This is a genomic window from Actinosynnema sp. NPDC053489 (genome assembly GCF_044544865.1).
GTDB lineage: Bacteria > Actinomycetota > Actinomycetes > Mycobacteriales > Pseudonocardiaceae > Actinosynnema.
This window is the reverse complement of record NZ_JBITXT010000006.1, coordinates 384,163-495,759: the sequence shown is the minus strand read 5'-3', so window position 1 is coordinate 495,759 and position 111,597 is coordinate 384,163. Positions and strand designations below refer to the sequence as shown.

The 111,597-nt window shown below is 72.7% G+C and carries 109 protein-coding genes, 4 tRNA genes and 1 other RNA gene (1 of these 114 only partly in view); 51 read left to right on the top strand and 63 right to left on the bottom strand.

Annotated elements, in window-relative coordinates:
• Both ACIGNX_RS17250 and ACIGNX_RS17245 read left to right on the top strand, forming a co-directional pair.
• On the top strand, window positions 1–697 hold the 3' portion of the coding sequence (locus ACIGNX_RS17250; protein WP_396541008.1) for a thermonuclease family protein. It extends 98 nt beyond the left edge of the window; the window shows 697 of its 795 coding nt (coding positions 99–795); its start codon lies beyond the left edge, outside the window; it ends in the stop codon at window positions 695–697.
• Window positions 698–707: 10 nt separating this feature from the next.
• Window positions 708–1,658, top strand: coding sequence for a TIGR03617 family F420-dependent LLM class oxidoreductase (locus ACIGNX_RS17245; protein WP_396541006.1), 951 nt, complete (start codon window positions 708–710; stop codon window positions 1,656–1,658).
• Here ACIGNX_RS17245 and ACIGNX_RS17240 read toward each other — a convergent pair.
• Entirely contained in the window at window positions 1,645–1,812 is a 168-nt protein-coding gene (locus ACIGNX_RS17240; RefSeq protein ID WP_396541004.1) for a hypothetical protein, read from the bottom strand. The genes ACIGNX_RS17245 and ACIGNX_RS17240 overlap by 14 nt on opposite strands.
• Before the next feature lie 164 nt (window positions 1,813–1,976).
• Window positions 1,977–2,050, bottom strand: a tRNA-Thr gene (locus tag ACIGNX_RS17235).
• A gap of 122 nt (window positions 2,051–2,172) precedes the next feature.
• Here ACIGNX_RS17235 and ACIGNX_RS17230 point away from each other — a divergent pair.
• On the top strand, window positions 2,173–3,759 hold the full coding sequence (locus tag ACIGNX_RS17230; protein ID WP_396541002.1) for a hypothetical protein: 1,587 nt from the start codon (window positions 2,173–2,175) through the stop codon (window positions 3,757–3,759).
• Window positions 3,760–3,801: 42 nt separating this feature from the next.
• Here ACIGNX_RS17230 and ACIGNX_RS17225 read toward each other — a convergent pair whose 3' ends face one another.
• The 8 genes from ACIGNX_RS17225 to ACIGNX_RS17190 form a co-directional block, all read right to left on the bottom strand.
• Complete coding sequence (locus ACIGNX_RS17225; RefSeq protein ID WP_396541000.1) at window positions 3,802–5,001, bottom strand: DNA polymerase III subunit delta'; 1,200 nt, start codon at window positions 4,999–5,001, stop codon at window positions 3,802–3,804.
• Window positions 5,002–5,021: 20 nt separating this feature from the next.
• On the bottom strand, window positions 5,022–7,049 hold the full coding sequence (locus ACIGNX_RS17220; RefSeq protein ID WP_396540998.1) for a bifunctional MFS transporter/dTMP kinase: 2,028 nt from the start codon (window positions 7,047–7,049) through the stop codon (window positions 5,022–5,024).
• A gap of 84 nt (window positions 7,050–7,133) precedes the next feature.
• The gene (locus ACIGNX_RS17215) at window positions 7,134–7,706 is read right to left on the bottom strand and encodes a hypothetical protein (protein ID WP_396540996.1); all 573 of its coding nucleotides are present in this window, start codon (window positions 7,704–7,706) and stop codon (window positions 7,134–7,136) included.
• A 13-nt stretch (window positions 7,707–7,719) separates the two neighbouring features.
• Entirely contained in the window at window positions 7,720–10,482 is a 2,763-nt protein-coding gene (gene topA / locus ACIGNX_RS17210; RefSeq protein ID WP_396540994.1) for a type I DNA topoisomerase, read from the bottom strand.
• A gap of 126 nt (window positions 10,483–10,608) precedes the next feature.
• The gene (locus ACIGNX_RS17205) at window positions 10,609–11,496 is read right to left on the bottom strand and encodes a hypothetical protein (protein ID WP_396540992.1); all 888 of its coding nucleotides are present in this window, start codon (window positions 11,494–11,496) and stop codon (window positions 10,609–10,611) included.
• A gap of 90 nt (window positions 11,497–11,586) precedes the next feature.
• On the bottom strand, window positions 11,587–12,210 hold the full coding sequence (locus ACIGNX_RS17200) for a hypothetical protein (protein ID WP_396540990.1): 624 nt from the start codon (window positions 12,208–12,210) through the stop codon (window positions 11,587–11,589).
• Window positions 12,211–12,255: 45 nt separating this feature from the next.
• Entirely contained in the window at window positions 12,256–12,843 is a 588-nt protein-coding gene (locus ACIGNX_RS17195; protein WP_396540988.1) for a hypothetical protein, read from the bottom strand.
• Window positions 12,844–12,977: 134 nt separating this feature from the next.
• The gene (locus tag ACIGNX_RS17190) at window positions 12,978–15,281 is read right to left on the bottom strand and encodes a sodium-translocating pyrophosphatase (protein WP_396540986.1); all 2,304 of its coding nucleotides are present in this window, start codon (window positions 15,279–15,281) and stop codon (window positions 12,978–12,980) included.
• Between the two features lie 235 nt (window positions 15,282–15,516).
• Here ACIGNX_RS17190 and ACIGNX_RS17185 point away from each other — a divergent pair, with 235 nt between their 5' ends.
• On the top strand, window positions 15,517–17,895 hold the full coding sequence (locus ACIGNX_RS17185; protein WP_396540984.1) for a DEAD/DEAH box helicase: 2,379 nt from the start codon (window positions 15,517–15,519) through the stop codon (window positions 17,893–17,895).
• Here the strand turns inward: ACIGNX_RS17185 and ACIGNX_RS17180 are convergent.
• The 8 genes from ACIGNX_RS17180 to ssd all read right to left on the bottom strand — a co-directional run bounded on the left by ACIGNX_RS17180 (window position 17,865) and on the right by ssd (window position 24,306).
• Window positions 17,865–18,467: a bifunctional DNA primase/polymerase gene (locus tag ACIGNX_RS17180; RefSeq protein WP_396540982.1), complete on the bottom strand. Its 603-nt coding sequence runs from the start codon at window positions 18,465–18,467 to the stop codon at window positions 17,865–17,867. The genes ACIGNX_RS17185 and ACIGNX_RS17180 overlap by 31 nt on opposite strands.
• 269 nt (window positions 18,468–18,736) lie before the next feature.
• Complete coding sequence (locus ACIGNX_RS17175; protein WP_396540980.1) at window positions 18,737–19,081, bottom strand: Rv3654c family TadE-like protein; 345 nt, start codon at window positions 19,079–19,081, stop codon at window positions 18,737–18,739.
• Between the two features lie 301 nt (window positions 19,082–19,382).
• Window positions 19,383–19,733 carry a TadE family type IV pilus minor pilin gene (locus ACIGNX_RS17170; protein WP_396540978.1) on the bottom strand — a complete coding sequence of 117 codons (351 nt, stop codon included), beginning with the start codon at window positions 19,731–19,733 and terminating at the stop codon, window positions 19,383–19,385.
• Complete coding sequence (locus tag ACIGNX_RS17165) at window positions 19,730–19,885, bottom strand: DUF4244 domain-containing protein (protein WP_396540976.1); 156 nt, start codon at window positions 19,883–19,885, stop codon at window positions 19,730–19,732. The genes ACIGNX_RS17170 and ACIGNX_RS17165 overlap by 4 nt, the downstream gene beginning before the upstream one ends.
• Window positions 19,886–19,919: 34 nt before the next feature.
• Window positions 19,920–20,474 carry a type II secretion system F family protein gene (locus tag ACIGNX_RS17160; protein ID WP_396540974.1) on the bottom strand — a complete coding sequence of 185 codons (555 nt, stop codon included), beginning with the start codon at window positions 20,472–20,474 and terminating at the stop codon, window positions 19,920–19,922.
• Window positions 20,471–21,232 (bottom strand): type II secretion system F family protein, encoded by a 762-nt coding sequence (locus ACIGNX_RS17155; protein ID WP_396540972.1) that lies wholly within the window; start codon window positions 21,230–21,232, stop codon window positions 20,471–20,473. Before ACIGNX_RS17155 ends, ACIGNX_RS17160 begins: the two co-directional genes overlap by 4 nt.
• On the bottom strand, window positions 21,229–22,359 hold the full coding sequence (locus ACIGNX_RS17150; protein ID WP_396540970.1) for a TadA family conjugal transfer-associated ATPase: 1,131 nt from the start codon (window positions 22,357–22,359) through the stop codon (window positions 21,229–21,231). Before ACIGNX_RS17150 ends, ACIGNX_RS17155 begins: the two co-directional genes overlap by 4 nt.
• 894 nt (window positions 22,360–23,253) lie before the next feature.
• The gene (gene ssd, locus ACIGNX_RS17145) at window positions 23,254–24,306 is read right to left on the bottom strand and encodes a septum site-determining protein Ssd (protein ID WP_396540968.1); all 1,053 of its coding nucleotides are present in this window, start codon (window positions 24,304–24,306) and stop codon (window positions 23,254–23,256) included.
• 458 nt (window positions 24,307–24,764) lie between these two features.
• Here ssd and ACIGNX_RS17140 point away from each other — a divergent pair, with 458 nt between their 5' ends.
• The 6 genes from ACIGNX_RS17140 (at window position 24,765) to murQ (ending at window position 32,779) form a co-directional block, all read left to right on the top strand.
• Entirely contained in the window at window positions 24,765–25,577 is an 813-nt protein-coding gene (locus tag ACIGNX_RS17140) for an HAD family hydrolase (RefSeq protein ID WP_396540966.1), read from the top strand.
• A 585-nt stretch (window positions 25,578–26,162) separates the two neighbouring features.
• Complete coding sequence (locus ACIGNX_RS17135) at window positions 26,163–27,881, top strand: glycoside hydrolase family 3 N-terminal domain-containing protein (protein ID WP_396540964.1); 1,719 nt, start codon at window positions 26,163–26,165, stop codon at window positions 27,879–27,881.
• 5 nt (window positions 27,882–27,886) lie between these two features.
• Window positions 27,887–29,152 (top strand): exo-beta-N-acetylmuramidase NamZ domain-containing protein, encoded by a 1,266-nt coding sequence (locus tag ACIGNX_RS17130; RefSeq protein WP_396540962.1) that lies wholly within the window; start codon window positions 27,887–27,889, stop codon window positions 29,150–29,152.
• A 13-nt stretch (window positions 29,153–29,165) separates the two neighbouring features.
• Window positions 29,166–30,821 (top strand): serine hydrolase, encoded by a 1,656-nt coding sequence (locus ACIGNX_RS17125; RefSeq protein WP_396540960.1) that lies wholly within the window; start codon window positions 29,166–29,168, stop codon window positions 30,819–30,821.
• A 108-nt stretch (window positions 30,822–30,929) separates the two neighbouring features.
• Window positions 30,930–31,847: a MurR/RpiR family transcriptional regulator gene (locus ACIGNX_RS17120; protein WP_396540958.1), complete on the top strand. Its 918-nt coding sequence runs from the start codon at window positions 30,930–30,932 to the stop codon at window positions 31,845–31,847.
• A complete protein-coding gene (gene murQ, locus ACIGNX_RS17115) occupies window positions 31,844–32,779 on the top strand; it encodes an N-acetylmuramic acid 6-phosphate etherase (RefSeq protein WP_396540956.1) in 936 nt (311 codons plus the stop codon). Before ACIGNX_RS17120 ends, murQ begins: the two co-directional genes overlap by 4 nt.
• Here murQ and ACIGNX_RS17110 read toward each other — a convergent pair.
• A complete protein-coding gene (locus ACIGNX_RS17110) occupies window positions 32,748–33,197 on the bottom strand; it encodes an Lrp/AsnC family transcriptional regulator (RefSeq protein ID WP_396540954.1) in 450 nt (149 codons plus the stop codon). The genes murQ and ACIGNX_RS17110 overlap by 32 nt on opposite strands.
• A gap of 107 nt (window positions 33,198–33,304) precedes the next feature.
• On the opposite strand from ACIGNX_RS17110, the gene ACIGNX_RS17105 reads away from it, so the two are divergent.
• Both ACIGNX_RS17105 and kynU read left to right on the top strand, forming a co-directional pair.
• Window positions 33,305–34,120 (top strand): tryptophan 2,3-dioxygenase, encoded by an 816-nt coding sequence (locus ACIGNX_RS17105; protein WP_396540952.1) that lies wholly within the window; start codon window positions 33,305–33,307, stop codon window positions 34,118–34,120.
• Window positions 34,117–35,238, top strand: a complete 1,122-nt coding sequence (gene kynU / locus ACIGNX_RS17100) for a kynureninase (protein WP_396540950.1) — start codon at window positions 34,117–34,119, stop codon at window positions 35,236–35,238. Before ACIGNX_RS17105 ends, kynU begins: the two co-directional genes overlap by 4 nt.
• 129 nt (window positions 35,239–35,367) lie before the next feature.
• Here kynU and ACIGNX_RS17095 read toward each other — a convergent pair whose 3' ends face one another.
• Window positions 35,368–36,093, bottom strand: coding sequence for an oxidoreductase (locus ACIGNX_RS17095; RefSeq protein WP_396540948.1), 726 nt, complete (start codon window positions 36,091–36,093; stop codon window positions 35,368–35,370).
• Between the two features lie 91 nt (window positions 36,094–36,184).
• Here ACIGNX_RS17095 and ACIGNX_RS17090 point away from each other — a divergent pair, with 91 nt between their 5' ends.
• From ACIGNX_RS17090 to ACIGNX_RS17070, 5 genes are all read left to right on the top strand, one after another.
• A complete protein-coding gene (locus ACIGNX_RS17090) occupies window positions 36,185–36,754 on the top strand; it encodes a GNAT family N-acetyltransferase (RefSeq protein ID WP_396540946.1) in 570 nt (189 codons plus the stop codon).
• Between the two features lie 201 nt (window positions 36,755–36,955).
• Window positions 36,956–38,932 carry an acetate--CoA ligase gene (gene acs, locus ACIGNX_RS17085; protein ID WP_396540944.1) on the top strand — a complete coding sequence of 659 codons (1,977 nt, stop codon included), beginning with the start codon at window positions 36,956–36,958 and terminating at the stop codon, window positions 38,930–38,932.
• A gap of 122 nt (window positions 38,933–39,054) precedes the next feature.
• The gene (nhaA, locus tag ACIGNX_RS17080) at window positions 39,055–40,251 is read left to right on the top strand and encodes a Na+/H+ antiporter NhaA (protein WP_396540942.1); all 1,197 of its coding nucleotides are present in this window, start codon (window positions 39,055–39,057) and stop codon (window positions 40,249–40,251) included.
• A gap of 59 nt (window positions 40,252–40,310) precedes the next feature.
• Window positions 40,311–40,781 carry a phage holin family protein gene (locus ACIGNX_RS17075; RefSeq protein WP_396540940.1) on the top strand — a complete coding sequence of 157 codons (471 nt, stop codon included), beginning with the start codon at window positions 40,311–40,313 and terminating at the stop codon, window positions 40,779–40,781.
• Between the two features lie 8 nt (window positions 40,782–40,789).
• Entirely contained in the window at window positions 40,790–41,716 is a 927-nt protein-coding gene (locus tag ACIGNX_RS17070) for an alpha/beta fold hydrolase (protein ID WP_396540938.1), read from the top strand.
• On the opposite strand, the gene ACIGNX_RS17065 is transcribed toward ACIGNX_RS17070, so the two are convergent.
• The 4 genes from ACIGNX_RS17065 to nth are packed head-to-tail and all read right to left on the bottom strand — an operon-like array spanning window position 41,717 to window position 44,926.
• On the bottom strand, window positions 41,717–42,904 hold the full coding sequence (locus tag ACIGNX_RS17065) for a MarP family serine protease (RefSeq protein WP_396540936.1): 1,188 nt from the start codon (window positions 42,902–42,904) through the stop codon (window positions 41,717–41,719).
• Window positions 42,901–43,572, bottom strand: coding sequence for an NUDIX hydrolase (locus ACIGNX_RS17060; protein ID WP_396540934.1), 672 nt, complete (start codon window positions 43,570–43,572; stop codon window positions 42,901–42,903). The genes ACIGNX_RS17065 and ACIGNX_RS17060 overlap by 4 nt, the downstream gene beginning before the upstream one ends.
• The gene (locus ACIGNX_RS17055) at window positions 43,569–44,162 is read right to left on the bottom strand and encodes a TlpA family protein disulfide reductase (RefSeq protein WP_396540932.1); all 594 of its coding nucleotides are present in this window, start codon (window positions 44,160–44,162) and stop codon (window positions 43,569–43,571) included. The genes ACIGNX_RS17060 and ACIGNX_RS17055 overlap by 4 nt, the downstream gene beginning before the upstream one ends.
• On the bottom strand, window positions 44,159–44,926 hold the full coding sequence (gene nth / locus ACIGNX_RS17050; protein ID WP_396540930.1) for an endonuclease III: 768 nt from the start codon (window positions 44,924–44,926) through the stop codon (window positions 44,159–44,161). The genes ACIGNX_RS17055 and nth overlap by 4 nt, the downstream gene beginning before the upstream one ends.
• Window positions 44,927–45,177: 251 nt before the next feature.
• On the opposite strand from nth, the gene ACIGNX_RS17045 reads away from it, so the two are divergent.
• The 4 genes from ACIGNX_RS17045 to dnaN all read left to right on the top strand — a co-directional run bounded on the left by ACIGNX_RS17045 (window position 45,178) and on the right by dnaN (window position 49,095).
• Window positions 45,178–45,429, top strand: a complete 252-nt coding sequence (locus ACIGNX_RS17045; RefSeq protein WP_015097743.1) for a hypothetical protein — start codon at window positions 45,178–45,180, stop codon at window positions 45,427–45,429.
• A 198-nt stretch (window positions 45,430–45,627) separates the two neighbouring features.
• The gene (locus ACIGNX_RS17040; protein WP_033441932.1) at window positions 45,628–46,302 is read left to right on the top strand and encodes a Crp/Fnr family transcriptional regulator; all 675 of its coding nucleotides are present in this window, start codon (window positions 45,628–45,630) and stop codon (window positions 46,300–46,302) included.
• A gap of 419 nt (window positions 46,303–46,721) precedes the next feature.
• Window positions 46,722–47,957, top strand: a complete 1,236-nt coding sequence (locus tag ACIGNX_RS17035) for an MFS transporter (protein WP_396540927.1) — start codon at window positions 46,722–46,724, stop codon at window positions 47,955–47,957.
• 31 nt (window positions 47,958–47,988) lie between these two features.
• Window positions 47,989–49,095, top strand: coding sequence for a DNA polymerase III subunit beta (dnaN, locus tag ACIGNX_RS17030; RefSeq protein WP_396540925.1), 1,107 nt, complete (start codon window positions 47,989–47,991; stop codon window positions 49,093–49,095).
• Between the two features lie 442 nt (window positions 49,096–49,537).
• Here dnaN and ACIGNX_RS17025 read toward each other — a convergent pair whose 3' ends face one another.
• The gene (locus tag ACIGNX_RS17025) at window positions 49,538–50,065 is read right to left on the bottom strand and encodes a winged helix-turn-helix transcriptional regulator (protein ID WP_396540923.1); all 528 of its coding nucleotides are present in this window, start codon (window positions 50,063–50,065) and stop codon (window positions 49,538–49,540) included.
• Between the two features lie 25 nt (window positions 50,066–50,090).
• On the opposite strand from ACIGNX_RS17025, the gene ACIGNX_RS17020 reads away from it, so the two are divergent.
• Entirely contained in the window at window positions 50,091–50,387 is a 297-nt protein-coding gene (locus ACIGNX_RS17020; RefSeq protein ID WP_396540921.1) for a YybH family protein, read from the top strand.
• A gap of 19 nt (window positions 50,388–50,406) precedes the next feature.
• On the opposite strand, the gene ACIGNX_RS17015 is transcribed toward ACIGNX_RS17020, so the two are convergent.
• Together ACIGNX_RS17015 and ACIGNX_RS17010 are read right to left on the bottom strand one after the other, a co-directional pair.
• Window positions 50,407–51,189, bottom strand: coding sequence for an MBL fold metallo-hydrolase (locus ACIGNX_RS17015; RefSeq protein ID WP_396540919.1), 783 nt, complete (start codon window positions 51,187–51,189; stop codon window positions 50,407–50,409).
• On the bottom strand, window positions 51,186–51,989 hold the full coding sequence (locus ACIGNX_RS17010; RefSeq protein WP_396540917.1) for an NUDIX hydrolase: 804 nt from the start codon (window positions 51,987–51,989) through the stop codon (window positions 51,186–51,188). The genes ACIGNX_RS17015 and ACIGNX_RS17010 overlap by 4 nt, the downstream gene beginning before the upstream one ends.
• A gap of 28 nt (window positions 51,990–52,017) precedes the next feature.
• On the opposite strand from ACIGNX_RS17010, the gene ACIGNX_RS17005 reads away from it, so the two are divergent.
• Genes ACIGNX_RS17005 through ACIGNX_RS16995 form a run of 3 tightly spaced genes read left to right on the top strand, consistent with a single transcriptional unit; the run spans window position 52,018 to window position 54,003 of the window.
• Entirely contained in the window at window positions 52,018–52,374 is a 357-nt protein-coding gene (locus ACIGNX_RS17005) for a hypothetical protein (protein ID WP_396540915.1), read from the top strand.
• Window positions 52,375–52,390: 16 nt separating this feature from the next.
• Entirely contained in the window at window positions 52,391–53,281 is an 891-nt protein-coding gene (locus ACIGNX_RS17000; protein WP_396540913.1) for a Gfo/Idh/MocA family protein, read from the top strand.
• Window positions 53,278–54,003 carry a hypothetical protein gene (locus ACIGNX_RS16995; RefSeq protein WP_396540911.1) on the top strand — a complete coding sequence of 242 codons (726 nt, stop codon included), beginning with the start codon at window positions 53,278–53,280 and terminating at the stop codon, window positions 54,001–54,003. The genes ACIGNX_RS17000 and ACIGNX_RS16995 overlap by 4 nt, the downstream gene beginning before the upstream one ends.
• Here ACIGNX_RS16995 and ACIGNX_RS16990 read toward each other — a convergent pair.
• The 5 genes from ACIGNX_RS16990 to ACIGNX_RS16970 all read right to left on the bottom strand — a co-directional run bounded on the left by ACIGNX_RS16990 (window position 54,000) and on the right by ACIGNX_RS16970 (window position 57,428).
• Window positions 54,000–55,253: a hypothetical protein gene (locus ACIGNX_RS16990; protein WP_396540909.1), complete on the bottom strand. Its 1,254-nt coding sequence runs from the start codon at window positions 55,251–55,253 to the stop codon at window positions 54,000–54,002. The genes ACIGNX_RS16995 and ACIGNX_RS16990 overlap by 4 nt on opposite strands.
• Before the next feature lie 38 nt (window positions 55,254–55,291).
• Window positions 55,292–55,894 carry a hypothetical protein gene (locus tag ACIGNX_RS16985; RefSeq protein ID WP_396540907.1) on the bottom strand — a complete coding sequence of 201 codons (603 nt, stop codon included), beginning with the start codon at window positions 55,892–55,894 and terminating at the stop codon, window positions 55,292–55,294.
• Window position 55,895: 1 nt separating this feature from the next.
• A complete protein-coding gene (locus tag ACIGNX_RS16980; protein ID WP_396540905.1) occupies window positions 55,896–56,354 on the bottom strand; it encodes a RidA family protein in 459 nt (152 codons plus the stop codon).
• Window positions 56,351–56,506, bottom strand: a complete 156-nt coding sequence (locus ACIGNX_RS16975; RefSeq protein ID WP_141979599.1) for a DUF4177 domain-containing protein — start codon at window positions 56,504–56,506, stop codon at window positions 56,351–56,353. Before ACIGNX_RS16975 ends, ACIGNX_RS16980 begins: the two co-directional genes overlap by 4 nt.
• An 85-nt stretch (window positions 56,507–56,591) precedes the next feature.
• Window positions 56,592–57,428 (bottom strand): helix-turn-helix domain-containing protein, encoded by an 837-nt coding sequence (locus ACIGNX_RS16970; RefSeq protein WP_396540903.1) that lies wholly within the window; start codon window positions 57,426–57,428, stop codon window positions 56,592–56,594.
• Window positions 57,429–57,609: 181 nt separating this feature from the next.
• Between ACIGNX_RS16970 and ACIGNX_RS16965 the strand changes: the two genes are divergently transcribed.
• The 3 genes from ACIGNX_RS16965 to ACIGNX_RS16955 are packed head-to-tail and all read left to right on the top strand — an operon-like array spanning window position 57,610 to window position 60,024.
• Complete coding sequence (locus ACIGNX_RS16965; RefSeq protein ID WP_396540901.1) at window positions 57,610–57,861, top strand: hypothetical protein; 252 nt, start codon at window positions 57,610–57,612, stop codon at window positions 57,859–57,861.
• Between the two features lie 55 nt (window positions 57,862–57,916).
• Complete coding sequence (locus ACIGNX_RS16960) at window positions 57,917–58,909, top strand: ArsA-related P-loop ATPase (RefSeq protein ID WP_396540899.1); 993 nt, start codon at window positions 57,917–57,919, stop codon at window positions 58,907–58,909.
• Entirely contained in the window at window positions 58,906–60,024 is a 1,119-nt protein-coding gene (locus ACIGNX_RS16955; RefSeq protein ID WP_396540897.1) for an ArsA family ATPase, read from the top strand. The genes ACIGNX_RS16960 and ACIGNX_RS16955 overlap by 4 nt, the downstream gene beginning before the upstream one ends.
• A 14-nt stretch (window positions 60,025–60,038) precedes the next feature.
• Here ACIGNX_RS16955 and ACIGNX_RS16950 read toward each other — a convergent pair whose 3' ends face one another.
• On the bottom strand, window positions 60,039–60,329 hold the full coding sequence (locus ACIGNX_RS16950) for a WhiB family transcriptional regulator (RefSeq protein ID WP_106616446.1): 291 nt from the start codon (window positions 60,327–60,329) through the stop codon (window positions 60,039–60,041).
• A gap of 256 nt (window positions 60,330–60,585) precedes the next feature.
• Between ACIGNX_RS16950 and ACIGNX_RS16945 the strand changes: the two genes are divergently transcribed.
• Window positions 60,586–63,048 (top strand): penicillin-binding protein, encoded by a 2,463-nt coding sequence (locus ACIGNX_RS16945; protein ID WP_396540895.1) that lies wholly within the window; start codon window positions 60,586–60,588, stop codon window positions 63,046–63,048.
• A 450-nt stretch (window positions 63,049–63,498) separates the two neighbouring features.
• Here the strand turns inward: ACIGNX_RS16945 and ACIGNX_RS16940 are convergent, their stop codons facing one another.
• Window positions 63,499–63,966, bottom strand: a complete 468-nt coding sequence (locus ACIGNX_RS16940; RefSeq protein WP_396540893.1) for a GatB/YqeY domain-containing protein — start codon at window positions 63,964–63,966, stop codon at window positions 63,499–63,501.
• A gap of 64 nt (window positions 63,967–64,030) precedes the next feature.
• On the opposite strand from ACIGNX_RS16940, the gene ACIGNX_RS16935 reads away from it, so the two are divergent.
• Both ACIGNX_RS16935 and ACIGNX_RS16930 read left to right on the top strand, forming a co-directional pair.
• Window positions 64,031–64,990, top strand: a complete 960-nt coding sequence (locus ACIGNX_RS16935; RefSeq protein WP_396540892.1) for a metallophosphoesterase — start codon at window positions 64,031–64,033, stop codon at window positions 64,988–64,990.
• Between the two features lie 24 nt (window positions 64,991–65,014).
• A tRNA-Pro gene (locus tag ACIGNX_RS16930) sits at window positions 65,015–65,088 on the top strand.
• Window positions 65,089–65,143: 55 nt separating this feature from the next.
• Here ACIGNX_RS16930 and ACIGNX_RS16925 read toward each other — a convergent pair.
• Entirely contained in the window at window positions 65,144–65,893 is a 750-nt protein-coding gene (locus ACIGNX_RS16925; RefSeq protein ID WP_396540891.1) for a class I SAM-dependent methyltransferase, read from the bottom strand.
• Between the two features lie 102 nt (window positions 65,894–65,995).
• Window positions 65,996–66,196, bottom strand: a complete 201-nt coding sequence (locus tag ACIGNX_RS16920) for a hypothetical protein (RefSeq protein WP_396540890.1) — start codon at window positions 66,194–66,196, stop codon at window positions 65,996–65,998.
• Between the two features lie 255 nt (window positions 66,197–66,451).
• Between ACIGNX_RS16920 and ACIGNX_RS16915 the strand changes: the two genes are divergently transcribed.
• The 3 genes from ACIGNX_RS16915 to ACIGNX_RS16905 all read left to right on the top strand — a co-directional run bounded on the left by ACIGNX_RS16915 (window position 66,452) and on the right by ACIGNX_RS16905 (window position 69,313).
• Complete coding sequence (locus tag ACIGNX_RS16915) at window positions 66,452–66,661, top strand: hypothetical protein (RefSeq protein ID WP_396540888.1); 210 nt, start codon at window positions 66,452–66,454, stop codon at window positions 66,659–66,661.
• Between the two features lie 61 nt (window positions 66,662–66,722).
• Window positions 66,723–67,508, top strand: a complete 786-nt coding sequence (locus ACIGNX_RS16910; protein WP_396540886.1) for a class I SAM-dependent methyltransferase — start codon at window positions 66,723–66,725, stop codon at window positions 67,506–67,508.
• Window positions 67,505–69,313 carry a prolyl oligopeptidase family serine peptidase gene (locus ACIGNX_RS16905; protein WP_396540884.1) on the top strand — a complete coding sequence of 603 codons (1,809 nt, stop codon included), beginning with the start codon at window positions 67,505–67,507 and terminating at the stop codon, window positions 69,311–69,313. The genes ACIGNX_RS16910 and ACIGNX_RS16905 overlap by 4 nt, the downstream gene beginning before the upstream one ends.
• A 57-nt stretch (window positions 69,314–69,370) precedes the next feature.
• On the opposite strand, the gene ACIGNX_RS16900 is transcribed toward ACIGNX_RS16905, so the two are convergent.
• The 3 genes from ACIGNX_RS16900 to ACIGNX_RS16890 form a co-directional block, all read right to left on the bottom strand.
• Window positions 69,371–69,853, bottom strand: coding sequence for a Dps family protein (locus ACIGNX_RS16900; protein ID WP_396540882.1), 483 nt, complete (start codon window positions 69,851–69,853; stop codon window positions 69,371–69,373).
• Between the two features lie 15 nt (window positions 69,854–69,868).
• Complete coding sequence (locus ACIGNX_RS16895; protein ID WP_396540880.1) at window positions 69,869–70,291, bottom strand: organic hydroperoxide resistance protein; 423 nt, start codon at window positions 70,289–70,291, stop codon at window positions 69,869–69,871.
• A 109-nt stretch (window positions 70,292–70,400) separates the two neighbouring features.
• On the bottom strand, window positions 70,401–70,961 hold the full coding sequence (locus ACIGNX_RS16890; RefSeq protein ID WP_396540878.1) for an NADPH-dependent FMN reductase: 561 nt from the start codon (window positions 70,959–70,961) through the stop codon (window positions 70,401–70,403).
• 80 nt (window positions 70,962–71,041) lie between these two features.
• Here ACIGNX_RS16890 and ACIGNX_RS16885 point away from each other — a divergent pair, with 80 nt between their 5' ends.
• The 3 genes from ACIGNX_RS16885 to ACIGNX_RS16875 are packed head-to-tail and all read left to right on the top strand — an operon-like array spanning window position 71,042 to window position 74,024.
• Window positions 71,042–72,109, top strand: a complete 1,068-nt coding sequence (locus ACIGNX_RS16885; protein ID WP_396540876.1) for an alpha/beta hydrolase — start codon at window positions 71,042–71,044, stop codon at window positions 72,107–72,109.
• Between the two features lie 40 nt (window positions 72,110–72,149).
• Window positions 72,150–73,319 (top strand): MFS transporter, encoded by a 1,170-nt coding sequence (locus ACIGNX_RS16880; RefSeq protein WP_396540874.1) that lies wholly within the window; start codon window positions 72,150–72,152, stop codon window positions 73,317–73,319.
• Between the two features lie 60 nt (window positions 73,320–73,379).
• Window positions 73,380–74,024 carry a thiopurine S-methyltransferase gene (locus ACIGNX_RS16875; protein WP_396540872.1) on the top strand — a complete coding sequence of 215 codons (645 nt, stop codon included), beginning with the start codon at window positions 73,380–73,382 and terminating at the stop codon, window positions 74,022–74,024.
• On the opposite strand, the gene ACIGNX_RS16870 is transcribed toward ACIGNX_RS16875, so the two are convergent.
• Genes ACIGNX_RS16870 through ACIGNX_RS16860 form a run of 3 tightly spaced genes read right to left on the bottom strand, consistent with a single transcriptional unit; the run spans window position 74,021 to window position 77,790 of the window.
• Window positions 74,021–75,454: a gluconokinase gene (locus ACIGNX_RS16870; RefSeq protein ID WP_396540870.1), complete on the bottom strand. Its 1,434-nt coding sequence runs from the start codon at window positions 75,452–75,454 to the stop codon at window positions 74,021–74,023. The genes ACIGNX_RS16875 and ACIGNX_RS16870 overlap by 4 nt on opposite strands.
• A gap of 9 nt (window positions 75,455–75,463) precedes the next feature.
• Window positions 75,464–76,528 (bottom strand): aspartate-semialdehyde dehydrogenase, encoded by a 1,065-nt coding sequence (locus ACIGNX_RS16865; RefSeq protein ID WP_396540868.1) that lies wholly within the window; start codon window positions 76,526–76,528, stop codon window positions 75,464–75,466.
• Entirely contained in the window at window positions 76,525–77,790 is a 1,266-nt protein-coding gene (locus tag ACIGNX_RS16860; RefSeq protein WP_396540866.1) for an aspartate kinase, read from the bottom strand. The genes ACIGNX_RS16865 and ACIGNX_RS16860 overlap by 4 nt, the downstream gene beginning before the upstream one ends.
• A gap of 101 nt (window positions 77,791–77,891) precedes the next feature.
• Here ACIGNX_RS16860 and ACIGNX_RS16855 point away from each other — a divergent pair, with 101 nt between their 5' ends.
• Together ACIGNX_RS16855 and ACIGNX_RS16850 are read left to right on the top strand one after the other, a co-directional pair.
• The gene (locus ACIGNX_RS16855) at window positions 77,892–79,091 is read left to right on the top strand and encodes a hypothetical protein (RefSeq protein WP_396540864.1); all 1,200 of its coding nucleotides are present in this window, start codon (window positions 77,892–77,894) and stop codon (window positions 79,089–79,091) included.
• Between the two features lie 7 nt (window positions 79,092–79,098).
• Complete coding sequence (locus ACIGNX_RS16850) at window positions 79,099–79,728, top strand: nitroreductase family protein (RefSeq protein WP_396540862.1); 630 nt, start codon at window positions 79,099–79,101, stop codon at window positions 79,726–79,728.
• Here ACIGNX_RS16850 and ACIGNX_RS16845 read toward each other — a convergent pair.
• Both ACIGNX_RS16845 and ACIGNX_RS16840 read right to left on the bottom strand, forming a co-directional pair.
• Window positions 79,693–80,010 carry a hypothetical protein gene (locus ACIGNX_RS16845; protein ID WP_396540860.1) on the bottom strand — a complete coding sequence of 106 codons (318 nt, stop codon included), beginning with the start codon at window positions 80,008–80,010 and terminating at the stop codon, window positions 79,693–79,695. The genes ACIGNX_RS16850 and ACIGNX_RS16845 overlap by 36 nt on opposite strands.
• Window positions 80,011–80,049: 39 nt before the next feature.
• The gene (locus ACIGNX_RS16840; protein ID WP_396540858.1) at window positions 80,050–80,349 is read right to left on the bottom strand and encodes a hypothetical protein; all 300 of its coding nucleotides are present in this window, start codon (window positions 80,347–80,349) and stop codon (window positions 80,050–80,052) included.
• 225 nt (window positions 80,350–80,574) lie between these two features.
• On the opposite strand from ACIGNX_RS16840, the gene leuA reads away from it, so the two are divergent.
• Entirely contained in the window at window positions 80,575–82,365 is a 1,791-nt protein-coding gene (leuA, locus tag ACIGNX_RS16835; RefSeq protein ID WP_396540856.1) for a 2-isopropylmalate synthase, read from the top strand.
• Between the two features lie 3 nt (window positions 82,366–82,368).
• Here the strand turns inward: leuA and ACIGNX_RS16830 are convergent, their stop codons facing one another.
• Both ACIGNX_RS16830 and ACIGNX_RS16825 read right to left on the bottom strand, forming a co-directional pair.
• A complete protein-coding gene (locus tag ACIGNX_RS16830) occupies window positions 82,369–82,557 on the bottom strand; it encodes a DUF397 domain-containing protein (protein WP_396540854.1) in 189 nt (62 codons plus the stop codon).
• 12 nt (window positions 82,558–82,569) lie between these two features.
• On the bottom strand, window positions 82,570–83,406 hold the full coding sequence (locus ACIGNX_RS16825; protein ID WP_396540852.1) for a helix-turn-helix domain-containing protein: 837 nt from the start codon (window positions 83,404–83,406) through the stop codon (window positions 82,570–82,572).
• Window positions 83,407–83,598: 192 nt separating this feature from the next.
• Here ACIGNX_RS16825 and ACIGNX_RS16820 point away from each other — a divergent pair, with 192 nt between their 5' ends.
• Window positions 83,599–84,069, top strand: a complete 471-nt coding sequence (locus ACIGNX_RS16820; RefSeq protein ID WP_396540850.1) for a helix-turn-helix domain-containing protein — start codon at window positions 83,599–83,601, stop codon at window positions 84,067–84,069.
• Between the two features lie 20 nt (window positions 84,070–84,089).
• Here ACIGNX_RS16820 and ACIGNX_RS16815 read toward each other — a convergent pair whose 3' ends face one another.
• The gene (locus ACIGNX_RS16815; RefSeq protein ID WP_396540848.1) at window positions 84,090–84,704 is read right to left on the bottom strand and encodes a TetR/AcrR family transcriptional regulator; all 615 of its coding nucleotides are present in this window, start codon (window positions 84,702–84,704) and stop codon (window positions 84,090–84,092) included.
• 78 nt (window positions 84,705–84,782) lie between these two features.
• On the opposite strand from ACIGNX_RS16815, the gene ACIGNX_RS16810 reads away from it, so the two are divergent.
• Window positions 84,783–85,346: a TIGR03086 family metal-binding protein gene (locus tag ACIGNX_RS16810; RefSeq protein ID WP_396540846.1), complete on the top strand. Its 564-nt coding sequence runs from the start codon at window positions 84,783–84,785 to the stop codon at window positions 85,344–85,346.
• Between the two features lie 72 nt (window positions 85,347–85,418).
• Here the strand turns inward: ACIGNX_RS16810 and ACIGNX_RS16805 are convergent, their stop codons facing one another.
• On the bottom strand, window positions 85,419–85,850 hold the full coding sequence (locus ACIGNX_RS16805) for a winged helix-turn-helix transcriptional regulator (protein ID WP_396540844.1): 432 nt from the start codon (window positions 85,848–85,850) through the stop codon (window positions 85,419–85,421).
• Window positions 85,851–85,946: 96 nt separating this feature from the next.
• Between ACIGNX_RS16805 and ACIGNX_RS16800 the strand changes: the two genes are divergently transcribed.
• Window positions 85,947–86,648 carry an SDR family oxidoreductase gene (locus ACIGNX_RS16800; RefSeq protein WP_396540842.1) on the top strand — a complete coding sequence of 234 codons (702 nt, stop codon included), beginning with the start codon at window positions 85,947–85,949 and terminating at the stop codon, window positions 86,646–86,648.
• Window positions 86,649–86,692: 44 nt separating this feature from the next.
• Here the strand turns inward: ACIGNX_RS16800 and ACIGNX_RS16795 are convergent, their stop codons facing one another.
• The 5 genes from ACIGNX_RS16795 to ACIGNX_RS16775 all read right to left on the bottom strand — a co-directional run bounded on the left by ACIGNX_RS16795 (window position 86,693) and on the right by ACIGNX_RS16775 (window position 92,517).
• Entirely contained in the window at window positions 86,693–87,835 is a 1,143-nt protein-coding gene (locus tag ACIGNX_RS16795; RefSeq protein WP_396540840.1) for an ABC transporter ATP-binding protein, read from the bottom strand.
• A complete protein-coding gene (locus ACIGNX_RS16790) occupies window positions 87,832–88,830 on the bottom strand; it encodes an ABC transporter ATP-binding protein (RefSeq protein ID WP_396540838.1) in 999 nt (332 codons plus the stop codon). The genes ACIGNX_RS16795 and ACIGNX_RS16790 overlap by 4 nt, the downstream gene beginning before the upstream one ends.
• 6 nt (window positions 88,831–88,836) lie before the next feature.
• Window positions 88,837–89,763 carry an ABC transporter permease gene (locus tag ACIGNX_RS16785; protein ID WP_396540836.1) on the bottom strand — a complete coding sequence of 309 codons (927 nt, stop codon included), beginning with the start codon at window positions 89,761–89,763 and terminating at the stop codon, window positions 88,837–88,839.
• Window positions 89,760–90,764 carry an ABC transporter permease gene (locus ACIGNX_RS16780; RefSeq protein ID WP_396540834.1) on the bottom strand — a complete coding sequence of 335 codons (1,005 nt, stop codon included), beginning with the start codon at window positions 90,762–90,764 and terminating at the stop codon, window positions 89,760–89,762. The genes ACIGNX_RS16785 and ACIGNX_RS16780 overlap by 4 nt, the downstream gene beginning before the upstream one ends.
• Window positions 90,765–90,837: 73 nt before the next feature.
• Window positions 90,838–92,517, bottom strand: coding sequence for an ABC transporter substrate-binding protein (locus ACIGNX_RS16775; RefSeq protein ID WP_396540832.1), 1,680 nt, complete (start codon window positions 92,515–92,517; stop codon window positions 90,838–90,840).
• A gap of 231 nt (window positions 92,518–92,748) precedes the next feature.
• On the opposite strand from ACIGNX_RS16775, the gene ACIGNX_RS16770 reads away from it, so the two are divergent.
• The gene (locus ACIGNX_RS16770) at window positions 92,749–96,015 is read left to right on the top strand and encodes a BTAD domain-containing putative transcriptional regulator (RefSeq protein WP_396540830.1); all 3,267 of its coding nucleotides are present in this window, start codon (window positions 92,749–92,751) and stop codon (window positions 96,013–96,015) included.
• Window positions 96,016–96,025: 10 nt separating this feature from the next.
• On the opposite strand, the gene ACIGNX_RS16765 is transcribed toward ACIGNX_RS16770, so the two are convergent.
• From ACIGNX_RS16765 to ACIGNX_RS16740, 6 genes are all read right to left on the bottom strand, one after another.
• Window positions 96,026–96,511, bottom strand: a complete 486-nt coding sequence (locus ACIGNX_RS16765; protein WP_396540828.1) for a uridine kinase — start codon at window positions 96,509–96,511, stop codon at window positions 96,026–96,028.
• Window positions 96,508–97,101, bottom strand: a complete 594-nt coding sequence (gene recR, locus ACIGNX_RS16760; RefSeq protein ID WP_123744628.1) for a recombination mediator RecR — start codon at window positions 97,099–97,101, stop codon at window positions 96,508–96,510. The genes ACIGNX_RS16765 and recR overlap by 4 nt, the downstream gene beginning before the upstream one ends.
• Window positions 97,101–97,427 carry a YbaB/EbfC family nucleoid-associated protein gene (locus ACIGNX_RS16755; RefSeq protein WP_396540826.1) on the bottom strand — a complete coding sequence of 109 codons (327 nt, stop codon included), beginning with the start codon at window positions 97,425–97,427 and terminating at the stop codon, window positions 97,101–97,103. The genes recR and ACIGNX_RS16755 overlap by 1 nt, the downstream gene beginning before the upstream one ends.
• Window positions 97,428–97,501: 74 nt before the next feature.
• A complete protein-coding gene (locus ACIGNX_RS16750) occupies window positions 97,502–99,649 on the bottom strand; it encodes a DNA polymerase III subunit gamma and tau (protein WP_396540824.1) in 2,148 nt (715 codons plus the stop codon).
• 31 nt (window positions 99,650–99,680) lie between these two features.
• Window positions 99,681–99,775: signal recognition particle sRNA small type (gene ffs / locus ACIGNX_RS16745), an RNA gene on the bottom strand.
• Between the two features lie 60 nt (window positions 99,776–99,835).
• Window positions 99,836–100,753, bottom strand: coding sequence for an iron-siderophore ABC transporter substrate-binding protein (locus ACIGNX_RS16740; RefSeq protein ID WP_396540822.1), 918 nt, complete (start codon window positions 100,751–100,753; stop codon window positions 99,836–99,838).
• An 88-nt stretch (window positions 100,754–100,841) separates the two neighbouring features.
• On the opposite strand from ACIGNX_RS16740, the gene ACIGNX_RS16735 reads away from it, so the two are divergent.
• Together ACIGNX_RS16735 and ACIGNX_RS16730 are read left to right on the top strand one after the other, a co-directional pair.
• Window positions 100,842–100,926, top strand: a tRNA-Ser gene (locus ACIGNX_RS16735).
• Between the two features lie 120 nt (window positions 100,927–101,046).
• Window positions 101,047–101,604, top strand: a complete 558-nt coding sequence (locus ACIGNX_RS16730; RefSeq protein WP_396540820.1) for a hypothetical protein — start codon at window positions 101,047–101,049, stop codon at window positions 101,602–101,604.
• Between the two features lie 65 nt (window positions 101,605–101,669).
• Here the strand turns inward: ACIGNX_RS16730 and ACIGNX_RS16725 are convergent, their stop codons facing one another.
• A complete protein-coding gene (locus tag ACIGNX_RS16725) occupies window positions 101,670–104,120 on the bottom strand; it encodes an endonuclease/exonuclease/phosphatase family protein (RefSeq protein ID WP_396540818.1) in 2,451 nt (816 codons plus the stop codon).
• Window positions 104,121–104,243: 123 nt separating this feature from the next.
• On the opposite strand from ACIGNX_RS16725, the gene ACIGNX_RS16720 reads away from it, so the two are divergent.
• Window positions 104,244–104,393: a hypothetical protein gene (locus tag ACIGNX_RS16720; protein ID WP_396540816.1), complete on the top strand. Its 150-nt coding sequence runs from the start codon at window positions 104,244–104,246 to the stop codon at window positions 104,391–104,393.
• 670 nt (window positions 104,394–105,063) lie between these two features.
• On the opposite strand, the gene ACIGNX_RS16715 is transcribed toward ACIGNX_RS16720, so the two are convergent.
• Both ACIGNX_RS16715 and ACIGNX_RS16710 read right to left on the bottom strand, forming a co-directional pair.
• A tRNA-Ser gene (locus ACIGNX_RS16715) sits at window positions 105,064–105,148 on the bottom strand.
• Between the two features lie 153 nt (window positions 105,149–105,301).
• Window positions 105,302–106,426, bottom strand: coding sequence for a helix-turn-helix domain-containing protein (locus ACIGNX_RS16710; RefSeq protein ID WP_396540814.1), 1,125 nt, complete (start codon window positions 106,424–106,426; stop codon window positions 105,302–105,304).
• A 177-nt stretch (window positions 106,427–106,603) separates the two neighbouring features.
• Here ACIGNX_RS16710 and ACIGNX_RS16705 point away from each other — a divergent pair, with 177 nt between their 5' ends.
• Entirely contained in the window at window positions 106,604–107,119 is a 516-nt protein-coding gene (locus tag ACIGNX_RS16705) for a glycine-rich domain-containing protein (protein WP_396540812.1), read from the top strand.
• Window positions 107,120–107,138: 19 nt separating this feature from the next.
• Window positions 107,139–108,020, top strand: a complete 882-nt coding sequence (locus ACIGNX_RS16700; protein WP_396540810.1) for a phosphotransferase — start codon at window positions 107,139–107,141, stop codon at window positions 108,018–108,020.
• 313 nt (window positions 108,021–108,333) lie between these two features.
• Here ACIGNX_RS16700 and ACIGNX_RS16695 read toward each other — a convergent pair whose 3' ends face one another.
• Window positions 108,334–108,663 (bottom strand): tyrosine-type recombinase/integrase, encoded by a 330-nt coding sequence (locus ACIGNX_RS16695; RefSeq protein ID WP_396540808.1) that lies wholly within the window; start codon window positions 108,661–108,663, stop codon window positions 108,334–108,336.
• A 715-nt stretch (window positions 108,664–109,378) separates the two neighbouring features.
• Here ACIGNX_RS16695 and ACIGNX_RS16690 point away from each other — a divergent pair.
• Together ACIGNX_RS16690 and ACIGNX_RS16685 are read left to right on the top strand one after the other, a co-directional pair.
• A complete protein-coding gene (locus ACIGNX_RS16690) occupies window positions 109,379–109,750 on the top strand; it encodes an RIP homotypic interaction motif-containing protein (RefSeq protein ID WP_396540807.1) in 372 nt (123 codons plus the stop codon).
• A gap of 14 nt (window positions 109,751–109,764) precedes the next feature.
• The coding region (locus ACIGNX_RS16685; protein WP_396540805.1) for a tetratricopeptide repeat protein at window positions 109,765–111,597 on the top strand (1,833 nt) is incomplete at its 3' end.

Below are 111,597 nucleotides of genomic sequence, written 5' to 3'. Positions count from 1 at the left end.
GGTGTTCGCCCTGTTCGCCATCGGCCTGGCGAACTCGGGGAACGAGGACGGCACCCCGCGCGCGCTCACCGCCACGGGCACCACGACCACACCCACCACCACGACGATCACGACCACCACGACGAAGGCCACGACCACCACCACACCGCCTCCCGTGACGGTCGCGGAAGTGGTCGACGGCCGCACGATCACGGTGTCCGGCGGTGGCCGCGTGCAGCTGACCGGCCTCGCCCGGCCCGGCGAGTGCTGGGCCGCCGCCGCGACCGACTTCCTCAAGAGCACCCTGACCGGCAAGGACCTGCGCGTGGTCGGCGCGACCGTGCTGCTGCCCGACGGCGTCGACCTGGCCGCGCACGCGCTGGCCGCCGGCATGGCCCGTGCCGAGCCGACCGCGTCGGCCGCCCTCGCCTCGGCCCAGGACACCGCGAAGGCCGCCGGGTTGGGCCTGTGGGGAGCACCCTGCGCCGGTGCGGACACGGTCGCTCCGCCGCCACCGCCGCCTCCGCCCGCGCCCAAGCCGACCTACGCCCCGCCGCCTCCCCCACCGGCGCAACCGGCGCCCCCCGAGCCCCCCGCGGCCGCCTACTACGCCAACTGCGACGCCGTGCGCGCCGCGGGCAAGGCGCCTCTCTACGCGGGCGAGCCCGGCTACCGGCCGGCCCTGGACCGCGACAAGGACGGCGTGGCGTGCGAGTAGGTTCCGTGCCGTGAAGGTGGACCGGCTGGAGGTCGGCTACGACCCGCTGACCGTGCTCGACGCGGCACGGGCGGCGCGGGCCGAGGGGTGCGACGGGTTCTGGCTGGCCGAGACGCGGCACGACCCGTTCGTGGCCCTGGGCCGCGTGGCCGGGCGGGTCGAGGGCCTCGACCTCGGCACCGCCATCGCCGTCGCCTTCGCCCGCAACCCGATGAGCACCGCGGTGCAGGCCAACGACCTCCAGCTGCTGTCCGGCGGGCGGTTCCACCTCGGCCTCGGCTCGCAGGTGGAACCGCACATCACCAAGCGGTTCGGGATGCCGTGGTCGCGGCCCGCCGCGCGGATGCGCGAGTTCGTGCTCGCGCTGCGCGCCATCTGGCACAGCTGGGCCACCGGCGAGCGGCTCCGGTTCCGCGGCGAGTTCTACGCGCACACGCTGATGACGCCGTTCTTCGACCCCGGCCCGAACCCGCACGGCCCGCCGAAGGTCTGGCTGGCGGGCGTCGGGGAGCTGATGACCGAGGTCGCGGGCGAGGTGGCGGACGGCTTCCTGTGCCACGCCTTCACCACCGAGCGGTACCTGCGCGAGGTGACGCTGCCGGCGCTGGCCCGCGGCCGGGCGCGGGCGGGCCGGCCGGCGGCGGGGCTGGAGATCAGCGGGCCGTGCCTGGTGGCGTGCGACGAGCGCGAGGTGGCCGAGGTCAGGCGGCAGATCGCGTTCTACGGCTCGACGCCCGCCTACCGCAAGGTCCTCGACCTGCACGGCTGGGGCGCGCTGCACGAGGAGCTGCACGCGTTGTCGCGGCGGCGGCGGTGGGACGACATGGCCACCGCCGTCACCGACGAGGTGCTGGCCGCGTTCGCCGTCGTGGGCACGCCCGACGCGGTGCGCGCGGAGGTGACCCGCCGCTACGGCGACGTGATCACCCGGATCGCCGCGCCGGTCGTCAGGACCGGATGAGGTGGTGCCCGCTCGGGTCGTCGCTCGCCACCCAGTGGTGGAACAGCTCGGCCCTGTCCCGCCGCCGGACCCGGCACCGGCGCCCGACGCGCGCCGCCAGCACGGCCAGCGGCAGGGCCAACACCGTCAGCACGACCATCGCGACCATCGCCATCACCTCCACGGTGGCAACGACACCGTCGCCCACACCTGACGCCAACGGTGAAAAGGTCACCCCGATGGAGCAGCATCGCCGACCCGCACCGTAGCCGGCAAGCAAATCGGCGGAACGACGAAAAAGGACCAAGCCGGTTGCCCGACTTGGTCCTCATCCCGCTGAGCCGCCTGTCGGAATCGAACCGACGACCTGTTCATTACGAGTGAACCGCTCTGGCCGACTGAGCTAAGGCGGCGAGACGCGACAACTATAGCCCACCGTGCCGGCGTCACCGGCGCGGGGGTTGGTCGTTAGGGCAGGAGTGACGACGCTCACGCGGGCGTCGCACGCCGACACCGCCGCCGTGGAGGTCCGACCATGCGCCTGATGGCTATGCCCGCCGCCGCCGTGCTGGTCGCGCTGTGCGCCGCGCCCGCCCTGGCCCAGCCCGTCACCACGCCGGTGCCCGGACCTCGCGACCCGGCCCAGCCGCCGGTGTCCGCCGGTCCCGCGCCGCGGGCGCACGCGATCGGCGACGCGGGCACCGGCCTGGCCGTGATCCGGCTCGCGCCCGGCTCCACGCCGACCGGCACGATCCTGCCGGGCTTCGACGAGCGGCTGCCCGAGCAGTCCGCGGCCGAGCTCGGCGTCGGGCTCGCCTCCGCGCAGGCCAACACCGAGGCGTTCCTGTCCTACGAGCGGTCGGTCGCCCAGGCGTCCCCGCTGGGCTTCGCGGTGGCGGGCCGGGCCCCGCAGACACCCGGCACGCTGGTGCAGACCGCTTCGCCGGACAACGCCCAGCCGATCACCGGCGGGCTCACGCCACCCGCCACCCCGCTGGACGCCCTGCTCAAGGTCGGCCTGCTGGACGGCAGCGTGCACGCCCGCTGGGACGACCGACTCGGCCCGTGCGTCCGGCCGCTGGCCGACGCCAAGACCTCCGTCGCGTCCCTGAGCGCGCTCAACGCCATCCCCACGCTGCCCACCACGCCCGACCTCACCGGCCTGCTCCCCCAGGACGCGCCGAAGCCCGACGCCGCCGGCAGGCAGGCCCTGATCGACACCGTCAAGCAGCTCGCCGCGCCGCTGAGCCGACTCGGCGGCCTGCTCTCCGGCACGCCCGACACCGGCGCGAACGGCTCGCTGCTGAGCCTGCCGGAGACGCTGAGCGCCCACTCCACCGTCGAGCTGGTCGACCTGCCGGGCAGCCCCAACAAGGCCGTGCGGTCGACGTCCACCCTCCAGGCCGCCAGCGTCCGCCTCCTGGCGGGCACCCCGGCCGAGATCCGCGTCGACGTGGTGTCCCAGCCCACGCTCGTGGCGCTGTCCACCGGTGACGAGGCCACGTCCGCCATCACCTACACCGCGCCCGTGCTGCGGGTGAGCCAGGGCGGCAGGGAGCTGGGCACGCTCGACGCGGCCCACCCGAAGCTCGACGTGCCGATCGGCGTCGCGGCCGGGCAGCGGCTGCCCCTCGTCGGCGCGCTCGCCGAGGGCCTGCCCAAGCTCGACATCGGCGTGCTGCGGTTGCAGGTCGCGCAGCTCAACCAGAAGGACATGCCGATCGACGGCCCGCTCCAGCAGGACGGCCCCGCGATCAAGGGGTTCATGCTGGGCGCGACCGCCCGCCTGCTGGACCTCCAGCTGCTGCCGACCGACGCCCTCGGCCTGCCGAACCTGCCGTCGGCGCTGGCGCAGGTGTCGCTGGGCGAGCAGGTCGTGCGCGCGGCGGCCCCGGAGGGCGGTGTGGTGTGCGCGCCGCCGGAGGCGCCGCCCGGCGGCTCCGGCCAGGCCGCGCCGCCCAGGCAGGGCCAACCCCTGGCCTACACGAACGGGGCGTACCGGGCCGTCCCGATCTTCTGGACCGGGACCGCCCTGCTGCTCGTCGGCGTCGTCCTGGTCGCCGCCCTGCCGGACCGCCGCCGCCTCGCCGCCCGCGCCGAGACCCGACCGCCCGCGGTGTGAACGGCCGCGATCTGGGCGGCCGCGATCTGGGCGGCCCGGGCCTCAGCCCCGCTGGAGCGTGGTCAGCATGGCCTCGACGGCGATGCGCGGCTTCACGTTCAGCTCCAGCGCGGTCCGGCAGGCCAGCACGGCCTCCAGCCGGCGCAACGTCGACTCCGGCGTCCACGCCGAGGCCGCCGCCCGCGCGTCCTCGGCCCGGTCCGGGTGGTTGAGCGCGGCCCGCGCGCCCGTCGCGGTCACCAGCACGTCCCGGTAGAACGCGGCCAGGTCGACCAGCGCCTGGTCCAGCGAGTCGCGCTGGGTGCGGGTGGCGCGCGACTTCTGCCGCTTCTCCAGCTCCTTCAGCGCGCCCTTCGCCCCGCGTGACGCGGCGGCCGTGCCCTTGCCCGTGCCGCCCGCGCCCATCGCGGTCTCCAGCGCCTCGCGCTCGGCCTGGTCGCGGTCCTCGTTCGCGGCCTGCGCGTCACCCTCGGCGGCCGACACGAGCTGGTCGGCGCAGGTGAAGATGTCCGCCGGCCGCCGCAGCGCCACGGGGATGCGCAGCACGGACTCGCGCCGGGCCCGCGACTGCTCGTCGGTGGCCAGCCGCCGCGCCCGGCCCACGTGCCCGCCGCACACCGAGGCCGCCCACGACGCCACCTCCGGGGCCACGCCCTCGTCCCGCAGCGCCGACGCGATCGCCTCGGCCCGGGGCGTGGCCAGCGACACGATCCGGCAGCGCGACCGGATGGTCACCGACACGTCCTCGGGGTGGTCCGACGGCGCGCACAGCAGGAACACCGTCCGGGCCGGGGGTTCCTCCACGGCCTTGAGCAGCGCGTTCGCCGCGCCCTCGGTGAGCCGGTCGGCGTCGGCGATGATCACGACCTGCCAGCGGCCCGACGTCGGCCGCCGGGCGGACACCTGCACCAGCGACCGCATCTCGGCCACCGAGATCGACAGGCCCTCGGGCGCGACCACCCGCACGTCGGCGTGCGTGCCCGCGAGCGCCGTGTGGCAGCCGGCGCACGAGCCGCAGCCCGGCCGGTCGTCCACGGCGGTGCACTGCAGCGCGGCGGCGAACGCCCGTGCCGCGACCGAGCGACCCGAACCGGGCGGCCCGGTGAACAGCCAGGCGTGGGTCATCGCGCCGGGCGCCGGCGACCCACCCGCCACGATCGACGCGGCGGCCTCCGCCGCCGCCGACAGCACCGCGACCGCGTCGGGCTGGCCGACGACGTCGCCCCACACACCACGGTTCACCAGGCGACCGTACCGATCCGTCAGGACGTCTCCGCCACCGGCTTGACCGGCATCCCGGTCCGCCGCGCGAGCAGCGGCAGCACCGCGTCGCGGACCCGGTCGGCGACCTCGTCCTCGGTGCCGTCGGCGTCCACCACGACGTACCGCTCCGGGTCGGCCGAGGCCATGTCGGTGAGCAGCTTCTGCACCCGCCAGTGGTGCTCGACGGTGTCCAGCGTGCCGCCGGAGGCCCGCACCTGCGACGGCGTGCGGTCCAGCAGCACGGTGACGTCGGGCCGCAGCCGGCCGGTGGCCCAGTCGACCAGGCCCTCCACCTCGCGCGGCTCGACGCTGCCCGCCGCGCTGAAGTGCGCCAGCGGGCTGTCGACGTACCGCTCCATCACGACCAGCGCGCCGTTGTCCAGCGCGGGCCGCACCTCGCGCTCCACCACGTCGGCGCGCACGGCGGCGGCCACCAGGGCGTGCGCCCGCACCCCGGCCAGGTCGGCGGTGGACAGCAGGTTGCGCAGCCGCTGCTCGTCCAGGTCCGGGTCGGAGGCGAGCACGACCTCGCGGCCCGTCTCGCGCAACGCCCCGGCGAGCCTCCTGGCCTGCGCGGAGGTGTCCTGGCGGGTGTCGCCCTCGACCGCGATCAGCAGCCCGCCGGTCCGCCTGCCGCGCCCGCGCAGGGCCGCCATCAGGTCGGACAGGATCGGCTCGGAGCGCCGGTTGTCCATCTGCCGGTAGGCGATGAGCCCGAGCAGGGCGGCGATCACGCCCGCCCCGAACAGCACCGGCCGCGTGCCGTCGACGTGCATCGGGTGGTCGAAGACGGTGATCGTGCGCCGGCTGACCAGCGTGACCAGCAGCGGCGCGGCGGCCGACGAGGCGAACAGCACGACCTTGAGCAGCGACTGGAGCAGCGCCACGGTCCGGCCGCGCATCGCGTCCTCGACCTGCGAGCCGACGATGGTCAGGCCGGTGAGGAACGCCATGCCGGCCGACGCGCCCACCAGCGCCACCGCGACCAGCGCCACCCACAGGTGCGGCGCGAACGCCACGAACAGCAGGCTCACGCCCGCGACCAGGATCGTCAGGCCGAACAGCCGGTCGTAGGGCAGCCGCCTGGCCATCCGGGGCGCGGTCGCCATGCCGACCGCCAGGCCCGCGAACACGGCCACGAACAGCAGGCCGAACGTGGAGTCGCCGCCCAGCAGCGACTGGGAGTACGGGGTGGCCGTGCCGATCACCGCGCCGGCGGCGGCGAACGCGCCGATCATGCCGATGACCAGGCCGCGGACCAGCGGCGTGCGGGCCGCGTACTTCATGCCGTCGCGCAGCATGGCGAAGAAGCCGGGCGCCTCGCCGTTCTCGCGGGTGCGCCGGACCGAGGCGATGCGGCCGGACAGCTCCGGGATGCGCGTGGCCACGATGACGGCCGACGTCACGTACAGCGCGCCGTTGACCATGACGGCGATGGTTGCGATCCGGAACTCCAGGTCGCTGTTCTGCAGGCCCAGGTAGCCGGGGATGCCGGAGATGATCGAGTACAGGCCCGCGCCGGAGATGACCGAGATGCCGTAGGTCATCACCAGGCCGAGCTGGTTGGCCGTCTCCACCTGGTCGGGGCGGCGCAGCAGGTTCGGCACCGCCGAGTCCTTGGCCGGGATCCAGAGCATCGCGCAGCAGCCGACCAGGAAGTTCGCGATGAACAGCCACCAGGCCGTGCCGACCAGCGCGATCGAGATGAACAGGCCGCCGCGCAGCAGGTCGCAGACCACCATGATCCTGCGGCGGTCGAACCGGTCGGCGAGCACGCCGCCGAGCGGGGCGAACAGGATGCCGGGCAGGAGCTGGGTGAGGACGACCAGGCTGAGCGAGAAGCTCTGCCACTGGTAGCTGTCCATCAGCTTCGTGACCAGACCCGTCAGGGCCAGGAGTGACAACCAGTCACCGACGCTGCACAGGTAGGTGACGCCCCAGAGCCTGCGGAACGGCCGGATCGCCAACACGCTGCGAATCCGGTGGCTGGTCGAGGCCGCTGTGCCGCCGTCTTGGATGGTGCTCACCCCCGCCGATGGTGCTGGCCGTAAGGGTAGCCGGACCGATTCACCCGCCTGACCACATCCGCCGATCGGGTGACCCTGGCGAGATCATCGCACCAGGTCGACCACGGCTTCGATGATCTCACGGAGGACGTTGAACAGCAGCCCGCCGAGGGCGGCGAGCACCACGAGGCAGCCGACCAGCCCGGCCGCGTTCTTCTTCGGCGGCTGGGGCCCGACGGTCCGCGGCACCTGCGCCGGCACCTGCGGCCCCGACCGGCCGGGCGCGGCCGGCAGCGGTGCCGACCAGCCGGACGGCGCGCTGACCTGCGCGGATCGGACCTGCGTCCTGCGGTTCGGCGTCCCGCGGTCCTGCGCCGATCGGCCCTGTGCGGCACGGCCCTGTGCGGCACGGCCCTGTGCGGTGCGGCTCTGCGGCACGGTGGGCCGGGCCGGTCGCGCGCCACCGGGTGCCGCCCTGGTCCCGGCGTGCGGCGGGACCTCGACCGCAGCCGGCGGCACCACCCCCGGCGGCACCACCATCGGGGGAACCACCGGCTCGGGCGGCCGGTAGGGCTGCTCACCCGTCACCAGCCCCGCGAGCGGGTCCGGGAACAGGCGCGGCGGCGGGGGCGGCTGCGTCCCGTCGTAGCCGGATCGACCAGCTCCTGAGCCGTCCACCGCCCCGCCTCCCCTAGCCCTTCGACTTCGCCGGGGCCTTCTTGCGCGCGGGCGCCTTCTTCGCCGCCGGCGCCCGCTTCTTCGTCGTCGGCCCCTTGGCCCGCTTCTCGGCCAGCAGCTCCGCCGCCCGCTCGTCGGACAGCCCCTCGACGCTGTCGGTCTTGCGCAGCGAGGCGTTGGTCTCGCCGTCGGTGACGTACGGGCCGAACCGGCCCTCCTTGACCACCATCGGCTTGCCCGACACCGGGTCGGCGCCCAGCTCCTTCAACGGCGGCGCGGCGGCCGCCCGGCCCCGCTTCTTCGGCTCGGAATAGATCTTCAGCGCCTCGTCGAGGGTGACCGTGAACAGCTGGTCCTCGCTGGTCAGCGACCGCGAGTCGGTCCCCTTCTTCAGGTAGGGCCCGTACCGGCCGTTCTGCGCGGTGATCTCCGCGCCGGTCTCCGGGTCCTTGCCGACCACGCGCGGCAGCGAGAGCAGCTTCAGCGCGTCGTCCAGCGTCACCGAGTCCAGCGACATCGACTTGAACAGCGAGCCGGTGCGCGGCTTCGGCGCCTTCTTCGCGCCCTCGGGCGCCTCGGGCAGCACCTCGGTCACGTACGGCCCGAACCGGCCCTCCTTGGCCACGATCTCGTGCCCGGTGACGGGGTCGGTGCCCAGCGAGCGGCCCTCCTGCGGCGTGGCGAACAGCTTCTCCGCGACCTCGCGGTTCAGCTCGTCCGGCGGCAGGTCGTCGGGCAGGTTCGCCCGCTGCGCGCTCACCGCGCCGTCCGGTCCCTCGACCTCGCGCTCCAGGTACGGGCCGTAGCGGCCGACCCGGACGTAGACCGTGCGGCCCTCGATGTCGGAGAACAGCGGGATCGAGTTGACCTCCCGCGCGTCGATCTCCTCGACGCTGGAGCCGACGAGCTTCTTGAGGCCGCCGGAGCGGCCCACCGAGGACTCCGGGCCGACGTTGCCGCCGAAGTAGAACCCGGACAGCCACGTGGTGCGCTCCTGGCGGCCGGCGGCGATGCCGTCCAGCTCGTCCTCCAGGGCGGCGGTGAAGTCGTAGTCGACCAGCCGGCCGAAGTGCTGCTCCAGCAGCCCGACCACGGCGAACGCCACCCACGACGGGACCAGGGCGGAGCCCTTCTTCCACACGTAGCCGCGGTCCTGGACGGTGCTGATGATCGAGGCGTAGGTGGACGGGCGGCCGATGCCCAGCTCCTCCATCGTCTTGATCAGGCTCGCCTCGGTGAAGCGCGGCGGCGGGCTCGTGGAGTGCCCGTCGGCGGACAGCTCGGCGGCCAGCAGCGACTGGTCCTTGACCAGCTGCGGCAGGCGCGACTCGGCGTCGTCGGACTCGCCGCCCGCCTCCGAGTCGACCGTCTCCACGTACGCCTTGAGGAAGCCCGCGAAGGTGATCGTGCGGCCGGACGAGGCGAACGTCACGGCCTCGCCGCCCGCCGTCGTGCCGGAGATGCGCACCGACGTGGTGTTGCCGCGGGCGTCGGCCATCTGGGAGGCGATCGTGCGCTGCCAGATCAGCTCGTAGAGCTTGAACTCGTCGGACTCCAGCTCGCGGGCCACCTGGCCGGGGGTGCGGAACACCTCGCCGGCCGGGCGGATCGCCTCGTGCGCCTCCTGCGCGTTCTTGACCTTGCGCGTGTACTGGCGGGGCTGGTTGGCCACGAACTGGGAGCCGTACAGCTCGGTGGCCTGCGCCCGGGCCGCGGCGATCGCGGTCTCCGACAGCGTCGTGCTGTCGGTGCGCATGTAGGTGATGTAGCCGTTCTCGTACAGCTTCTGCGCGGTGCGCATGGTGCGGTCCGCGGAGAACCGCAGCTTGCGGCCCGCCTCCTGCTGCAGCGTCGAGGTCATGAACGGCGCGTACGGCTTGCGCGTGTACGGCTTCTCCTCGACCGAGGACACCGTCATCGTGGCGTTGACCAGGCCGTCGGCGATGGCCCTGGCCTGCGCCTCGTCCAGCACGCGAACGTCGGAACCGGCCTTGAGCCTGCCGTCGGAGCCGAAGTCGCGGCCCGCGGCCAGGCGCGTCCCGTCGACGGCGACCAGGCGCGCGCCGAACGTGCGCGGCGAGGCGTCCGCGCCCGCGTCCACGGTCGCCGAGACGTCCCAGTACGAGGCGGTGACGAACTTCATCCGCTCGCGCTCGCGCTCGACCACGATCCGGGTCGCCACGGACTGCACGCGGCCCGCCGAGAGCTTCGGCATGACCTTCTTCCACAGCACCGGGCTGACCTCGTAGCCGTAGAGGCGGTCGAGGATGCGGCGGGTCTCCTGCGCGTCGACCAGGTCCTGGTCCAGGTCGCGCGGGTTCGCGGCGGCGGCGAGGATCGCGGGCTCGGTGATCTCGTGGAACACCATCCGCCGGACCGGGACCTTCGGCTTCAGCGTGTCCAGCAGGTGCCAGGCGATGGCCTCGCCCTCGCGGTCGCCGTCCGTCGCGAGGTACAGCTCGTCGACGTCCTTGAGCAGCTCCTTCAGCTCGGCGACGGTCGCCTTCTTGTCCGGCGTGACGACGTAGAGCGGCTCGAAGTCGTGGTCGACGTCGACCCCGAGGCGGGCCCACGACATGCCCTTGTACTTCGCGGGCACGTCGGCCGCGCCGCGGGGCAGGTCCCTGATGTGCCCCTTGGATGACTCCACGACGAAGTCGTTGCCGAGGTACGACGCGATCTTCCGCGCCTTCGCGGGCGACTCGACGATCACCAACCGCCGGTTGCCGCTCGCTGATCCCCCGTTTGTCTTCCTCGCCCGTGTCGATCCAGCCACGCCGTCCCGCTCTCTTCGAACACTGTGTCCCGACCCGCCAGTGTGCACTGTCCTTTGTCGCCGCTGGGCAGCCCTGGTCGGGACAGGGTGACACAACTGTGCCGGATCCTCCGCCAACCCGACGCGCTACGCGGCGGGCCAGGTGCGTTCCGCGACGCCCCGCGGCGCGCGTCCGACCAGCTCGGCGAGCCGTTCGAGCCGCCGCCTGCCGGTGACGCGCAGCGCCGGTCCCCCGGCCCTCCCGGTCAAGAGTGTCGAGGGCAGGCCCGAGGTGGCCAACGCTTTTCGCAACGCTTCGTGGGTCCCGGGTGCTCCCGGGTCCAGGCCCAGGAGGTACCCGGACCCCGACTCGACCCACCGGCCGGAGGCCAGCGCCCACAGCCGCAGGGCCGCGCCGTCGAGCGTGAAGTCGGGTGGGACGACCTTGCGGTCGCCGTCGAACCACTGGGCGGCCAGGCCCGCCAGGTCGGTGCGGAAAGCCGTCGTGACCTGCCAGGACTCGGTGACGACCGGTTCGGCCGCGGTGCCCTCGCCGTCGGCCCGGGGCTCTGACTCCGGCTCCGGTTCCGGCTCGGGCTCCGGCTCGACGGCGGTGGGCCTGCTGCGGCCCGAGCCGATCACCACGGGCGCGAAGCCGTCCGGGTCGTCGACCGGCTCGTCCGGCGGGTCGTCCTCGACCAGGTCGTCGACCGGCGCTCCGGGCACGTCCTCCGGCGGCTCGGCCTCCTCGACCTCGACTTCGACCTCGACCGGTCCGTCCACCGACGCGCCCGGGGGCTCGTCCGCCCCGGGCACGCGCACCGCGCGGACCAGCTCGGACCGCGCCTGCACGCCCCGCTCGGCCAGCGCCGCCACCACGGCGGCGGCGCGGTCCGGGGTGTCGAGGGCCACCTCCACCCGGGCCGCGCGCCCGCGGGCGAAGCCCAGCGCCCGGCCGGGCCCGCACAGCAGGCCCGCCAGGTCGCCGACGCAAGGCTGTCGCGCCTCGGCCGAGTAGAAGGACAGTTGCCCCACGAAGACGCAGCGTAGAACACACGTTCGACCACGGCCAGTCTCCGAAGGGCTGAACCACGCACCCCACCGGCCTCAGCCGTCACACGGTCGTCAGCCGCCCAGGCCCTTCAGCGTCTCCGCCATCGCCTGGCACTCCGGGGCCTGCTTGAACGCCTCACCGAGCTCCGGGTCGTCCTGGAGCTTCTTGATCTGCTCCTGGAGCTTCGACGGGTCGGCCTGGTCGCCGCCCAGCCGCTCCAGCTTGGCCGCGAACTCCGGGTCGGCCGGGTCGAGCTTCGCCAGCTCGGCGTTGACCTCGGTCAGCTGCCCGCCGGTGTCGGTGAAGAACTTGACCAGCTCGTCGTGCAGCTCGCGGCCGGCGGCGGACGGCGCGCCGAGGTCGTCCAGCTCCCGCCCGGCCTCGCTGAGCGACTTGCCCGCCTTGGCGCTGTAGTCGAGCAGCGCGGCCTTCTGCACGGCCGGGTCCTCCGCGCCGCCCTCGAACATGGTCTTGAGCAGGCTCATCACGCCCTCGATCGTGGGACCGACGCCCTGGCAGAACGTGCCGGTCCACTTCACCGGGTCGGCGCCGGCGGTCGCCGAGGCGCTCGTGGCCGTCGCCGACGAGCCGGTGGACGAGGACGACGAAGACGGGTACGCGGCCCCACCACCGCCGCACGCGGCCGTGACCAGGACGGCGGCGAACACGCCGGCGAGCGCGACACGGTGCTTCACGGAAAGCCCCCCAAATCGGGTGAAAACAGGTGAAGGGGCAACGTACTACGACGTGGGCGCGGCGGCCTCCGACGGCCGCAGCGTGCGCAGGCCCTGGCAGGACCCGGCCTTCTCGGCCGCCGCGGCCAGCTCCGGCGAGGCCTCCAGCTGCTTCAGCGGCGCGACGAAATCATCCAGCCGGGTGATGGCCTCCCCGGCGGCCTGCAAGCCGCCCACCGGGTCGTTGGCGTCCGCCGCCTCGATGGCCGCCTTCGCGTCGGTGAAGTTCTTCGCGATGTCGGTGAACGTCACCGCCATCTTCTCCACCTGCTCGTCGCCGCCCGCGACCGGCGACGGGCCGACGCCGCGCAGCTTGGCCGCCGTCTGGCCGAACGCGTCCGCCATCTGGCCCATGTAGGCGCCCATGTCGGCCTTGAGCTTCGCCGGGTCGTTCGCGTCGAGCTGCGGCGGCGTCTTGGGCACGGTGGCGAACGAGGCCGCCGCCGTGCACACCTTGTCCATGTACGCCACGGCCGCCTCGTCGGACGGCGACGCGGTCGTCGCCGGCGTGGTGGTGGTCGAGTCGCCCCCGGACCCGCACCCGGCGACCGCCAGGACCACGGCGGTCGCGGCGACCAGCGGAAGAAGTCTCATCAGGGCGCTCCCCGTCGTTCTCGGCATCACCGAACAGTGTGCCCCCATCCGGGCGCGCCCACTCGGCCCACCCGCGCCGCGCACGCGGAGGGGGCGGGGCGCCGACCCGGCACCCCGCCCCCTCCGGCCGTGCGTCACGCGGAGGTCGTGGCCTCCGCCGGGGCGTCCGCGATGGCCGTGCCGCGCCGCTTGGACACGACCACGGCCGCCACGATCGCGATCGCCGCGACGACCGCGATGGCGTACCGGATGCCGGCCGACTCGCCCGAGCCGACGGTGAAGCCGACGATGGCGGGCGCGATCAGCACCGAGACCAGGTTCATCACCTTGATCAGCGGGTTGATGGCCGGACCGGCGGTGTCCTTGAACGGGTCGCCGACCGTGTCGCCGATGACCGTGGCCGCGTGGGCCTCGGAGCCCTTGCCGCCGTGGTTGCCGTCCTCGACCAGCTTCTTCGCGTTGTCCCAGGCGCCACCGGAGTTGGCCAGGAACACCGCCATCAGCGTGCCGGTGGCGATCGCGCCGGCCAGGTAGCCGGCCAGCGGGCCGACGCCGAGGCCGAAGCCGACCGCGATCGGCGCGAGCACGGCGAGCAGGCCGGGGGTGGCCAGCTCGCGCAGCGAGTCCTTCGTGCAGATGTCGACGACCTTGCCGTACTCCGGCTTGACCGTGCCGTCCATGATCCCGGGGTTCTCGCGGAACTGGCGGCGCACCTCGAACACGATCGCGCCCGCCGCGCGGGTCACCGCGTTGACCGCGAGACCGGAGAACATGAACACGACCGCCGCGCCGATCACGACGCCGACCAGCACGTTCGGGCTGAACACGACGTTGGTGAACGACACGGGCACGTCGCCCAGGCCCACCTGGACGTCCCGCAGCGCCTGGTCGATGGCGTCCTTGTAGGAGCCGAACAGCGCGGTCGCCGCCAGCACGGCGGTCGCGATCGCGATGCCCTTGGTGATCGCCTTGGTGGTGTTGCCCACCGCGTCCAGCTCGGTGAGGATCTGCGCGCCCTCGCCGTCCACGTCGCCGGACATCTCGGCGATGCCCTGGGCGTTGTCGGAGACCGGGCCGAAGGTGTCCATGGCCACGATGACGCCGACCGTGGTCAGCAGGCCGCAGCCGGCCAGCGCGACCGCGAACAGCGACACGACCACCGAGCCGGACAGCAGGAACGCGCCGTAGACCGCGCCGCCGATGACCAGCGCGGTGTAGACCGCGGACTCGAAGCCGACCGAGATGCCCGACAGGATGACCGTCGCCGCGCCGGTGAGCGAGGTGCGGCCGACCTCCTTGACCGGCTTGTGCTCGGTGCCGGTGAAGTAGCCGGTCAGCCACAGGATGACGCCCGCCAGCACGATGCCGATGATCACCGCGACGGCGGCGATCAGGGCCGGGTTGCCCGGGGTGCGCGCGATCTCCTCGGAGACGCCCGCGAGGCCCGCGAACGAGCTGGGCAGGAAGACGAACGCGGCCACCGTGCACAGCACCGCGGAGACGACCGCCGAGATGTAGAACGAGCGGTTGATCGCGGTGAGGCCGTTCTCGCCGGTGCGGGCGCTGGTGATGTAGACGCCGATGACCGCGGTGAGCACGCCGATCGCGGGCACGATGAGCGGGAACAGCAGGCCCTTCGCGCCGAAGGCGGCCGTGCCGAGGATCAGCGACGCCACCAGGGTGACGGCGTAGGACTCGAACAGGTCCGCCGCCATGCCGGCGCAGTCGCCGACGTTGTCGCCCACGTTGTCGGCGATGGTGGCGGCGTTGCGCGGGTCGTCCTCCGGGATGCCCTGCTCGACCTTGCCGACCAGGTCCGCGCCGACGTCGGCGGCCTTGGTGAAGATGCCGCCGCCGACCCGCATGAACATGGCCAGCAGGGCCGCGCCGAAGCCGAAGCCCTCCAGCACCCGCGGCGCCTGGCCCACGTAGACGAACACGACCAGCGCCGCGCCGAACAAGCCCAGGCCGACGGTGAACATGCCGACCACGCCGCCGGTGCGGAACGCGATCCGCATGGCCTTCTCCCGACCGCCGGTCTCCTTGGCCGCGGCGGCGACGCGCACGTTCGCGCGGGTCGACAGCCACATGCCGAGGTAGCCGATGACGGCGGAGAAGCCGGCGCCGACGAGGAAGAACAGCGACCTGCCGATCCGTTCGCCGATGTCCTCGGCCGGGAGCGCGAACAGCAGCACGAACACGATGACGACGAAGATGCCGAGCGTTCGGAACTGCCGGTTGAGGTAGGCCGCTGCGCCCTCTTGGACCGCCTTGGCGATGTCCTGCATCTTGGAGGTGCCCTGGCCCGCGGCCAGCACCTCCCGGAGCAGCACGTAGCCCACGGCCAGGGCAGCCAGGGCGACCACGGCGACCACGGCGACGAGGCCGCGATCACCTCCGGAGAGCTCGAGGCCCTCCGCGAGGAATTGCCGGGACATCCGTCCTCCTGGTGAGTTTTCCAAGCCCAATGACAGGGCCACCCCGCTGTTGTGAGGCGGGTCACTCACGCGACTGTCAGCCCCGACACAACGTGATGCACCCCTCATTGGATGCGATAGCGGCGGAGTCTATTCATACTGCGCAAGCAGGCAACGAGGCGTCCCGATCCGTACACACACCGTTATCCACAGAGGCCGGGTCCGCATCTCGACCAAGTGTGCGAAGCTGCGCCTCGTGGTGAACCAGGGACGACGTTTGCTGGACCGCGTCCTGGCCGGTGTGCCGGCGGGCGAATCGCCGTTGACGCACACCGAAGTGCAGCCGCCGCGGCCGGCACAGCCCGTCCCGTGGCCGTCGTGGGCGCCCGACCCGGTGGTGTCCGCGCTGGTCGCGCGCGGTGTCACCCAGCCGTGGCGGCACCAGGTGGAAGCGGCGACCCACGCGTGGTCCGGGTCACACGTGGTCGTGGCCACGGGTACCGCTTCGGGGAAATCGCTGGCGTACCAATTGCCGGTGTTGAGCGCGTTGACGGTTGATCCGAAGGCAACGGCTCTGTACCTCTCGCCGACGAAGGCGCTCGGCGCGGACCAGTTGAGATCGGTGACCGGTTTGGGCGTGTCGGGCGTGCGCGCCGCGTCGTTCGACGGCGACACCCCGATGGCGGAACGCGATTGGGTGCGCGCGCACGCCAACTGGGTGTTCAGCAACCCGGACATGCTGCACCGGGGCGTGCTGCCCAACCACGCCAGGTGGATCAGGTTCCTGCGCCGGCTGTCGTACGTGGTGGTCGACGAGTGCCACACCTACCGGGGCGTTTTCGGGTCGCACGTGGCGCTGTTGCTGCGGCGGCTGCGCCGGGTGGCGCAGCGGTACGGCGCGGACCCGGTGTTCGTGCTGGCGTCGGCGACGGTGGCCGACCCGGCGGCGTCGGCGGAGGCGCTGCTGGGCGTGCCCTGCGAGGCGGTGACCGAGGACGGCTCGCCGCGCGCGGGCCGGACGGTGGCGCTGTGGGAGCCGCCGCTGCTGGACGAGCTGGAGGGCGAGAACGGCGCCCCGGTGCGGCGGTCGGCGGGCGCGGAGACCTCGCGCATCCTGGCCGACCTGGTGCTGGAGGGCGCGCGGTCGCTGGCGTTCGTGCGGTCGCGGGTGGGCGCGGAGCTGACGGCGCTGGGCGCGCGGCGGGTGCTGGCGGAGGTCGACCCGGCGCTGGCGGAGCGGGTCGCCGCGTACCGGGGCGGGTACCTGCCGGAGGAGCGGCGGGCGCTGGAGCGGGCGGTGTCGTCGGGCGAGCTGCTGGGCGTGGCGACGACGAACGCGCTGGAACTCGGCGTCGACATCGTCGGGCTGGACGCGGTGGTGGTGGCCGGGTTCCCGGGCACGCTGGCGTCGTTCTGGCAGCAGGCCGGGCGGGCGGGGCGGACGGAGGACACCGACGCGCTGGTGGTGTTCGTGGCGCGGGACGACCCGTTGGACACCTACCTGGTGCACAACCCGTCGGCGGTGCTGGACCGTCCGGTCGAGGCGACGGTGCTGGACCCGGCGAACCCGTACGTGCTGGAGCCGCACCTGGCGTGCGCGGCGGCCGAGCTGCCGCTGACGCCGGAGTCGCTGGCGGCGTTCGGCGGTGAGGCGGCGCTGGCCGTGGTGGAGGACATGACGGCCCGGCGGGTGCTGCGGCGGCGACCGAACGGCTGGTACTGGACCTCGCACGACCGGCCGCACGCCGACGTGGACATCCGCGGGTCCGGCGGTGAGCAGGTCGTGGTGGTGGAGGCCGACTCGGGCCGGATGCTGGGCACGGTCGACCCCGGTTCGGCCTGCTGGCAGGTGCACTCCGGCGCCGTCTACCTGCACCAGGGCGAGTCGTACGTGGTGGACGAGCTGGACCTGGACGCCGGCCTGGCGATGGTCCACGCCGAGAAGCCGGACTGGACGACGACCGCCCGGGACACCAAGGACATCTCGGTGGTGCGGGTGCTGGAGGAGCGGGAGTTCGACGGGGTGACGGTGTGCCTGGGCGAGGTGGAGGTGACCTCGCAGGTCGTCGGCTACCTGCGGAAGCTGCCGTCCGGCCAGGTGGTCGACTCGGTGCCGCTGGCGCTGCCCGCGCAGACGCTGGTGACGCGGGCGGTCTGGTACACGGTGTCCGCGGGGTTGCTGGGCAGTGCGCCGGGGGGCGCCGGGCTGGTCCCGGCGCGCGTCCCCGGCGCACTGCACGCCGCCGAACACGCGGCGATCGGCCTGCTACCGCTCTTCGCGACCTGTGACCGTTGGGACATCGGCGGGGTGTCGACCGCACTGCACCAGGACACCGGGGAGGCGACGGTGTTCGTGCACGACGGTCATCCCGGGGGAGCCGGGTTCGCCGACCGCGGGTTCAACGCGGTCATCCCGTGGTTGGTCGCTACTAGGGAGGCCATCGCGGCTTGCGCGTGTCCGGCCGGGTGCCCGTCCTGCGTTCAGTCGCCGAAGTGCGGGAATGGCAACGATCCGCTGGACAAGGCGGGCGGGGTGGCCGTGCTGGACGTCGTGCTCGGGGTGGTCGGGGAGAGACGCCACGACGTCCGGCACGGCCATGTCGATCACGACCGGTCGGCGGCGACCAGGCCGTAGTCGGCGGTGCGGTCGGCGGCCTGGAGGAGGGCGTCGCGCACCACGTCCACGTGCGGCAGCTGCCACGCGCAGATCTGCGGCTTCACCCGCCAGTGGACGACGCCGACCTGGCCGGGGCTCGGCGGCAGCGGGACGTACTCGCCCTGGCCGTAGTGCTTGACGTCCGGGTGGGTGATCGACGTGCCGCCGGAGGCGACGAGGAACATCCAGCGGCCCTCGGGGGTCGCGACGATCGGCACCGGCACGCCCGCGGCCCGCAGCTCGACCGCGGCCCGGCGGCCGAGGTCCGCGCCGACCTCGACGGCGTCCACGCCGTGGCCGGTGGCCAGCAGGATGCTGTAGGAGTGGCCGGTCCACCAGGTGGCGACCTGCTCGGCCTTGGTGCCGATGCGCTCCTGCCAGTCGTGGTGCACCGGGACCGGGCCGCTGTCCTCGACACCGTCGCGCCCGGCCCACCGGTCACCCGCCGGATAGGTGCCCGGCAGCACAGGCCACCCGTGCCACGCGAGGTTGACCGCCTCTGCGCGCAGCTCGATGCGGAAGGCCCCGCGCCAGCTATCCGACCACTCCATCGTCCGTTCGCCTCCCGGGTCTCGCGACCACGACACCGTGTCGCGCGTTGTTCGACACCGTGTCGGTGCCGCCACTTGAATTAACGACATGACCGGCGGTTTCGGCAGACGCCTGTCGGCAATCGGTCGATGTGGCACGGCGAGCGCGGCGGGCGCGGGCGGGCGGCAGAACGGCGTGCCGGCCGCCCGCCGGCCGTCAAGCCGCGGATCTGCGGTCGTGTGAGTCCGCTCACCGCCGACGGACGACCGTTCGTCGCGTGAGGAGGGTGTCAAGGTTCGGCCGGACCTGCGCGGGCCCGGGCGGTGGTCGAGCCGAACACCGAGCCGAACACCGGGACGTCGGCGGAAACCCGGACCTCCACCTCCCACCCCCGGACCAGGCAGGCGTCCAACCGCCCACCCATCCGCTCGACCACCCACCCGGCCCGCGCGCAGGCCCCCGCGTCCCCACCAGCCAACTCCCCGGCCGCCGCCAACGCACCGAGATCAGCCGCCGCCCCCACCCGGTGTCGAACCACCACCGCCTCCCCGACGTGCACCCCCACCGCCACCAACCCGAACCACAACGCCCCCACCACCACCGCCACCACCGACGCCGCCCCACGGTCATCCATCACCACCACCTCCACCCACCCGCATCAGCCCGACCTCCACATCGCCCCTCCCCACACCCACACCGCCGCACCCATCACCGCCGCACCCATCCCCGCCGTCCCGGCCACTCCGTCCCGGCCACCTCCGCCCCTGCCGCCCTCACGGCAGGCCATCTCCCACAGCAGGGCACCCTCCAACCACAGCGCCACCTGTCAGCGCCGGGCCGACCTCATCTCGACCCGCCACCGCCCGCGCCTTTCACGACTTCGGCGTCACCACTCACCTCCGCCCCTCCGTCGACCGTCCCCTGACCTCCGCACCTCACTCACCGGCCACTCCGGGCTCGACCACCGCGTAGGCACGCGCCCGCAACCCGACGCCGAACCGCGAGACCGTGACCTCCACCGACGCCGTGTCCGCCTCCTTCCGCACGACCCACCGCGCGCCGTTCGGCGCGACCTCCTCCACCACCGCCGGCACCCGGGCGTCATCACCTCGTGCCACCAGCCGAGCCGCCTCCCGGGCCGCGTCCGTGCACCGGAGCTGACCCACCACCGCCATCACGGCGGCGATGCCGAGCGCCAACACGGCGACCAGCCCGCACACCGCCACCGCCGCCTCGACGGTCACCGCACCCCGGTCGTCCGCGAGCAGCCGCCGGGCGCACCTCACACGCTCACCGTGAACGCCCGTTCCAGCAGCGCCCGGAGCAGGCCCTCCACCCAGCCGCCGTTTATCAGCGCGAACAAGAGCAACGCGAGCGCGGCGGCGGCCAGGGTGCCGATCGCGTACTCCACGGTGGACATACCGCGGTCGTCCAACATCTCTTCCTCCTCAAGCAGGTCTACTGTGGACAATTCAGAAGCCGTCACTCACCCCGCCGACGATGCCGATCACCACCGGCACGACGCCCAGGCACAGGAACGCGGGCAGGAAGCACAGCGCCAGCGGCCCCGCCACGAGCACGGCGGCGCGTTGGGCGCGGGCCTCGGCCTGGTCGGCCACGCGGGTCCGCGCCTCGACGGCGAGGTCCGCCGCCGCACCGGCCAGCGCCGCACCCGACCGGGCGGTCCGGCGGGCCGCCCGGGCCAGGGGCGCGGTGTCCGGGTGGGTGAGGGCCGTCGCCCACGCCCGCACCGGGTCCGCACCCAGCGTCAGCAGGTCGACCACCTCACGCAGGCGCTCGGCGGGCCCCGCGGGCACGCCCGGGAGCACCGCGCGGACCGCCCCGGCCACCGGCAGCCCGGCCCGCAGGGCGGCGGCCAGGAGGTCCCAGGTCGCCGCCGCGGCGAACGGGTCCGGCGGTCGCGCCTTCGGCACTGGCTTCCGCGTGACCCCCGGTCTCAGCCGCGCGGCGGCTCTGGTCGGTGCCGGGAAGGCGACCACCGCCAGCGCCAGCAGCAGCAGGCTCATGCGATCACCTGCCTGGTCAGCCGACCGCTCCACCGCAGCCCGGCGCAGATCAGGACCACCCCGGCGACCAGCAGCACCTGGCCGGGCAGCGTCCCGGACAGCACCGCCAACGGCCCCGCGCCGCCCAGCTCGCCGAGCACGACGCCGAAGAGCGGCAACCCCGCCAGCACCGCCGCGCTCGCCCTCGGGCCGGCCATGCGGGCGTGGACCTGCCCGGCGAACGCGGACCGCCGGTCGAGGTCCCGGCGGACCGCGTCCAGCACGTCGGCCAACGGCACCCCGTGCACCGCCGACAACCGCCACGCCCGCGCCAGTTGCCGGGCGTCCGGGAAGTCGGCGAGCGCCGCCTCCACGTCACCACCCCGTGCCGACGTCGCCGCGATGGCACTCAGGACCTCGGTCGCCGGCGGCTCCGCGTCCTCGGCCGCGCCCGTCGCGGCCTTGGCCGGGTGCGCGCCCGACCTCAGCTCGGCGACGAAGGCCTTCAGCCCGTCGGCGAGCGCGGCGGAAGCGGCCAGCTCTTCGCGTTGCCGAACCGCCTCCCGGTACGTGCGCCACACGGTCGCTCCCAGCAACGCACCCGCGATCACCCCGCCGACACCAGCCGGGAGGCCCAACGCGATACCCGCCAGGACCGCCAGAGGACCGTTCGGCTTCACCTGTTTCCACCGCGGCCCGCGCGCGGACCCGATCAGCCGGCGTCGTGCCCGCGCGGACGGCAACACCAACAGCGCGGCGGCGAACAGCAGCAGGCTCATGACGCCCCCACCAGCTCATCGAGCACCGGCCCCGCCTCCTGCCGGCCGCCGTCCCGCCGCCAGGCCGGTCGGACGACGAGGTCACCGGACCGCCGTTCCAGCACCCCGATCCCCGCCAGGTGCCGGGTGCCGTCCGCCGCGCGGCGCATGTGCAGCACGACCTTCACCGCCGCGGCCAGCTGGCTGTGCAGGGCGCGCCGGTCGAGCCCGCCGAGCGCGGCCAACGCCTCCAGCCGCGCGGGGACCTCGGCGGGCGAGTTGGCGTGCAACGTGCCCGCGCCGCCGTCGTGCCCGGTGTTGAGCGAGGACAGCAGCTCGCAGACCTCCGCGCCCCGGACCTCCCCCACCACGATCCGGTCCGGCCGCATCCGCAACGCCTGCCGGACGAGGTCGCGCACCGTGACCTCGCCCGCGCCCTCGACGTTCGGGCCGCGGGCCAGCAGCCGGACGAACTGCGGGTGGTCCGGTTGGAGCTCGCCCGCGTCCTCGACGCAGACCACGCGCTCGCTGTGCGGCACGCAACCCAGCAGGGCGGCGAGCAGCGTCGTCTTGCCCGAACCCGTGCCGCCGACCACCAGGAACGCCTGCCGGGCGGCCACGATCGCGCGCAGGAGGTCGGCCGCCTCGTCGTCGAACGTGCCGCACGCCCGCAACGTCGCCAGGTCGTGCACCGCCGGGCGCAGCACCCGCAGGGACAGGCAGGTGAACGGCGACACCGGCGGCAACACCGCGTGCAGCCGCACCGACCCGGGCAACCAGCCGTCGACGCAGGGCGAGGCGTCGTCCAGCCGTCGACCGGCCGCCACCGCGAGCCGCTGCGCGAGCCGGCGGACCGCGGCCTCGTCGGGGAACGAGACGTCGGTGCGCCGCAGCCCGCCTACCCCGTCCACCCACACGTGGTCCGGCCGGGTCACGAGGACGTCGGTCGTGCCGGGGTCGCGCAGCAGCGGTTCGAGCGGCCCGGCACCGACGAACTCCTGCCGCAGCACGGCGAGCGCCCGCCGGACGTCCTCGTCACCGAGCACCCCGCCGGCCTCGCCCCGCACGGCCGCCGCGACGGCGGCGGAGGTGAGATCCCCGTGCCCACTGGCCAATCGCAACCGAACGCGCTCAACAAGGTCGTTCACGTCGAGCCTCCTCGCCCGAAGTCCGGGGACGCCGTTCCAGGACTTCGCGAGCCGCCGCGACCAGTTCGTGCCGCCCGTCGGCCGCCCCGGTGCGCGGTGCCGACAGCTCGGCGAGCACCAGTTCGGCCGGGGACACGGGTCGGCAACGCCGGAACGCGACCGGTTCCCGGTAACCGGGATGTCGCCGGACCAGCGGTCCGCCGGCCCACTCGGCCGGGATGCGGTGCGAGGTCGTTGCGCTGCGCGACAGGGGGATGTGGTCAGTGGGCATGGAGCACCGCCAAAAATTCTCGGGTGGGTGTGGGGTGTGCTCGTGCGCGGTGACCCGGGAACGGGCCACGAGGTCCGGGTGCTCGTGGCAGGGACACCCGGATCCGGGGTGGTGTGGATGGCGGTCGGTGGCCCACTGGGCCGATCCGGTCCGCACCGGCCGTGCCATCGACGGCACGCCGCTCGCCGCCGGGTGCCGGGAGGCCGGCCCAAGCCCCGCCTTCGGCGCGCTGCGGCAGCGGGAACGCCCTGCCGTCCGTGGCGGCAGTCGGTGGGCGAGGACCGGGCGGTGCGGGGCGGTCGGCGGCGGAGCAGGCTCGCCGCCCGTGGCGGTGTGGCGACGAACGGGACCCTCCGGAATCCCTGACGGGATCGGGCGGGCGTGGCGTGGGTGGCGCGTTGACACCGGTGGCGGAGCAGGCGCTCGGCCCCTGGCGAGGAGGCGGCAGGGGGAAGGCTCCGGAATCCGGGGTGGGAGTTGGTCGGCCGGGGGCGGGCCGAGGTAGGGGTAAGGCGTTGAACTCGGTGGTGGGCCGGTGGGTCGGTGATGTGGTTCGGCAGCAGCGGAGTTGGTGGAGCGGGGCGGGTTCGAGGGCCTCGGCAGGCGGAGTGCCCCGGCCGGATTCAGCGGGCATCGAGGGCCGCCAGGACGGTTCGGGCGGCCCTGGCGAGCGGGCCGCGGCGGGTCGCGGGGAAGCGGCCGTTGTCCAGCGACCTCGCCAGCCCCGGCTCCGGGCGCATGGTGGTCAGCAGCGGCACGTCGATCGCCTCCACCACCTGGGCTGCGGTCAGGCCGCCGGGCGCCGGGCCGCGGACCACCGCCTTCAGCCGCACGCCCCGCTCGGCCGCCTGGTCGACCACCGCCTTGGCCGCCATGCACGCCTTCACGTCGGCGGGCACCACCAGGACCGCCAGGTCGGCCCGATCGAGCGCCGCGGAGCCGGCGGCGGTCGGTTGGCGCGGCACGTCGCACACCACCGTGCCGCCCGACCGCCGGCCCGCCTCGACCACCGCCACCACGGCGTCCGGCGACGGACCCGGCCCGGTCCGGCCGCAGGACAGCACGGTCAGGCTGCCCCGACCGCCCGAACGACCCGGCAGCGCCGACCGCAGTGCCGCCGCGGGCACCCGGCCGCCCGTCAGCTCCACCGTGGGCCACCGCAGGCCCTCCTGCCGCTCCGCGCCCAGCGTCAGGTCCAGACCGCCGCCCAACGGGTCGCAGTCCACCAGCAGCGCGTGCCCGCCCGCCGCCAGCACGGCCTGGCCCACCGCCACCGCCAGCACCGACGCCCCGGCACCGCCACGCGCGCCCAGGATCGCCAGTACCCGGCCTTCACCGACCGGCGCCCCTTCCACCGCGTCGGCCAACGCCGCCCGCAACCGCTCCTGGTCGGCGGGCAGCTCCAGCACCTGCTCCGCCCCCAACGCCAACGCGCGCCGCCACACCTCGGCGCCCGGCGGCCCGGCACCCACCACGTGCACGCCCGCCCTGCGCGGGAACCCGGCGCACGCCACCACCGCCTCGTGGTCCAGCACCACCGCCGCCGCGCCCTGCCACCGCCCGCGCAACGCCGTCACGTCGACCACGCGCTCCACCTCGCAGCCGACCACCGCCGCCGCGTGCAGCACCTCGTCCACCAGTCCCGGGTCGTTCACCAACGCCACCGGTCGCTTCATCGCCCTCTCCGTCCTGTCGTGGGATCGGGTTCCACGGTCGCGGGCGGTGAGGAAGGACACAACAGCGCATGATCAACATGTGGACAACCGGACGGGCTGTGGACAACCGGGCCACGCGGAAGATCGTCATCGCGGACGGCGGGGCGAAGCATCGAGGGGTGATGCAAGGGGGTTCGCGGGCGCCCGGCGGTCCGGCGCGGAGGTCCGGGCCACCCGACCCCGGACATGGGACGACCCCCGCCAGGGGGGAGGGACGGGGGTCGTCATTGGTTCAGTCCCGGGGGGTCGGACTGAACCCGTCCGGTCGAGCCGGACCCGTCTACTGTATCCCCACGGGACAGGCTCATGCGTGTCTTCGCGTGAGAGGTGACCAAATTTCGATGGACGGCACACCTGGTTCGTAAACTGCCGAACAACCGGGCACGGCCCGGCGCACCCGCCCCGCCTAAGCTTGACCGGTGACCGAGCACGCCACCGAAGGCAGTCGCGTCGCCGCGTTCTTCGACTTGGACAAGACCGTCATCGCCAAGTCGAGCACCCTGGCGTTCAGCCGACCGTTCTTCCAAGAAGGCCTGATCAACCGGCGTGCGGTGCTCAAGAGCGCCTACGCGCAGTTCGTCTTCATGCTGGCCGGCGCCGACGCCGACCAGATGGACCGGATGCGCTCGCACATCACCGCGCTCTGCGAGGGCTGGGACGTCGAGCAGGTGCGCTCGATCGTCGAGGAGACGCTGCACGACATCGTGGACCCCCTCGTCTACAAGGAGGCCACGCAGCTCATCGTCGACCACAAGGGTGAAGGCCACGACGTGGTCGTCGTCTCCGCCTCGGGCGAGGAGCTGGTGGCGCCGATCTCCACCATGGTCGGCGCGACGCACAGCGTCGGCACCCGCATGGTGGTCGCGGAGGGCCGCTACTCCGGCGAGGTCGACTTCTACTGCGCCGGCGAGAACAAGGCGATCGCGATCAAGCAGCTCGCCGAGCAGCACGACTACGACCTGAGCCAGTGCTACGCCTACTCCGACTCCATCTCCGACCTGCCGCTGCTGGAGGCCGTCGGCCACCCCACCGCGGTGAACCCCGACCGGGCGCTGCGCCGGGTCGCCCTCCAGCGCGGCTGGCCGGTGCTGACGTTCTCCGACCCGGTGTCGCTGCGCGCCCGCCTCCCCCGCCCGTCGGGCGCGGCGGTCGCCGTGACCGCGATCGGGTTGGGCGCGGCGACGGCCGCCGGCATGGCCTGGTACGGCCTGCGCAGGCGTCGCCGGAGCTGATTCACCCCGGCGTGCCCCGTCCAGCGGTACCGGGGTCGCGGCAGGCGCGGAATCGCTGTCACGAAAGCCTTTCCGCTACTGAACGCGCTTGACCGGTGCACCCCATCGAGCCCTTGCTGTGATGGCGGACACGCACTACAAAGGAAGTGCGGACCTCGGGTCGGCCAGGGACGGAGCGGAGGAGAAGCGACGTCCACCCCGACGGAGCTCCGTGCGCGGACTTCGAGACACCCACGCGCAGCACGCCGCGGGAGGCTTGTCGTCTAGGGCCTGCGTACCGGGACGCCGGACGCCGAGGCCAGGTCGGTACGACACGAGTTGCACGCTTGGTAACTCGCAAGCCCGCGCTGACGACGGTGGGCCCCTCCACGAGGGGCCCACCGTCTTTTCGCATGCCTGCCTTCTGCCCCGAAAGCGCGACTCCCCGAACAAGTGCCCGAACGGGTGACCGGCCAAACCCCGGGTTTTGTCGGACCCCCTCCCCACAATGGCCACACAACGCAACCCGTTGACCCGCCTCTGTGACGTGGGTAACTTGCCGAAAGCACCACGTTGTGGTGGAGGATTCCCAGTGGGGAGGCCGCAGTGCTCCGTCCGCTCGTCGCCGCCGCCGTGGTCGCGGCTGCCGCGGTGACCACTCCCGCGCCCACGCACGCCGCGCCCGACCAGGCGCAACTGGTCACGGCCCTGGTCCGCGGCATGTCGCTGGAGCAGAAGGTGGGCCAGCTGTTCGTCACCTACCTGCACGGCCAGTCCCCCGACGAGGCCCACCCCGGGAACCTGCGCGACTTCGGCGTCGCCACCCCGGCCGAGGTGGTGGCGAAGTACCAGCCGGGCGGTGTCGTCTACTTCAACAACTCCAGCTACGACAACATCGACACCCCGCGCCAGATCGCCACCCTCTCCAACGGCCTGCAGCGGGCCGCCCGCGTGCCGCTGTCCATCGCCACGGACCAGGAGATGGGCATCGTCACCCGCATCGGCACGCCCGCCACCCAGTTCCCCGGCAACATGGCGCTGGGCGCGGGCCGCAGCGCGGACGACGCCGAGCAGGCCGCCCGCATCACCGCGCGCGAGCTGAGCGCCATGGGGATCACCCAGGACTTCGCGCCCGACGCGGACGTCAACTCCAACCCGGCGAACCCGGTCATCGGCGTGCGCTCCTACTCCAGCGACCCGGCGCTCACCGCCGAGCTGACCGCCGCCCAGGTGCGCGGTTACCAGGGCCGCTTCCTGGCCAAGCACACCGTCAGCGCGACCGCCAAGCACTTCCCCGGGCACGGCGACACCGACATCGACAGCCACACCGCGCTGCCGACGGTGGACCGCACCGAGGCCGAGTGGAGCCGGGTGGACGCCCCGCCGTTCCGGGCCGCCATCGCCGCGGGCGTCGACTCGGTGATGACCGCGCACATCCAGATGCCGAGGATCGACCCGTCGGGCGAGCCGGCGACGCTGTCCAAGCCGGCGCTGGACCTGCTGCGGAACAACCTCGGCTACGACGGCGTGGTCATCACGGACTCGCTGGCCATGGCGGGCGTGCGGCAGCTGCACAGCGACGCCGAGATCCCCGTGCTGGCCCTCAAGGCGGGCGTCGACCAGCTGCTCATGCCGGTGGACCTCGGGCTGGCCGTCGACAGCGTGCTGGCGGCCGTGCGCAGCGGCGAGCTGACCGAGCAGCGCATCGACCGCAGCGTGCTGCGGATCCTGCGGATGAAGTTCCTGCGCGGCACGCTCACCGGCCCGCTCGTCGACGTGGACGAGGTCGACTCGGAGGTCGGGCCGGCCGAGCACCTCGAGGCGGCGGCGCGGATCACCGACCGCACCATCACCGCCGTGCGCAACGACGCCGGCGTGCTGCCCCTGCACGCCAAGCCCACCGCCGCGCTGGTGACCGGCTGGGGCGAGACGACGACCCGCACCCTCGCGGGCTTCCTCGGCGGCACGGCCCTGCCCACCGGCACCGCGCCGACCTCCGCCCAGGTCACGGCCGCGGCGCAGGCCGCGGCGGGCGCCGACCTGGTCGTCGTGCTCACCAACGGCCTGTCCCGCCAGCCCGCGCAGCAGACCCTGCTGACGACGCTGCTGGCCACCGGCAAACCGGTCGTCGCGGTCGCCGTGCAGAACCCGTACGACGTGGCACACACGGCCGCGCCGACGTGGCTGGCGACCTACTCCTACGGCGCGGTGTCGATGCGGGCGCTGGCCGGGGTGATCACCGGCGAGGTGTCGCCGGTCGGCAAGCTGCCGGTCGACGTGCCCGGGCCGACGCCGTACCCCTTCGGCCACGGGCTGGGGTGGTGACCGCCGTGGACCGCAGGCACTTCCTCGCCGCCGGCGCGCTCGCCCTGCCCGCGGTCGACGCCCTGGGCGCGGTCGACGCCCCGGACGCGGACGGACCGCGGCACCAGCCCGACCGCCCGCGGGGCGTCCAGACGGGCGCGGAGCAGCTGGCGCGGGACGGGTGGCGGCGGTTCGCCGGCCACAAGGTCGGCGTGGTCACCAACCCGACCGGCGTCCTGCGCGACCAGACCCACGTCGTCGACTCGATGGTGGCCGCCGGGGTGCGCCCGCAGGCCGCGTTCGGCCCGGAGCACGGCTTCCGCGGCACGGCGCAGGCGGGCGGGTCCGAGGGGAACCACCTCGACCCGCGCACCGGCATCCCGGTCTACGACACCTACGGCGCGAGCGTGCCCAAGATCGCCGAGATGGTGGCCAAGTCGGGCGTCGACACGCTGGTGTTCGACATCGCCGACATCGGCGCGCGCTTCTACACCTACATCTGGACCATGTACGCGGTCATGCAGGCCGCCGCGACGACCGGCACGCGGTTCGTCGTGCTCGACCGCCCCAACCCGGTCGGCGGCACCGCCCGGGGCCCGCAGCTCGACCCGGCCTACGCGACGTTCGTCGGCCGCAAGCCGATCGTGCAGCAGCACGGCATGACGATCGGCGAGCTGGCCCGCCTGTTCGACGGCGAGTTCCTGCCGACCGACGGCGGCCGGGTGAGCAGCCTGGAGGTCGTCGACCTCAAGGGCTGGACGCGGGACGACCTCGACCCCGGCCTGCCGTGGGTCCCGCCGAGCCCGAACGTGCCCACTCGGGACACCGCGCTGGTCTACCCCGGCACGTGCCTGTTCGAGGGCCTGGTCTTCTCCGAGGGCCGCGGCACGACCCGGCCGTTCGAGACGATCGGCGCGCCGGGCCTGGACTGGCGGTGGGCCGAGGACCTGAACGCGCTGGAGCTGCCGGGCGTCCGGTTCCGCGAGACCTACTTCACGCCGACGTTCAACAAGTTCGCCAACAAGCTGTGCGGCGGTGTCGCCCTGCACCTCACCGACCCGCACCGGTTCGACGCGCCCCGCACGGCGGTCGCCATGATCGTCACGGCCAAGGCCCGCTACCCCGAGGTCTTCGCGTGGCGGCCCGACCTCTACATCGACAAGCTCAGCGGCTCCGACCGGCTGCGCCTCATGGTCGACGCCGGCGCGGGCGTCGACGAGGTGGTCGGCGCGTGGGCCGAGGAGCTGGCCGCGTTCGACCGCACCCGCCGGCCGTACCTCCGCTACCGGTAACCGGGAGACAGCGATGCGCACCCCTGCCCTGCTGATCGCGACCACGATGCTCACGGCCCTCGCCCTGCCGGCGCACGCGGACGGCCGCGAGGCCCGCTTCGACCAGCCGCACGAGGGCTGGTCGAGCAGCGTGCTGCGAACGGGTACCCCGCAGCGCGTGGGACTCGACCCGGCACCGCTGGACGCCGCCCTGGCGCAGATCGAGCGGTACACCGTGCCGGACGCGACCGGCCACCCGCTGTTCGCGGGCGCGGTCACGCTGTTCGCGCACGACGGCGTCGTGGTCACCCAGCAGCCGACGGGCTGGGCGGTCCGCTACGCCGACGCGGCGGGCACCGAGCTGCCCGAGCAGCAGCGGGTGCCGATGACGCCGGACACGATCTTCGATCTGGCGTCGATCTCGAAGCTGTTCACCTCGGTCGTGGTGATGCGGCAGCACGAGCTGGGCCGGTTCGACCTGGACGACCCGGTGGCCCGCCACCTGCCGGAGTTCGCCGTCAACGGCAAGGCGTCGATCACGATCCGGCAGCTGCTCACGCACACCTCGGGCCTGGTGGCGTGGCTGCCCCTGTGGTCGCAGTACCCGGACGTCCCGTCCCGGATCAAGGCCGTCGTGGAGACGACGCCGAGCAGCGCGCCGGGCACCAGGTACCTGTACTCGGACCTCAACCTGATCACGCTGGGGCTGCTGGCCGAGAAGTGGTCGGGCAAGAAGCTGGACGAGCTGGTCCGCGACGACATCACCCGGCCGCTGGGCCTGGTGGACACCGGTTACAACCCGCCGGCGGCGAAGCTGGACCGGGTCGCGGCCACCGAGTACCAGGCGGGCCGGGGCATCATCCGGGGCACCGTGCACGACGAGAACGCCTGGTCGCTGGGCGGGGTGGCGGGTCACGCGGGCGTGTTCTCCACGGCGCGCGAGCTGGCGGTGCTGGGCCAGGCGATCCTCAACGGCGGCGCGTACGCGGGTGCCCGCATCCTGCGCGAGGACACGGTCGAGCTGATGCTCACCAACTTCAACCAGGCGTTCCCCGGCAACGCGCACGGCCTGGGCTTCGAGCTGGACCAGGACTGGTACATGGGCGCGCTGACGTCGCCGAGGGCGGCCGGGCACACCGGTTACACGGGCACGACGCTGGTGCTGGACCCGTTGTCGCGGTCGATCGCGATCCTGCTGACCAACCGCGTGCACCCGAGCCGGAACTGGGGCTCGATCAACCCGGCCCGGCGCGCGGCGGCCAACGGCCTGGCGCAGGCGTTGGCGGTACGCCCCCGGCACGGCGGCACGGCGTGGACCCCGGAGTCGAACGGCGGCACGTTGACCACGCGCGACCTGCCCCGACGCGGTGACGGGCAGCGGCTGTCGTTCTGGGCTTTCGTCGACCTCGCCGCGGCGGACCGGGTGGTGGTGGAGGCGACGGACGACGGCACGGCCTGGCGCGAGGTCGGGGTGCTGAGCGGTTACGGCGAGCGGCGGTGGCGCAAGGTCGAGCTGGACACGGGGTCGGCGGCGAAGCTGCGCTGGCGGTACGTCCGCGGCACCGGCTACGGCGGGCGCGGGGTTTACGTGGACGCCATCCGGGTCATGGATGGACGGGGAGTGGCTCTCGACGGGGAACGGGAACCGGCCGGGTTACATCCCGAAGGGTGGCGAGTAGCGGACCGTTAGTGACGCAGGGACGGTTCGCTGGGCCAAGCGGGGACATTGGGTCACGGTTGGGGTGAGTTGCACCCACCCTGCGTTGACCTTCGTTGGGGCGGTTAGTAAGTTTCCCACGTGTCCACCGAGAGTACCGCCGATTCCAGCCCCCTGGTCACGATCCGGTCGCTCCTGCCCGGCCTGGCCCGCGCCGAGCAGCGGGTCGCCAAGGTCGTGCTGGACAACCCGGCGACCGTCGCACACCGCAGCATCACCGAGGTCGCCGAGGCCGCGGGCACCAGCGAGACGACGGTGACCCGGTTCTGCAAGGCCATCGGCGTCGGCGGGTACCCGGAGCTGCGCATAGCGCTGGCCGCCGACACCGCCCGCACGTCCATGCGCACCGACCGGGACCTCGGCGGGGACATCGGCCCCGGCGACGACCTGCGCCAGGTGGTCGGCAAGGTGGCGTTCGCCGACGCCCGCGCGGTCGAGGAGACCGCCGAGCAGCTGAACGTGGAGACGTTGCAGGCGGTCGTCGAGGCGGTCGCCGACGCGGGCCGGGTGGACGTCTACGGGTTCGGTGCGAGCGCGTTCGTCGCGTTCGACCTCCAGCAGAAGCTTCACCGGATCGGGCGCACCTGCTTCGCGTGGAACGACACGCACATCGCGCTCACCTCGGCCGCCGTGCTCACCGGGGCGGACGTGGCGGTCGGGATATCGCACACCGGCTCCACCGCCGAGACCGTCGAGGCGCTGCGGGTGGCCAAGGAGCACGGCGCGACGACGGTGGCGCTGACCAACTTCCCGCGCTCGCCCATCAGCGAGGTCGCCGACCACGTGCTGACCACGGCGGCGCGCGAGACGACGTTCCGCTCGGGCGCGATGGCCAGCCGGATCGCCCAGCTCACCGTCATCGACTGCCTGTTCATCGGGGTCGCGCAGCGGCACGTCGACAGCGCCAAGACGGCCTTGGAGGCGACGTACGACGCGGTGTCGGGGCACCGCCTCGGCGCCCGGCCGGACGGCAGGCGACGGCGGGAGTCGGGTAAATGACGCCGCCCCGGGACGGCGTCGCGGTCCGCGTCGACTCGCCCACCGAGGCCAGGAACCCGCGGACGCGGGACATCGACCGGCTCTCCACGCTGGACGTGCTCCGCCTGATCAACACCGAGGACCACCTGGTCCCCGACGCCGTGGCCGCCGTGCTGCCGGAGCTGGCGCGGGCGGCGGACCTCGCCGTCGCCGCCCTGCGCTCCGGCGGACGCGTGCACTACGTCGGCGCGGGCACCTCGGGCCGGTTGGCCACGCTGGACGCGGCCGAGCTGGTGCCGACGTTCAACGCGCCGCCGGACTGGTTCGTCGCCCACCACGCGGGCGGGCGGGACGCCCTGGTCAACGCCGTGGAGAACGTCGAGGACCAGGCGTCGGAGGGAGCGGCCGAGATCCGCGAGCACGCGGCGGCGGGCGACCTCGTCGTCGGCGTCACGGCGTCCGGCCGCACGCCGTTCGTGCTGGCCGCGCTGGAGGAGGCACGCGCGCTGGGCGCGCACACCGTGCTGGTGTCGAACAACCCGACCGCGCCGCCCCCGTTCGAGGTGGACGTGCTGATCGCGGTCGACACCGGGCCGGAGGCGATCGCGGGGTCCACCCGGATGAAGGCGGGCACGTCCCAGAAGCTGGTGCTGACGTCGTTCTCCACCGCGGTGATGGTCCGGCTGGGCCGCACGTACTCGAACCTGATGGTGTCGATGCGGGCGACCAACGCCAAGCTGCGCGGCCGCACGGTCCGCATCCTGCGCGAGGCCACCGGCCTGGGCGAGCAGGAGTGCACGACGGCGTTGGCCGACGCGGGCGGCGACCTCAAGGTGGCGCTGGTGCACCTGCTGGCCGGTGTGCCCGCGGCACGTGCCGCCGAGGTGCTGGAACTGACGCAGGGGCACGTCCGGATGGCCCTCAGCCGGCTGTCACCGGGCGCCACGGGATAGGCGTCGACAGCACCATCGCGCTGGACGTCTCGCCGTAGCCGCCCAGCCGCACCAGCAACCGCTCCAGCTCGGTGATCGAGGTGGTCACGACCTTGACCACCGAGCAGATGTCGCCGGTCAGCCGCACCACCTCCACCACCTCGGGGCAGTCGTCGAGCAGCTCCGGGTGCACCGTGATGCACCTCGGCCCGTAGCACTTCATCCGGACCAGGGCGACCACCGGTCGACCCACCGCCGTCGGGTCGACGGTCGCGCGGTAGCCCGTGATGACGCCCGCGTTCTCCAACCGCCGCACGCGTTGCGCGACCGTCGGCGGCGACACGTGCACCCGCCGCGCCAGCTCGTTGTAGGACAGCCGCGCGTCCTCCTGGAGCGCCTCCAGCAGGGCCCAGTCGACGCGGTCGAGGTCGGTGCTCACGTTCGCAAAGCTACTCCGCGACTTCGGTTTTCGATCGTGAGAACTTCGCCCGTGATCACTGGTCGGCGTCCATTCAGTTGGGCCGAACGCGAGGCCATCATGGGTGCATGACTTGCCCCGTCTCACCCAAACTCGACTTCGGCGGCACGACGCCCTACGAGGACTACGTGCACGCCTCCGTGCTGCACTCGCTGCAACAGCAGTGGTCCAAGGACCCGCGTGAGATGTCGTTCCTGGTGATCACGCAGGTCATGGAGCTGTACTTCGGCCTGCTCTGCTTCGAGTGGCGACAGGCCCAGTCCGAGCTGCGCGCCGACGACCTGCGCGCGGCGGTCCGCACCCTGCGCCGCAGCGACCTGCACATGCAGGCCCTCAACGCGGCGTGGCGGCCGATCGCCCGGATGACGCCCGCGGAGTTCAACTCGTTCCGCGACGCCCTCGGCGAGGGCTCCGGCTTCCAGTCGGGCCGGTACCGGGAGGTGGAGTTCCTGCTCGGCGAGAAGTCGCGGTCGATGCTCGTGCCGCACCGCGCCGTGCCGGAGCAGCACGACGCGCTCGAACGGCTGCTGCACGAGCCGAGCCTGTACGACGACGTGCTCGCCGCCCTGCACCGCCAGGGCCTGCCGATCCCGGCGGAGGTGCTGGAGCGCGACGTGAGCGAACCGTACGAGCCGAACGCCGGGGTGGAGGCCGTGTGGGCGGACGTCTACCGCGACGGGTCGCGCGACCTGCTGGAACTCGGCGAGGCGTTGACCGACATCGCCGAGGAGTTCGCCCGCTGGCGCTACGACCACCTGCTGGCCACGCGCCGTTCGATGGGCGCGAAGGCCGGCACGGGCGGGTCGGCGGGGGTCGCGTGGCTGGAGAAGCGCACGCGACGCTCCGTGTTCCCCGAACTGTGGACGGCCAGGAGCTACGTGTGAACGACCCGTTGGCGCACATCCGTGACCTGTTCGACCTCGACGACGACGTCGTGTACCTCGACGGCAACTCCCTGGGCGCGCCGCCGAAGGCCGTCGCCGAACGGGTGCAGGACGTGGTGCGCAACCAGTGGGGCCGAAGGCTCATCCGCAGTTGGTCGGAAGGCTGGTGGGAGGCGCCGGAACGGGTCGGCAACCGCATCGGCCGGCTCGTCGGCGCCAAGCCCGGGCAGGTCGTCGTCGCCGACTCGACCAGCGTGAACCTGTTCAAGGCGCTGATGGCGGCGGTGCGCAACACCGACCGCATGGAGATCGTGGTGGACGCCGGGACGTTCCCGACCGACGGGTACATCGCCCGCTCCGTCGCGGAGCTGACCGGCCTCGCGCTGCGGCCCGCGCCGCCGGAGGAGCTGGACCTGCGGGACACCACGGCGGTCGTGCTGCTGAACCACGTCGACTACCGCACCGGGCGGTTGCTGGACATGGCGGCGTTGACGGAGCAGGCGCACGCGGTTGGGGCGAAGGTCGTGTGGGACCTGTGCCACAGCGCGGGCGTGCTGCCGATCGAGCTGGACGCGCTGGGCGTGGACCTGGCCGTCGGGTGCACGTACAAGTTCCTCAACGGCGGGCCCGGTTCGCCCGCGTTCCTGTACGTGCCGAAGGCGGCGCAGCCGGGGTTCGAGCAGCCGTTGACCGGGTGGACGGGGCACGAGGTGCCGTTCGCGATGGCGTCGGAGTACACGCCCGACCCCGGTGTGTCGCGTGCCCGCGTGGGGACGCCGGACATCATCTCGATGCTGGCGCTGGACGCGGCGCTCGACGTGTGGGACCACGTGGACCTGGCCGACGTGCGGGCGAAGGGGCTGGCGCTGACCGCGCACTTCCGGTCGTTGGTCGAGGGCCTGCCGGGCATCGAGGTGATCACGCCGGCCGACGAGTGGCGCGGCCACCAGGTGTCGTTGCGCCACCCGGAGGCCGAGCGGCTGATGGACGAGCTGATCGAGCGCCAGGTGATCGGCGACCACCGCCCGCCCGACCTGCTGCGCTTCGGCTTCGCCCCGCTCTACAACACGTTCGACGACGCCGAGCGCGCCGCCACCACCCTGAAAGAACTCCTCTAACCGCGAGAGTCGAACGTCCAGCGCGCGAGAGTCCTACGTTCACGCACCCCGAGTTGAACACTGAGCGTTCAACTCACGTGCTCTGAACGTAGGACTCTCGCGACGTGAGCGTAGGACTCTCGCGCGGGGTCAGGGGGTGGCGGCGTCGGCGATGCCGCGGGCTTCGCGGGCGCCGGCGGTCAGGGCCTCGCACTGGAAGAGGATCCAGCGGGTGACGCCCTCCGGGTCGCCGGTCGAGAAGCCGTGCAGGGCGGCGGCGTAGTCGTCCTGGCGGCGCAGGCAGTGCACCTCCGGCACGCCCAGCGACTTCGGGTCCAGCCCCGACGCGATGGACGCCAGCCGGGACGCCGCGCGCGCCACCACGCCGTTGGCCGTGTCGAACGGCGCGAGCGACATCAGCTCGCCGTGCACCACGGCCACCAGCAGCGGACCGGGCACCGACGTCCCACCGGTCACGAGCTGCGCCAGCAGGTCCAGGCGAGGCGACACCACCGGGGCCGAACGCGGGCGCCCCAGGTCACCGCCCAGGTCTGCGGCGGCCAGCACGTGCAGCCGCGCCAACGCCTGCAACGGCGCGCGCTGCCACGTCGGGAACACCACGCCCAGCGACTCCGCCACCCGCAGCGACCCCGCCAGCACGGGGTCCGTCACGGTCCCGTCCCCTGGAATGGCGGTCGACCCGCCGTCCAGTGCCGCCGACGCACGGGCGGCGCGCACGGACGCCTCGGCCGCGGTGGTCGCCCAGCCGCGCAGGTTCACCCGGTGCCGGTGCACCTGGAACACGGCGTCCCGCGCCGCCGCGACGGCGTCGGCCACACCGGGCAGGTCCAGCAGCGGGGCAAGCGGATCGGTCACGCCGCAGCACACTACCCGTCGGTAAGTGGCTATCTGAAACGGACTGAAAATGGACCTGCAAAGTAGCCACTGACCGATTTATCGTCGAAGCATGAACTGGTACGACCGCCCCGTGCTGACCGGCCGCCACGTCCGCCTCGAACCCCTCGGGCCGCAGCACGCCGAGGGGCTGCACGAGGCGGGCAAGGACCCGGACATCTGGACCTGGCTGAGCAGCCACCAGCCGGCGACGGTCGAGGACACCCTCGAGTACGTCGAGCGCAGCCTGGCCGACCCGAACCGGCTCGCCTGGGCGCAGATCGACCCGCGGACGAACGAGGTCGCCGGCACGACGTCGTACTACGAGATCGACCCGAAGAACCGCGGCCTCTACATCGGCCACACGTGGATCGGCACGCGCTGGCAGCGCACCGCCCTCAACACCAACGCCAAGTTCCTCCTGCTGCAGCGCGCGTTCGAGGACCTGGGCGCGCTGCGCGTCGGCTGGCACACCGACCTGCGCAACGAGCGGTCCCAGCGGGCCATCGAACGGCTCGGCGCGACCCGGGAGGGCGTGCTGCGGGTGCACCGGATCAGGCCGGACGGAACGTTGCGCGACACCGTCGTGTACTCGATGACCGCGGCGGAGTGGCCGGAGCTGAAGGCCAGGCTGACGACGTGACGCGAGTCACGGCACGTGCCGCTGGTCGCACCCGGGGTGTCGTTCGGCGGAATCGCGGTGGTCAGCGGGCTCGGGCCGGGTTACACAGTTACCCACGCGTTTCGACACCGGCCACAATTGGTCTGAACCTTTTGGGTGCGCAGTGAGCTGAATCGCACTACGGTCAGTGCGCACCCCACGGATTCAGGAGGTCCGCCCACCATGACAGAGCCGCAAGCCGCCCTGGACAACCTGTTGACGGAGAGCAGGACGTTCCCGCCCAGCGAGGACTTCGCCGCGCAGGCCAACGCCACCGCCGCGCTGTACGGGGAGGCGGACGCCGATCGCGAGGCGTTCTGGGCGGCGCAGGCCGAGCGGCTCTCCTGGGACACCAGGTGGGACCGCGTCCTGGACTGGTCGGACGCGCCGTTCGCGAAGTGGTTCGTCGGCGGCAGGCTCAACGTCGCCTACAACTGCGTCGACCGGCACGTCGAGTCCGGGCACGGCGACCAGGTCGCCATCCACTGGGAGGGCGAGCCCGGCGACAGCCGCGCCATCACCTACGCCGACCTCCAGCGCGAGGTGAGCAAGGCCGCCAACGCGCTCGTGGAACTGGGCGTCGGCGCGGAGGACCGGGTCGCCATCTACATGCCGATGGTGCCCGAGGCCATCTTCGCCATGCTCGCCTGCGCCCGCCTCGGCGCGATGCACAGCGTGGTGTTCGGCGGCTTCTCCGCCGAGGCGCTGCGCACCCGCATCGAGGACTCGCGCGCCAAGCTGGTGATCACCACCGACGGCCAGTACCGGCGCGGCAACCCGGCGGCGCTCAAGCCCGCCGTGGACGAGGCCGTGGCCAACGCCGCGAGCGTCGAGCACGTCCTGGTCGTCAAGCGCACGAACACCGACGTCGAGTGGACCGAGGGCCGCGACGTGTGGTGGCACGACCTGGTCGACCGCCAGTCCGACCGGCACACGCCGGAGGCGTTCGACTCCGAGCACCCGTTGTTCATCCTCTACACGTCCGGCACCACGGGCCGCCCCAAGGGCATCCTGCACACCTCGGGCGGCTACCTCACGCAGGTCGCCTACACGCACTACAACGTCTTCGACCTCAAGCCGGACACCGACGTCTACTGGTGCACCGCCGACATCGGCTGGGTCACCGGGCACAGCTACATCGTGTACGGCCCGCTGGCCAACCGCGTCACGCAGGTCGTCTACGAGGGCACGCCGAACACCCCGCACGAGGGCCGGCACTGGGAGATCGTGCAGAAGTACGGCGTGTCGATCTACTACACCGCGCCGACGCTGATCCGCACGTTCATGAAGTGGGGCGCGGACATCCCCGCCAAGTACGACCTGTCGAGCCTGCGCGTGCTGGGCAGCGTCGGCGAGCCGATCAACCCGGAGGCGTGGGTCTGGTACCGGGAGACCGTCGGCGCGGGCAGGACGCCCGTCGTGGACACCTGGTGGCAGACCGAGACCGGCGGGATCATGATCTCGCCGCTGCCCGGCGCGACGTCGACCAAGCCCGGTTCGGCGCAGCGCCCGCTGCCCGGCATCAGCGCGAAGGTCGTGGACGACCAGGGCAACGAGGTGCCGCACGGCGGTGGCGGCTACCTGGTGCTCGACCAGCCGTGGCCCGGCATGCTGCGCGGCATCTGGGGCGACGACGAGCGCTACCGCGACACGTACTGGTCGCGGTTCGGCGAGCAGGGCTACTACTTCGCGGGCGACGGCGCGAAGTACGACGCCGACGGTGACATCTGGCTGCTGGGCCGGGTGGACGACGTGATGAACGTGTCCGGGCACCGCATCTCCACCACCGAGGTCGAGTCGGCGCTGGTGTCGCACCCGACGGTGGCCGAGGCGGCGGTGGTCGGCGCGTCCGACCCGACCACGGGCCAGGGCATCGTGGCGTTCGTGATCCTGCGCGGCGGCGTGGCCGAGGGCTCCGACGGCGCGGAGGCGATCAAGGCGCTGCGCGACCACGTGGCCAAGGAGATCGGCCCGATCGCGAAGCCCCGCCAGATCATGGTCGTGCCGGAGCTGCCGAAGACCCGCTCGGGCAAGATCATGCGCCGGCTGCTGCGCGACGTGGCGGAGAACCGGCAGGTCGGCGACGTCACCACGCTCGCGGACTCGTCGGTGATGGACCTCATCTCCAGCGGCCTGAAGTCGGGCGCGCAGGAGGACTGAGCACGTCGGGGCGGGGTCCGCGGTTCGCCCGCGGACCCCGTTCCGGGTTAGGGTCGGTCCCGGTGAGCCGGGAAGTCTGGTCGGCACGACGATGAGCCGCACCCGAACGACCGGAGCCGACCGTGAACCGCATCCGCCCCGCCGCCGCCGAGTTCGCCCGCTACCTGCGCACCGAGACCGTCGGCGGGACGATCCTCGTCGCCGCCACCGCCGTGGCCCTGGTCTGGGCGAACTCCCCGTTCTCCGGCGCGTACACCGCGTTGCGGGACCTCCACCTCGGCCCGGCGTCGCTGCACCTGAGCCTGAGCGTCGGCGACTGGGCCAAGGACGGCCTGCTCGCGATCTTCTTCTTCGTCGCCGGGCTGGAGCTCAAGCGCGAGCTGGTGATCGGCGAGCTGAACGACCTGAAGGCGGCGGTCCTGCCGGTGGTGGCCGCGGTCGGCGGCATGGTCGTGCCCGCGCTCATCGCGCTGGGCGTCGGCTGGGGTGAGCCGGGGATCGAGCGGGCGTGGGCGATCCCGGTGGCCACGGACATCGCGTTCGCCCTGGGCGTGCTGGCGCTCACCGCGTCGGGGCTGCCCAACAGCCTGCGCCTGTTCCTGCTCAGCCTCGCCGTGGTGGACGACCTGGGCGCGATCGTGCTCATCGCCGTGCTGTTCACCGCCTCCTTCGACCTGGTCGCGGCGGCGGTGGCGGTCGCGCTGCTGGCGCTGTACGCGTTCCTGCAGCACAAGCGGGTCACCACGCCGTGGCTGTACGTGCCGATCGCGGTGGGCACGTGGGCCGCGGTGCACGCGGCGGGCGTGCACGCCACCCTCGCGGGCGTCGCGCTGGCCCTGCTGACCCGCGTGCGCGAGGACCCTGACGAGCACGAGGCGCCGGCGTTGCGGCTGGAGCACCGGTTGCAGCCGTGGTCGGCGGCCGTGGCGGTGCCGGTGTTCGCGCTGTTCGCGGCCGGCGTGCCGGTGAACGGCGAGGCGCTGGGCGCGTTGTTCGCCGACCGGCTGGCGTGGGGCGTGATGGTCGGCCTGGTGGTCGGCAAGGTGGTCGGCATCGTGGGCGCGTCGGCGTTGGCCGTGCTGGTGGGTGCCGCGAGGTGGCCCGGCGGCGCCGGTCCGCGCGACATCGTGGCGGTGGCCGTGCTGGGCGGTGTCGGGTTCACGGTGAGCCTGCTGATCGCCGACCTGTCGCTGGAGGGCCCGGCCGCCGCGCGGGCCAAGGCCGCGGTGCTGCTGGCGTCGCTCGTGGCGTCGTCGCTCGCCGCGGTGCTGCTGGTCCGCCGCGGCCGGGCCCACCGGCGTGCCGACGAGGACGGGTGATCGTGCCGACATCCGCCGGTCGAGCGGCCTTGATCGGCCCAGCATGGCACGATGAGCCGGTGACCAGCGCTCGGGAGAACACCAACGGCAGCGGGCTGCCACCTGTTCCGTCGATCCCGTTGACCGCGGAGAGCGCGGCGAAGATCGCGGAGGAAACGTCCATCGGCGGCTTGGTGCGCGACGCCACGGCCCACCTGTCCACGTTGGTCAGGGCGGAGGTCGAGCTCGCCAAGTCGGAGGTCGCGGGCGAGGTCAAGAAGGGCCTCAAGGGCAGCGTCTACTTCATCGTCGCGCTGACGGTGCTGCTGTTCAGCTCGTTCTTCTTTTTCTTCTTCGGCGCGGAGCTGCTGGACGTGTGGCTGCCCCGCTGGTCGGCGTTCCTCATCGTGTTCGGGCTGATGCTGCTGACGGCGGGGCTGTTCGCGCTGCTGGGCGTCCGGAAGCTGAAGAAGCTGCGCGCGCCGCAGCGCACGATCGACTCGGCCAGGGACACCGTCGCGGCACTCCGGCACCGCGGCGAGGACCGCTGAGCCGGGCCGTGCGGCTGCCACCGGACCCGTCGACCGCCCGGGTGCCCGGGCCGTGGACGCACCGCGACGTGTCCGCCAACGGCATCCGCCTGCACGTCGCCGAGCTGGGCGAGGGGCCGCTCGTGCTGCTGCTGCACGGCTTCCCGGAGTTCTGGTGGACGTGGCGGCACCAGCTCGTCTCGATCGCCGAGGCGGGCTACCGCGCCGCGGCCGTCGACCTGCGAGGCTACGGCGACTCCGACAAGCCGCCGCGCGGCTACGACGGGTTCACGCTCGCGGGCGACGTCGCGGGCCTGGTGAAGGCGTTGGGCGCGCCGCGGGCGCACCTCGTCGGCCACTCGTGGGGCGGCATGCTGGCGTGGACGGTCGCCGCCACGCACTCGCGGCTGGTGCACTCGGTGACGGCGGTGGCCGCGCCGCACCCGCTGGCGCTGCGCCGGGCGATCCGCCGCCACCCGCGCCGGCAGGGCCGGGCGAGCGCGCACCTGTTCCGCTCGCAGCTCCCGCTGTACCCGGAGCGGTGGCTGACCAGGGACCGGGGCGCGGCGGTGGCCGGGATGCTGACCGCGTGGGGCGGCCCGAAGTGGCGGGTCTCGCCGGAGTTCGACGAGGTCGTGCGCCGCAACCGGGAGGCGTTCCTGGTGCCCGGCGTCGCGCACAGCTCCCTGGAGTACCACCGCTGGGCGGTGCGGTCGCAGCTGCGCGGCGACGGCCGCCGCTTCGCCGAGGCGGTGGACCGCAGGCTGGACGTCCCGGTGCTGCAGCTGCACGGCGCGCTGGACCCGGTGGTGCTGGAGTCCACGGCGGCGGGCTCGACGACCTGGGCGGGCGCCCGCTCGACCTACCGCGTGCTGCCGGAGGTGGGCCACTTCCCGCACCAGGAGGCCCCGAACACGACGAGCCGCGTCATCACCGACTTCCTGGCCGGGGTCTGACTACGACGCGCAGGTCTGCGTGGAGGCCCGGCGCACCATCGTCGGCGCCTTCGCCACCTCCTCCGCGACCTCGTCCGCCGTCAGCACGAACCCGGTCTCCTGGTCGTCCACCGCGGCCCCGAACACCACGCCCATCACCCGGCCCTGCGGGTCGACCAGCGGCCCGCCGGAGTTGCCGCTGCGCACCTTCGCCCGCACCGTGTAGACGTCCCGCGTCACGGTCTGCGCGTCGTAGATGTCGGGCCCGCGCAGCATCCTGATCCGCTCCCGCACCCGCGCCTCGGACGCCGTGTACGGCCCGTCCAGCGGGTAGCCGAGCACGATGCCGTCCTCGCCGGGCGCGATGTCGCCGGTGCGGAACTCCAGCGGCGCGGCCTCCAGGTCCGGCACGGCCAGGATCGCGATGTCGGTCTGGGCGTCGTAGTGCACGACCGTGGCGTCGAACTGGCCGACGCCGACCTCCACCGTCACGTCGGTGGTGCCCGCGACCACGTGCGCGTTGGTCATCACGCGTTCCGGCGCGACGACGAACCCGGTGCCCTCCAACGCCCGCGAGCACGACGGCGCGCGCCCGCGGACCTTGAGCACGCTCGGCTCCAGCCTCCGCACGACCGGGTTCGCGCTCAGCGCCGGGTCCGGCGGACCCACCTCGCGCAGCGGGGTCCGGTCGAACGGGTCCATCGCGGCCGGGAAGCCGGACACGTCGAACAGGTTGCGCAGGTCGTCGGCCAACGTCCGCGCGGCGGGCGGCATGACGTCGTCCACGGTGGACAGGATCACCGACTGGTTGAGCGACTTCGCCAGGGACGGCAGGCCCGCGACCATGGTCAGCGGCAGCGCGATCATCCACGCCACCACGAACACCACCGCGCCCTGCACGATCGCGCCCAGCGCGTTGTCCAGGCCCCGCAGCGGGGTCGCGTTGACCTTGGACTTGATGCCGCGGCCGATGTAGACGCCCAGCGTCTCGCCCAGCGCCACCAGCAGCACGACGATGCCGACGGCGAACACGACCTTGGTCACCACGTTGTCGAACTGCGCGACGACCAGCGGCGCGAGCTGCGTGCCCAGCACCAGGCCGACGAGCACCCCGACGAACGCGGGCAGCGCGACGACCATGCCCTGCCGCGCCCCGGACACCGCGGCGAAGGCGGCCAGCGCCAGCACGAGCAGGTCGACCCAGTTCACGGCACCTCCACCGCGCGCAGGGCCAGGTCGAGGTCGCGCACGTCCGCGGTGTCCCACGGCCGTTCCCACCCGCCCAGCTTGAGCAGGCCGTCGAGCAGGCCCGCGGTGAAGCCCCAGACCAGCATGCCGGGCGCGGAGAACGCCGGTCCGACGTACCCGGAGGGGTGCGCGACCCGGAACCGGTTCGCCGGGTCGGCCAGGTGCGCGATCGGCACCCGCGCCACGGCGGCGGTCTCGGCCGGGTCGACCGGCGCGACCGGCGACGGCGCGTCCCAGTGCGCGAGCACGGGCGTCACGACGAACCCCGACACCGGCACGTACAGCCGGGGCAGGGTCGCCACCGGCCGCACGCCCTCGCGCAGCACGCCGGTCTCCTCGAACGCCTCGCGCAGCGCCGTGTCGACCGGCCCGTCGTCGGTCGGGTCGGCCGCGCCGCCGGGGAAGGCGACCTGGCCGGGGTGCGAGCCGAGGGTGTCCGCGCGCCGCAGCAGCAGCACGTCCGGACCGTCCGGGCCTTCGCCGAACAGCATGAGCACGGCCGCGGGCCGCCCGCTGCCGTCGGGCGGTGGCGTGATCCGGGTGAAGGCGCCGGCGTCGATCTCGGCGGTGGCCTTGACCAGCCCGCCCATCCACCCCGGCACGTCGGCCGGGTCGACCAGGGCCGTCATCCGACCACCCCGCGCACCTGCTCGACCGAGGTGAAGACGACGGGGTCGGTCACCTGGGTCAGGGAGCCGTCCGCGCCGACGACGTAGCTCACCGGCAACGTCCGGGGCACGCGGACGGCCTTGCGCACCCCGTCGGCCGGGTCGGCGACCGAGGGCAGGCGCACGCCGAGTTTCGCCAGCAGCTCCAGGCCGTCCGCCTCCTCGCTCTCCACCAGGACCGGGACGACCGGGACCGCGCCGGGTTCGCGCGCGTAGGCGTCGAGGACCTTCAGCTCCTCCTGGCAGGGAACGCACCAGGTGGCCCAGAAGTTCACCACAGCCGGACCCGTCACGGCAGAGGCCACGTCGACCGGCCGCCCGTCACCCAGGCAGGTGGCCGTCAAGCCGCGCAGGGGCGGCGGCCCCGGCGCGTTCTGCGGGCACGGCGGGAGGGCGGCCCGGCCGCGCGCCGCGTCGAGGTCCACCGTGGGGCGGGTCCGGGTCGGGATCGCCTCCCGCGGAGCCGGTTCGGGCGAGCGGGGCCACAGCGCGACCGCGCCCGCCACCGCCAGGACCACGACGACGACGGCCCACCGCGCCGCGGCGCTCACGCCAGCTTCTCCCCGGCGCGCACCCGTTCGGCCAGCTCGATCAGGTGCGGCGCTTCCTCGCCCTTGACCAGCTTCTGCGCCTTGACCGGGTCGACCTGGCCGATGCCGTAGGACGGGCACTGCGGTGCGAGCAGGCACGCGCCGCAGGCGGGCGTGCGGGCGTGGCAGACGCGGCGGCCGTGGAAGATCGTGCGGTGCGAGAGCAGGGTCCACTCCTTGCGCTCGACCAGCGCGCCGATGGCGTGCTCGACCTTGACCGGGTCCTCCTCCTCGGTCCAGCCCCAGCGGCGCACCAGCCGGCCGAAGTGGGTGTCGACCGTGATGCCCGGAACGCCGAACGCGTCGCCCAGCACCACGTTCGCGGTCTTGCGGCCGACGCCCGGCAGCGTGACCAGGTCCTCCAGCCGGCCGGGCACCTCGCCGCCGAACCGCTCCACCAGCGCCGAGCCCAGGCCGATCAACGACGTCGCCTTGTTGCGGTAGAAGCCGGTCGGCCGGATCAGCTCCTCCAGCTCGGTCCGGTCGGCGGAGGCGTAGTCGGCGGCCGTGCGGTAGCGGCGGAACAGCGCTGGCGTGACCTGGTTCACCCGGACGTCGGTCGTCTGGGCCGACAGCACGACGGCGACCAGCAGCTCCAACGGGTCGGTGAAGTCCAGCTCGCAGTGCGCCCCCGGGTAGCCCTGCGCGAGGACCCGCACCATCCGGCGCGCCCGGCGGACCAGCCCCAGCCTCGTCTCCGGCTGCTTCACCGCGCTCTTCGCCATGCCGACGAGGTTACTTGGCCGCCGCCGGGCGCCCGGCGGCTCGGTCGCCGTCGGTTCCCACCCGCGCGGGGGACGCGTCCCGCCGGGCGACGCCCGGTTTGAACCCCGAGGATCGGGGGCAAGCAACCACCGGCCGACCGCACACGTCCCTTGACCGACTGGATGAGCGACCCGCGCGACCTCGGGTCGACACGCCCGAGTGACCCCCCTTGACCGCGCGCCGGACCGGATGCGCAAGGATCGGAGCCATCATGACTGCCTGGTTCGTCATCGCCGTTCCGATCGTGATCATGTTCTTCGCGCTCTTCATGGAGCGCGTTGAAGCTCGTCTGCGGCACGTCGCCGTGCAGGAGGACGAGGTCGAGGAGTTCCTGGAGTCGGCCCGCCCCGACGAGGTCAGGGCGCTCTACGGGCACGGCATCGGCCGCGCGCTGGAACTGTTCCGGCTGCGCAGGCTGGGTGGTCGTGCCAGGAACCTGCGCCAGCGGCGCACCCGCCGCTAAGCGGGGCAAGGACCGTGCAGGCCCACGGGGTCAACCCCCGCGGGCCTTATCGGGCTGTCCGGGCTGGTAGGACGGCGCGCCGAAAGGCGATCCCGACCACAGCCCTTAGACTGCACTCAGTGATCGGCGGCAGGCGCTGATCCGCCAGAAGGCGGAACGCGCTCAACCATGCCGCCGCGTCTCGACAGGAGGGACGAGGTGGACGAGACCCTGGCCCGCGCGGGCATTTTCCAGGGGGTTGAACAGGCCGCGGCGGAGGCGTTGGCGCAGACGCTGGAGTCTGTCGAATTCCCGCGTGGCCACGTGATCTTCGCGGAGGGCGAGCCGGGCGACCGGCTCTACATCATCCAGTCCGGCAAGGTGAAGATCGGCCGCAAGTCGCCGGACGGCCGGGAGAACCTGCTGGGGATCTTCGGGCCGTCGGACATGTTCGGCGAGCTGTCGATCTTCGACCCCGGTCCGCGCACGTCCACCGCCACCACGGTGACCGAAGTGCGCGCGGTCAGCATGGACCGCCCCGCGCTGCGGCAGTGGATCACCAACCGGCCGGAGATCGCCGAGCAGCTGCTGCGGGCCCTGGCCCGCAGGCTGCGCCGGACGAACTCGATGCTGGCCGACCTGATCTTCACCGACGTGCCCGGCCGGGTGGCCAAGGCGCTGCTGCAGCTCGCACAGCGCTTCGGCAGCCAGGAGGCCGGCCTGCTGCGGGTCACCCACGACCTGACGCAGGAGGAGATCGCCCAGTTCGTGGGCGCCTCGCGCGAGACGGTGAACAAGGCCCTGGCCGACTTCGCCCACCGCGGGTGGCTGCGGTTGGAGGGCAAGAGCGTGCTGATCCTGGACCCGGAGCGCCTGGCCCGCCGCGCCCGTTAGCCCGCTGGAGTGAACAACAAGACCGGGCGCCGCCCCCGACGCGGCGCACCGGTCTTGTTGTCGCACGGCCCATCCCCCGACAGACCGCGCTTTCCACACCTCCGGCACCCGCAGGCCCCGACCCTCGTGGCGCCGGAAGGAGGCTTGGTTACCCGCTGCGACCACGCCCGAAACGCGCTGGCGGCGACGCGGCGGTGGCTGCTCCCACCATCGCACGCCCCCTCCCCCGCAACTCAAGCCCGTTCACCCTCAAGGACCCTCTGTTCAGCGGTTTTGCCGTTGGGTTTCACCCGGTCATCGCAGTGTTGTGATCGAATCGCAACGCGGTTCCCGAAAGGTGGACCGGTCCCGAGCCGGTGACGGACCACACCGCGCCATTGACTGGTACGGGCGTACCAGTGTGCGGCATACTGGTACGCATGTCCCAGTCTGCCCGCCTCTCCGACTACCGCACCGCCCTGACCACCCCCGGCATGCGCGGCCCCGTCGCCGCGTCCCTGCTCGCCCGCCTGCCGATCGCGATGGTCGGCCTGTCGCTGCTGCTGTACGTGCAGCGCGAGACCGGCTCGTTCGCCGCGGCCGGCCTGGTGTCGGCGTCCTCGCTCGTGGGTGTCGCGGTCGGCTCGATCGTGCAGGGCAGGCTGATGGACCGGCTCGGCCCGACCCGCCCCCTGCTCGGCGCGGTGTCGCTGTTCGCGGTCTTCGTGGCGCTCGCGATCGGCGCGGTCGAGGCGGGCGCGGCGTTGGCCGTGCTCGTGCCGCTGGCGTTCCTCGTCGGGCTCACCGAGCCGATGGTCGGCTCCGCGTCCCGGGCCCTGTGGGCGCACGTGCTGCCCGCCGGGTCCGCGCGGCTGGCCGGGTACGCCTACGAGGCGATCAGCATGGAGGTCTTCTTCATCCTCGGCCCCGGCCTGGCCGGGCTCCTGGTCACCGCCCCGTGGGCCGGGACCGGCGTGGTGATCGGCGCGGCGTCGATGGCGGTCGGCGCGCTGTGGTTCGCGCTCAACCCGACCGTGCGCGGCGTGCGGCCCGCGCCCGCGACCCGGGACCTGCTCGGCGCGCTCGCGTCACCCGGCATGCGCACGGTCGCGCTGGCCGCGCTGGGCTTCGGCGTGACGATCGGGTTCATCGAGGTGGCGGTGCCCGCGGCGGCGTCGCGGGCCGGTCACGTCGGCATGGGTGGCGTGCTGCTGAGCCTGTGGTCGGTCAGCTCCGTGCTGTTCGGCATCCTGTACTCGATGAAGCCGTTCCCGCGGCCGATGCACCTGCGGCTGCCCGTGCTGCTCGGCGGGTTCGCGGCGCTGTCGCTGCTGCTGGCCGTGCCGTCCACGCTGGTCGGGCTGGGCGCGGCGCTGTTCGTGGTCGGCACCCTGATCACGCCGCAGGCCACCACGCACTCGGCGGCGATCGAGCAGGTCGCGCCCGCCGGCACGGCCACCGAGGCGTTCGGCTGGGTCGTCACGGCGGTCACCGTCGGGTTGGCGATCGGCCAGTCCGCGAGCGGGCAGCTCGTCGAGTCGCACGGCACCGGGGCCGCGTTCGTCGCGGCGGCCGTCGCGGGCGGGGTGGTCGCGGTGCTGGTGTGGGTGTTCCGCGGCACCGTGGCCGCCGGGGCGCCCGCCCGCCGGGACGACCTCGCGCTCGTGGCCCGCTGAATTGTCGGTGGTCGCGGCTACCTTCTCCGCCATGGACCTGACCGCCACCACGACCGACCTCGCCTCCGCCGCCGCCGACGTGGCGCGCCTGCTGCCGACCAGGGTGCACGACCCGGTGCTGGCGGGTCTGGTGCTGCGCGCCGGCGGCGGCGGGGTGGAGCTGGCCGGCAGCGACCGCGAGCACGCCGTCCGCCTGACCCGTGCCGCGACGGTGCACGCGGAGGGTGCGGTGGTCGTGCCCGCCAAGCCGCTGGCCGACACGTTGCGGGGCCTCGACGACCCGCAGGTGCGCCTGGTGGTGGAGGGCACGCGGCTGGCCGTGCGGACGTCGCGGGCCCGCTTCGCCCTGCCCTTGCTGGACCTGGCGTCCCACCCGGGCGTCCCCGCCCTGCCGGCTGCGGTGGGCGTGCTGCCGGCGGCGACGTTGACGGCCGCGCTGGCGCCCGTGTCGTCGGCGGCGTCGAAGGACGACGCGCTGCCGGTGTTCACCGATGTGCGGATGCACGGCGTCCCGGGCGGCAGGCTGGAGCTGATCGCCACCGACCGCTACCGCATGGCGTTCGCTTCGCTACCGTGGGCGGCGACGGGTGAGCTGGACGTGCTCGCGCCGGCGGTCGTGCTGGCCGAGGCGTCCCGGCAGCCGGGGCGCGGCGCGGACGTGACGGTGCACGCCGACGCCGACCGCATCGCCCTGTCGTGGGCCGGCGGGAGCGTGAGCACGGCGCTGCTGGCGGCGCCGTTCCCGGACGATCGAGTGCGCAAGCTGCTGGAGGCGGTCATCGACAGCACGGTGGTGGTGGAGGCGGACGTGCTGGCCGGTGCCGTGCGGCGGGCGGTGCCGTACGCCGGGCCGCACGGTTCGGTCACCATCCAGGTGGAGGACGGGGAGCTGCGGGTGCGGGGCAGCGATCCGCAGAGCGGCGAGTCGGAGGAGTCGGTCAAGGCCACGATCGACGGCAACCGGGTGACCAAGTCGTTCCAGGCGCGGTACCTGTCGGACGCGCTGCGGGCGTTCAGCGGGCGCCAGGTGGAGCTGAAGATCCAGGACGGCCTGCGGTCGACGGTGCTGACCTCCCGGCCGGGCGAGGACGGGGTCGAGCTGACGTACCTGGTCGTGCCTCTGCGCACGATCTCCTGACCGCCACTTTCGGGTGATCATCGCCCGAAGATGTACGGAAACACCGTTCCCGTACCTCGGTTGAAAACCAGCGGAACGCCTCGACCACCCCCCGACCACCCACCCGCTCCCAACACCCACCCCCGCGAACGCACCCGGCGAACTGCACAAGGCCCAGCCGCCGGCCCGACTCCGGTGGCCTCACCGGCCGGCGAGCACGACGGGCCGCGGCGGCGTGCGGCCGGGGCGACGGCGTGTCCGGTGCCGACTGGCGTGCGGCGGGCGCGGCCGGCCGTGTCCGGTGCCACCTGGGCGGATGTCCGGTGCGGCTCGCATGTGTTCGGTGTGGCTCGCGTGTGGCCGGTGCCGGCTGGCGTATGTCGGTGCCGGCTGGCGGGTGGCTGATGCGGCTGGCGGGCGGTCCATGGTGACGGGCGGGTCGTGGTGGCAGACCGACGGAGCCCTAAGCCGGAGTGCGACCCCAGGCCCACATGGCCTCCAGCACGCCGCGAAGCGCTTGGCCGCGCGGGGTGAGCGAGTACCTGACCCGGCTCGGCCAGCCGGGCTCGCGCACCCGCAGGACGACACCACTCGCGGCCAGGTGCGCGAGCCGGTCGGCCAGCACCTTGTCCGACAAGGCGGGCAGCGCGCCGGCCAGGTCGCCGAACGTCCGCTCGCCCCCGAGCAACTCGCGCACGACCAGCGTGGTCCACCGCCCGCGCAACGCGCGCAACGTGACCTCGACCGGGCAGTCGGGGACCGGGTGGTCGACCTCGCCGTGCGGGTCATCGGCCCAGGCGTCGAGCCGAGCGTCGACCTGAGCGTCGAGCCGGGCAGCGGGCTGGGTGGCGGGCCGGGTAGTGGGCTGGGCGTCGAGCCGGGCAGCGACCTGAGCGTCGAGCCGGGCAGCGGGCTGGGTGGCGGGCGAGGAAGTGGCCCGGGCGGTGGGAGGGGTGGTCGGCGGGGCGGTGCTCACCGTTTGGTTGGTCACGTGGCGGCCTCCTAGCGTCGCCCGCATGATCGCGCGTAACCCGGAAGAGTTGCCGTCCCTCTTCGCCGCCGCCTTCAACGACGGCGACCCCAGCGGGTGCTACGAGCCCGGTGCCCAGCCGGCCGAGTTGGCCGGGCACCTCGCGCTCACCCAGGAGATGACGGTCGTCACCCGGAAGGTGGTCACCCGTGGCGATCTTGCGTTGTTGATCGTCGACTGGCGGATCGGGGACGTCACCGGCATGGCGACCGACGTCGCCCGGCGCGGGAGCGACGGTGGTTGGCGGTACGCGATCGACAACCCGTTCGGCGTCGAGGCGTAGCGAACACCACGAACGGATATCAGTCGGTCGAGTGCTCCCGCAGGTACTCGAGCTGCGCCCGCACGGACCACTCGGCCGCCGGCCACAGCGAGCGGTCCACGTCCGCGTACACCACCTCGACCACCTGACGTGCCGAGGGCGCGCCGCCCAACTCCGCCACCGCCGCCCTGACCTGCGCCAACCGCTGCTCCCGGTGCACCAGGTACCCACCGGCCGCGGCCACCACGTCGGGCAGTTCCGGACCGTGCCCCGGCAACCCGATCGTGCCCACCGGCAACGTCGTCAGCAGCCGCAACGACTCCAGGTAGTCACCGAGTCGCCCGTCCGGGTGGGCGACCACGGTCGTCCCCCGCCCCAGCACGGTGTCCCCCGTCAGCACCGCGTCGTCCAGCAGGAAGCACACCGAGTCGGCCGTGTGCCCCGGCGTCGGCAGCACGCGGATCGACAGGCCGGCCGCCGAGATCACGTCCCCCTCCGCCAACCCCTCGCCGCCCAACCGGAACGCCGGGTCCACCGCCCGCACCGGCGCGTTCACCTGTCGCCCGAACGAACGTGCCCCTTCCGAGTGGTCGGGGTGACCGTGCGTCAGGAGCACGACCTCCACCGGAGCCTCCCGACCCAGCCGCGCGAGGTGCGCCGCGTCCTCCGGCCCGGGATCGACCACGACGCACGACGCCGACCCGGGCGCGCGCAGCACCCACGTGTTCGTCCCGTCCAGCGTCATCACCCCGGGGTTCTCCGCCAGCAGCACCGCCGCCGACGGCGTGACCTGCCGCAACACCCCGTACGCCAACTCGCTCACGGCACGACCACCCGCAGCACGTCACCCTCCCGCACCAGCTTGGGGATCACCTTCGACACGGTCCGCGGCGCCGCCAGGACCTCCGCCACCGACCCCAGCTCGTCCAGCTCCGCCAACGTCACCCAGGTGGGCGGCATCAACGCCCGCCGACCCGCCTTCCAGTCCGCCATCGCGTCGACGGGCCGCTGCCAGGCGCCGTCCGACGCCTCCGTCGTCACCCCGTCGGCGCTCTGCCCCTCCGGCAGCACGGCCACGAAGAAGTACGTGTCGTAGCGCCGGGGCTCCTCCTCGGGCGTCAGCCAGTTCGCCCACGGCCGCAGCAGGTCCGCCCGCAGCACCAGCCCCTCGGAGGCGAGGAACCGCGCCAACGACAGCTCCCGCGCCACGAGCGCCGCACGGGCCGCGGCGTACGCGGAGGTGTCGGCCACCACCGACGACGAGGACGGCCCGGCCAGCAGCACGCCGGACTCCTCGAACGTCTCCCGCACCGCCGCGCACACGAGCGCCGTGGCCAGCTCCACCGAGCACCCGAACCGGGTGGCCCACCAGGACGGCGGCGGTCCGCTCCACGCGACGGACGTGTCCGCGTCGCGCGGGTCGACCCCGCCGCCGGGGAACACCGTCATCCCGCCCGCGAACGCCATCCCGACCACGCGCCGCAGCAGGAACGCCTCCAGCCCGGCCGAGCCGTCGCGCACGAGCACCACGGTCGCCGCGTCGCGGGGCCGGGCGGGCGGTCCGGTGAAGTCGACGGGTGCGAAGTGGCCGGGCAACACGAGGTCATCGGGGAGTTCGCGCACGACCCGAGCCTACGAGGATCATCCGCGTGTGGACACCACGCGCAAAGGCTGCCTGATCAACGTCCTGCTGTTCGTCGTGGGGGCGATCGTGGGCACCGGTCTGACGGCGACGGCCGCCGTCCTCCTCTTCCTCCCCGGCACGACCGTGACCGGCACGGACGAGGGCACCCCGAACGTCTACACCAAGGAGCGGTCGAGCCTGGTCGGCGGCACGCGGCACGAGGTGTGGCTGGGGCCCTCGCCCGACCGCGGCCACGTGGTCGAGGTCCCGGCCGGGTGGGGCGACACCCCGGAGGTCGACCGGCAGCCGGGCGGGGTCGAGCTGCGGTTCACGCCGGGTGGGCGGATCTTCGTGCCGGAGTCGAGCTACGCCGGCGGCCGGTGAGGGGCAGGATGGACCGGTGGACGAACAGCTGCGCGTAGGACTCGTCGGTGCCGGACCGTGGGCGACCTCGGTGCACGCGCCGGGCATCGCCGACCACCCCGGCACCCGGTTGGCGGCGGTCTGGGCGCGCCGGGAGGAGGCCGCCGCGGAGCTGGCCGAGGTCCACGGCGCGACGGCCGTGCGGACGCCGGAGGAGCTGCTGGACGCGGTGGACGCGGTGGCGTTCGCCGTGCCGCCCGAGGTGCAGGCGGGGATCGCGGTGGCGGCGGCCGAGCGGGGCAGGCACCTGATCCTGGAGAAGCCGATCGCGGCGAGCGTCGAGGACGCCGAGCGCCTCGCCGACGCCGTGCGGGCGAACGGGGTGGCGTCGCTGGTGGTGTTGACGAAGCGGTACGCGCCGGAGACGCGGGAGCAGCTCGAGCAGCTGGACCGGGTCGGGGGTTGGGTCGGCGGGAGCGCGCGGTGGTTGAACGGCGGGTTGCTCAGCGGCCCGTACTCGAAGTCGCCGTGGCGGCACGAGCGGGGTCCGCTGGACGACGTGGGTCCGCACGCGTTCGACCTGCTCGACGCCGCCCTGGGCACGATCACGGACGTCGTTGCGGCGGACCGGTCCGAGCACGACGTGTGGCAGGTCGTGTTCCGGCACGAGGGCGGTGCGACGAGCGTGGCGACGATGACCATGTCGTTGCCGCTGAACCCGGGCATCGCGGAGGTGGTCGTCTACGGGGAGCACGGCCACCGCGTGCTGGCGGACCGGGGCACGACGGCGCAGCAGGCGTTCACCAACCTGCTGGACGACTTCGTGGCGATGGTCGACAGCGGCACCACCGAGCACCCGCTGGACGTCCGGCGGGGTCTGCACCTGCAGCGGGTGATCGACCTGGCGCGGAGGAAGTGCGAGGGGTGAGACCGGGCGACTGGCGCGCCGTCGAGCACCACCTGGGCGCGGCCCTGGACCTGTGCGTCGACCCGGGGCTGCGGGCGTCGATCGAGGAGGCGCTGGACGAGGCAAACGCTTGCGCCACGGCCGCTGAGGTCGCCGTGGAGCTGCATCGCCTCGTCGTGCCCGTGCACCGCCGGAGCGCACGCTACCTGCACGGCGAACGCCCACCGCACGTGCCGATCCTGGGCGACCTGGCGAGCGTCCTGGCCCACGGCCCGATGTCGCTGCGGGCCGTCCGGGACGTCCACCGCTACAACCCGCACCTCGACGCCGCGTTGGCCGACCCGGACTGGCTGGTCGTGGAGGGCGGTCGGGTGACCGCCACGGCGCGGTGCCGCGAGTTCCTGGTCATCGTGAACGAGGCGCACACCAGGGCCGCGGCGGACCTGTGGCCGGACCCGCCGGCCCTCGCCGTGCCGGCGGTAGACCACCCGATGAGCGCGGCCCGCACCGGCGACACGCCCCAGGCCCGGCTGTTCGACCGGCTCCGGGCGCTGCGGCACCACCGGGCGGACGCGCACGCCGCCGCGTGGGCCGCGGCGGGCCTGGAGGTGCGGGAGATGCCGGCGGACGACCCGGTGCGCCGTCGGATCGAGGCCGCGACCGACCGGGCGGCGGCACGGCCCTACCGCCCCCTGGACGGGGACGGCAGGGCCGCGTTGCTGATCGGGCTGCGGAGCCTCTAGCCGGGGTACTTGCCGTTGGTCGGCTTGGGCACCCCGTTGACGTACTCGGGACCGCCGCCCGGCCACGACTGCTGCTCCCGCTGCGCCAGCTCCTCGTGCAGCTGCTGGAGCAACGCCCGTTCCCGGTCGCTGAGCTTGGCGTCCACGGTCGGCGGCAGCGGCGCGGAGGCGGGCGGTCGGCCCTCCGCCAACGCGGCCTGGAGCGCCGCCAGGTCGTCCGGGCCGAGTTCGGTGGTGACCTCGGCCCGGGACAGCGGGTGGTCGTCCGGGAACGGGAACGCGAACACCGGTGGCGGCGGCTCGTGCACCGCGGCGGGAGCCTCGACCGGAGCCTCCTCGACGGGAGCCGAAGCCTGAGTCGGGGCCGGGGCTTGAACCGGGGCCGTCGGAACCGCCTCCTCGGCGACCTCTTCGGCGACCTCCTCCGCCCGGACGTCCTCGACCGGCTCCCGCACCGGCAGCCGCTTCACCGGCTTGGGCGGGAACGGCTGCGCGCCCTCGTACGACTCGACGCGCGCCCGACGTGACTTGGAGCCGTTCTGGGGTTCGGCAGGCACCGGTTCCGGCTCGACGACCGGTGCCTGGTCCCGCACCTCACCGTCGAACCACGTGGTCGGGTCGGACGGCGGCTGCGGGCTCGTGGAGCCCGACGGGAAGAACACCTCGCGCGCCGTCGTGACGGCCGCCGCGTGGTACTCGCCGAGCTGGTTGCCCACGGTCAGCACCTCGACCGCCGCCCGGATGCCCGCCGCGCGCAGCACGGTGTCCACCCGGTAGGCGGTGGCGGGCGCGAAGCCCGAGGGGCCGACGTCCACGAGGACGACCCGTTGCGGCAGCGGTCCCGGTGTCGCGCCGGCCGGGCTGGACCGCCACGTGGCGCGCACGCCCCGCACGTCCGGCAGCGCCGACACGGTCTTGCCCAGCACCTCGCCGAGGCCGTCGGACGGGTCGCCGTCGACGCTGAACCGGTGCTTGACGGCGGGCACCCGCTCCACGGCGAACAGCCGGTCCGCCAGGGACCGGTCCGAGCGGACCTCGTCCAGCAACCAGCCGATCTCCCGGCGCTCGTCCGAGGACACCGGGATGCGGCCGGCCAGCAGGCAGCCGACGACCAGCTCCACGGCCCGGTCCAGCTCCGCGACGGCCAGCAGCTCCCGAGCCTGGGTCAACGCGTCGTCGTCGACGCGTCCGGCCAGCGCCAACAGGAGGTCGTGGAAACGGACGGGGAGTCCCACTCCGTCGTTCGTCACGCCTGTTCTCCTTCCGGCTCGCGCGGGAGCGCCGAGCGCTATACGGGCACCAGGTGCCCGTCGGCCTCAGCGCCGGTGCACACCAGCTCCGATGCCGCCAACGCCGCCCGGTGGTAGGGCGGCAGGTCCAGTCCGGTGGGCAGGACCTCCACGCAGGGGTCGTGCTCGCCGAGCGCCCGCAGCACCCGCTGGAGCTCACCGGTCAGCCGGGCCTCGCCGGACGTGGCGGCCACCAGGACGATCCTCCTGGGTTCGCCGCCGCCCAGCCGCCACGAGGAGCGGACTTCGCCGACCCCGAGGCGTCCCCGCAAGGTCGCTCCGAGCACCACGGTCGCGGAATCACCCATCGGCACCCGATCGGGTGATTCCGGGGAGAAGGTGTAGCCGGATTCGGGCAGTTCGTCCAGCCCTTTGACCGAACTGATCGTGGACCGGTCGGCCCCGTGCGGCACGAGGGCGTCCGCCAGCAGCCGCTGCTCGTGGTCGGTCAGGCCGATCCGGTCGTGCAGCAGCGTGCGCGGGAGGGCGCGGGCCAGCACCGCGACGGCGTCCGTGGCGGCCCAGTCCCGATACCGCCACAGCAGGTCGTCCGGCAGCCGCCCGGCGAGCCTCAGCAGCAGCTCGTGGCACGTGTCCGACATCTCACTCCCCGATCTCGACGATCAGCTCCACCTCGACCGGCGCGCCCAGCGGCAGCTCGGCCACGCCGACCGCCGCGCGGGCGTGCTGCCCGGCCTCGCCGAACACCTCGCCGATCAGGTCGGAGGCGCCGTTGACCACGGCGGGCTGGCCGGTGAAGCCGTCGGCGGAGGCCACGAACCCGGTCAGCTTGACCACGCGGACCACGGAGTCCAGGCCGACCAGCGCGTCCACGGCCGCCAGCGCGTTCAGCGCGCACGTGCGGGCGTGGGCCTTGGCCTCCTCGGGGCTGACGTCGCCGCCGACCTTGCCGGTGGCCGCGAGCGTGCCCTCGATGAACGGCAGCTGGCCCGAGGTGAACACCAGCTGCCCGGTGCGCACCGCCGGCACGTAGGCGGCGACCGGCGCCGCGACCTCGGGCAGCGCGACGCCCAGTTCGGCCAGGCGGGCCGTCCAGCTCATGCCTTGGGCCGCTTCAGGTAGGCGACGTGCTGCTCACCGCTCGGGTTCGGCAGGACGGTGACCAGCTCCCAGCCGTCGGCGCCCCACTGGTCCAGGATCGCCTTGGTGGCGTGGATCAACAGCGGGACCGTCGCGTACTCCCACTTCTGCATGGGGCGCAGCCTAGCGGGGTGCGGCCCGGGGGTACCCGTCCGAGTACCCCCGATCGTGTCGGGCGGCGGGGGCGCGGCCGGTCGCTCAGCGGTCTTCCAGCGCGTCGCGCGCCGCTTGGACGAACTTCAGGGAGTCCTCCGGCGTGAGCGCCTGCCGGGCGGCGTCGTCCCACGCCTCCGACAGCGCGTCGACCTGCTCGTCGTCCACCGCGATGAGCCCGGTCAGCGCCTCCGCGTAGGCGGAGCGCGGCTCGTCTGCCTCGGGGAACTCCAGCAGCGTCAGGCACCCGGCGTGCGCGCCGTACGCGCCGACGTCGTAGGGCAGCACCTGGACGGTGACGTTCGGCAGCGCCGCCAGGGACAGGAGGTGGTCCAGCTGGTCGCGCATCACCCCGGGTCCGCCGACGAGCCGCCGCAACGCGGCCTCGTCGACCAGCGCGTGGACCTCCAGCGGTCGCTCCCCGAACAGCAGCGCGGTCCGCTCGGCGGCGGCGTGCCGGTCCCCGCCGCCGCGGCGCGCCGACCGGGCGAGGGCCTCGGCGTACTCGGCGGTCCGGAACAGGGCGGGGACCAGCGCGGGGTCGAGGGAGCGCTCGCGCACGGCCTCCAGCTCGTCCAGCCGGAACCGCTTGTGGTCGGCGGGCAGGTCGCGGGCGTGGCCGAGCGCGGCGGGGTCGACGTCGGCGACCTCCCAGAGCTGGAGCGCCCGCGTCCTCTCCTCCGGGGTCGCGCCGATGACGTCGAGGACCATCGCCAGCGTGGGCCAGCGGGCCAGGGCGTCGCCGGAGAGCATCCGGATGATCGTCGGGCGGGACACCCGCGAGCGCTTGACGACCTCGTCCACCTTGAGGCCGGACCGCTCCAGGATCGGGCGCAGGTGACGTCCGAGGCGGCGCTTGCCCCGCGTCGAGCCGATTGCCATCCGGCCACCTTAGCCACGTTCGGTGAGGAATCCTCGCGCGAAACGCACCCTACCGAGTGATGCAATTTGAGCTGCTCAAACCGTACAGTTCGAATCACGGGAGGTGCGCGGAGGACGGAGGTGGTGCGGGAGGTCGAAGCGTGACGTGACTGGGCGGTCACGCGGCGCTAGCGTTGATCACGTGGAGACGTGGCGGGTCGTCGCCACCGGCGCGTTCCTGCTGGGCGGGCTGGTGATGATCCTGGTCGGGATGGCGCAGGCGCGGGACCGCAAGGGTGCCCGGCGGTCCGACGTGATGCGGGCGCTGCTGATCGGGGCCGTGACCGTGGCGGTGGTCGCGGTGCTGATCGCGTACGTGCTCCCGTCGGTCATCGCGTGGGGCGTGGTCGCGGCGACGGCCATCGCGGTGGCGTTCGTCACCATGATGGACTGACCGTGGCGGGCGGCGTGGCCAGCGGTTCCCAGGGCAGCGCGCATAGGCTGAACCGGTGAACGGCTGGACCGACGAACTCACCCGGGCGCGCCTGCACGTGGTGACGGGCAAGGGCGGCACCGGCAAGACCACGGTCGCCGCCGCGCTCGCGCTGGCGCTGGCCACCGGTGGGCGGCGCGTGCTGCTGGTGGAGGTGGAGAACCGGCAGGGCATCGCGCGGCTGTTCGACCGGCCGCCGCTGCCCTACTCCGAGGAGCGGATCGCGTCCGCGCCGGGCGGCGGCGAGGTGCGCGCGCTGGCCGTCGACCCCGAGGCGGCGCTGCTCGAGTACCTCGACATGTTCTACAACCTCGGCTTCGCCGGCCGGACGTTGAAGAAGATGGGCGCGATCGAGTTCGCCACCACGCTGGCGCCGGGCCTGCGGGACGTGCTGCTCACCGGCAAGGTCAAGGAGTGCGTGCGCCGGGCCGGCAAGACCGGGCGGCACGAGTACGACGCCGTCGTGCTCGACGCCCCGCCGACCGGTCGCGTCGTGCGGTTCCTGGACGTCACCAGGGCCATGGCCGACCTGGCCAAGGTCGGGCCGATCAAGGGTCAGAGCGAGGGCGTGGTCACGCTGCTGCACTCGGGTGACACGGCGGTGCACCTGGTGGCGCTGCTGGAGGAGATGCCGGTGCGCGAGACGCTGGACGCGGTGGCCGAGCTGGACGCGGCGGACCTGCGGCCGGGCGCGGTGTTCGTCAACCGGGTCAACGCGCCGCGGCTGCCCGCGCGGTCGGTCGCGTCGGCGTCCGAGGGGCGGGTCGACGTCGAACGGGTCCGCGCCGGGCTGGAGGCGGCGGGCCTCGACGTGGACGCCGACGTGCTGGACGGGCTGGTCGAGCAGACCGTGGAGCACGCGTTGCGCATCCGCACGGAGCAGCGGGCCAAGGAGAAGCTGGCCGAGTCGGACCTGCCGACGCTGGAGCTGCCGGAGCTGACCGACGGGGTGGACGTGGCCGCGCTCTACGAGCTGGCCGAGGTGCTCGTCGCGCGAGGTGTCCGGTGAACCGGCTGGACGTGGACGCGCTGCTGGACAACCCGGACACCCGGGTGCTGGTGTGCTGCGGCTCCGGCGGCGTGGGCAAGACGACCACGGCGGCGGCGCTGGCCGTGCGGGCCGCCGCGCGCGGCAGGCGGGCCGTCGTGCTGACCATCGACCCGGCGCGCCGGCTGGCCCAGTCGCTCGGCCTGGGCGAGCTGGACAACCACCCGCGCCGCGTCGACGTCGAGGACCTCGGCAAGGGCGAGCTGCACGCGATGATGCTGGACATGCGCCGCACGTTCGACGACATGGTGTGGCAGCACGCCGGCCGGGAACGGGCCGAGCAGATCCTGGCCAACCCGTTCTACCAGACGATCTCCACGTCGTTCTCCGGCACGCAGGAGTACATGGCGATGGAGAAGCTGGGCCAGCTGGTGGAGCGCGACGAGTGGGACCTGATCGTCGTGGACACCCCGCCGAGCCGGTCGGCGCTGGACTTCCTCGACGCGCCGCAGCGGCTGTCGACGGTGCTGGACGGGAAGCTGATCCGGATGCTGTCGGCGCCCGCCCGGGCGGGCGGGCGCGGCATCCGCAAGATCGTCGGCGCCGGCTTCGGCATGTTCACCAAGGCCGTGTCCACGATCATCGGCGGCCAACTCCTGCAGGACGCGTCGACGTTCGTGCAGGCGTTCGACAGCATGTTCGGCGGCTTCCGGCAACGCGCCCAGGCCACGTACGACCTGCTGCGATCACCGGGAACCGGGTTCCTGGTGGTCGCGGCCGCCGAACCGGACGCGTTGCGCGAGGCCAGCTACTTCGTGGAGCGGTTGAGCGCGGAACGGATGCCGTTGACCGGCCTGGTCGCGAACCGGACGCACCCGGTGCTGGCCCCCTTGCCGGCACCCGGCGCGCTGGCGGCGGCGGACCGGCTGGAGCGCACCGGGGACGCGCCGCTGGCCGCCGCGGTGTTGCGGGTGCACGCGGATCGCGTGGCCGTCGCCGATCGGGAGAAGCGACTGCTCGCGCGGTTCACCCGTGCGCACCCCGGTGTTCCGCTGATCGGGGTGCCCGCGCTGCCCACCGACGTGCACGACCTGGACGGCCTGCACGAGATCGGTCGGAGGCTCGCGGGCGAGTAGTGGAGCCGGGCCGGCTAGCCGACCTTGGACTCCTCGTGGTGCTCCTGACGTGCGGTGTCGAGGAGCTCGTGCCATGACGTGACGTCCGGGCGACGCCGCAGCAGCGCCCGCCGCTCACGCTCGGTCATGCCGCCCCAGACACCGAACTCGATCCGGTTGTCCAGGGCCTCGGCCAGGCATTCCGTGCGCACCGGACAACCCAGGCACACCACCTTGGCCTTGCGCTGCTCCGCGCCGCGCACGAAGAGCTGGTCCGGCTCTTCATCACGGCACGAGGCCTTGATCCGCCAATCCCCCTGCTGCATATCCCCCACCTCGGTTCACACAGTGCCCAGACCTGCTAAATCCGCCACACCCCTGCCGCGGATGCCGTAGGCTCACCATCGAGTGGTCGTGCCGTTGGCTGCTGTCTTGGACAGTGACGGACTGTAGAGCCTTCCGGTTCCACCTCCAACCCTGGGTTGCCCACCTGTTACCTGTCTTGAGTACGAGTACTCATCCTGGGTAATCAACTGTGCGCGATCTCGATCACCTCTTCAGGTGCCGCGTACGCTGACCTGCATGCGAGCCAGGAACGGCGTGCTCAAACTGCTCGGGCTGTGTCTGCTGGCGGGGGTGCTGCTGGCAGGCATGTTGTTCCCTGTCGTCGGCTCGCTGGGCGTGGTGTCGAACCGGGCCAGCGACACGGTCGACAGCATCTCGGCCGACCTGGTCACGACGGACCCGCCGTTGATCTCCACGATCACCGACAAGGACGGCGCGCCGATCGCGTACCTGTACGACCAGTACCGGGTGCTCGTGCCGCCGGAGATGATCTCGCCGACGATGAAGGCCGCGCTGGTCTCCGTCGAGGACCGCCGGTTCTACGAGCACCAGGGCGTGGACTGGCGGGGCACGATCCGGGCGGGGCTGACGAACCAGTTCAGCGGTTCGGTGACGCAGGGCGCGTCCACGCTCACCCAGCAATACGTGAAGAACTACCTGGTGCACGTCGTCGCCCGCAACAACCAGGTCGAGCAGCAGAAGGCGCAGGAGCAGACGATAGCGCGCAAGGCGCGCGAATGGCGCATCTCGCTGCAACTGGAAAGCCAGCTGGGCAAGGAGGAAATCCTCGCCCGCTACCTGAACGTGGTGCCGTTCGGGTCGACGATCTACGGCATCGCGGCGGCGTCCCAGGCGTACTTCAACACCACGGCGGACAAGTTGACGGTGCCGCAGGCGGCGATGCTCGCGGGCATGGTCAACAGCCCGTCCGCGCTGGACCCGGAGGTGTTCCCGGAGAAGGCGTTGCTGCGGCGCAACCAGGTGATCGACAAGATGGTGGAGAACGACAAGCTGTCGCGGGAGGCCGCCGAGACCGCGAAGGCCGAGCCGCTGGGGTTGGCGACGCCGGTGCGGACGCCGCCCAACGGGTGCGTCGGCGCCGGGCCGGAGCACGGGTTCTTCTGCTCGTACGCGCTGAACTACCTGGAGCGCAACGGTTTCAGCCTGGAGCAGTTGAAGACCGGCGGCTACACGATCCGGACCACCCTGGACCGCGGCATCACCGGTCACGCGAAGCGCGCGGCCGAGGCGCAGGTCGCGAAGTCGACGGACGGGATCGCGAACGCGATGGCGGTCGTGCGGCCGGGCAAGGAGCGGCACGAGGTCGTGGCGCTGGTGGCCAACCGCGACTACGGGTTGAAGGGCGACCAGTTCCAGACCCAGTTCGACCTGCCGTCCGGGGTGGAGAACAAGTTCGGCGCGGGGTCGGTCTACAAGGTGTTCACGGCCGCGGCGGCGCTGGAGAAGGGCATGGGGATCGAGAACACGATCGCCACGCCGAACTCCTACGTGTCGCGGGTGTTCAAGGGCGGTGGGGACAAGTGCCCGCCGACCGGTGAGCCGAACACCCGGTGGTACTGCCTGGGCAACGCGTCCTCCACGTACCCGGCGCAGATGTCGTTGCAAACGGCGCTGCAGACCTCTCCGAACACCGGTTTCGTGATCCTCGAAGAGCAGTTGGGCATGGACCCGGTGGTGGACATGGCGTCGCGGCTGGGGATGCGCGAGACGATGGCGACGAACATCGCGGGCGTGCGGCCGGACCCGAAGGCGAAGAACAAGGAGCTGCGGATCTCGCAGACCGAGTTCTACAAGTCCAACGGCGGCAACGCGTCGTTCACCCTCAGCCCCGCGCCGGTCAGCACGCTGGAGCTGGCGAACGTGGCGGCGACGATCATGAGCGGCGGCGTGTGGTGCCCGCCGTCCCCGATCAGCCAGATCCTCGACCGCACCGGGCGGCCCGTGGCGGTCAACGAGGCCCCGTGCGAGCAGGTCGTGGCCGAGCCGCTGGCGAACGGGCTGGCCGTGGGCATGTCGAAGGACGACCAGGGCAGCGGTACGGCGGCGGCGGCCGCGCGGCAGTTCAAGTGGACGCGGCCGATGCTGGCCAAGACGGGGACGACGGAGGACTACAAGTCGGCCGCGTTCATCGGCGCGACCCCCGACTTCGCCGGCGCCGTGCAGACGTTCAACGACGGCGTCGAACCGCGCGGGATCTGCGTGAACGCCGGCCCGCCGCGCCTGTGCGGCCGGGGTGACATCTACGGCGGCACCGTGCCCGCGCGCACGTGGTTCGACACGATGACGAGGGTCCACGAAGGACTCCCGGTCCGCGGCCTGCCGCCGGTCGAGGAGCGCTACCTCAAGGGCGGCAACGAGATCCGCGTGCCGGACGTGGTCGGCCGCAACGTCAACGACGCCACCAGGGTCCTCGAGCAGGCGGGCTACAAGGTCTCCGCGCAGAACCGCAACTCGGCGCAGCCGAAGGGCCAGGTGGTCAGCCAAACACCACGCGGCAGCGCCCTGAAGGGCACCGTGGTGACCCTGCTGGTGTCGACGGGCTACGTCCCGCCACCCCAACCGTCCGATCCCCCACCGTCCACGGACACCACCACCCCGCCCGACACCGGCCGCCCGGGCCCGGGCCGCCCCACCGACCCGCCACAGATCACCATCCCGACCGACCCACCGCGCCGCTGACCACCGGCCGCCTCTGACCGCCGGCCGGCCGCAGATTCCACTTGCCACCAATCCCACCGGCCGCCAATCCCACCGGCCGCCAATCCCACTGGCCGCCAATCCCACCGGCCACCAGCCGTTGATCGCCGCCGGCCCACCGCAGCTTGACTGCGGGCGGTCGGCGCGTGTCCGTGCCTGCCTCGTTCCCGTGCCTGCCGGATGCCCGCGCTTGTTGGAGCGCAGCGGCAGCACTGCTCCTGGCCGGCGTGCCGAGTCCGGGGCGTCGGGTGGTGCGTGGTCGGCGAGGTGGGTGGGTGGGTGGGTGGTGGTGGTCGAGGCGCTCCGCTGGTTTTCAACCGAGGTACGAGAACAGTGTTTCCGTACATATTCGGGCGATGATCACCCGAAAGTGTCCGGATCGGCCGGCCTCGGACGCGGCGGGACGCCTGGCGCAGTGCCCCGGAGCGGACTTCAGATCAACTTGGCCTTGACCGCAGCGGCGACTCGGCTGCCCTCCGCGCGGCCGGCCACCTGGGCGTTGACGGCCTTCATGACCTGGCCCATCTGCCGCTGGCCCGGCCGTTCGCCGAGCTGCTCGGCGACCTGGGCGATCGCGGCGTCGACGAGGGTGTCCAACTGGGCGTCGTCCAGCTGGGCGGGCAGGTAGGCCTCCAGCACCTGGGACTCGGCCCGCTCCAGCTCGGCCTGCTCGGTGCGGCCCGCGCCGGCGAACGCCTCGGCCGCCTCCTTGCGCTTCTTCACCTCACGGGTGATGACCTTCAGCACCTCGTCGTCGCTGAGCCGGCGCGCGGTCTTGCCGGAGACCTCTTCGGTGGTCAGGGCAGCCAGCGTCATCCGCAGCGCGCCCGCCCGGACGGTCTCCCGGTTCTTGATCGCCGCCGTCAGGTCCGCCTGCAACCGCGCCTTCAACTCCGCCATGGCCCGGAACGGTACCGGGAAGCCCGCCTCACCCCGAATCGGTCAACCCCCTACCCTCGGACCCGTGAACACGCTCGGCCGAACGCTGCTTGCCACGACCGCCCTCGGCACCGCCACGCTCGCCTACGCGGCGGGGATCGAGCGCAGGCGGTGGACGTTGCGGGAGGCGACCATCCCCGTGCTGAAGCCCGGGTCCGCGCCGTTGCGGGTGCTGCACCTCTCGGACCTGCACATGATGCCGGGGCAGCGGTCGAAGCAGCGGTGGGTGGCGGCGCTGGACGAGTTGGAGCCGGACCTGGTGGTGAACACCGGGGACAACCTCGCGCACCTGCAGGCCGTGCCCGCGGTGGTGCGGGCGTTGGGGCCGTTGCTGAACCGGCCGGGTGTGTTCGTGTTCGGCAGCAACGACTACTACGCGCCGCGGCCGAAGAACCCGGCGCGCTACCTGCTGCCGTCGGCGAAGACGAAGCGCATCCACGGCATCCAGCTGCCGTGGCGGGACCTGCGCGCGGCGATGGTCGAGCACGGTTGGCTGGACCTGACCCACGCGCGCCGCCGGTTCGAGGTGAACGGGCTGGAGGTGTTCGCCGCGGGGCTGGACGACCCGCACCTGAAGCGGGACCGGTTCGAGGAGATCAGCGGGGCGCTGCCGGACGTGCCGCTGCGGTTGGGCGTGACGCACTCCCCGGAGCCGCGGGTGCTGGACCCGTTCGCGGCGGAGGGGTACGACCTGGTGCTGGCGGGTCACACGCACGGCGGGCAGCTGCGGATCCCGGGTTACGGGGCGATCGTGACGAACTGCGACCTGGACCGCTCGCGGGCCCGGGGTGTGTCGCGGTGGGGCTCGCACATGTGGTTGAACGTGTCGGCGGGCCTGGGCACGTCGCCGTACGCGCCGGTGCGCTTCGCGTGCCCGCCGGAGGCGAGCCTGCTGACCCTCGTGCCGCGCACCGTCGACGCAGGTCAAGAGGGGTCTGACGCGAAAAGGGGTACCCGGTTCGGAGTGGGTGGGAACGTCAGGTAGAGTTCTCCTCGTTCGAGAGCAAGCCGGGGTGTGGCGCAGTTTGGTAGCGCGCTTCGTTCGGGACGAAGAGGTCGCAGGTTCAAATCCTGTCACCCCGACACAGATCAGGCCCACCGGGAGTTCCCGGTGGGCCTGAGTCGTTCCCGGCCTCCGTCATGACGTCAGGCGTGCCTTCCAGATCTCCTCGCTGGGCCACCGCCGGGCCCAGTCCGACGACACCTCGCCGTACTCGCGGTGGGCGGGGGTCGGGGCCTGGATCTCGATCAGGTCGTCCACGGTGAAGCCGGAGGCGCGCAGGAGCCGCAGCATGTCGCCGTGCGGGAGGGTGAACTCGGTGGACGTGCCGCTCTCGACCCGTCGCAGGCCGAACTGGGGGCGGCGCAGCTCGGCGGACGCCGTGTCGCCGTCGCGGGCGCACAGGGCGAACAGCGGTGAGCGGCTCAGGAAGACCAGGTGGCCTCCCGGGCGCAGCAGGCGGGCGGCTTCGGGGATCCAGCGGTAGGGGTCGCACCAGAGGGAGGCGCCGTACTCGCTGATCGCCAGGTCGAACGTGGCGTCGTCGCGGGGCACGCGTTGGGCGTCCCCGTGCAGCAGCGGGAAGTGCAGGTCGAACTCGTCCTGCATCTCGCGGGCGGTGGCGAGTTGGCGGGTGGAGATGTCGATGCCGACGGGGTGGGCGCCCAGGCGGGCCAGCCAGGCGGAGACGTAGGCGGTGCCGCAGCCCAGTTCGATGACGTTCAGGCCGGTGACGTCGGGTGGCAGGGCGGAGACCTCGGACTCCGGTGTGGCCCAGAGGCCCCAGCGCGGTTCGGTGCGCGACCAGTGCTCGCGGGCCAGTGGGCCGTGCGCGGCGGCGGCGCTCTCTTCCCAGTGCCGGCGGTTGAGTTCCGTGTGGTCGATCATCCGCCCATTGGAGTGGTCCGGGCGGCGGATGTGCGAGCGGTTTTCGGGTGGTGGCCGGGAGGTGGTGGTCCTCCCGGCCGCGGTGTCACTTGACGTGCGGTGTCACTTGGCGTGCGGGCGGAGTTCGGCCAGGCGGCGGAGCAGTTCGCCGACCTCGTTCCAGTCGAGCTTGGCGGACTCGCCGGGCGGGGTGTGGATGCAGACGTTGCCCTCCTCGGTGAGCGACACCTCCAGGGTTCGCCGACGACCGAGGGCGTCGACGCACCCGACGCGACCGCCCTGCCGAACCGTGTTCTCGATCATCGGTCAGTCCTCCCGTGCGCTGCCAGCACCGTGTAACTCGTCATTCGTTCGGACGAACGTGAGCGTTACGGGCTACTCCTCGCTGTTTCCTAATTTCCGAACCCCTGCCCACCTCGAAGGATCGTCACGTTCCGTTAACCCTATCGGGTGAAAGTTGGCAATCAAGGTGACGTTGCGTAACAACGGGCCGGGCTCGTGCGACGACGAGTCAACGCGTCCGCCCCGGCGGGCGCCCACCGCCAGCAGGGAGATGCCATGACCACCACCACCGCCAAGACCCGCGTCCCCCTCCTCGCCTCGATCCCCCTCGCCCTCGGCTTAGCCGCCCTGGCCGCCGTCGTCGCCTCGCCCGCCGCGGCGATCGTCGTCGGCACGGCCGTGGCCCTCGTCGCCCTCGTCCGCCGCGCCCTGGTCCGCGCGTCGCACCGGCTCGACAGCATCCTGGAGGAGGAGCTGGACCGCTGACCGACCACCCTCCGTGGCCACCGCCCGCTCACCCACCGTGCCCGCGCGGGATGATCACACCGTGCGCGAGGTGCGGCGGGTGTACGGGACGGGTGACCTGGCGGCGCTGCCGGTGTTCGCCGGCGGCTTCATCAACTTCGGCTACTGGGAGGGCATCCCGCTGGACGGCGACCTCACCGCCGAGCAGCGGGTCGCCTCCCAGCGGGCCCTGTACGACCTGGTCGCGGCGGCCCTCTCGATCGGGCCCGGCGACCGGGTGCTGGAGGTCGGCTCGGGGCACGGGGTCGGGGCGCGCCACCTCCTGGGGCACCGCCCCCTCCTGGTCCGGGGCGTGGACGTGGTGCCCGAGCAGGTCGAGCGGGCCGCGAGGGCCGACGACGACCCGCGGCTGGCGTTCGTCCGCGGCTCGGCCGACGACCTGCCGTTCCCCGACTCCTCGTTCGACGCCGTGCTGTCGGTGGAGGCGGCCCAGCACTTCGAGGACGTCGCCGGGTTCGCCCGCGAGAGCGCCCGGGTGCTGGCACCGGCGGGGCGGCTCGCCGTCACGACGTTCTTCACCGCCTCCGACGACGCGGGCGCCGCGCTGGCCGAGGCGCTGCCGACGTTCGCCTCGGGCCTGGACCGCGCGCACCGGGTCGACCACGTGGTGCGCGACCTGCGGCGGGCCGGGTTCGCCGACGTCGCCGCGCGGTCCATCGGCGAGCACGTGTGGCGCGGGCTGGACCGGTGGCTCGAACTGGGTCCGCGCCCCGACGCGTGGGACCGCGGCTGGGCGCGCCTGGCCGAACGGGGTCTGGTGGACTACTACCTGGTCACCGCGCGGAAGCCGGCAGGATCGGGTGCGTGACGACGCACCCGACCGCAGACGTGCCCGACCCGCTGTTCACCGACGCGGAGGCCGAGGCCCGCTGGCGGGCCCGCTTCACGGCCCCGCGCGTGAGCCTGCCCGGGTGGGCCGAGGACGCCCCCGACCGCAACCTCTACCTGTCCAACTCCAGCGGCGTCTGGGAGATCTACGCCTGGGACCGGTCCACCGACGAGCACCGCAAGGTCACCGACCGCCCGAACGGCACGTCGCACGGGGCGCTGAGCCCGGACGGCGAGACGATCTGGTGGTTCGCCGACACCGACGGCGACGAGTTCGGCACGTGGGTCAGCGAGCCGTTCCACCCCGGCGGGGACGCGAAGCCCGCCGTGGAGGGCGTGCCGGCCGGGTACCCGGCGGGACTGGAGATCGGGCACGAGGTCGTGGCGATCGGCACGTCGACCGACGACGGCACGGCGGTGCACGTGTCGCGGGGCGGCGGGCCGGCCGAGGTGATCTACGCGCACGAGAACGACGGTGGCGTGTCGGCGTTGTCCAAGGACGAGTCGCTGGTCGTGCTGTCGCACTCCGAGCACGGCGACAACCGGCACGCCGCCCTCCGCGTGGTCACCCCGACGGGTGAGACGGTGGCGGAGAAGTGGGACGGGCCGGGCAAGGGCCTGGACGCGATCGCGTTCAGCCCGGTGCGCGGCGACAACCGGCTGCTGGTCGGGCACGAGCGGCGCGGCCGGGACGAGCTGCTGATCTGGGACGTCGCCGCGGACACCGAGACCGAGGTCGTGATCGACCTGCCGGGCGAGGTCGGCGCGGACTGGTACCCGGACGCGAGGTCGCTGCTGGTCGTGCACACCTTCCAGGCGCGCAACACGCTGCACCGCTACGACCTGGGGACCGGGGTGCTGCACGCGCTGGACACGCCGCACGGCTCGGTGGGCGGCGCGCACGTGCGGCCCGACGGCGCGGTGGAGTACTCGTGGTCGTCGGCGGCGCGGCCCGGGGTGGTCCGGGTGCTGGAGGCGTCCGGGGACGAGCGGGTGCTGCTGGAGCCGCCCGGTCACGAGGCGCCGCCGTCGGTCGACCTGACCGACGTGTTCGTGGGCGAGGTGCACGCGCTGGTGGCGCGGCCCGCCGACGCGCCGGACGGCCCGCTGCCGACGGTGTTCCACCTGCACGGCGGGCCGCACTCGGCCGACGAGGACCGGTTCTCCGCCTACCGGGCGGTGTGGCTGGACGCCGGGTTCGCCGTGGTGCACGTCAACTACCGGGGCTCCACCGGGTACGGGTCGAAGTGGCGGGACGCCATCGAGGGCAGGCCCGGGTTGACCGAGCTGGAGGACGTGGCCGCGGTGCACGACTGGGCCGTGTCGTCGGGGTTCGCCGACCCGGCGAGGTGCGTGGTGAACGGCGCGTCGTGGGGCGGGTACCTGACGCTGCTGGCGCTGGGCACGCAGCCGGAGCGGTGGGCGGCCGGTGTCGCGGGCGTGCCGGTGGCGGACTACCTGGCCGCCTACGAGGACGAGATGGAGCCGCTGCGGGCGTTCGACCGGGCGTTGTTCGGCGGGTCGCCGGAGGAGGTGCCCGACCGGTACCGGGAGTGCTCGCCGCTGACCTACGTGGACGCGGTGCGCGCGCCGGTGCTGGTGCTGGCGGGTGAGAACGACCCGCGCTGCCCGATCAGGCAGATCGACAACTACCTGGACCGGCTGGCGGAGCGGGGCGCGACCTACGAGGTGTACCGGTACGACGCCGGGCACGGCTCGCTGGTCGTCGCGGAGACCATCCGGCAGACGGCGGCGGAGGTCGCGTTCGCGCGGCGGGTGCTCTGAGGACGCCTTCGGGGCCACCGGCTGTCCGGTGGCCCCGCGTGGTCGGCGTCGGGCGGGTCAGGCCTGCTGGGCCTGCCACATCCAGTGGGCCTGCTCGAGGTTCTTCGTGATCTCGATCAGCAGGTCCTGGGTGACGAGGTCGGACTTGTCGGTCTCGTCGATGCGCGAGCGCAGCCGGCCGACCAGCTCGCCGAGGGCGGTGACGACGGCCGTGACGACCTCGTCCTCCTTCAGCCAGCCGCCGGGGAAGTCCGGCACGCCCGAGCCCGCGGCCACGGTCTTGGCCTTACCGTCGGGCGAGATGCCCAGCGCGGCGGCCCGTTCGGCCACCTCGTCGGTGTAGGTGCGGGCGGTCGTGACCAGCTCGTCGAGCTGGAGGTGGACGCTGCGGAAGTTCTTGCCCACCACGTTCCAGTGCGCCTGCTTGGCCACCAGGGACAGGTCGACCAGGTCGACCAGGGTCGCCTGGAGCACCGATGCCACCGATGCCCGGTCGGACTCGGACAGCGAACTGGTGATCGGGGACTTCTGGTTGCTCATGGGTCTGGCGCCTCCTTAAACGGTGGTCGTGAGGGCCACCTCGATGTTGCCTCGCGTGGCGTTGGAGTACGGGCAGATCCGGTGGGCGGCGGCGGTCAGCCGCTCGGCCACGTCCTGCTCCACGCCCGGGACGTGCGCGGCCAGCTCGACGGCGAGCTGGAACCCGCCGGCGTCGTTCGGGCCGAGGGCGACCCGGGCCGTCACCGACGTCTCCCCGAGGTGCACCTTGGCCTGCCGCGCGGCGACCTTGAGCGCGCTGTGGAAGCACGCCGCGTAGCCCGCCGCGAACAGCTGCTCGGGGTTGGTCAGGTCCCCGCCGGGGCCGCCCAACTCCTTGGGCGTGGAGAGCTGCTCGTCGATCACGCCGTCGGAGGAGCGGACCTCCCCGTTGCGGCCGTCGCCGATCGCGATGGCCTCCGCGGTGTAGAGCACCTGCATCGTCGCTCTCCTTCGAGCTGGTGGTCGAGCCGTCGATCAGCCCAACACCCGGCCGAGGCCGGACCACACCCGGTCGTGTGGCAGCTCACGCCCCTCAACACCTACCCGCTCAACCGGTCCTCGACACGGCGAACTCCGCCACCTGTCGCCCGATCGTGCGAAGTTGGTCGGCGACGGACGGCACGGTGCAGCCGCCTTCGAGGTCGAACTCGACCTCGCGCGAGTTCACCGCCGCGCCCAGCGGGGTGGGCCAGCCGCGCAGCGCGTGCACGATCGAGCGCAGCGCGGTGAGCGTGGTGACCGACGCCTGCCAGCCCTGGGCGGTGGCCACGCAGCCGACCGCGCGGCCGTCGAGGTAGGGGCGCTCGTCGCCGCGCAGGTCCTCGACGTAGTCCAGGGCGTTCTTGACCAGTCCGGACACCGTGCCGTGGTAGCCGGGTGAGACGAGGACCACGCCGTCGGCGCGGCGCAAGGCGTCGACGAGGCGGTGCGCGCCGTCGGTGCGGTCGGGGACGGCCGGGTCGTAGAACGGGAGCACCAGGTCGGGGCCGGAGACCTCGACGACCTCCGCGCCCGCGGCCGCGGCGCCACCCAGGGCGATCCGCATCGCGCGCTCGGACTGCGAGTTCGGGCGGAGGCTGCCGCCGATGCCCACCACGGTGACCGTCATGGTCCCCGATCCTGCCACCTGGACCTAAGTGGAGGTCCACTCGCTCGCCCGAACTCCTACCGACGAGTAACGTACGTCTCATGTCGAAGCTCGCCGAGTCGATCCCGCCCGGTGCCCTGGCCGCCGTCCTGCGCTTCGTGTTCGGCCTGCCCGCGCCGCTGCGCAGGCTCGTCGCCGGTCGCCCCGTCACCGTGGACGGCCAGCGGCTGCACCCCGAGGCGCAGCTCCTGCTGAGGTTGCAGCGGCTGTCCGGGGAGGACTGGCGGACCACCACGCCCGCCGCCAACCGGCTGGCCCTGGCTCGCAGCAGCGCCCTGGTCGGCGGTCGGGCCATCGACGGCGTGGCGGTGCGGTCGCTGTCGCTGGACGGCGTGCCGGGCCGGTTCTACGAGCCGACCGGGCTGGCCGAGGGCTCGCCGCTGCTGGTCTTCTACCACGGCGGCGGGTGGGTCAGCGGCGACCTCGACAGCCACGACAACCTGTGCCGGTACCTCGCCGTCGAGGGCGGGGTGCGGGTGCTGTCGGCGGACTACCGGCTCGCGCCGGAGCACCCGTTCCCGGCCGCCGCGGACGACGCGCGGACCGCGTTCGAGTACGCCGTCGCGCACGCCGGGGAGCTGCGCGCCGACCCGCGGCGCATCGCGCTGGGCGGCGACAGCGCGGGCGGCAACCTGGCCGCGGTGACGGCGCTGCACGCGGGCGGGGTGAAGCCGGTGTTCCTGCTGCTGTTCTACCCGGCGGTGGACGCCTCGGCGCGGCGGCGGTCGCGCGAGCTGTTCGGCAGGGGGTTCTTCCTCACCGACGAGAAGATGGACTGGTTCCTCGACCACTACGCGCCCTCGCCGGAGACCCACACCGACCCGCGGCTGTCGGTGCTGCTGGCCGAGGACCTGAGCGGGCTGCCGCCGACGTACCTGGCGACCGCCGGGTACGACCCGCTGCGCGACGAGGGCGAGGCGTTCGCCGAGAAGCTGGCGGCGCAGGGCGTGCCGGTGGTGCTGCGGCGCCACGAGGGGCTGTTCCACGGGTACGCGAACATCCTCGGCGTCGGCGGGGTGTTCCGGGAGGCCGTGGCCGAGGCGGTCGGGTCGCTGCGGACCGGGCTCGCGCTGGCCAACGCCCGCCAGGACGTCCCGGAGACCGCCTGAGGCGGGTAAACCGGTTGCCCGGTCGGGTGAAGATGGGCGGGTGAACGTCTCCCCGTACCTGGCCGTCCTCCGAACGCCGCGCGTGCCCGGCCTGATGCTGCTGATGCTGGTCGCCCGCGTCCCGGCGACGGCCGCGGGCATGACGATCACGATGCACGTCCTGCTGGCCCTCGACCGGGGTTACGGCGCGGCGGGCCTGGTCGGGGCGGTCAGCACGGTCGGCATCGGGCTCGGCTCGCCGCTCATGGGCCACCTGGTGGACCGGCGCGGCCTGCGCGCGATGGTCGTGCTGTCGATGGTCACCGAGGGCGTGTTCTGGTTCGTCGCGCCGCTGCTGTCCTACGAGGTGCTGCTGGTCACCTGCTTCATCACCGGCATCACCGTGATGCCGGTCATGTCGCTGGGCCGGCAGATCCTCACCGCGCTCGTGCCCGAGGACCGCAGGCGCACCGCGCTGGCGATGGACTCGATGGCCGTCGAGGTCGCGTTCATGGCCGGCCCGGCGCTCGGTGTCGCGCTCACCACCCAGGCGTCCAGCCGCACGGCGATGTGGACGATCGGCGCGGCGATGGTCCTCATCGGCGCGATCCTGTGCGCCGTCGACCCGCCCGTGCGGCAGGAGGGCGAGTCCGGCGAACGGGTGCCGCGGCGCCAGTGGGTCGACGGCCGGCTGGTCGGCGTGCTGATCAGCGCGGGCGGGGCGACGTTCGTGCTGTCGGGCGTCGAGGTGTCGGTGGTGGCGTCGATGCGCGGGCTCGGGCTGACCGCGTGGACCGGCGCGATGGTCGCGGTGATGTGCGTGGCGTCGCTGGCGGGCGGGTTCGTCTACGGCGGGCTGACGCGCGTGCCGCCGCTGTGGGCGCTGATGGGCGGCATGGGGCTGCTGGCCGTGCCGATCGGGCTGTTCGGCTGGTCGCCGTGGTGGTTGGCGCTGGCGCTGGTGCCGACGAACTTCCTGTGCGCGCCGACGATCACCGCGACCGGCGAGCTGATCACGCGGCGCGCGCCGGCGTCCGCGCGCGGCGTGGCCATGGGGTTGCAGAGCTCGGCGTTCACCCTCGGCGTGGCGCTGGGCCAGCCGGTCACCGGGTTCGTCATCGACCACTCCGCGCCCGCGTGGGGCTTCGCCGTCGCCGGGTGCGGCGCGGTGGTCGTGGCCCTCGGCACCGCGCTCCTCGACCGACGCAGGGTGACCACGACGGTCGGGTGATCAGACGACATCACCCGTTCGGACGCGTCTCCAGCACGCTCCGCGCACCTCTTGTCCAGCATGGAATCCGAGTTCTGGTTCGACTCCTGGGAGCAGGGCGGCACGAAGACCAGCTTCCACCTGCCCGAGGTGCACGAGCACGCCCGGCTGCTGGCCCGCCTCGGCCTGGTCGCCGGCGCCCGCGTCCTGGTGCCGCTGTGCGGCAAGACCACCGACCTGCGGTTCTTCGCCGAGACGGCCGCCGAGGTCGTCGGGGTCGAGCTGGTGCCCAGGGCCGTCGCCGAGTTCTTCGCCGAGAACGGCCTGGACCCCGTGGAGGAGGAGCCGGACGTGTTCCGCGCCGGCAACCTCGTCATCCGCCGCCAGGACGTCTTCAAGCTCGGACCGGACGTCGTCGGTCCCGTCGACCTGGTGTACGACCGGGCGGCGCTGATCGCGTTCCCGGACGACATGCGGCAGCGCTACGCCGACGCGATCACCCGCCTGCTGCGGCCGGGCGCGCGGTACTTCATCAACACGCTGGAGTACCACCCGAGGCTGCCGTCGCCGCCGTTCTCCGTCGGGCCGGAGGAGATCGCCGAGCGCTTCGGGCGCGCGTTCGACGTCGAGCACGTCGCCGCCGAGCCGCGGCCGGACCACCGGATGGTCGCGAAGTTCGGCCTGACGGACCTGGTGGAGCACGGCTTCCTGCTGCGCGCCCGCTAACCCTGGCCGAACTCCCGCAACGCCCGGTAGAGGCGGTCGACCTTCGGGCGGGCGGCGGCGTAGTGGCGGACCGCGTCCGGGTCGGGCGGGATCGTCCTGATCGGCTTCACCAGGTCGGCGGCGACGGTCAGGGTCGGCAGCTCGCCCAGCGCCCGCCAGCCGACCAGGGCCGCGCCCACGCCCGAGCCCTCGCTGTCGTCGGCCAGCTCCAGCTCCAGGCCCAGCGCGGACGCCAGGACCGTCGCCCACAGGTCGCTGCGGAACGCGCCACCGGTCACCCGGACCGCGTTCACCTCACCCACCGACCGCACCGCGTCCAGCACCAGCGCCAACTGCTGCGCCACGCCCTCCACCACGGCCCGGGCGATCACCGCGCGCCCGTGCTCGCGGCGCAGGCCGATCAACGCCGACGTCGCGTGCGCGTCCCACCACGGCGCGCGCTCGCCCAGCAGGTACGGCAGCGCGGTGACGCCCGCCGCGCCCACCGGCACGCCGGCGGCCTCGTCCAGCAGGTCCCGCACGTCGACGCCGAACGTCTCCGCGGCCCACTGCGCGGCCACCCCGCCGTTGCTGATCGCCCCGCCGAGCACCCACAGCCCCTCGGCGATCGCGTAGCAGAACACCCGGCCCTCGTGGTCCACCGCGGGCGCCGACCGGACCACCCGCAACGCGCCGCTCGTGCCCAGGGACACCGCCGCGACACCGGGCACGACCGCGCCGACGCCCAGGTTCGCCATCGGGCCGTCACCGCCGCCCAGCACCACCGGCACGCCGGCCGGCAGGCCCGGCACGTCCAACACCAGCGGCAGGGAGTCCACCGGCGCGTGCAGCGCGGGCAGCTGCTCCGCCCGCACCCCCGCGAAGGCCAGCGCCTCGGGGTGCCAGTCCAGCGACTTCAGGTCCATCAGGCCGGTCGCGGACGCCGACGAGTGCTCCGTCGCGAGCACGCCGGTGAGCCGGAGCACCACGTAGTCCTTCAGCCCGCACCACCGGTGCGCGGTGAAGCCCCGGTCGTGGAACCAGGCCAGCTTCACCAGTGGCGACATGGTGTGGACCGGGGTGCCGGTGGCGCGGTGCAGCGCGATGCCGTGCGGCGTGCCGCGCAACCGGGCCGTCTGCTCCACCGCGCGGTTGTCCGCCCACGACAGGGACGGCGTGACCGGGGCGCCCGAGGCGTCCAGCCCCAGCAGCGTGTGCATCGCGCCGGTCAACGACAGCGCCCGCACCTCGTGCCCCTGGGCCGCCACCTCGCGCAGCGCCCGCAGCGCCGCGCCCCACACCTCGGCCGGGTCGTGCGTGGCCTCGCCGGAGGGCGTGGTGCGCATCGGGTAGCCGTGCTCCGCCGATGCCACCACGCCCGCGTCCCGGTCCACCGCGATGACCTTGGTCGACGTCGTTCCCAGGTCGATCGCGAGCACTACGTCCGCCATGCGCCCAACCTACAGGCGGGCCGCCAGCTCCTCGGCGATCTCGTAGGTGTTCAGGGCCGCGCCCTTGCGCAGGTTGTCGCCGCACACGAAGAAGTCCAGCGTGTTCGGGAAGTCCAGCGCCTGCCGCACCCGGCCGACGTAGGTCGGGTCGCCGCCCACGACGTCCGCGGGCGTCGGGAACCGCTTGGCCTCCGGCTCGTCCACCAGCACGATCGACGGCTGCTCGCCGAAGATCTTGTGCGCCTGCTCGACGGTGACCTCGCGGGCGAACGTGGCGTGCACGGCCAGCGAGTGCGTGGTCACCACGGGCACGCGCACGCAGGTCGCCGACACCTTCAGCTCCGGGATGCCCAGGATCTTGCGGGACTCGTTGCGGACCTTCAGCTCCTCGCTGGTCCAGCCCTCGTCCTTCAGCGAACCCGCCCACGGCACCACGTTGAACGCCAGCGGCGCGGGGAACGGCGAGTCCGCCACCGGCAGGCCGGCCGCCTCCAGCGCCTCGCGCACGTCACCGGCGCGGACGCCCACCGACTTGCCCGCCAGCGCCTCGGTCTCCGCGTACAGGCGGTCGATCGCCGCCTGCCCGCCGCCCGACGCGGCCTGGTAGGAGGCCACGACCAGCTCGCGCAGCTCGAACTCCCGGTGCAGGGCGCCCAGCGCGGCCATCATCGACAACGTCGTGCAGTTCGGGTTCGCGATGATCCCCTTGGGGCGCTCGCCGATCTTGTCGGCGTTCACCTCCGGCACCACCAGCGGGACCTCGGGGTCCATCCGGAACGCGCCCGAGTTGTCCACGGCGACCGCGCCCTTGGCGGCGGCGACCGGTGCCCACTGCGCCGACACCTCGTCGGGCACGTCGAACATGGCCACGTCGACGCCCTCGAACGCCTCGGGCGACAGCGCGACGACGGTCAGCTCCTCACCGCGCACGGTGATCTTCTTGCCGGCCGAGCGCGGCGAGGCGATCAGCCGGATCTCGCCCCACGGCACGGACTCCCGGCCGTTGATGATGTCGATCATGACGGTGCCGACGGCACCGGTGGCCCCCACAAGGGCCAGGACAGGGCCGCTCATCGTCCACTCCCCGCGTACACCACAGCCTCTTCGTCGCCGCCCAGCTCGAACGCGTCGTGCAGCGCGCGCACGGCGTCGTCGAGCTGCGTGTCGCGGCAGATGACCGAGATCCGGATCTCCGAGGTGGAGATGATCTCGATGTTGACCCCCGCCGCGGCCAGCGCCTCGCAGAACTGCGCGGTCACGCCGGGGTGCGAGCGCATGCCCGCGCCCACCAGGGACACCTTGCCCACGTGCTCGTCGTAGAGCACCTGGTCGAAGCCGATCTCCTCGCGCGCCTTCTCCAGCGCGGCGACCGCGCGCGGCCCGTCGTCCTTCGGCAGGGTGAACGTCACGTCGGTGCGGCCCGACACGGCCTGCGACACGTTCTGCACGACCATGTCGATGTCCAGCTCCGCCTCGGCCACGACGCGGAAGATCCGCGCCGCCATGCCGGGCAGGTCGGGCACCGCGGTCACGGTCACCTTGGCCTCGGACCGGTCGTGCGCGACGCCGGTGATCATCGCCTGTTCCACGGGAAGGTCCTCCACTGACCCGGACACGATGGTCCCGGGCTTGTTGCTGAACGAAGATCGGACGTGCACCGGGACGTTGTACCGGCGGGCGTACTCGACGCAGCGCAGCATGAGCACCTTGGCCCCGCTCGCCGCCATCTCCAGCATCTCCTCGTAGGTGATGCTCTCCAGCCGCTTGGCGTTCGGCACGATGCGCGGGTCGGCGGTGAACACGCCGTCCACGTCGGTGTAGATCTCGCAGACGTCGGCCTTCAGGGCCGCCGCCAGCGCCACCGCGGTGGTGTCGGTGCCGCCGCGGCCGAGCGTGGTGATCTCCTTGCTGTCCTGGCTGACGCCCTGGAAGCCCGCGACGATCGCGATGGCCCCCTCGGCGAGGGCGTCCTGGATGCGGCTGGGCGTCACGTCGATGATGCGCGCCTTGCCGTGCACGGACGTGGTGATCACCCCGGCCTGCGAGCCGGTGTAGGACCGCGCCTCGGCACCCAGCGAGCTGATCGCCATCGCCAGCAGCGACATGGAGATCCGCTCACCGGACGTGAGCAGCATGTCCATCTCGCGGGCGGGCGGCACCGGGGACACCTGGCGGGCGAGGTCGAGCAGCTCGTCGGTCGTGTCGCCCATCGCGGACACCGCGACCACGACCTCGTTGCCGGCTTTCCGGGTGGCGACGATCCGCTCGGCCACCCGTTTGATCCGCTCGGCGCTCCCGACCGAGGAACCGCCGTACTTCTGGACGACGAGCGCCACAGACCCACTCCTCCCAGGTGCTTCAAGCCCAGCTCACCGGGGAGAGTACCCGGCCCAAGGAGTGGACAGGCCCCGCCGTGACGCCCACTACCCTCGACCCGGTGCCGACCCAGGAGGCCGTTCCCGTGGACCCCGATGACGCGCTCGGCGCGCGTGGCCGGACGGCCCTCGCGGGCAGACACCCGGTGGTCGTCGCCCTCGCGCCCGCCGTGCTCTACCTGGTCGTGCGGGAGCTGGGGCTGCTCGCGCTGCAGCTGATGGCGGCGCGGTGGGACAAGGACGTCACGCGGGCGCTCACCTCGTGGGACGGGCAGTGGTTCCTGGGCATCGCCGAGGGCGGCTACGCCGACGTGCCGCGGGGCCTGGTGGACGCGTTCGGGCGGCGCACGGCGGAGACGCCGCTGGCGTTCTTCCCCGGCTACCCGACGCTGGTGCGGTGGGTGGCCGGGCTGCCGGGCGTGCCGACGATCGGCGCGGCGTTCGCGGTGAGCCTGGTCAGCGGCGTGCTCTGCGCCTACGCGCTGGCCCGGCTCGGGTCGCGGGTGGCGGGCGGGTCGCGGCGGGCCGGGCTGGTGCTGGTCGTGCTGTTCGCCGCGTCGCCGATGGCCGTGGCGCTGTCGATGACGTACTCGGAGGCGACGTTCTGCGCGCTGGCCGCGTGGTCGCTGGTCGGCGTGGTGGAGCGGCGGTGGGTGCTCGCGGGGGTGTGCTGCGCGGCGGCCGGGCTCGTGCGACCCACCGCGGCGGCGCTCGTCCTGGCGGTGTGCGCGGCGGCGGCGGTCGCGGTGTGGCGGCGGCCCGGCGACCGGCGGGCGTGGGTCGGCGGGCTGGTCGCGCCCCTCGGGCTGCTCGGCTACCTCGCCTACGTGGCGGTGCGGACCGGGCGGTGGGACGGCTGGTTCGCCGTCCAGCGGCACGGCTGGGACTCCCGGTTCGACGGCGGCGCGGCCACCTGGCGGTTCGCCCTGTCCATCCTCGGCGACCCCCGGTCGGTGCTGGAGCTGACGACGGTGTGGCTGCTGGTGGCGGCGCTCGCGCTCGTCGTGCTGTGCGTCCGGCGCGGGCTGGAGTGGCCGCTGGTCGTCTACGGCGTCGGCGTGCTCCTTATGGACCTCGGCTCCAACGGGCTGATGAACTCCAAGGCGCGGCTGCTGCTGCCCGCGTTCACGCTGCTCGTGCCCGTCGCGCTGGCGCTGGCGCGGCGGCGGACCGGCACGGCGGTGGCGGTGCTGGCCGGCATCTCGGTGTTCGGCGCGTGGTTCGGCGCGTACGCCATCACGGCGTGGCCGTACGCGATCTGATGCCAGGATGGGCCGGGTGGAGCTCAACGACCTGATCGCGCGGCGCTGGAGCCCGCGGGCGTTCGACGGCGCGGCCGAGGTGTCCCCGGAGGTCGTGCGGGTGCTGCTGGAGGCGGCCCGCTGGGCGGCCTCGCACGGCAACACGCAGCCGGCCCGGTTCCTCGTCGGCTACCGCGGCGACGACACGTTCGAGCGAATCTTCGCCGCGCTGCGGCCCGGCAACCGGACGTGGGCGGGGCGGGCGTCGGTGCTGCTGGTCGGCGCGGTGGTCGAGGCCGACGAGCGCGGCCCCGTGCCCAACACCGAGTTCGGGCTGGGCCTGGCCGTGCAGAACCTCGTGCTCCAGGCCGTCGGGCTGGGCCTGGTCACGCACCAGGTCGGCGGGTTCTCGCCCGACGAGGTGCGGGAGGCGTTCGGGCTGCCCGACCACGTGCGTCCGGTCGTCGTGGTCGCGGTCGGGTTCTTGGGCGACGACGCCGACCTGCCGGAGGACCTGCGGGCCCGGGAACGGCGGCCCCGCACGCGCAAGCCGCTGGGCGAGATCGCCTTCACCGACCGGTGGGGGCGGCCCGCCTTCCCGGAGGACGCCCCGGGAGGCGCTTCAGGCGAGCCGGCGGACCAGCTTCACCACGACTGAGCGGACGACCAGCCAGAACAGCGCGGCCAGGCCGTAGTCGACCAGGACGCGCAGCTTCGCGTCCCCGGGGGTGAACAGGTCTCGGAAGCCGAGGGCGAAGCGGTCGGCCCAGGTGGCGACGGTCGTGGTGATCGAGTTGGCCGGGTTCGCGCCGCCCACGGTGAGCAGCACGTGCGCCACCAGCACCAGCGCGATCAGCAGGGCCGCCCAACCGAGCACTCCCGCCACGACCGGGACGACCTTCGAGCGAACCGAGCGGTCCGCGGTCCGGTGTTCAGCCATGACGGGAGTGTGGCACGCGCACCCGCGCGGGCCGACCGGCTAACGGGCGACGAGGCGGGCGAGCAGGCTCGTGACGACGACCCAGAAGATCGCCGCGAGACCGTAGTTGATGATCAAGTCGAGGTTCGCGTTGCCCAGCTGGAAGAGGCCGGGGAAGAACAACGCCAGCGGCTCCGCGAGCTGCTGGATGAACCGGAAGAACGCGTTGGCCGGATTCGCGCCGAAGAGGTTCATCAGGATGTAGAGGACCTCGATGAGCGCGAACACGGCGCCAACACCGCTGATCACCCGGGCAGCGGTGAAGCTGCCGCTGCGCGTTGAGGTTCGCCATCTGGACATGTCAAGGAGATGCCCAACGCACGATCGAGTGAAACTCGGAGGGGTGAAGTTCCACCATCTGGGCGGTCGGTTCCACCCCGGCGCGGAATGCGGTTAACCTGTCCGACGTGGCACGTGCCCTCCTGCTTCGCCGCCGTGACGGGGTCTGATCAGACCGGCCCCCCGTCGCGGGAACGAGCGTTGCCGCCGGTCGTCCTCCAAGGCACCGGCAGGAGCACCCCGATCATGAGCCCGAGTCACGACGCCTACACCTCCGGCACGAGCCGCATCCGGCCACCGGCCCGGCCCGTCCCCGGCCAGCCCGCGTGGAACCCGCAGCGCGGCACCTCGATGCCCGTCCACCGCTACCGGCCGTTCCACGAGCAGGTCGAGACCGTCGACCTGCCCGACCGCACGTGGCCGACCAAGCGGATCACCAAGGCGCCGCTGTGGTGCGCCGTCGACCTGCGCGACGGCAACCAGGCGCTGATCGACCCGATGTCGCCCGCCCGCAAGCGCAAGATGTTCGACCTGCTGGTGCGGATGGGCTACAAGGAGATCGAGGTCGGCTTCCCGGCCGCCTCCCAGACCGACTTCGACTTCGTCCGCGAGATCATCGAGGACGGCGCGATCCCGGCCGACGTCACCATCCAGGTGCTGACCCAGTGCCGCCCCGAGCTGATCACCCGCACGTTCGAGGCGCTGCGCGGCGCGGCCAAGGCGATCGTGCACTTCTACAACTCGACGTCGATCCTGCAGCGGCGGGTCGTGTTCAAGTCCGACCGCGAGGGCATCAAGAAGATCGCCACCGACGCCGCCGCGTTCGCGCTGGAGCAGGAGAAGCTCTACCCGGAGACCGAGTTCCGCTACGAGTACTCCCCCGAGTCCTACACCGGCACCGAGCTGTCCTACGCGCTGGAGGTCTGCGACGCCGTCTCGGCGATCATCCGGCCGACGCCGGACAAGCCGCTGATCGTCAACCTGCCGGCGACGGTCGAGATGGCCACGCCCAACGTGTACGCCGACTCCATCGAGTGGATGTCGCGCAACCTGGCCCGCCGCGACTCGATCATCCTGTCGCTGCACCCGCACAACGACCGCGGCACCGGCGTGGCCGCCGCCGAGCTGGGCTACCTGGCGGGCGCGGACCGCATCGAGGGCTGCCTGTTCGGCAACGGCGAGCGCACCGGCAACGTGTGCCTGGTCACCCTGGGCATGAACATGTTCAGCCAGGGCGTCGACCCGCAGGTCGACTTCTCCGACATCGACGAGATCCGGCGCACGGTCGAGTACTGCAACCAGCTGCCCGTCCCCGAGCGGCACCCCTACGGCGGCGACCTGGTGTTCACCGCGTTCTCCGGCTCCCACCAGGACGCCATCAAGAAGGGCTTCGAGGCCCTGGAGGACGCCGCCAAGGCCGCCGGGCAGCACGTGGACGAGTTCCCGTGGGAGGTCCCGTACCTGCCGATCGACCCGAAGGACGTCGGCCGCAACTACGAGGCCGTCATCCGGGTCAACTCGCAGTCCGGCAAGGGCGGCGTGGCGTACCTGATGAAGACCGAGCACCACCTGGACCTGCCCCGCCGGCTCCAGGTCGAGTTCTCCAAGGTCATCCAGGAGGTCACCGACACGCAGGGCGGCGAGATCGGGCCCAAGGACATGTGGGACGCGTTCTCCGAGGAGTACCTCGACGGGACCGTGCCGCTGAGGCTGCTGCGCCAGAAGGTGACCTCCGACGGCAGCGGCCACGAGCGGATCACGGCCTTCGTCGTGGTCGACGGCGAGACGCAGGAGATCACCGGCAGCGGCAACGGCCCCATCGCCGCGTTCGTCGACGCCCTGGCCACCATCGGCTACGACGTGCGCGTGCTGGACTACTCCGAGCACGCCATGTCGTCGGGTGACGACGCGCGGGCGGCGGCGTACCTGGAGTGCGCCGTGTCCGACCGCGTGCTGTGGGGCGTCGGCATCGACAGCTCGACGGTGGCCGCGTCGCTGCGCGCCCTGGTGTCGGCCGTCAACCGCGCCAACCGGTAGGGCTCAGCGGGTTCCTCGCCGCCGGGCGGCGGCGAGGAACCCCGCCCAGCGGTCCGGGGGGAAGCTCAGCACGGCACCCTCGGCGTTCTTCGAATCGCGGACCAGCACTTCCGCGGCGGCCCCGCCGACTTCCACGCAGTTGCCGTTGTCGGCCGAGTGGCTGGACTTGGTCCAACGGACGTTGGCGGTCATCGCGACCTCCGGTTATCCCTTGAGCAGTGACGTGATCAAGGAAGCGGACTCGCGCTGGTCGAGCGCGACAGCGCGAAGGTTCTCGGCCGACATGCTATAGGCCCGGACCTGTGCCGGGTCCTGCACGTTGAGCGCGCCTTCCTGCACCTCCACGTACACCACGTCCCGGAACTTCTCGAAGCCGAGCAGCACGAACGACCCGGTGGTCGCCGAGTGCACGCCGACGCTCATCGGGATCACCTGGATGTCCACGTTGGACCGCTCGCCCACGTCGAGCAGGTGTTCCAGCTGCCCCTTCATCACCCCGGCGTCACCGACCTGGCGGTGCAGGGCGGACTCCTCGATGATCGCGTGCAGCGCCAGCGGGTTCTCCTCGGCGAACAGCCGCCGCTGCCGCTCCATCCGGAAGTGCACGACCCGGTCGCCGTGGTCCGGGCGAACCCGCCGGGAACTCGTGGTCACGGCGGTGGCGTAGGCCTCGGTCTGGAGCAGGGCGGGCAGGACGATCGGCTCGTAGGTGAACTCGGTCGCGGCCAGCCGTTCGAGGCCGACGAAAGTCTGGAACCAGTCGGGGACGACGTCGGTCCACGCGCCCCACCACGTGCTCTCGTCGTCCTGCCCGGCGAGGGCGACGAGGCGGTCGATGTCGGCGCGGTCCGCTCCGTAGAAGGCGAGGAGCATGGCCACCTCGTTGGGGCGCTGCCGGTACATGCCGCCCTCGATCTGGCTGATCTTGCCCGAGGTGCAGCCGAGCACCTTCGCCGCCTCGGTGCCCTTCTTGCGCGCCCGGTCGCGGTGGTCGCGCAGTTCGTTGCCGATCAGCCAGCTCAACGCCGAGGGCTCCGCCACCCGTCCTCCTTCACGTCGCCGGCCAGTCTGCCCGGTCACGCCCGGTGCGCGGCAGTCACCCGATTGAGGAATATCTAAATTCTTAGCTAATCCCTAGCTTAGCTTCCGCGACCGTGGGGTCGTGGCCGGTCGGGCACCGCGCGGGTGACGTCGCGCGGTGCCCGCCGGTCCTCACCGCCCAGGAGGGCTCGGATGGCGATGCCGACGTTGCGCGGCAGGTTGCTGGGGCGCGAGATCAGGTCGATCCGCCAGGCGGCGGGGGTGGACCTCGAAGCGCTCGCCGCCCGGTCGCGCGTGCCGGTGCGGCAGCTCCGGCGGGTCGAGGACGGGTACGCGCCGGTGCGGTTCCCCGACATGGTGGCGTGCGCGCCCGTCCTCGGGGACTCCTACCAGCGGCTGTTCGCGCTGTCGCAGGAGGCGCACCTGCCGGAGCTGCGGTGCCCGTGGGGCGTCGAGGCGACGCGGGCGCTCGACCTGCTGCACGAGACCGCCACCGGGGTGCACACCGCCGGGGACGGTGCTCGGCCGTTCACGTTGTTCTTCATGCCGCAAGGGCCGGACGTCGTCTTCCACGCCCACCTGACCTGCGCGTTCTTCACCGAGGACCCCGCCGAGACGAGTGCCGCGCGGGAGCTGGCCGGCGCGCCGCCGGTGGGCGGGTGACCGGTCGCCGTGAAGGTCGCTCAGCGCCGGGTCGTGGACAAGGCCGCCTTGGCCGCCTGGTCCAGGCGGGCGCGCACCGCGGCCCGGGCGCGCGAGTAGGCGTGCGGGTCGTCGTGCAGCACGGACTGGCCGTTGGCCATCTCCAGGAACGCGACCAGCTCGAACACGAGCTGGTCCGGGTCGGCGATGCCGGGGATCGCGGCGACGGTCTCGCGGACGTAGGCGTTCCACTCACGGCCGTAGCCGGCGATCGCGTCGCGCACCCGTCCGGGCCGGGCGTCGAACTCGGCCTGCACGGCGTAGAAGAAGCACCCGCCGGGGAACGTGCGGTGCTCCGAGTAGGCCAGCCACCGGTCCAGCAGCGCGGCCAGCCGGGACAGGCCCGGCGGCTCGGTCAGCGCCGGGTCCACGACCTCGCGGGCGAAGATCGCCGCCGCCGCCCGCACGGTCGCGAGCTGCAGCTCCTCCTTCGACCCGAAGTGGGCGAACACCCCGCTCTTGCTGACCTCCAGCTCGGTGGCCAGCCGACCGATCGACAGGCCCTCCAACCCCTCGACCGAGGCGATCTCCGCCGCGCGCCGCAGGATCTGCCGCCGCGTCTGCTCGCCGCGCTCCACCCGTCCGTCGACCTTCACGGCCTCCACGCTAACCCCCTTGACGCCAACCCAACTAATTGTACGATCGTTCGTACAACTTGAGGGGTGGAGGAACGGGTGGACTTGCTGGAGCTGAACCGGGCGGCGCTCGACCTGAACGTCAAGCTCATGACGGACGTGCGCGAGGAGCACCTCGACCTGGCCACGCCGTGCGCGGGCTGGACCGTCTACGAGCTGCTGCGCCACCAGGTCGAGATGACGTTGGCGTTCACCGCGGCCGTCAACCGCGCGGACGTCGCCGAGCCCGCGTCGGACGACCTGGCGACCGCCTACCGGGTCGCGGCCGACGCGGCGACCGAGGCGTTCCGCGCCGACGGGGTGCTGGAGCGGGAGACCGAGTTCCCCGGCTTCGGCCGCCGTCCCGGGCGGCACGTGGTGGCCGCGCACTTCGTGGACAACCTGACGCACGCGTGGGACCTGTGCCGCGCGATCGGCGTCGACAGCACCCTCGACGCGGACCTGGCCGGCGCCGCCCACCGGATGGCGCTGCGCTACCCGACCACCCCGGACGTGCGGGGGCCGGGAGCGGCGTTCGCGATGCCGGTCGCCGTGCCGGAGGACGCGCCGATCACCGACCGCCTGGTGGGCCTGCTCGGCCGCTCGCCGCACTGGTCGGCGTGAGACCCGGGCCGGGAGCGCCACCTCAGGGGGGAGGCGCTCCCGGCCCTGCCACTCCCGGCGGCGCCCCGGGCGTCAGCGCGGCTCGGGGCGCACCTCGCCGGCCGGGACGACACCGCCCTCGCCGTCCACGAACCGCACCCGGACGCGGCGGCCGTCGTCCGCGCGGTAGGCGACGGTGGACACCGTGTCCGGCAGGTGCTCGTTGCCCCACTCCTGCAACGCGCACAGCACCACGTTCAACCGCCTGCCCGCGTCGGTGAGGCAGTACGCGTCACGCGGGCGCCGGCCCGGTTCCCGGTACTCCCGCCGCACCATGACCCCGCTGTCGACCAGCTTCGCGAGCCGCGCGGCGAGCACGTCCGAGGCGATGCCCAGGCGCGTGCGGAACTCCGAGAAGCGGGTCGCGCCGGCCAGCGCCTCGCGCAGGACGAGGAACGTCCAGCGCTCACCCACGAGCTCCACGGCCTTGACCAGGGAGCAGTTCGCCTCGTCGGGTGCCGTCACCGTCCCAGTATGGCCCATCCCGGCAGGGCTGAGTTGTCGATTCCAAACCAGACAGGCTAGGTTGGCGAAACCAACTCAACCTGGGGAGAGCACGACATGGAGATCGCCAACTCGGTTGCCCTGGTCACCGGTGCCAACCGCGGCCTCGGCAGGCACTTCGCCCGGCAACTGCTGGAGCGGGGCGCGGCGAAGGTCTACGCGACCGCGCGCGACACCGCCAAGGTGGACCTCCCGGGCGTCGAGGTGCTGCCGCTGGACATCACCGACGCGGGCACCGTCGCCGCCGCGGCGGCAGCGGCGGGGGACGTGACCCTGCTGGTGAACAACGCGGGCATCATCACCGGGCACAACCTGGTCACCGGGGACCCGGCCGCGATCCGGCTGGAGATGGACACGCACTTCTACGGCACGCTGGAGGTCATCCGGGCGTTCGCGCCGATCCTCGCGGCCAACGGCGGCGGCGCGATCGTCAACGTGCTGTCGTCGATGTCGTGGGTGTCCTACGGCCGGGCCACCGCCTACAGCGCGGCCAAGGCGGCGCAGTGGAGCCTCACCAACGGCGTCCGGGTGGAGCTGGCCGACCAGGGCACGCTGGTCACCGGCGTGCACCTCGGCCTGACCGACACCGACATGACCGCGGGCCTCGACGGGCCGAAGAACGACCCGGCCGACGTCGTGCGCGCCGCGCTGGACGGGGTGGAGGCCGACCTCGTGGAGGTGCTGGCCGACCAGGGCGTCGTGGACCTGAAGGCGGCCCTGGCCGCCGACCCGCGCGTGCTCTACCCGCAGGTCGTCTGAAACGGCGGTCCGGGGGCGCCGCGGCGGCGCCCCCGGACCGGGCCTCACTGGTTCAGCACCTCCGTCATCGAGGCGGGGCCGACCAGGGGGATGTCCGGCGACACGCCGTCCTCCTCCACCAGCACGGCCTCGACCTCGTGCGGCCGGATGCGGCCCGCCCGGATGTCCTCCGCCCAGTGGCAGGCCACCCGGTGGCCGGGCAGCACCTCGCGCAGCGCGGGCCGCTCGGTGTCGCAGCGGGTCGCCTGCTTCCACGGGCAGCGGGTGTGGAAGCGGCAGCCCGTCGGCGGGTTCGCGGGCGAGGGCAGGTCGCCGGTCAGCAGGATGCGCTCGCGCCGGTCCTCCACCTCCGGGTCCGGCACGGGGATCGCCGACAGCAGCGCCTTGGTGTACGGGTGCAGCGGCTCGGCGTACAGGTCGTCCGAGGACGCCTCCTCCACCAGCCCGCCCAGGTACATCACGCCCACCCGGTCGGAGATGTGCCGCACCACGGCGAGGTCGTGCGCGATCACCAGGTAGGTGAGCCCGAACTCCTGCTGCAGGTCCTCCAGCAGGTTGACCACCTGCGCCTGCACCGACACGTCCAGCGCGGACACCGGCTCGTCGGCGATGATCAGGTCCGGCTCGACCGCCAGCGCCCGGGCGATGCCGATGCGCTGCCGCTGGCCGCCGGAGAACTCGTGCGGGTACTTGCGCAGCGACGTGGACGGCAGGCCCACCGCCGACAGCAGCTCCCGCAACCGCCTGCCGGTCGCCTCGCGGCCCTTGTCCAGCCCGTGCGCCCGCAGGCCCTCGACCAGGATCGACTCCACCGACTGCCGCGGGTCCAGGGACGACATGGGGTCCTGGAACACCATCTGCATCCGGCGGCGCATCCGCCGCAGCTCCTCGCCCTTCAGGCCGACCAGGTCGGTGCCGTCGAACACCACCCGCCCGGCCGTCGGCTCGACCAGCCGCAGCATGCCGCGGCCCAGCGTCGACTTGCCGCACCCGGACTCGCCGACCAGGCCGTAGGTCTCGCCGCGGTTGATCCGCAGGTCGACCCCGTCCACGGCGTACACGTGGCCGACCGTGCGGTCCACGAGCAGGCCGCGCCGGATCGGGAAGTGGATCTTCAGGTCCTCGACCGTCACCAGCGCGTCGCCCACGGGGGCGGCGGTGGTTGCCGGTTCTACGGCGGCGGTCATGCGGGCACCTCCTCGGCGGCGGGCGTTCCCGGCAGCACCGGGTTGTGGCAGCGCAGCGACCGCGCGTCACCGGCCTCCAGCTCGGGCGTGACCTCGCGGCACACGGGTAGCGCGTTGGGGCAGCGCGGCGCGAACGCGCACCCCTGCGCCCACGGGATGTTGTCGGCCACCGAACCCCTGATCGGCACCAGCTTCTCGCCGCGCGCGCCGTCCAGCCGCGGGATCGAGGACAGCAGGCCGTGCGTGTACGGGTGGCGAGGCTCGGTGAACAGCGGGTACCGCGCCGCCTTCTCCACCACCCGGCCGCCGTAGAGCACGTTGACCTCGTCGCACAGCCCCGCCACGACGCCGAGGTCGTGCGTGATCATGATCAGCGCCGTCCCGGTGTCCCGCACCAGCTCCTTGAGCAGGGCGAGGATCTGCGCCTGGATCGTCACGTCCAGCGCCGTGGTGGGCTCGTCGGCGATGAGCAGCCGCGGCCGGCACGCCAGCGCGATCGCGATCAGCGCGCGCTGCCGCATGCCGCCCGAGAGCTGGTGCGGGTACTCCGACAGCCGCCGGGTCGGGTCGGGGATGCCGACCTTGTCCAGCAGCTCCGCCGCCTCCACCATCGCCGCCTTGCGGGACATGTCGCGGTGCCGCTCCAGCACCTCGGTCACCTGCAGGCCGATCGGGATCACCGGGTTCAGCGAGGACAGCGGGTCCTGGAACACCATGCCGAGGTCCCGGCCGCGCCGGTTGCGCATCTCCCGGTCGCTCAGGGTGAGCAGGTCGGTGCCCTCGAACCGCACCTCGCCGGTGACCTTGTTGCCGCGCGCGGGCAGCAGCCCCATGATCGCCAGCGACGTCACGGACTTGCCGCAGCCCGACTCGCCCACCAGGCCCACCGTCTGACCGGGGTCGACGTCGAACGAGACGCCGTCCACCGCGGTGAAGGGCTCGGTGCCCCTGCGCTGGAAGACCACCCGCAGATCACGCACTTCGAGCAACGCCATCGCGGTTCACCTCCGGTTCTTCGGGTCGAGCGCCTCGCGCAGCGACTCGCCGAGCAGCGTGAAGCCCAGCGCGACGACGATGATCGCGATCGCCGGGTAGAACGCCAGCTCGGGCTTGACGTCGATGTAGCGCTGCGAGTTGCCCAGCATCAGGCCCCACTCGGCGCGGGACGGGTCGGGGTCGCCGAGGCCGAGGAACGACAGCGACGCGGCCTCGATGATCGCGGTGGCCAGCGTCAGCGTCGCCTGCACGATCACCGGGCCCAGCGAGTTCGGCAGCATGTGCCGGAACACGACGGTGCGCCGCCGCACGCCCAGCGCCGTGGCCGCGAGCACGTGGTCGCTGTGCCGCTGGGCGAGCATGGCCCCGCGCAGGAGGCGGGCGAAGATCGGCACGGTGGTCACCGCGACCGCGATGATGACCGTGGTCTGGCTGCCCCGGCTGGCCAGCGCGGCGATCGAGATGGCCAGCAGCAGGCTGGGGATCGACAGCATGATGTCGGTGAACCGCATCAGCCAGCTGTCCACCCAGCCGCCGAACGCGCCGGCCAGGCCGCCGATGACCATGCCCAGCACCAGGCCGATCAGCGTCGCGCCGACGCCGACGACCAGCGACTGCTGCGCGCCGACCAGCAGCCGGCTGAAGAAGTCGCGGCCCAGCTCGTCGCTGCCCAGCAGGAACCCGGGCTGCGCGCCCGGGATCGAGTCCGGCCGCAGGTTCTCCAGCAGCTCCGGGTACCGCTGGTAGGGGTCCTTCGGCGCGATGAACGGCGCGACGATCGCCAGCACCAGGAACAGCAGGACGAGGAACGCGCCCAGCAGCGCCACCGGGCTGCGCAGCATCCGCCGCACCGCGTCGGCGGCGAGGCTGGTGCCCGCCGACTCCGCCAGCGAGTCCACCCGCTGCTGCTTGCGCTTGAGGAGACTGGTCATGATGCCCGCACCCTCGGGTCGATGATCGCGTAGGAAATGTCGACCAGCAGGTTGACCAGCACGTAGACCACCGCCGCGAGCAGCAGCAACGCCTGCAACCGCGGGTAGTCGCGGCGCTCGATCCCCTGCGCCAGCAGCGAGCCCAGCCCGCCCCACACGAACACCCGCTCGGTGAGCACGGCGCCGCCCAGCAGCAGACCGGTCTGCAGGCCGATCGTCGTCGACACCGGCAGCATCGCGTTGCGCAGCACGTGCCGGCGGCGGATCAGCGTCGCCTGCAGGCCCTTGGCGTTCGCGGTGCGGACGAAGTCCTCGTTCAGCACGTCGAGCACCGAGGCACGGGTGATCCGCACGATCACCGCCAGCGGGATCGTGCCCAGCGCGATCGCGGGCAGCACGAGGTGCCACAGCGCGTCGGCCGCCGCGTCCCACTCCTGCGTCAGCAGGCCGTCGAGGACGGCGAAGTTCGTGACGTGCGTCGGGTCGATCGTGACGTCCTGCCTGCCCGACGGCGGGAACAGCGCCAGGTCCTGCGCGAACAGCTGCTTGAGCAGGATGCCCAGGAAGAACACCGGGACGGCGACGCCGACCAGCGTGCCGATGACCGTCGTGTTGTCCAGGAACCGGCCGCGGTGGCTCGCCGCCAGGTAGCCCAGCGGGATGCCGAGCACCACGGCGAACAGCAGCGCGGCGAAGGACAGCTCGATCGTCGCGGGCAGCGCCCGGCCGATCTCGGACAGCACCGGCTCGCCGCTGATCAGCGAGCTGCCGAAGTCGCCGCTGAGGATGCGGCCCAGGAACTTGAAGTACTGGATGAAGACCGGCTGGTCGAGGCCGAGGACCTTGTTGAGCGCCTCGATCTTCTCCGGCGTCGCCTTGTCGCCCAGCAGCGCACCCGACGGGCCGCCCGGCAGCGACCGCAGCCAGACGAAGACCAGCAGCGACAGGATCAGCAGTGTGGGGATCGCCTGGAGCAGGCGACGGACTATGAATCGCAGCATGATGGATGCCCTCCCGACAGAACGGGTGGTGACGCCCGGGTCACGAGCGCCACCACCCGACCTACCGTTCGGTTCAGCCCTTGCTCACCGTGTCGAAGCGCTCGTCGGTCAGCGGGCTCGGGACCAGACCGGAGATCTTGCCGCCGACCACGATCGCCGGCGGCGAGTGGGACACCGGGATCGCGGGCAGGTACTTGCTCATCAGGTCGCGGCTCACCTGCTTGTAGGCGTCCGCGTGCTTCTGCTGGTCGACGACGCCGTCGGCCGCCGCGATCTCGTCGAACAGGGACTGCTCGGAGAAGCCGAACTCCTTCTTCTCCCGGCCGAAGAACGTGCCGACGAAGTTGCCGGCGTCGTTGTAGTCACCGGTCCAGCCGAGCAGGTGCAGGTCGTGCTTGCCGAGCTTCTGCACGTCGTCCTTGTAGCCGCCGTTCCAGGGGCGGGACACGATCTCGACGTTGACGCCCGCCGCCTTGAGGTCGTCGGCGATCACGGCCGCGATCTCGGTCGGGTTCGGCATGTAGGGCCGGCTGACCTCGGTGGGCACGTAGAACTTCAGGCTCAGGTTCGACGCGCCGGCCTGCGCCAGCAGGTCCTTGGCCTTGGCCACGTCGTACGGGTACTTCTGCACGTCGTCGGCGTAGCCCGCCACGGTCTTCGGCATGAACTGCGTCGCCACCTCGGCGCCCAGCGGCAGCTTCGTCTTCACGAGCTGGTCGCGGTTGACGGCGTAGGCGATGGCCTGGCGCACCCGCAGGTCCTTCAGCGCCGGGTTGTTGGCGCCGTTGATGCCCAGGTAGAGGATGTTGAACGCGGGCCGCGGCGTGACGTTGAAGCCGTCGGACTTCAGCGAGTTGTAGTCGGCCGGGCTCGGGAAGTCGTAGCCGTCGATCGTGCCGGCCTTGAGTTCCTGCTTGCGCGCGTTCTCGTCCGGAATGATCTTGAAGATCAGCTTGTCGAGCTTGGCCTTCTCGCCCCAGTAGTCGTCGTTCCGGACCAGGGTGATCGTCTTGTTGGCCTTGTCGAACTTCTCCAGCTTGAACGCGCCGGTGCCGGTCGGGTGCTCGGTCGCGTAAGCCGGGTAGGTGAACGAGTCACCCGACTGCCCGACGTTGTCCGCGTCGTACTTCTTCAGCGCCTCGGGGCTGGAGATGGACAAGGCGGTCAAACCGAACGCGGCCGGGAACGCGCCCTTGTACTTGTTCAGGTTCAGGACGGCGGTGTTCTCGTCCTTGACCTCGCAGGACTTGTAGACCGGGTCGCCCGCCGCGTCGCCCTCGTTCTTGGCGAAGCCCTCGAACACGTCGCCGTAGTAGATCATCTGGCTCTGGGCGGCGGCGCCCTTCATGTTGAACCAGCGGTCCATGTTGAAGCAGACGGCCGCGGCGTTGAACGGCGTGCCGTCGTGGAACTTGACGCCCTTGCGCAGGTCGAACGTCCACGACTTGCCGTCTTCGCTGGGCGTCCACTTCTCCGCGAGACCCGGTGCCAGGTCGGCGGTGCCCCGCTTGTAGGTCACCAGCGTGTCGAACATCTGGCGGATCGGGCGGAAGCTCTCGCCGTCGTCGTTGAAGATGGGGTCGAAGTTCTTCGGCTCACCCGCCGCGCCGAAGACCATCGTGCCGCCGACCTTGCCGGACCCCGAGTCGTCGCCGCGCTCGGATTGGGCACAGGCCGACAGTGCCAGTGCCGCGACGCCGGTCAGGCCGATCGCGGCCAACCATCGGCGCCGGGCCGATCGAAATTGAAGCATTTGACACACCCCTAGGGAAATCCGGGATCTCACGGTGTGGTCACGGACCCTAACCGGTCACCACGACCCTTCCGGGTCGTCCCAGGTCACGATCCGGCCACGTGAATCAGCATTAACACACGTCGCGCACACCACCACTGACCCAACGTGACCACGGATGATCGGGCAAACGCCCTCCTACGCTGTACAACGGACAACAGAAACCTGCACACGTGCGGAGGGAGGTCGCCGGTGAGCCCTGCGGTCGAGTTCCGCGTCCTCGGACCGTTGCAGGTGCTGGTCGACGGCGAGCAGGTCCCGGTGCGGGCGGGGCGGCAGCGCGCGCTGCTGGTGTCGCTGCTCCTGCGCGCCGGGGCGGGCGTCTCGGTGGACGAGCTGGCGGAGCACGTCTGGGGCGCCGACCCTCCCGCGCGGGCCCGCGGCACGCTGCAGACCTACGTGATGCGGCTGCGGCAGGTGCTCGGACCGGCCGTGCCCATCCGCACCGTCCCCGACGGCTACCTGATCGACGTCGACGAGCGCACGATCGACGTGATGCGGTTCGAGCAGCTCGTCGAGGAGGGCGAGCGGGAGCGGGCGGCGGGCAGGCTGGAGTCGGCGTCGGCGATCTTCACCGCGGCCCTGGCGCTGTGGCGCGGCCCGGCGATGGTGGACGTGCCGTCCGAGGTGCTGCACCGCGACGAGGTGCCCCGCCTGGGCGAGCGGCGGCTGCACGTGGAGGAGCGCCGCGTCGAGGTGGACCTGGAGCTGGGCCGCCACGCCGAGCTGATCCCGGAGCTGTCCCGGCTCACCAGCGAGCACCCGCTGCGGGAGCGGCTGTGGGCGCAGCTGATGGTCGCGCTGTACCGGTCGGGTCGCCAGGCCGACGCGCTGGGCGCCTACCGCCGCGTCAGCGGGCTGCTGGCCGAGCAGCTCGGCATCGACCCCGGCGACGAGCTGCGGCGCGTGCACCAGCAGGTGCTCGGCGGGTCGCCGTCGCTGGACCTCGGGCAGAACGCGGTCGCCGCGCGGCGCGACCGGGTGGTGCCCTCGCAGCTGCCCGCCGACATCGGCGACTTCGTGGGCCGCGAGCAGGCCGTGCAGCTGATCGAGGCGCTGCTGCGGACCGCGCAGGGCGTGCCCGTGGTGACGCTGGCCGGCCCGCCCGGCGTGGGCAAGACCGCGCTGGCCGTGCACGCGGCGCACAAGATGCGGCACTTCTTCCCCGACGGGCAGCTGTACGTGAACCTGCGCGGGTACGCCCAGGGCCCGCCGCTGAGCGCCGTCGACGTGCTGCCGCGGTTCCTGCGGGCGCAGGGCGTGCCACCGGAGTCCGTGCCGCTGGACCAGGACGAGCAGGAGGCGATGTTCCGGTCGCGGCTGACCGACCAGCAGGTGCTGCTGGTGCTGGACAACGCGGCCAACGCCGAGCAGATCCGGCCGCTGCTGCCCGGCTCGCCCGGCTGCGCGGTCCTCGTGACCAGCCGCGACACCCTGCGGGGGCTGGCGGTCAGCCACGCCGCGTCCAACGTGCGGCTGGACGTGCTCGACCGGTCCGAGACGCGGGCGCTGCTGGCCGGGATGCTCGGCGAGGAGGTGGTGGCCTCGCAGTCGGAGGCGGCCGACGAGCTGGCCGAGCTGTGCGCGCACCTGCCCCTGGCGCTGCGGATCGCGGCGGCCAACCTGCTGTCGCGGCCGGAGATCACCATCTCGTCCTACGTCGACGAGCTGCGCGCGGGCAACCGGCTCGCGGCGCTGGCCGTGGAGGGTGACGAGCGGGCCGCCGTGCACGCCGCGTTCGACCTGTCCTACACGGCGCTGAAGCCCGAGCTGGCGTCGCTGTTCCGGCTGCTCAGCCTCGCGCCCGGCGACATCACGCCGGACGTGGCGGCGGCCCTGGGCGGGCTGACCACGCAGGACGCCCGGCGGCGGCTGGACCGGCTGGCCACGGCCAACCTCGTGGACAACCACGCGCCCGGCCGCTACCAGTTCCACGACCTGCTGCGCGACTACGCCGCCGAGCGGCGCGAGGTCGAGGACGACCCGGCGGAGAGCGCGCAGGCGTCGCGGCGGCTGCTCGACTGGTCGATCCGGTCGGTGGACAACGCCACGGACGCGTTCAAGAGCACGTTGCTGCGGCTGCCGCGCACCGACGTCGTGGCCGGCGTCACACCCCGGCTGTTCTCCACCTCGGCGGAGGCCCTGGCGTGGCTGGACGCCGAGCGCGGCAACCTCGTCGGGCTCGTCGTGCACGCCGCCGACCGGCACCCCGACCGGGACGTGTGGCAGCTCGCGGACGCGCTGCGCCGGTACTTCTACACGATCGGGCTGCCGGTGGAGTGGCTGGCGACCGCCAAGGCGGGGCTCGCGGTGGCGCAGGCGTCGCAGGACGCCGTCGGCGAGGTGGCGATGCTGTCGTCGCTGGGCACGCTGTACTGGGCGATCGGGCAGCACCGGGTGGCCGTCGACTACTTCCGGCGGGCCATCCCGATCCAGCAGCGCACCGGGGCCGCGCCCGCCGTCGAGGCCGCCGTGCTGGCCAACCTGGGCGCGGTGTGCATCGACATCGGGGACCTGGAGCAGGCCGCGGAGCACCTGGAGCGCGCGCTCGTGATCACGCGGGACATCGGGGCGTTGCAGCAGGAGGGCATCGCCCAGCTCAACCTCGGCGGCGTCTACATGCAGCTCGGGCAGCTCGACCGGGCCGTGTCGTCGTTCGAGGGCGCGCTGGACGTCGGCAACCGGCTCGGCGCGTGGATGACGCAGGCCGACAGCCACCGGGCGCTGGCCGAGGCGCACCTGTTCCTGGGCCGGCCGCAGCGGGCCGCCGAGCTGTACGAGAAGTGCGGCGAGCTGTACGAGCGGGCCGGCGCCCGCGGGTTCGCGCACTTCTCCCACGAGGGCCTGGCGCTGACGTACGTGATGCGGGGCCGCTGGGCCGACGCCGCGCACGAGGCCGGGCGGGCGATGGGGATCGCCGAGGAGCTGGGCAACCTCAAGGGGCTGTGCGACGCGAAGAACGCGCTCGGCGAGGCGTTGTGCGGGCTGGGGAGGCTGGACGAGGCGGTCGAGCGGACCACCGAGGCGCTGCGGATCGCCGAGGAGACCGGCTACCCGCTGGGCATCTGCGCGGCCCGGCGGAGCCTGGCGCTGACGCACCGGGCGGCGGGCCGGCTGGACGAGGCGCGCTACTCGGCGACCCAGGCGCTGGACAGCGCCGTCCGGTACCGGTTGCGGATCGCCGAGGTCGACGTGCTGGCGGTGCTGGGGCGGATCAGGTTCGACCAGGGTGACGTGGCGCAGGCGTTGGACCTCGCGCTGCGGTGCCTGGAGCTGAGCGCGGGGACCGGCCAGGCGTGCGTGCACGCGCGGGCGGCGCACCTGGCGGGTGACGCCCTGGCCGCCGGCGGCGACCCCGCGGCGGCGCGCGAGCACTGGGAGACGGCGCTGGAGTGGTTCACCGCCATGGGCTCGCCCGAGGCGGACGTGGTGCGGGCGGCGCTGGAGGGCCGGGTCTGACGCAGCGCGGTCAGTCCGGCGTGACGACCCGGTCCGCGCGGGCCTTGGTGCCGTCCACCGCGAACCAGCCGCGTTCGAACGCCTGCCAGCGGCGCAGGTGGGGGCGGCACGCCTCGCCGTCCCGTTCGACGGCCCGGCGCAGCCGCTCCTCCGGGTCCGGCAGCTCCACCCAGATCGCCTCGTCCAGGATCGGCGCGATGGAGCGGCGGGCCGCCGAGACCCCCTCGATGACCAGGACCTCCGGCACCGGCACGCGCACCAGCCCGCCCGGCTTCGGCCAGCCGCCCGTCCACTCCACGCGCCGGTATGTCGCCTCGCGGCCGTGCCGGAGCGGGTCGAGGACCTCGGCCACCAGGCGCGGCCACCACGACACCGGGTCCGTCCAGGTGGCGAAGTGGTCGGTCGGCACCACGGTCGCGCCCAGCCTCAGCGCCAGGCGCGCCGCGAACGTCGACTTGCCCGAGCCCGACGGCCCGTCGACCGCGATGAGCCTCACATGCTCCGCCGGCCCGACAGGGCCCGACCGAGGGTCAGCTCGTCGGCGAACTCCAGGTCGCCGCCCATCGGCAGGCCGGACGCGAGCCTGGTGACGGTGAGCCCCGGGAAGTCCCGCAGCATCCGCACCAGGTACGTGGCCGTCGCCTCGCCCTCGGTGTTCGGGTCCGTGGCGATGATGATCTCCGACACGTCCGTGCCGATCCGGGTGAGCAGCTGCCTGATCCGCAGCTGGTCCGGACCGACCCCGGACAACGGGTCGAGCGCACCGCCCAGGACGTGGTAGCGGCCCTTGAACTCGCGGGTCCGCTCGACCGCGAGCACGTCCTTCGGCTCCTCCACCACGCAGATCAGCGTCAGGTCGCGGCGCGGGTCGCGACAGATGCGGCAAGTCGCCTCGGCCGAGACGTTGCCGCACACGTCGCAGAACACCACGCCGTCCTTGACCTTCTGCAACGCGTCCTGGAGCCGGCCGATGTCGGCCGGGTCCGCGGCGAGCAGGTGGAAGGCGATGCGCTGCGCGCTCTTCGGACCGACGCCCGGCAGCCTGCCGAGCTCGTCGATCAAGTCCTGGACGGGCCCCTCGTACATCAGCCGAACAGCTTCCCGAGACCGCCCAGGTCGTCCATCCCGCCCATGCCGCTGGCCAGCGGGCCCATCTTCTGGGCCGCCAGCTCCTGCGCCGCGCGGTTGGCGTCGCGCACGGCCGCGACGACGAGGTCGGACAGCGTCTCGACGTCGTCCGGGTCGACCGCCTTCGGGTCGATGGTCAGGCTCTTCAGCTCACCGCCGCCGGACACGACGGCGGTGACCAGCCCGCCGCCGGCGGTGCCGGTGACCTCCGCCTCGGCCAGCTCCTGCTGCGCAGCGGCCAACTGCTCCTGCATCTTCTGCGCCTGCTGGAGGATTTGCTGCATGTTCGGCCCACCGGGTTGCACCGCGGGTTCCTCTCTTCGGGGTCTGCCGCCGTTCACCAGCGTAGTCGCGTCGATCAGCCCTTCAACGGCCGAGCGCCCAGCTCGTCGGCGAGCAGCTTGAGCACCACGGCCTCCGGGTCGAGCCGCTGGTCGTCCGCGTCGCCGGGGCGGGCCGCCTCGGCCAGCATCTCCTCCTCGTCCACCGGCTCCGGCGGGAGGGGCTCGTCGGGCTCCGGCGGCTCGGGCGGCGGCGGCACGTCGTCGGCCGGGGGGCGGCCCGCGGGTGCCGGGCGGGCCGGCTCGGCGTGCCGCGCCTGGGCCTGGCTGGGCCGGGTCGGCGCGGGCCGCTGCGGCTTGGCGGCCGGCGCCTGCCTGGCCGCCGCGGGACCCGCCTTGCCGTGCACGCAGCGGACCTGCCAACCGCCGCCGAACACCTGGCCGAACGCCGTCGCGATCGCGTCGACGTTGCGCGGCTCGGCGAGCCGCTGGGCCAGCGGGGCCGACGAGTGGACCACGGTGGCCACGTCGCCGTCGACGTCGCCGATGGTGGCGCTGGTGAGCAGCGCGCCCACGCTGACCCCGGCGAGACCCCGGACCGCGGCGCACACCTCCGGCCACCGGCGGCGGATCTCGGCGATGTCCACCCGGCCCGGCTGCGCGGCGGCCCGCGCCTGCTCCGGTTCCGCGGCCGGGGCGGCCGGCTCCGGTGACGGCCGGGCGGACGAGGACAGGACCGGCGGTGGCGGCGGTGGGCCCACCGGTGGCGAGGCCGCGCCGCGCGCCGGCCCGGGCCGCGACGGGCCGGCCGCCTGGGCGTTCGGCGACGCGGCGGTCTGGGCGCTCGGCGGCGCGGCGGCCTGGACGCTCGGCGATGAGGCGGCCTGAGGGCTCGGCGATGCGGCGGCCTGAGGGCTCGGCGTGGCCGGTTGGAGCGGCGCGGCGGCGGATTGCGGTGCCGCGGACTGCGGCACTGCGGACTGCGGCACGGCGGGCTCGGCGGCGCGTTGCGAGGGGCGCTGGAAGCGCGACTCCGGGGCTGGGCCCGCGGGTGCGCCGCCGGCGGGCGGGCCGTGCCGCTCCAGCTGCTCCACGCGCTGCAACAGGCCCGACTCGACGTCGCCGACCGACGGCAGCAGCATCCGCGCGCTCACCAGCTCGAGCAGCAGCCGGGGCGCGGTCGAGCCGCGCATCTCGGTCAGCCCCTGGTGCAGGATTTCCGCCCAACGGGTGACCGTCGCGGGCCGGGTCGCGTCGCGTTGGGCGATCATCCTGGCCAGCTCGTCGTCCGGCACGGACACCAGCCCGCGCTCCGCCGCGTCCGGCACGGCGTGCAGCAGCACCAGGTCGCGCAGCCGGTCGAGCAGGTCGGACGCGAAGCGGCGCGGGTCGTGCCCGGCCTCGACCAGGCGGTCGATGGTGCCGAACACCGCCGAGCCGTCGCCGCGCGCGAGGCCGTCCACCACGTCGTCGATCAGCGCCACGTCCGTCACGCCGAGCAGCGAGATCGCCCGGTCGTAGCGCACCCCTTCGGGGCCCGCGCCGGACAGCAGCTGGTCCATCACCGACTGCGTGTCCCGCGCCGACCCGCCGCCCGCGCGGATGACCAGCGGGAACACCGACGGCTCGACCGCCACGCCCTCGGCGGCGCAGTTGCGCTCCAGCAGCGCCCGCATCGAGCCGGGCGGGATCAGCCGGAACGGGTAGTGGTGGGTGCGCGAGCGGATGGTGGGCAGCACCTTGTCCGGCTCGGTGGTGGCGAAGATGAAGATGAGGTGCTCGGGCGGCTCCTCCACGATCTTCAGCAGGGCGTTGAAGCCCTGCGTGGTGACCATGTGCGCCTCGTCGATGATGAACACCCGGTACCGCGACTCGGCCGGCGCGTAGAACGCCTTGTCCCGCAGGTCGCGGGCGTCGTCCACACCGCCGTGGCTGGCCGCGTCCAGCTCCACCACGTCCACGCTGCCCGGGCCGTTGGGCGCGAGGCCCACGCACGAGTTGCACTCGCCGCACGGCTCGGGCGTCGGCCCCTGCGCGCAGTTGAGCGACCGGGCCATGATGCGGGCGCTGGACGTCTTGCCGCAGCCGCGCGGCCCGGAGAACAGGTAGGCGTGGTTGACCCGACCGGCCGCCAGGGCGGTGCGCAGCGGCTCGGTGACGTGCTCCTGACCGACGACCTCGCCGAAGGTCGCCGGGCGGTACTTGCGGTAGAGGGCGAGCGCCACGTCGGCGACCTTACCGGGAGGGTCCGACAAAGAAAGGGGACCCCGTGCACCCACCAGAGCCCGCTTATCCTTGCTGCCTTCCGGCCCTGGGGAGGTTCGCGAGATGTGTGCCGCACGAGGTCCGCGTCCAGTGTAGCCGGTCGCCCCGCCCGCCCCTCGGCCGGGTGAACGGCGACCGGACCGCCGCTAGCCGAGCGCCGTCGTGAACAGCGGCACGGCGTGGTCCAGCGCGTAGGCCATGCCCAGCGACGAGCCGCTGGAGAAGGCGTTGACCAGGTTCTTGTCCTCCATGATCAGCGCCTTCGGCGGCACGAGGGGGTTGGCCTTGAGCGCGGTGGCGTCGCCGCCGATCGGGAACAGCACGCTCAGGTCGGCGGTCAGCAGGTCCAGCCGCTCGGTGGAGACGTCGACGTAGAACGTGCCCGAGGCGAGGTCCTCGACGTCCTTGCGGAGGGTGAAGCCGAGCGCCTTCATGAAGTCCGCGCGCGGGTCGCCGGAGACGTACGCGCCGAACTTGCCGTCGAAGTACGCGCCCACCACGGCGGTCTTGCCGTCGAACTTCGCGTTCTCGGCGAACTTCGCGTCCAGGTCGGAGACGATCTTCTCGCCCTCGGCGACCTTGCCCAGGGCCTTGGCGACCATCTCGACCTGCTGCCGCCACGACGTGCCGTAGGGGATGACGTCCTTCGGCGCGCCGATCGTGGGCGCGATCTTGGACAGCGTCTCGTTCTTCTTCTCGTCGTTGTCCGACCGGGTGTTGAGGATGAGGTCGGGCTGGAGCGCGGCGACGGCCTCGTAGTCGATCTCGGTGGTGCCCAGGAGCGTCGGCGCCTGCCGGTACAGCCCTTCCGCCCACGGCCCGACGCCCTTGCCGCCGAACCCGAGCCAGTCGCTCGCGCCGACCGGCTGCACGCCGAGGGCGAGCGCCGTCTCGGCGTCGGACCACCCGAGCGCCACCACCCGCGTGGGCGGCTTGTCGATCGTCACGGGACCGAACCGGGTGTCGACCGTCACGCCGGACGAGGCCGGCCCGGCGTCACCGCCGCCGCTTCCGCAGGCGGCCAGGAGCAGGGCGGAGAGGAGCACGACGAGACCACGCTTCATTAGGCAAGCCTAACCGAACCCATCGGCGACCGATGGGGTCGACCACCCGTTTTGGGGGCGGCGGGAGCCCTCCGTTAGACTCCGCCACGGAGGATTCGCATAGCGGCCTAGTGCGCACGACTGGAAATCGTGTTGGGTTAACCCCCTCACGGGTTCAAATCCCGTATCCTCCGCGGACCAGGGCCCCGGTTCACCATCAGGTGATCCGGGGCCCTGTTCGTTCCTCCGGTGCAACCTCCCGGCCGTCCCGGGGCGTTTGAACCAGTGATCGAACGATTACGGGAGGAACACCCATGGGGATCGTCAAGACGGCCGTCGTCACGTCGCTGGCCGCCGGGGGCCTGCTGGTCGGCGCCGGCGCCGCCGCGGCCGGGCCCGAGGTCGGCGCGGTGCCCGCCTACCAGGCGACGACGTGGCACGACGTGAACGTCCGCACCTGCCCGTCGACGGCGTGCCTCCCCGCGGCGGGCGGCCCGATCCCCGAGGGCACGACGGTGGGCGTTCACTGCTGGGCGCACGGCCAGTCGGTCACGGACTTCGGCTACACCAACGACGTCTGGTTGAACGTCGGCCGGCAGGACGGCGGCACGCAGTGGTCGAGCGCGATCTACTTCGTCGGCGACGCGCTGGCCGGGCTGCCGAAGACCGCGGAGTGCGCCACCTCCCCCCAGCCGCCGACCACCACGCCGAGGCCGACCACGACCCCCGCGCCGACCACCCGACCCGCGCCCAGCCCCACGGTCGCCCCGACCACGACGGCCGTCCCCACCACGCGCCCCGTCCCGGCCGCGACGGACGCCCCCACCAGGCCGGTCCCGGCCACCACCGCACCCGCGTCGACCGGGGGCTGACCAGCACGACGCCCCCTCGGGGTCCGGTCCTCCGGTCCGAGGGGGCGTCGGGGCCCGCTCCGGCGTCACGTCCGGGGCAGGTACTCCACGATGTCCTCCAGCACGAACACCAGCCGGTCGACGTTCGCGTTGCCGGTGCTCGGGCGCAGCTTCACGACCTGCGGGTCGTGGTCGCTGGCCTGGTCGGCGAACTCGGCGTTGATGTGCACCACGTCGTAGCGGTAGCGGGTGATGTTGGCGCTGATGAAGATGTGGTCGAGGGTCTGCGAGTTGCCCTCGAACACGTAGCTGTACCGCTCGGCGGCGGGCAGCGTGCCGATCAGGTCGACGATGTCGCCCTTGCCGGTCAGGGTCTGGACCGCCGGCGAGAACTGGTAGTCGTTGATGTCACCGGCGAGGACCACGTTGGCGTTCTTGTCGACCGCCTTGACCTGGTCCACGAACCCGCGCAGCAGCGCGGCCTGCTGGGTGCGCTGCACCTCGGAGCTGCGCACCGGCTCCTGGTAGCGGCCGTGCATGGCCTGGTCGCCGCCCTTGGAGTTGAAGTGGTTCGCGACCACGAACACCGTGCGGCCGCGGAACGTGAACTCGCCGGCCAGCGGCTTGCGGCTGCTGTTCCACGCCGGGTCGGCGGGCGCGACGCGGCCCGGGGACACCGACAGCGCGGCGCGGCCGTGCTGCTTCACGACCGCCACCGGCGTGGTGGCGTCGCCGCCCGGCCGGTCCACGAAGGACACCCGCGCCGGGTTGAACAGGAACGCCACCCGGATGTTGCCGCCGGGCTCGCCGCCGTCGGCCTTGTTGACCGGGTCGATCTGCCGCCACTGGTAGCGGGGGCCGCCCGCGGCCGCGATGGCGTCGGTGAACCGGGTGAACGTGGCGTCCGCCGCCACCGTGCCGTCGTCGGTCGCGCCGTTGTTGTCCTGGATCTCCTCCAGCACGACGACGTCGGGGTTCTTCAGGTTCTTCGCCACGGCCGCCGCGAGGCGGTCGAACTTGGCCTGGTCGTTGGTGGCGGCCAGGTTCTCCACGTTGTACGTGGCCACCGACAGCTCGTAGGAGCGCTGCGCGTCGGTCACCTCGGGCGTGGTGCCGCCGGGGACGTGCTCGCCGACCGCCTTGGTGGCCAGGGTGTAGCCGCCGAAGTTGGTGTACTCGACGTTGCCGACCGTCGCGCCCCGCCACACGTCGCCGACGTTGCTCCTGGTCGGCGTCGCCGCGCCCGGCTTGACCTTGATCCGGCCGCTGTTGGGCTGGTCGTAGCCGAGGTAGATCGTGCCGCCGCGGGGCGTCGGGTTCTCGGTCGGGTGGGTCGTGATCCACGTCTCGTCGAAGTTGTTGGTGGGTCCGACCACGCGGGCGTCGGCCACCTGGACGTACATGCCCTCGCGGGACTCGTAGTAGTCCTGGCCGTAGGTCGCCGGGTCGAGCGGGAGGTCCTCGATGCTGCCGCCGCCCGCGGTGGGCAGGTAGCCCGCCGGCGGGTTGAGGACCTCCGGCGTCGGCAGGGCGTTGCCCTTCGACTTCACGGTGACCGTCGCGCCGGTGATCTCGGTGAGCGTCTGGTTGGAGTTGCTCGCCGCGTCACCGCCCGGCCGGTACTCGGCGACGGTGCCGGAGACCAGCACGTCGTCGCCCGGCTCGACGGTCGGGGCCAGGCCCGCGGTGTAGACGAACACGCCCTCGCTGGTGCGCGGGTCGGCGTCCGGGGTCGTGTCCTGGATCCAGAAGCCGCGGTCGCCGATGGCGCGGGTCGCGGTGACGACGCCGGGCACGCCCGAGACCTTCTGGCCCAGCAGCGGCGAGATCCGGGTCGTGCCCTGGATGTCGCGGATGCGCTTGTCACCGGGCTGCGGCTCGGGGTCCGGCTCGGGGTCGCCGGTGCCCTGCCCCTTGGAGTTGACCGGGGTCGGCGCGCCGATGGCGAAGTCGGCCGCGTTGTTGTCGGTGTCGACCAGCGCCGGCCGGGCCGCCGAGGTCGTGTTGCCCAGGTTGGCCGTCGGGGAGGTCTCCCGCACGACGGTCGACGAGCCGTAGCCGATCAGGTCGCGCACGCGGGTGTCGGCGACGCAGTCGGCGGCGGTCTTGCAGGTCAGCGGGGTGGTGGCGGCGACGAGGGCGATCGTGCCGCCGGTGCCGCTCATCGCGATGGTGCCGGTGACGTCCGGCGCGGGCAGCTCGACCGTGCCGCCGGAGCCCTTGGACTCGGCGACCAGGAACCGCCCCGCGGCGGGGATCGCGCCGGTCAGCGGGGTGACCTGCCACTGGCTCGACGCGCTGGCGCTCGCCGGGAGGTACTGCACGCTCCAGCCGTCCACGGAGACCGGCGCGGCGCTCGCGTTGCCGAGTTCGACGAAGTCCTGGGTCAACGTGGCACCGGAGTTGCCGCCACCGCCGTAGACCTCGGCGATGAGGGCGTCCTGGCTCGGAGCCGCGTGGATCGGCGTGGCGAGGGCGAACGACACGGCCGTGGCGGCGGTGACCGCCAGTCCGACGCGGAGCGGGTTAGGTCTCAACGGATCCTCCGTAGTTGGCGGCTCCGCGCATCCTCCCCGGATCGAGTGAACGGCGAAAGACACCACGACTAACGGTTGACCCTTTACCTCTCTCGAACGTGTGTTCGAACGTAGGGTAGGGTCATGGCGGTGCCCGCCCGGTGGCCCTCCCAGCGCCGGCACGGGCGCGCCGCGCACGACAGGGGCGCCGACCCGGACCTGACGAGGCCCGGATCGGCGCCCGTGTGCGTCGGGCGCTCGGGCGCGGTCCACGGGATGGCGATCGAGCCGTAGGGCATCAGGGGTCGGTCGAACACCGCGATGGCGGCCGGGTACCAGCACATCACCGCGGCGATCCGCCGGGACGTCGCCCAACGGGTCGGCGGGCTGCCCTGGAAGGCCGCTGATCAGTCCTCAGAGGCGTCGGACAGCGGTGACGGGGGTGGACGCCACCGGGGACCACCTAGCCACCGTCATCCGCCAAGGGTGTGGCCCGGAAGCCGGCTTCCGGGCCACACCTGTTCAGCGCCGCCGCTTGGACCGTCGCGGTGGCCGCAACTTCGCGCATGAGGGGCGGCGAGAGATCCACCACCGGTGGACCTGCGGCACGGCGGTCAGCAGCCCGGTGATGGCGAGAACCGACTCGATCACCAGTTCGACAACAGACACGGTGTTCCCTTCCGGCCACCGCGACCACGGAATACGTTTGAGCCCATTCGTGGCGATGGGTAGAGCTGGGTACTGCGTGCGGTGGCTCCCCTCGGGAGCGCCGGCCTGTTGCCGGTGGAGCCGTACCAGTATGCCGAAGGCTTGTACTTGTAACGGTCACGTTCAGGCCGATGGAGCAGTGGTGCGCGCCGGCAGCCAGGCCGCAGCCCCGGGGAACTCAGGACAACCGTCACCAGGAATGCCACCGAACGTCAGAGCCCCGGCAACCATGGTCGGTTGCCGGGGCTCCGAGCAGCGATGGCGGTGGGATTTGACGCCACGGAGGCTTGCACCCCACACGCTTTCGCAGCGTGCTCCTTCGGCCGCTCGGACACGCCACCGCCGAGAACAACGGGCACCCTGCCGAATGCCGCTCTGACCAGCGGTTCCAATCCGCACGACCGTCGCCACCAGGACGAAATCGCCGGGACCGGTCGGCAGCCCCACTGCTCACGACCTTGCCAAGTTGTGGCGCTCCGACAAGCCTTCCGCCATCAGGCCGTGATGCTCCGACGCAACGTCGCGAGCCGATCGGTCGCCCGTGTGGAGCGCACGTCGCTCAGCGCCGCGCCTGCTTGATCCGCCAAGTCCCACGCCTCGTCCAGCCGACCGGTCTTCGCGTAGAGCCCCGCCAGGTCGATCATCCGTCCCGCCTTCCCGCGCAGCCGGTCCGCTCCCATGCGCAGGATGAGGTCTTCGAAGCGGCGGATCGCCTCGTCGTCCTCGCCCGCCGACGCCAGGGCAAGGGTGATGATCGAATCCAAGTGCTCGGTGGTGAGGAAGCCCGCCCACTCGGGTCGGTCGCCACCGCGTTCGGCGAGCTTTTCCGCCTGCGTGATGTGGTGAAGCGCGTCGTCGTGCCCACCGGTCTTCGCGAGGTGACCGGCAAGGCCCGCGTGCAGGTTCGCGCGTTCCAAGCCGCAGACCCGTTGGTCCGACAGCGCGGACTCGACCAGGCGGACGGCTTCGTCGGGGAGGGCGTCGCCGACCTGGGCGGCCATGTTCAGCAGCACGTGCGCACGAAGGTCCGGATCGGTGCCCTCGTCCGCGGTGCGAAGCGCGAGCGTGGACAGCCTCCGCGCGGAGTAGGTCCTGCCGGAATCGAAGTGCGTCCACGCGGTCCGGTCCGCAAGTGCGCCCACCGCTTCGCACAGTTCCACGCGGGTGTCGGCACGCATCGGAGCGTCCAGAAGGCTCACGGCCCACCTGAGTGCGCCGCTGGACACGTCCGCCGCGACCTCACCCCCGTACCGGAGGTCCATCGTCGTGTACACCGTCGTGGCCTGCTGCACGGCCTCCACTTCGGATCGACCCACCCTCCCCGGCACACCGGAAGCACCGAGCCCGTCGAGTAGTCGGACCAGCGGATCGGGGGTGGCGGTCCCGGCAAGCACCGCAGCGGCTGCCGCCAACAGTTCACGCCTGTTCACGTCCTCACCCAACCCCTGTGCGCCAAGCGCACGCTCGTAGGCCGCTACCAGTTCAGGTGTCGCCGTGCGCTGACCATTTTCCACCATCCCGAGCAACGACTTGCTGTAATGAGTGCGTTGCGCCAACACCCCCAGACTCATTCCTGCGGCTTGCCGAGCCGCCCGCAGTGCTCTCGCCGTTTCGAACATCAAGACCGCCTCCCCCGCGCTGTGGACGGCTGTGGACTCCGGAACCGTTCCGATGACGCTCCGCTACAGCCACGCTACTCGTAGGGCACAAGCCCCAACGGCGGGACCGGGGATTGCTTCACCCACAGGGATTCCCGTTCCGCCACCCGGATGGCTCACGTGTGGAATGAGGGAGCGATGACACTTTCCGTGGTCAAGCCACCAACCGAGGCGTTGATTTCCGACGACGTCCGCAATCGTCTGACCCGACAACTCATCAACGAGCACGCGGGAATGAGCGGAGATGAGGCGGTTCGCATCGTGGCCGCGACCGTGGCCTTCCTGAAGGCGTGCGCCGACAATCCGGAAAGTCACTTCCGCCCGAGCCTGCGAGTCGACCTCGGGTGGCACCAGTTCATCCTGAACACCGTCGACTACGCGGAGTTCTGCGAGCGGGTGGCGGGTCGGTTCCTGCACCACGTGCCCGAAGAGTTCACCCCACCGCGTGCGACGGGCTCCGACACCGCGGAGGTGCTCGCACCTACGGTGGACGCGATGCGTGCCGCCGGCTTCACGGTCGATCCGGAGCTGTGGGCCACCGCGGAGTCCGCCCAGTGCTCCCAGTGCCACGCGGGGTGCACCAACTGCGGTCAGGGCGGCGACGGCGACGGTGCGGCGGCACAACGCCGGACGCCCGTGACGATGGGGCGTTAGCCCCGGAACAGGAACAGGGATGGCGACCCGTCGTGATTGGCACGACCTGCCCGAAGGGGTGCGGCAGGCCGTGGAGCAGCACACCGGTCCGGTGTCGGAGGCGACGTCACCGGATGGCGGCCGGAACTCCGAACTCGCCGTCACACTGACCACGCCCTCCGGACCGGTGTTCTGCAAGGGGATCACGACGGGTTCGCCGTTGGCCGCGATGCACCGCAACGAACTCACGATCGGCCCTCACCTGCCCGCCGACCTCGCCCCGCGCCTGCGGTGGAACGTCGAGCAGGACGACTGGCTGATCCTCGGGTTCGAGCACGCAACCGGTCACCACGCCGACCTCTCCCCCGACTCCGACGACCTCCCCGCGGTCGCCGACGCGCTGACCCGAATCCGGCGAACCGCACCCCCGCCGGCTCCACGACGCCCGATGGCGAACCAGTGGACGCACGCCCTCAAGACCGAACTCGCCACGCCACCCCCGAACACCGACCCGTGGTCCACGACCAACACCGACCTGATCACCGACTGGGCCGCGAAAGCCCCCGACCACATGCACGGCGACCACTTGATCCACTCCGACCTCAACCCGGCGAACTTCCTCATCACCGACACCGCGAAGGTGATCGACTGGGCCTGGTGGCGAACGGGTGCCGCGTGGATCGACCCCGCGCTGTTCGTCATCCGCCTCATCGCCGCCGGACACCAACTCGACGCGGCCGAACACTGGGCGGCACAGCGGTCGCCGGATTTCGCCACCACGCCACCCGATGCCCTCACCGCGTTCGCGGCATCGGCAGTCCGACTCTGGGAACGCCGATTCCCGAACACACCGACCACCACGGCCGCACGCACGTGGACGCGACACCGCATGAATCGCTATCACGTACTGAACACTTGTTAGCACCTGCTCAAGGACGATTATCGACCTGCCGATACAGACCAGACAGGTTTCAACCAGCGTCTTTCTGTCGAAAAATCGCTACCCCACTAAGGGTGTGCGAGAAGAGGGACCGGGGTGTCCGACGGGGAGCAGCCCCGAACTTTCGGACCGCCCTCTCTGTCGGGCCAATCCGCCGACCAAACCTCCGAATTCACGCGGAGGTGGCGGGCACAAATAAACTCTCTCCTGCACTCAGGGATTTGCAGGACCAGGCCAGAACGCTAATAAAGAGCCGGTGAAACCCAGGCACGCACCTGTGCGCCTCATCGGTCAATCAGACGACCGTCACCCGGATGAAGTCGTAGTCCAGGTCCACGTCCGCTACGTCCAGACCGGCGATCTCTCCTCGCACACCCGTGTCCGCGAGTAGACGGATGATCACCCGATCGCGCAACGCCAGGAACCCGCGTCCGACGCAGGCGTTCAGGAGCTCGGTCATCTCCCGGTCGCGGATGACAGGAACCGGCTTGTCGGGCGTCTTGGGCTGCCGCGTGCCCTCCATCGGCGAACGTGGGATGACGCCTTCACCGATCAGCCACGCGAAGAACGGCCGGATCGCCCGGTAGTTGGTGTTCGCGGTGGCGGCGGAGCGCATCTCGAGCATGTGCGCGACCCAGCCCGAATCCGACTCCGAGCGACCTCGTCGGCGGTGCAGGGATCATCCTCCGCGGTGAGCCACGCGACGAGGTGCCGGACCACTGTCAGGTGGATCCGGATGGTGGCGTCGCTCCTGCCGTCCGCCGCAGGGAGCGTCGCCAGTCGCGGACGAGCGCGTGCCAGTGGCGGTGGAGGGAGTGAGCGAGATCCACTCCAGCAGGGCCTTCGTACCACAGGTGCTCCGGTTCGAGGTGCGCAGTTTGAACGGGCCTAGAGCGCACGACTGAGACGACGAGTGAGACGACATAGCAAAGGGCCGGGCACCTCACGAGGTGCCCGGCCCTTTGACCAGCGGTGGCGGTGGGATTTGAACCCACGGAGGCTTTCACCTCACACGCTTTCGAGGTCTGCGAACCACCGGCCAGCACCGGCCGAGAGGCCCATCCACGCAGCTCAACGAGGTTCAACGGTCCCCCGCGAATGCACCCGGCCGTCAGCGAACGCCACCACGAATGCAACCGCGGTGCACCGCGTCTACCTTCTGAGGCACGCCTCCATCGTTGCCGGTCGACATACAGAAGCGAAGAGCGAGAGACGCTCATGTTGCTCTCTGGTCGTTGCCGTACGGCCGTTTGGGGGATATCGGCGAAGACGTGTGTCGTGGACGCGGGGTGATCCGATACTTCCGGTGTCGTGGTCGGATGACGGTGGGAGTGTGTCCGGTGATCGAGTCGGTGGACTTTGTGATGGCGGCTTTGGCGGCCGGTGCCGGTGCGGGGTTGACCGATACGGCCTCTACGGCGGTGAAGGACTCGTACGCGTCACTCAAGCAGTTGGTGGTGAAGGCGGTCGGGCGGAAGGGTGCCGCCCCGGTGACCGAGGAGCAGGTGGACGACCCGGCCGGGCATGCCCAGGTGCGCACGGCGCTGGAGGCCGCCGGAGTGGCTGCCGACTCCGAACTGGTCGCCGCTGCGCGCAAGGTGCTGGAGGCGACGGATCCGCAGGGTGCGGTGAACGGGAAGTACAACGTCGACCTGCGGGACAGCAAAGGCGTGCAGGTGGGCGACAACAACACGATGACGATCAACTTCTAGCGCTGGGTGGTGTGGTGGGGTCCGGTCACGACGGCGGGCATGGGGCGGAGTTCGATGTCGACCTGCGCGACGGCAAGGCGGTGCAGGTCGGCAACCACAACCGGATGTCGTTGTACCCGGGCCGGGAGGTGGTGTGGCCGGTTCGGGTGGGTGCGGTGCCGTTGACGGCGGACTGCTACCAGGATCGGGCCGCGGAGCAGCGTATGCGGGAGGCGTTGACGTCGGACGGTGCCGCGGTGCTCGTGCCAGCCGCGACGGCGGTGTTGCATGGGTTGGGTGGGGTGGGCAAGACGCAGATCGCCGCCCGGTATGCCCGCAGTGTGTGGCCCGATGTGTCGGTCGAGATGGCGGTGTGGATCACCGCGACGTCGCGGGATGCGGTGGTGACCGGCTATGCCGATACCGCCCGACGCTTGTTGCTGGTCGGGGACAACGTGGAGCCCGAACGCGCGGCGGTCGCGCTGCTGGAGTGGTTGATCTCGACCGATCGTCGCTGGCTCGTTGTGTTGGACGATCTCACCAGGCCGGCGGATCTACGTGACCTGTGGCCTCCGCATGACCGCACCGGACAACTGCTGATCACCACCCGCCGCCAGGACGCGGCCGTGACCAGACGCGACTGGAATGTGGTCGAGGTGGGCGTGTTCGTTCCCGAAGAATCACTGGCCTACCTCCAGGAACGCCTGTCTAGCATTGTCGCCGACGAGGAGACAGGGCAACTGGAAGGGCTGGCAGGGGACCTGGGGCACCTGCCTTTGGCGCTGGCCCAGGCTGCCGCGTTCATCGCGGACAAGCCCTTGTTGACCCCGGCCGGCTACCGGACACGTCTGTCCGACCGCCGCCGCGCGCTAGCCGAGGTGCTGCCCGACGATCAGAGCCTGCCCACCGGGCATCACGCGACTGTGGCCGCGACGTGGTCGCTGTCGATCGACCTCGCCGACGAACTACATCCGGCCGGTCTGGCACGTCCGCTGCTGGAAATCGCCGCTCTGCTCGACCCCGCCGGCATCCCCGTCGACGTGCTCACCGGCGAGACGGTGTGCAAGTACCTGGCCGTCCAGGTCGGCCGCCCGGTCGACGCCGAAGCGGCGGGGGACGCCCTGGGGTGCTTGAAACGGTTGAGCCTGATCACCCTGGATCTCACTCAACCGGCACGAGCGGTCCGGGTCCATGCCCTGGTCCAGTGGGCCACCCGCGACGCGGTCCCTGCTGACCGCATGTCCGGGTTGGCGTGGACAGCCGGTGAGGCCCTGATGGAAGTCTGGCCCGAGATCGAACGTGATCAGACGACGGCAGCGGGTCTGCGATCCAACGCCATCACGCTGTGGAGTACCTCGGAGAGGTATCTGCTCGACCCTGACCCGGAAACCGGCGCCCATGCGGTGTTGTTCCGCATCGGTCACAGCTTGGGAGAGACGGGACTGACCGCCCAGGCGATTGACCACTTCCACCGACTCCACACCATCCTGCACCAACGCCTGGGACCCGACCACCCCGACACCCTGATCACCCGCGGCAACCTCGCCTCCTGGCGGGGGCGTGCGGGCGACCCGGTCGGGGCGGCCGAGGCATTCGCCGAGCTGCTCACCGACCACCTGCGCATCCTGGGACCCGACCACCCCGACACCCTGACCACCCGCGGCAACCTCGCCTTCTGGCGGGGGCGTGCGGGCGACCCGGTCGGGGCGGCCGAGGCATTCGCCGAGCTGCTCACCGACCGACTGCGCATCCTGGGACCCGACCACCCCAGCACCCTGACCACCCGCGGCAACCTCGCCTTCTGGCGGGGGCGTGCGGGCGACCCGGTCGGGGCGGCCGAGGCATTCGCCGAGCTGCTCACCGACCGC

What these genes read in the sequence shown, in the direction of transcription:
- ACIGNX_RS17240 (WP_396541004.1), bottom strand. Translation starts at nt 1,812, where the DNA reads ATGGCGATGGTCGCGATGGTCGTGCTGACGGTGTTGGCCCTGCCGCTG.
- ACIGNX_RS17230 (WP_396541002.1), top strand. Translation starts at nt 2,173, where the DNA reads ATGCGCCTGATGGCTATGCCCGCCGCCGCCGTGCTGGTCGCGCTGTGC.
- ACIGNX_RS17195 (WP_396540988.1), bottom strand. Translation starts at nt 12,843, where the DNA reads ATGAGACTTCTTCCGCTGGTCGCCGCGACCGCCGTGGTCCTGGCGGTC.
- ACIGNX_RS17190 (WP_396540986.1), bottom strand. Translation starts at nt 15,281, where the DNA reads ATGTCCCGGCAATTCCTCGCGGAGGGCCTCGAGCTCTCCGGAGGTGAT.
- ACIGNX_RS17180 (WP_396540982.1), bottom strand. Translation starts at nt 18,467, where the DNA reads ATGGAGTGGTCGGATAGCTGGCGCGGGGCCTTCCGCATCGAGCTGCGC.
- ACIGNX_RS17175 (WP_396540980.1), bottom strand. Translation starts at nt 19,081, where the DNA reads ATGGATGACCGTGGGGCGGCGTCGGTGGTGGCGGTGGTGGTGGGGGCG.
- ACIGNX_RS17165 (WP_396540976.1), bottom strand. Translation starts at nt 19,885, where the DNA reads ATGTTGGACGACCGCGGTATGTCCACCGTGGAGTACGCGATCGGCACC.
- ACIGNX_RS17160 (WP_396540974.1), bottom strand. Translation starts at nt 20,474, where the DNA reads ATGAGCCTGCTGCTGCTGGCGCTGGCGGTGGTCGCCTTCCCGGCACCG.
- ACIGNX_RS17155 (WP_396540972.1), bottom strand. Translation starts at nt 21,232, where the DNA reads ATGAGCCTGCTGCTGTTCGCCGCCGCGCTGTTGGTGTTGCCGTCCGCG.
- ssd (WP_396540968.1), bottom strand. Translation starts at nt 24,306, where the DNA reads ATGAAGCGACCGGTGGCGTTGGTGAACGACCCGGGACTGGTGGACGAG.
- ACIGNX_RS17125 (WP_396540960.1), top strand. Translation starts at nt 29,166, where the DNA reads ATGCGCACCCCTGCCCTGCTGATCGCGACCACGATGCTCACGGCCCTC.
- murQ (WP_396540956.1), top strand. Translation starts at nt 31,844, where the DNA reads ATGACGCCGCCCCGGGACGGCGTCGCGGTCCGCGTCGACTCGCCCACC.
- ACIGNX_RS17105 (WP_396540952.1), top strand. Translation starts at nt 33,305, where the DNA reads ATGACTTGCCCCGTCTCACCCAAACTCGACTTCGGCGGCACGACGCCC.
- ACIGNX_RS17090 (WP_396540946.1), top strand. Translation starts at nt 36,185, where the DNA reads ATGAACTGGTACGACCGCCCCGTGCTGACCGGCCGCCACGTCCGCCTC.
- acs (WP_396540944.1), top strand. Translation starts at nt 36,956, where the DNA reads ATGACAGAGCCGCAAGCCGCCCTGGACAACCTGTTGACGGAGAGCAGG.
- ACIGNX_RS17060 (WP_396540934.1), bottom strand. Translation starts at nt 43,572, where the DNA reads ATGACGGCCCTGGTCGACCCGGCCGACGTGCCGGGGTGGATGGGCGGG.
- nth (WP_396540930.1), bottom strand. Translation starts at nt 44,926, where the DNA reads ATGGCGAAGAGCGCGGTGAAGCAGCCGGAGACGAGGCTGGGGCTGGTC.
- ACIGNX_RS17045 (WP_015097743.1), top strand. Translation starts at nt 45,178, where the DNA reads ATGACTGCCTGGTTCGTCATCGCCGTTCCGATCGTGATCATGTTCTTC.
- ACIGNX_RS17035 (WP_396540927.1), top strand. Translation starts at nt 46,722, where the DNA reads ATGTCCCAGTCTGCCCGCCTCTCCGACTACCGCACCGCCCTGACCACC.
- dnaN (WP_396540925.1), top strand. Translation starts at nt 47,989, where the DNA reads ATGGACCTGACCGCCACCACGACCGACCTCGCCTCCGCCGCCGCCGAC.
- ACIGNX_RS17020 (WP_396540921.1), top strand. Translation starts at nt 50,091, where the DNA reads ATGATCGCGCGTAACCCGGAAGAGTTGCCGTCCCTCTTCGCCGCCGCC.
- ACIGNX_RS16985 (WP_396540907.1), bottom strand. Translation starts at nt 55,894, where the DNA reads ATGTCGGACACGTGCCACGAGCTGCTGCTGAGGCTCGCCGGGCGGCTG.
- ACIGNX_RS16980 (WP_396540905.1), bottom strand. Translation starts at nt 56,354, where the DNA reads ATGAGCTGGACGGCCCGCCTGGCCGAACTGGGCGTCGCGCTGCCCGAG.
- ACIGNX_RS16975 (WP_141979599.1), bottom strand. Translation starts at nt 56,506, where the DNA reads ATGCAGAAGTGGGAGTACGCGACGGTCCCGCTGTTGATCCACGCCACC.
- ACIGNX_RS16970 (WP_396540903.1), bottom strand. Translation starts at nt 57,428, where the DNA reads ATGGCAATCGGCTCGACGCGGGGCAAGCGCCGCCTCGGACGTCACCTG.
- ACIGNX_RS16950 (WP_106616446.1), bottom strand. Translation starts at nt 60,329, where the DNA reads ATGCAGCAGGGGGATTGGCGGATCAAGGCCTCGTGCCGTGATGAAGAG.
- ACIGNX_RS16945 (WP_396540895.1), top strand. Translation starts at nt 60,586, where the DNA reads ATGCGAGCCAGGAACGGCGTGCTCAAACTGCTCGGGCTGTGTCTGCTG.
- ACIGNX_RS16940 (WP_396540893.1), bottom strand. Translation starts at nt 63,966, where the DNA reads ATGGCGGAGTTGAAGGCGCGGTTGCAGGCGGACCTGACGGCGGCGATC.
- ACIGNX_RS16925 (WP_396540891.1), bottom strand. Translation starts at nt 65,893, where the DNA reads ATGATCGACCACACGGAACTCAACCGCCGGCACTGGGAAGAGAGCGCC.
- ACIGNX_RS16920 (WP_396540890.1), bottom strand. Translation starts at nt 66,196, where the DNA reads ATGATCGAGAACACGGTTCGGCAGGGCGGTCGCGTCGGGTGCGTCGAC.
- ACIGNX_RS16915 (WP_396540888.1), top strand. Translation starts at nt 66,452, where the DNA reads ATGACCACCACCACCGCCAAGACCCGCGTCCCCCTCCTCGCCTCGATC.
- ACIGNX_RS16900 (WP_396540882.1), bottom strand. Translation starts at nt 69,853, where the DNA reads ATGAGCAACCAGAAGTCCCCGATCACCAGTTCGCTGTCCGAGTCCGAC.
- ACIGNX_RS16895 (WP_396540880.1), bottom strand. Translation starts at nt 70,291, where the DNA reads ATGCAGGTGCTCTACACCGCGGAGGCCATCGCGATCGGCGACGGCCGC.
- ACIGNX_RS16890 (WP_396540878.1), bottom strand. Translation starts at nt 70,961, where the DNA reads ATGACGGTCACCGTGGTGGGCATCGGCGGCAGCCTCCGCCCGAACTCG.
- ACIGNX_RS16885 (WP_396540876.1), top strand. Translation starts at nt 71,042, where the DNA reads ATGTCGAAGCTCGCCGAGTCGATCCCGCCCGGTGCCCTGGCCGCCGTC.
- ACIGNX_RS16875 (WP_396540872.1), top strand. Translation starts at nt 73,380, where the DNA reads ATGGAATCCGAGTTCTGGTTCGACTCCTGGGAGCAGGGCGGCACGAAG.
- ACIGNX_RS16870 (WP_396540870.1), bottom strand. Translation starts at nt 75,454, where the DNA reads ATGGCGGACGTAGTGCTCGCGATCGACCTGGGAACGACGTCGACCAAG.
- ACIGNX_RS16865 (WP_396540868.1), bottom strand. Translation starts at nt 76,528, where the DNA reads ATGAGCGGCCCTGTCCTGGCCCTTGTGGGGGCCACCGGTGCCGTCGGC.
- ACIGNX_RS16850 (WP_396540862.1), top strand. Translation starts at nt 79,099, where the DNA reads ATGGGCCGGGTGGAGCTCAACGACCTGATCGCGCGGCGCTGGAGCCCG.
- ACIGNX_RS16845 (WP_396540860.1), bottom strand. Translation starts at nt 80,010, where the DNA reads ATGGCTGAACACCGGACCGCGGACCGCTCGGTTCGCTCGAAGGTCGTC.
- ACIGNX_RS16840 (WP_396540858.1), bottom strand. Translation starts at nt 80,349, where the DNA reads ATGTCCAGATGGCGAACCTCAACGCGCAGCGGCAGCTTCACCGCTGCC.
- leuA (WP_396540856.1), top strand. Translation starts at nt 80,575, where the DNA reads ATGAGCCCGAGTCACGACGCCTACACCTCCGGCACGAGCCGCATCCGG.
- ACIGNX_RS16830 (WP_396540854.1), bottom strand. Translation starts at nt 82,557, where the DNA reads ATGACCGCCAACGTCCGTTGGACCAAGTCCAGCCACTCGGCCGACAAC.
- ACIGNX_RS16820 (WP_396540850.1), top strand. Translation starts at nt 83,599, where the DNA reads ATGGCGATGCCGACGTTGCGCGGCAGGTTGCTGGGGCGCGAGATCAGG.
- ACIGNX_RS16800 (WP_396540842.1), top strand. Translation starts at nt 85,947, where the DNA reads ATGGAGATCGCCAACTCGGTTGCCCTGGTCACCGGTGCCAACCGCGGC.
- ACIGNX_RS16795 (WP_396540840.1), bottom strand. Translation starts at nt 87,835, where the DNA reads ATGACCGCCGCCGTAGAACCGGCAACCACCGCCGCCCCCGTGGGCGAC.
- ACIGNX_RS16790 (WP_396540838.1), bottom strand. Translation starts at nt 88,830, where the DNA reads ATGGCGTTGCTCGAAGTGCGTGATCTGCGGGTGGTCTTCCAGCGCAGG.
- ACIGNX_RS16785 (WP_396540836.1), bottom strand. Translation starts at nt 89,763, where the DNA reads ATGACCAGTCTCCTCAAGCGCAAGCAGCAGCGGGTGGACTCGCTGGCG.
- ACIGNX_RS16780 (WP_396540834.1), bottom strand. Translation starts at nt 90,764, where the DNA reads ATGCTGCGATTCATAGTCCGTCGCCTGCTCCAGGCGATCCCCACACTG.
- ACIGNX_RS16775 (WP_396540832.1), bottom strand. Translation starts at nt 92,517, where the DNA reads ATGCTTCAATTTCGATCGGCCCGGCGCCGATGGTTGGCCGCGATCGGC.
- recR (WP_123744628.1), bottom strand. Translation starts at nt 97,101, where the DNA reads ATGTACGAGGGGCCCGTCCAGGACTTGATCGACGAGCTCGGCAGGCTG.
- ACIGNX_RS16755 (WP_396540826.1), bottom strand. Translation starts at nt 97,427, where the DNA reads ATGCAGCAAATCCTCCAGCAGGCGCAGAAGATGCAGGAGCAGTTGGCC.
- ACIGNX_RS16740 (WP_396540822.1), bottom strand. Translation starts at nt 100,753, where the DNA reads ATGAAGCGTGGTCTCGTCGTGCTCCTCTCCGCCCTGCTCCTGGCCGCC.
- ACIGNX_RS16730 (WP_396540820.1), top strand. Translation starts at nt 101,047, where the DNA reads ATGGGGATCGTCAAGACGGCCGTCGTCACGTCGCTGGCCGCCGGGGGC.
- ACIGNX_RS16720 (WP_396540816.1), top strand. Translation starts at nt 104,244, where the DNA reads ATGGCGGTGCCCGCCCGGTGGCCCTCCCAGCGCCGGCACGGGCGCGCC.
- ACIGNX_RS16710 (WP_396540814.1), bottom strand. Translation starts at nt 106,426, where the DNA reads ATGTTCGAAACGGCGAGAGCACTGCGGGCGGCTCGGCAAGCCGCAGGA.
- ACIGNX_RS16705 (WP_396540812.1), top strand. Translation starts at nt 106,604, where the DNA reads ATGACACTTTCCGTGGTCAAGCCACCAACCGAGGCGTTGATTTCCGAC.
- ACIGNX_RS16700 (WP_396540810.1), top strand. Translation starts at nt 107,139, where the DNA reads ATGGCGACCCGTCGTGATTGGCACGACCTGCCCGAAGGGGTGCGGCAG.
- ACIGNX_RS16695 (WP_396540808.1), bottom strand. Translation starts at nt 108,663, where the DNA reads ATGCTCGAGATGCGCTCCGCCGCCACCGCGAACACCAACTACCGGGCG.